Origin of the sequence: Bacillus cereus (assembly GCF_002561295.1) — a bacterium.
GTDB classification, from domain to species: domain Bacteria; phylum Bacillota; class Bacilli; order Bacillales; family Bacillaceae_G; genus Bacillus_A; species Bacillus_A cereus_S.
Genome location: NZ_NTUG01000021.1, coordinates 57672 through 150892 on the forward strand (window position 1 = coordinate 57672; position 93221 = coordinate 150892).

Sequence of the window (93221 nt, forward strand, 5' to 3'; positions counted from 1 at the left end):
CCCTCCTTATCATGAAGGATTCTCATGTTAACATGTTGAAATTTACCCACGACTTGTCATAACTCTATTTTATTTCGAAGTCGTTTTACATAATTTCGGCTAACAGGAATTGGCTGCTCATTATACCTTTCCAAATAAAGATTATAAGTTCCATTATAATAAGGCTTTAGTTCCTGAACATACATAGTATTTATTAAATAACTTTTATGAACGCGCAAAAAATCATATGCCGTTAATTTATTTTCCAATTCTTGGAGTGTATACGTTGAAATATATTGATTATTCGTTGTATATATCGAGACCGTTTTATTCTCTTTATTTTTACTTACATATACAATATCCTCTGGGGAAAGATATGTAATTCCTTCATGACTTTCGATCGAAAGTTTGCGCAAATGATTTTTGATACTCTTTCCTTTTTCTTGCTCTATTCTGTGCAAAAGAAATTGCAAATCTTCAGTACGAAAAGGTCGTAGTAAATAATAAAACGCTTGAAAACGAAAAGCCATTATAGCCTCTTCTATATTGTCACCAATAAAAATAAACTTCGTATCACTACTTAATTGTTGCAATAAACTAGAGAATTCAAATCCTGTTCCATCCTGTAATTGTGTATCTAAAAAAATGAAATCCGGAGTGTATTTTTTTGCCGCTTGTAAAGATTTCATTCCTGTTTCCGCCTCAAAACACTCTACATTTCTTATGTTTTCGGTAAACGTCTCAATTAATTGATGCCTATTTTCTTCCTCTTTCATGATAAGTAAAATTTTCATCTGCCCAACCACCTAGTTCTTTTGTCCATATGTCTTGTTATATACATTCTCTTTGGTAAGAAATAATCCCTTTTTCTACCCATATTTTCTATCTCTTAATAACAAAGGAAGGAAGTCTTTTCGACCCCCTTCCTTTGTTATACCAATTCTCGCTGCTTCGTTTCCTGACCAAGCACAACCACTGCAAGCACCCCTATTAAAATGGAACTGCAAAAGATTGTGAAGATGAAAGAAAGAGAAGCTTGCGAAGCGACAAGGTAACCTACTAACAACGGCCCAAGGATACCTCCAATACGGCCAAATGCTGCAGCCATACCAGCACCAGTACCGCGAATTACTGTCGGATACTGCTCAGGTGTATATGCATATAGCGCCCCCCATGCTCCTAGATTAAAGAAGGACAATAGCATTCCTGCTACTAACAATGTCGTCAGCGATTCAGCTATCCCAAAGACATATGCACTGCATGCTGTACCAATTAAATACGTAACTAACACAAATTTACGGCCGAGGCGTTCAATAAACCATGCCGCAGTAAAATACCCTGGAAGTTGTGCCAATGTCATAATTAATACATACTGGAAACTTTTTATTAAACTAAATCCCTTCAACACCATTACACTTGGTAACCAAAGAAACATGCCATAGTAAGAAAAGACTACACAGAACCATAAAATCCATAGCATAATCGTTGCTTTTTTGTATTCTCCAGACCATACTGCCTTAATATTTGCAATAACTGATGGTCTCTTCTCAACCTTTTCAAATCTTGGTGAATCTGGTAAATTCCATCTTAAATATAGTGCATAAATCGCTGGAATCGCACTTAATACCATCGCTACTTGCCAACCGTAATTCGGAATGACAAAATAAGAAATTAAAGCCGCAATTAACCAACCACCTGCCCAAAAACTTTCTAATAAGACAACAATTTTCCCACGTTCATGCGCCTCAACACTCTCGGATACAAGCGTCGAAGCAACTGGTAATTCCCCACCAAGACCCATGCCGATTAAAAAACGTAATAGGAGGAACATAGTCAATGTTGTTGTTAATGCAGTTAAACCACTACCAATAGAAAATAATAATAACGTTATAATAAAGACTGATTTTCTTCCCATCTTATCTGCTAGTATTCCAAATACAAGCGCCCCAACAGCCATCCCAATAGAATTAACGCTTCCTATCCATCCCATCTCTTGACTACTTAGTCCCCACTCCTTTTGTAGTGCCACGATGACAAATGATAGCATCCCAACATCCATTGCATCAAATAACCAACCTAGCCCAGCTATTCCAAGAAGCTTGCGCTTTGAGATTTCTTTTACCTTCCCCACAAGAAGTCCTCCTTACACAGGTGTCTTTACACATCATTTTACATGTGTGCATTACATAAGTAAAACACTTTTACCTTACTATTTAGGATCATTAAGACCCTCACCTCAATATTCAAAGAGAAACACGAGAGATAAAGCCCTCTATTGATGAAAGTTTCACTTTATTTCTACACCTACTTGTAAGGTTTTATTTTAAATTTCCCATAAGAAGCCTCCCTTATTAACGAGAAATACTTCACAAATTTCCCCGAATATATACATCCAATTTGATTTTCCAACATATAAATCGCGGCTATGAAAACCCAAAAGAAACTTCCACTCATTTTCCCCTTCTGTTTTCACATGGCATGGGGCTAAAAAAGGAACTGACCGCTTCTATCCACCGGTGGATTCTCTCTACCACCTAAAAGGAATGGTTTTACGTTGGTCTTTCCATCCATATTTACATAAAAAAAAGTAGCGATATTTCGCTACTTTTTCGAACGCATTACTTCTTTTAGAAATTCAGCTAATACAAGCTGACGACGCCAACGCGTAGGGTTGCTACATAGACGGTAAAACCATTCTAAATGAATAGCTTGAATCCATTTTGGGGCACGTTTTACTTCTCCTGCCCAAACATCTAAGCTACCACCCACGCCTACAGCTATCTTCGCTTGCAAACGATGCTTATTATTTTGAATAAAGTTCTCCTGTCTTGGGAATCCAAGCGCTACAAGTAATAGATCAGGCTTTGCTTCTTGGATACGAGAAACAATTCCTTCTTCCTCTTCTTGTTTGAAGTAGCCATCTTGTATCCCTACAATAGATACAGCTGAATATGTTTTAGTTAAATGATCAGCAGCAGCCTTCACGACATGTGGTTTTGCTCCTAGTAAAAAAACAGATACAGATTTATTCTCCTCCGACAACGTCCCAAATAAATCACTCATTAAATCAAAACCAGCTACACGCTCTTTTATTGGTGTACCTAACATGCCGCTTGCTTTTACAACGCCGATACCATCTGGTGTAATTAAATCTGTTTTCAAAAGTGTTTGATGAAAACTTGGATCTTTTTTCGCACACATTACAATTTCTGGATTCGCTGTTACGACTTGAAATGTATGAGTCTGTTCTAATTCTAACTGCTTCATGATATATCGAATTGTCTCTTCCATTGTCATTGTAGAGAAAGGAACACCTAAAATATCAACTGTTTGTACTACCATAATTATAAATCCTCTCTATTTCAATAAAAGTTTTTGATATGCTCTATAAGTATCTTCATATAAGTTTCGTAATGAGAAGTGCGAAGAAGCATGCTTATACAAACGTTCACCCATCAATGCCAGTTCACCATCTACCCATTTCTTATAGCCTTCCTCTAACGCACTTGCTAATGCGTCTGCGTCACCTGTTGGCACAATCCATCCATAAGTAGGATCAACGATTAACTGCTCCATATCACCAACATTTGTTGCAATAGACGTTAAACGTTGATTTGCAGCTTCTAACAATACAAGCGGGAAGCTTTCACTATAAGAAGTTAATAAATTAATATGAGCGGATGCATATAATTCTTTTACATCCGAACGGTGCCCTAAAAACAAAACTTTATCTTCTAAACCTTTTTGTTTGGTTGCTCCTTTTAACTCCGCTTCAATCGGTCCATCACCAACTAACAATACTTTTATGTTAGGAATCGTGAGTTTTTGTAAGGCATCAAGTAAAACATTATGCCCTTTTACAGGATGAAGACGAGCTACTTGAATCGCCGTAAATACTCCTTCTTCTATGCCAAATTTATCTTTCATATTATAAGGTCTTGCTGGCATATTGTCATATTCAATCCCATTATAAATGGTACAAATTTTATCTTTTGGTACACCAAGTGCTACCGTATTTTTTTTAAAACGTTCTGTAATTGCAAAAAACAAATCAACCTTCTTATAAGAACGTAAATTTAACTTTGTAAAAATCCAACCTTTTAAACCTCGCTTCATAAAATCAAGAGTTGGATCACTATGAACCGTTGTTACCCATTTTGCACATATCTTTCTTTTTAGAAGAGAAAGATAAAAGTTCGCGCGTGCGCCATGCGTATGTACAATATCAAAGTTTCCTTCATTAATAAACATACGTATTTTGGAAAGAATTGATATGTCATAACGAGATGATTGCGAAAAAACATGCACCTTAATTCCAAGTACCCTTGCTTCCCTAGCCATTGCGCCTTCTTCAAATACAAGTAGTTCAACTTCATCCTTTGGGAATTGCGACAAAAGTGAAATAATGTGCGTTTTTCCGCCACCTTCTTCTGCTCCAACATTCATATGCAACACTTTCATCTCTTTCTTCCTCCATCTTTAAATTCTCTTATCCTTTACTATAACAAAAAATAAAAGCTAACGTGGCGCTAGCTTTTATTTTTCTATCATTCAATTTCTAAATCAACGATTAAATATGCAAAGATTACAGCAAAATAAATACTTACCCCAGGTGCCGTGAATACATGCCCCGCTATAAATGCAATACCTAACGCTAAACCTAGTGCGGTTGCTAACAATCCGTATTTGACTGTAAATACATCCTTAAATCGAGTTACTAATACGAGAAGAATCTTCACACCAAAGTATAGAAATGGGATTAAAAGTAGGCCGAAACCGACAATTCCAAATGCATAGAACCAATCATGAAAGTCTCTTTCAATTAGTTTCGGATTTTCTTTATAATTACCTGAATATCCCATACCAAATAATTTTTGAGATGTTGGGGCTTCTGCATAGTAGTCTTCATACATTTTCTCAAATATCTCACGTCCACTGAAAATAATCGCTTGTGTTTCCTCTTTTTTCTCTATTTCTTTTTCTTTTGCTTTTTCTTTTGCTTTTTCCTCTTCTGTTACAGGAGGTTTATGGTGTGCCTTGTTTTCTTTCTTTTCTTCCGCCTTTTTCATTTCTTGTTTTTGCTCAATAATTTGGAAATGAAATCCCATGTTTTTTAAGAATGGCGAAAACGGTGTATATGCTAATACTCCAGCAAAAACAACAGTCGCAAGGATACCGTTCAGTAAATATGACTTCTTATTTCTATCTTTACGCTGCAGGAATGCCTGAACAAAACACATGAAAACAGCAACAACCATTGTGCCAAAAATGGCTCCAACCCCCACCTTCGTACCAACGGCAAATAATGAGAAGATGATTAAAATAGAAGGAATCCAAAAATAACTTTTCGCTATGCTTGTTGTTTTTTCAATTGAATATAGCACGACAATTGGGCATACAACTGCTAGAATGGACCCTAATTCATTTCCTGCATAGAACCAACCACGTGAACCAAGTTTCATCCACTCGTAGCTATTGTAATCAGTTCCTGTCGCAATCGAAATGACCATGATACTATTTATAATTAATGTTGAATACACAATATAGTTACGCATTTTTGAATATGCATTTGCTTTTTCACGTAATGATTTAAACACAAAAATGTAACAAGTAAGCATAATGAATGGGTATAGCGATTTTGCTATAAATTTAATTTCTTCGCCTAACATCATCGGACTTTTTACAAATTTATTATTTACTAAACCTGCAGCAAGAACAATTCCTACTACTATTAAATATATGATATATTTACGATTTTCTTTTTCCCTCGCCTGAAATAAAATGTAGATTCCACCGAGAACCATTACAAATATACGCGTAATAATTCCAATTGTCGTATCAACCTTTAAAACCATGATGCAAAATGACGTGAGTAAGTCTAAAACCGGCTGTAACATAATGAAAATCAATAAAAAATTTCCAAATTTATTGCCTAAACTATTATTTCCTAACATCTCGAACCTCCATAATTATCATAACCTTATCTCACTTTATATAATTTTTAATACGTATTTAACTCGTCTCAAATATTTATTATAACATAATTTTTTCTGTAACTACTTGATATTTTCACTTCCTATATATACGGATATAAGACCATATCTCTCTTCTTATATGTTACCTATTCCGTATTTTCAAACGCTTTCTTCCCTTATTTTTTCTTTTTTTCTACATGTAGCGAAAAGTAATTGTTATTTCTAAAACTTTAGTGTATATTTTGCTCTGGAACATCTTTAAGAGAAAGGGATTAGAGCTATGTTATTAATCGAAATATTTACGTTTCTCGGCATTGTCGCCGCTGCCATTTCTGGTACATTAGTTGGTTTAAAGAAAGATCTAGATTTATTTGGTGTCCTTTGTTTAGCTGTAGCTACTGCACTCGGTGGCGGAATTATTCGTGATATTATGATTGGTAACCTACCTCCCGTTGCATTTGTACAACCGATTTACTTTTTTGTCAGCGTATTAGCAGCTCTCTTTACTTGCATGTTTTTTGAGCGTATTAATAAACTTCAAGTTGTTATTATGCTTTCAGATGCTGTCGGTTTGGGTGTTTTCACCGCTATCGGTGCAAATGCTGCCATGTCACATCACGTGGATGCTTCTTTCTTAGTTGTTTCGATGGGTGTTATTACAGGTATTGGCGGCGGGATTTTGCGTGATATTTGCGCTCAGGATATTCCCTATGTATTCCGAAAAGAAATCTATGCCATTGCTTCGATTTTAGGAGCAATTAGCTTCCTAATTACGTATGAAATGGGTGCACACGTATTAGCGTTTTATATTTGTTTACTAGTAACGTTTATCATACGTGTAGTCACTGTTATATATAATGTGCATTTTCCGGTCTTCTTTAAAACTCATGCAAAGGCCAATAAAAGTCATTAAGAGAATTCAAAGTCTATTTTCTTAATTTATACCTAAAGAAAACAAACTCACCATTTTTAGTGGTGAGTTTGTTTTCTTTTTACATGCCCAAAAGGATATAGAATAAAAACCCCCCTCTACAAAGGGCTTTCCTTTATTTTTTGAAAAATAACTTTTGACAATAGAATAACAACATATACACACCAAGACTTTGTAAAATGAATAGACTTGGTATAGTTAAACTACTATATACGATATCCTTATTTAAAAGTTTCATGCCGATGTATCCTGTTATAAGTAACAATAAAAACATATAACCTTCGCTCTTTTGTTTCTGAATGAGAAAATGTAACAGTGCAATCGACATAAATAAATATACTGCTATAAAAATAAGTTTTTCGCCTTTTAGCAATAATCCATTCATTCCTTCTGCAGATAGCTGCTCTGCACTCGGTTTAATAGCAGCGAGCCTTTCCGTTTCTAACTCATTTAATTTTTGATTCAGGCGCTCTTTCAAACTTTTTGTTTGAACCGTTTCTTGTTTATTACGCTGCTCTCCAACTAAAACAGATTGCACGTACGTATCGTTAGAAATGGCGTACTGCTTTATTCCCATCGCTTGAATTCCATAATTCATGGCGAAATGCATTACATAAAATACAGCCAAAGCTCCGATCAATTTTAACAATACATTTTGTTTATCTGCACTTTGAAATACTTCCACTAGCACGACATATACCATTATTAAAATAATTATAAATGCACCTACTGGATACATCATATTGCTAAGGGCAAATAATATGGCCGCACATACCCACATATAAGAATGGCTCAATCCTTTATGCAGCAAGACATAGGTTGCAAAATAAAATAGAAATGTCGCCAATAATTCTCCTGTTAATAATGAACAAGAAAGAATGTTAGGCAAATATAGTGCGTAAAACACTGCCGCAATTCGACCGCATTCCTCTTGAAATAAAATTGTCGCGATGCGGTAAATAAAAAACACTGTTCCTGCACAATATAAAACATTACACAATTGCAAAACAAACGTAGCATCGCCAAATACGCGAATTAATACTGATTCATATATAATGAATGGTATTTGACTAATAAGGGTTACATTGCCGTTTCCCAGCGCAACTTGTTTTGCAGTCTCATACGCAGCTCTCATATCACCTATAACTGGGGCATCAAAAAAGAGAATTGCTCCAAGTCTAACAAGAACCGTCATGCTCATCAAAAAAATGAGGAACTGTTTATCTGTAAATCGATATTGCAAAATAGAAGCAAGAAGTAACAGTAGTATGACAAAAATTGAGAGCGCAATCGTTAAACTCGTGACACTTCCACCAAAAAACTGTTTACTTCCCTCGAAAGCATTCCAGCAAGAATACACAAAAAAAGCAAGCATAATTCCAATAATGATTTTACTAAAAAAAGATGAAAATCCTGTTTGTATGTTGTTCATATGTATATTGCACCTCTATTTCCATTTACCCCGCTATTCGCGGGCAGTAATATCCCCATCTCAAAAGTCAGCAAGAGCAAAAAAGTTAGGTGGGGGATAAACTACCCGTAAAAGCCCGATTGGTTCAACTAATAATCAGTGGGGGATGAAGACCCCCCACTGATTAAAGTTTCACTTTATAACACAACGATTCTATCACGAATGGACACATGACAGTTAAAAAATTTTACATAACAAAAATGTAGCAGTCATTTTTCACTTGCAATGTAAGCGAAACCTCTTTTACACTACAATTTATACAAAATAAATTTTCTTTCAGTTATACGAATAGAAATACAATATTATTCTATTTTAAGAAAGTACACTTTTATCGAATCTCAATTGTCTAAATCACAAACTACATTCGACAGAAGATACTAACCTTTTTTATATAGTAAACAGGCCTACCACTCTGATTGAAAACATAAATAGGAGTCGATTATATGGATAAGAAATTTATGAGAGAATCAAAAGCAATTAAAACAACGCGTGTTTTCCCAAATGATTTAAATAACCATCAAACACTATTTGGCGGTAAACTATTAGCGGAGATTGACAGCATTGCATCTATTGCAGCAGCAAGACATAGCCGAAAACATTGTGTAACAGCTTCTATTGATTCTGTTGACTTTTTAACCCCAATTCACCAAACAGATTCTGTTTGCTATGAAGCGTTCGTTTGCTATACAGGAAGATCTTCAATGGAAGTATTTGTGAAAGTTGTTGCAGAAAACTTATTAGAAGGAAAGCGTCGCATTGCTGCAACTTGCTTTATTACATTCGTAGCACTAAAAGATGGGAAGCCGTCTTCTGTCCCACAAGTCCTACCAGAAACAGAAGAAGAACATTGGTTATATACAACGGGCAAAGAACGTGCACAAAGTAGAAAAGATAATCGTTCAAAAAGTAAAGAAATGGCTGACGTATTAACATTAAATAAACCTTGGAATGTATAATTAAAGGCCCCTTAGCGAATGTAGACTCACTATATTCGCTATTTTTTAAATACGTATTTAAACATCCCTTCTTACAAAACCCATCTGATTCACTCTAACCTACTTCATATATCTTCCTCACCAATAGTTGATTTACAAAGTTTATGTGCGGTAAACTTATACCCGTGGTTATTCACTACGTTTAATAATAGATTCATGAAGGAATCCATCCCAATAACTAATATGATTCACATGAAAGGTGCTATATTCACCTTTCATTTGTATGGAAAGGTGAAATTATGCAAAAGTCACTTGTATCAAATATTTTCTATAAAATATTGCTCAATACCTTTAATATCATTCTCCCCATTTTGGTAGGCCCCTACGCTTATCGAACACTTGGGGCAACTTCAATAGGAACAGTTAGTTCCGCTGAAACCATTTTTAATTATTTTTTCATTTTTGCTGTATTTGGTGTATACCAATATGGATTACGTGAAATTAGCTTAGTTAAAAATGATAAGAAAAAAGTTTCACAATTGTTCACAAGCCTATATGTGATTAACTGTACAACAAGCATCCTAGCTCTAGGGGCATTCGTACTCTTTAGTTACCTTGGGTACGGGGACCAAAACTTATTCCCTGTACTACTCATCTTTGGATTTAATTTCATTTCCAATTTGTTTTATGTAGAATGGTTTAACGAGGCACATGAAAATTATGATTTCATTACGAAGAAAACTGTTATCGTTCGACTTATTTACGTGGTACTTCTTTTCGCTTTAATTCACGGAGTAGATGACTATAAAAAGTTCGCTGCTTTATTAGCCTTATCAACATTTTTAAATCACATTATTAGCTTTATATATGTAAAACGTCGAGTTAAGTTTGATTTTTCCAATTTAACAATTGTTCCACACTTAAAACCTTTATTGTTGGTTGTTATCTTTTCAAACGCCAATATGCTATATACACAATTAGACCGCCTCTTCCTATTAGAAGTTAATGGAGAAGCTACGGTTGCTTTCTATGTAATGGCATTTCAAATTATGACCATTATTAATACACTTATGCTAAGCGTTGTACAAGTTACAATTCCAAGGCTTTCTTATTTATCGGGAAATGCAACTGAAGGAGAATACGAATCCTTACTAAATAAAATTTCACAAGTATATTTCATTACTCTTTTCCCAGCTGCTATCGGTTTAATGCTTATTGCGCATGGGGCCGTTATTATTTACGGTGGAGAAGAGTATGCTGCCGCTGGTGATACATTAACGGTTTTTGCATTTTATATGATTTCAGTAGGAATTGAATCTATTTTATCAAACCAAATTATTTACGTGAAAAAGAAAGAAAGTATTTTAGTACGCTTTTTATTCATTTGCGGTTTTATCAACCTTGCATTAAATTTCGTACTCGTATTTTTCCGTATACTTACACCAACAACAGCAATTATTACAACAACGATTGCGAACTGTACATTGATTGTATTGGAGTATATTTATATCAAAAAGAAACTAAAAGTAAATTACACATTATTCGATATGCAAAAGCTAAAATACTTGTTTTATTCACTAACATTTTTACCAATTGCATTCTTAGTGAATACAGTAATTCCAGGACAAATTCTACAAGTTATCGTCACAATGTTAGCATGTGGACTAGCTTATGCACTGATCCTATTCATTGTGAAAGATGAAATTCTCTTTCTACTATTAAACAAAATAAAGACAAGATTTAAACGAGCTTAATATACAATAAACTATTTTTATTCCTATAAATAAATGAACCCTCTTGAAGGAGCTGTTATAATTGAAATTCTCTTTAATCATGGCCACTTGTGGCAGACGTGATGATATTCTGGATTTACTACAATCGCTTGAAAAACAAACCTATCAAAACTTCGAGCTTATTGTAGTGGACCAAAATGATACACCTATTTCTGATCTCTTTGAAGACTACAAAGAGAAATTCGCCATTAACTATATTTATACACCAATTAAAGGATTATCCCGCGCTCGTAATGCAGGATTAAAAGTAGCTGACGGTGATATTATTGCTTTTCCAGATGATGACTGTATTTATGAGACGAACGTGTTAGAAAGCATTCTAGAAACATTTAATAATGATAAAGATATTCATTTTATATCAACAAATACAACAAATGTTGAAGGGACTGGCTCATTAATACTCGCTCCAGAAACAGATATTATTTTAAATAATAAGTACGGATTCCTAGGACCGTCTTTTGCATTATTCTTTACGAAACAGTTCGTACAAGATGTTCGTACATTTGATGAAGACTTAGGTGTTGGATCTGGAACAATTTACGGAGCTGGTGAAGAAACTGATTTCGTACTGCGCGGTATGAAAAACGGATATACAGGATTATTTAAAAAAGACCTATTCGTATATCATCCAGTAAAAGAAGAAGTCATTAATGAACAATCATTAAAAAGGGCTATTTCCTATGCCGGTGGTTTCGGAAGAGTCATTCGTTTACATTATGGCTTCCCTTACTTTTTACGTGCAGTTGCAGCTGCTACATTCCGTATGACGCAAAATATTTCAAACGATAAACGTAAATTTCATGCAAATCGCTTGAAAGGAATCGTTCGAGGGTATTTTAAATAGAAGAAAAAAAGAAGAGCAAACTTTAAAATCGTTTGCTCTTCTTTTTTACTTAGCTTTTCTCTCCAAAAATGAAATAGTCTCCTTTAATCCCTCGCGATAAGATGTCTTTGGTACTTTACCAACATACCTCTCATACTTTTCCCCGCTCAATATGACTGGTTCTTCTGTCAAATACAACATTTCTACAAACTCTTTCATTTGCTTATCAAATAGGCCAAGCATTCCAATCATACGCTTTTTCACGGTCATTATCGGTTTTGTATATCCTGTTAATTCTCTTATGTGCCCAATCATTTCTTCCCCTGTAATTACACCACATCCTGGTATATTCCAGTTTTGTCCGTATGCATCATCACGTAATGCTAGTTCGACAATAGCTTTAGCTCCATCCGGTGTAAAAATATATTCCCTAGCAAGTTTCTTATCCCCGACAAAGCTAGATATTTTATTTGCAAGAACACCTTGCAATGTATGATGAATAAGTGTACTTTCTGCATTTGGTCCATAAAAATCTGGAAAATGAGCGGTAAGTACCGGTACTCCAGCCTGTTTCGCCATCAATTCAAGCTGCAAACGAATTTTCCCTTTCTTTGTGTGCGGATTCTTCACAGCCTCCTCCGTTACCCTTGCTCCCTCTTGTCTTCCATATGCATAAATATTATCTACCATCGCTAATTTAGCACCGTGATATTTCGTCGTTTCTAATATATTTTTTAGTAACTCTGGTTGTTTTAGTTCCCAATCTGTATACGGTATATTTATAGCATGAAATATAACATCTACACCTTTAGCAGCTTCCATTATATTTTCTTGCTTACATACATCTCCTGCTACTATTTGTATCCTTTCTTCCCCATGGAACAAATCTTCTAGCTTTTTTTTATTTCTTGCAAAGGCAATCACATCAATCCCTCGCCCGCATAGCTCCTTTGTAATTGCATATCCCATTGCCCCAGATGCACCCAATACTAACGCCTTTTCCATTATTATACCCCCTTTAATTAACCACTGTTCAATTAATTCTAAAAAGAAAATCACTTATATCAGAAGTGATTTTGCAATAAACTCCACATGTGCTTTAGCTAACCCTTGTACATCTTCAAATGTTTGACCACTTCCACAGTAATGTGCAACAAATCCATGTAATGATAAAAAAACAGACCATACTGTCATTACATTTATATTCCCTTTACATAAAGAGGATATAACAGAAGCAAACTTCTCATAACTAACGTTTGGCCCATCTGCTAAACATTCTTTTAATTCCTCATCTTTAATCAAGAACATAATTTCATAATGACTTTGATTTCGTAAACCGAATTCAATAAATCCAAATAAAACTGCTTTTAATTGCTCTTCTTGTTTTAAATTTAGAGCAGTAATTTCATCTAATTTTTTATTTAACAACTGAAAATCTTGCTCAACCATCGCATAAAAAAGATCTGCTTTATTTTTAAAATGGTAATAAATTGAGCCATGGCTATATCCTAATTCTGCTGCAATTTTACGCATCGAAGTATGCTGATATCCTTGTTTTATAAATAAATCCCTCGCTGCGTTTACAATCATTTCCCTTGTTAATTCTTGTTTAACTGCTCTTCTTGGCGACATTTTTTAGACCTCACAATTTAATTAACCACCGTTCAATTACATTATATTCCTTTTTCAAAAATAAGCAACCTTATTTTTGAAAAAATATACATTTTGAAAGGATAGCATTCTATCTAAGAATTTAGTATCATGATTCAAGATACTATTTTGAAATGGACGGAGGACACTATGAGCTTATTAACAGTTGAAAACTTAGGTCACACATTTGGTGATCGTACACTATTTAAAGACGTATCAATGCGTTTATTAGCAGGAGAGCATGTTGGATTAGTTGGCGCAAATGGCGTTGGCAAATCAACATTTATGAATATTATTACTGGACAACTTATCCATGATGAGGGACGCGTAGAATGGACACCTGGTACACATTATGGATATTTAGACCAACATACGATTTTAACACCTGGTAGAACGATTCGTGAAGTATTGACAGATGCATTCTTACCTTTATTCGAGAAAGAAAAAGATTTAAATATCATTGCAGAAAAGATGGGTACGGCTACACCAGAAAAATTAGAAGAACTTCTTGATCAAATGGCAGAAATACAGGATGCACTTGAAGCAGGTGGTTTCTACTTATTAGATATTAAAATTGAAGAAGCAGCACGCGGTCTTGGAATTGATGCGATTGGATTAGACCGTGATGTTTCTGCATTAAGTGGTGGCCAGCGTACAAAAGTATTACTTGCCAAGCTGTTACTTGAACAACCTGAAGTACTATTACTAGATGAGCCGACCAACTATTTAGATGTTGAACACATTCACTGGTTAACGACTTACCTAAAAGAATATCCACATGCGTTCCTTTTAATTTCACATGATACGGAATTTATGAACAAATGTGTTGATGTTATTTTCCATCTAGAATTCTCAAAAATGACACGTTATACAGCGACATATGAGAAGTTTTTAGAGCTTGCAGAAATCAATAAAAATCAACATTTAAACGCTTATCAAAAGCAACAAGAATTCATTAAAAAACAAGAAGATTTCATTGCGAAAAACAAAGCTCGTTATTCTACGACAGGTCGTGCCAAGAGTCGCCAAAAACAACTTGACCGTATGGAACGTATTGATCGTCCAGAAACAGCAATAAAACCAGAATTCTCTTTCAAAGAATCTCGTGCAAGTAGTCGCTTTGTCTTTGAAGGCGAAGATGTAGCAATTGGATACACGCATGCTTTATTGCCTAAACTAACGATGACAATTGAACGTGGTGAAAAAATTGCAATTGTTGGATGTAATGGTGTTGGTAAGTCAACATTATTAAAAACAATCTTAGGTAAAATTAAACCATTAAGCGGGAAAACAAGCCTTGGTGATTTCTTAGAACCAGCATACTTCGAACAAGAAGTAAAGGCCGATAACATAACACCTATCGACGCTATATGGAACACATTCCCAAATTTAGATCAACATCAAATTCGTGCTATGTTAGCGAAATGTGGTTTGAAAAATGAGCATATCACTCGTCCACTAAACCAATTAAGTGGTGGAGAACAGGCAAAAGTTCGTTTATGTAAATTAATGGGTGAAGAAAGCAACTGGTTACTATTCGATGAGCCAACAAATCACCTTGATGTTACAGCAAAAGAAGAGCTGAAAAAAGCAATGAAAGCATACAAAGGAACGATTCTTCTTGTATGTCACGAACCAGACTTTTACCAAGATTGGGTAACAAAAGTTTGGAATGTAGAAGAATGGGCCGAGCAAAAAATCTAACCATACCTGTTTCTATGTGGCAGTATAGATGTTCTAAACTGCCACATACTGTATATTAATAAGACATCATCATGTTGGAGGCTATAAGTATGCTTTTTAATTCCTATGAATTTATGTTCCTCTTCTTACCTATAGCAGTTATTGGATACTTCTTATTACAAAAAGTAAATCGAAACCTTGCCAAACTTTTCTTAGTAGGTATGTCTCTCTACTTTTATGCATATTTCGAAACAAAGTATCTACTGCTAATAGGTGTTTCATTATTTACCAATGCCCTCATAGGTAACCAAATTATACATAAAACAAATGAAAAAACTAGAAAGATATTATTGATAGTCGGCTTACTCTTTAATATCTCGTTGTTAGGATATTTTAAATATGCAGATTTCTTTCTAGATAATGTGAATCTTTTATTTGGAACTGATTTTCCCTTACTAAAATTATTACTACCTTTGGGGATTAGCTTTATCACTTTCCAAAAAATAGGTTTCTTAGTCGATTGTTATAAAAAAGAATTAACAAAGTTTAATTTTATTGATTTTTGTTTATTCGTAACATTTTTCCCGCAACTTATCGCGGGGCCAATTGTCCACCATAGTAAAGTTCTACCTCAATTCCAAGATGAATCTAAAAGGAAATTAAATATAGAAAATATAACAAAAGGACTCTATATCTTCGGAATTGGTCTTACTAAAAAAGTCGTAATTGCAGATTCATTAGCACAATGGGCTGATTTTGGATTCAGTAACGTTAACCAACTATCTACAACTGACGCTTGGATTTCCTCACTCGCATACACATTACAACTCTATTTTGACTTTAGTGGATATTGTGATATGGCAATAGGTGCAGCGTTATTATTCAATATTACATTACCCGTTAACTTCTTCTCTCCTTATAAATCATTAAATATTCAAGAGTTTTGGAGACGTTGGCATATGACATTAGGACGATTTTTCACTCAATATGTTTATATTCCGCTAGGTGGTAGTCGCAATGGAAAAGTTAGAACTTATATGAATTTATTTTTAATTTTCCTTATTAGCGGCATATGGCATGGAGCTGGATGGACATTTGTAATTTGGGGTGTTTTACATGGTCTAGCTATTGTGTTACATCGTATATTTACAGACTTAGGCTGGAAAATGCCTAAAGTTTTTGCGTGGATTTTAACGATGGGGTTTGTGCATGTTGCATGGGTATTCTTCAGAGCCACTTCAGTAACAGATGCTTTGACGATGTTAAATCGTATGTTCAATATAAATTATCTAGATGTTTCAACAGCACTTATTCAATTCCGCCCCGAGACATTAGCAGGCGTTTCTAAATTAGATAATTTAATATACACAATTACTAATCTTTTCCCTTTCCAAGTAACAGGTAATCAATTCAATTTCCAAACCATCCTGTATTTATTAATAGGGATAGCTATTGTGTTACTTACAAAAAATTCTATAGAAAAGTTAGAATCTTTCCGTCCAAAACCGATTTATGCTTTCGCATTGGCAAGTATGTTCATACTTTCGTTAATGTACTTAACTCGTGTAAGTTCGTTCCTGTATTTTAATTTCTAATAAACGTAGGTGAAAAGTATGTATAAACGTTTTATAGTCTGGTTTATTATATTTCTATTCGTTTTAGGCGGAATAGTCTGTTCTATTGTTTATAAACTAGATCCATTATATATGTATAAATTTAAAAAAGATAACTATTTTTATGCGACTGAACGCTATCAAATGCCTGGACTCATTAAAAATATGGAATATGAAACTTTGTTCGTAGGTACCTCCATGGGGAGAAACTTTCTTGAACCTACAGCTGATCAATTACTTCAGACCAAAAGTTTTAATGCCTCTCTCCCTGCCTCAACAGCAAGAGAGCAAAAAATGGCAGCGCAGCTATCTATTAATTCAACAGATGTTAAAAATATCATTTGGGAACTTAATTTATATTCTTTTTCTGGGAAACCTGACTGGGTATTAGAGGGTAATTCACCCTTTCCTACATATATGTACGATACAAACAAAATAAATAATATAAAATATTTCCTTAGTCCATACTCTCGAAAAATGGCCTTAGAAAACTTTAAGTTACAATTAGATCCAACAAAACTCACACAGGATCCTTATTGGCTTTATAAATTTGGAGATAAGGAAACTCATTTCACTGTAGAAAATGCTAAAAAAACTATCGATGCAACGCCTCCTCAGCCAATAACTGAAGGTTGGTATCATAAACCAATGCTCGAATCGTTCGATGATAATATTGTTTCATTTGTAAAACAGCATCCAGATGTACAGTTTACATTCTTTTATGCACCATATCCAATTACATATCATGTAGTTTCAAATAAAAATGATCCACAGTATACAAAAGAAAATGTATTATTTAAAAAAGAAGTATTTAATAAACTCAAAAATCTTCCTAACGTTAAGCTCTATGATTTCCAAGATCAAAAAGATATTACATACAATCTTTCTAATTATATGTGGGATCAAACACACTACTATAGATATATAAACGATTGGATTATAAAAGAACTATCAGTAAGAGAACCAATTACTAATGAAAAGGATTATGAACAAAGATTATCAAATTTCGCAGATGAAGTAACGCATTTTGATGCTTCTAAATTAACAAATACAGATGTAAAACCTAACTAAAAAAGAGTTGTCCATAAATTGGTTTCACCGACTTATGGACAGCCCTTTTTTTGTATATATAAAGAATTATCTCGTCCTGTATAGCTGTAAGCAACTACAGTACATTTTTCAACTTCTAACTATGATTTGTGTCTTTACTCATTTTATTAATTCATGCCATCAACAGGATTTTTCTTATTATACATATGGTTAATACCAAAAGCAGCTAGAATAACCAGAGGCAGTGTAAATGAATAATGATATCTTGATGCTACTTCTACCAATAGTTGTGCTAGTGTTAATCCTATCGCATAAAGACAAATAATGAAAACTGCAGATTTATTTCTATTTTTAAATGCTGTCGCTATACCTAAAAGCGAAGTTGCAATTAAGAAATAATAAAAAACATTAGATATTACGGCATACCTTACCGTATGATCCAAAACTGATTGTGCATATGTGACAGCCTGGCTATCATCCTCTAAAAGAATGAAGAACTTATCAAAAAATAACTGTAGAAAATCTATGTTACCACTTTGTATTCTCTGCTTCGCTTCTTCTAACATTTGTTTTTGAGCATCATTTGCACTCCAGCCCGGTTTATCACTGTAATGCATAAGTAATTCAGAATCTGCTGCATTCCATGTTCCTGAACTTTCTGTATTAAACCCTACATGAATATTGTACCCAGGTGTTGAGGCTATTTCTTCTCCCAAACGCAATGTTATGTAATGATTTGCGGCCGAAGAAAAAATGACATATCCCGCGATGACAACACCCATATATATCGCCTTATTTAAAAGCATTTTTTTATTGCCAATATGCCTTGTATCTATTATAAAAAACCATATAGCTAAAGCTATAATAGGCACCGCCGCAATTGGACGTACCATATTCATTAACGCAAGCATCATAGCTAATAAAACTGAATGAAAGAGCAATTTTTTCATACTCATATTTGGAAGCTTTTCATAAACAATAATCATAATTGCCCACATTAATAACAGTATTGTACAATACAGCGGTTCGGAAATTACAAACATATTATAAATCGTTTGTGAAGGCAAGAGAATCCATAGGATACTTGCAGTTATTGCCGTTTTAACACCGCCAATTTTTCTACCTATAAAATATATTAACCCCATTGATATCGTCGATAGGACTACATTAATAATAGGAGGAATCATATAACTTGCTCCAAATATTTTGAAGAAAAAGCTTAAAAACCATGCATATCCAAAAATATGAGGAAAGAGTGCTACATATCTCTTACTGATAACAAAACTGTTACTGAGTGATTCTGCAGTATAGTAGAAGGTTGCATAATCAACAAGTGGTTGAATTCTATATATAAGCACCCACGTTAATTTAACTGCTAAACAAACAATTAGTAATACGAAAAAAATTTTTGTTTCATTTAGTTTTTCAAGATATAGTGATCCTTTTCTAAGTATAAAAGTTCCACCTACACACAAGAGTAAAAAACTAACTAACACTAATACATAGTTATATTTTTGCGTATCAGAGAAGTAATGAACTATTAATAATGCAGCAAAAAATCCGTAAATCGTATATACGGCTCGTGTCGAAAAGGTTGATAATCCCTTAAAAAATGTGTTCAACAATTACACTCCTTTAATTAATATTTATCCCGCACTAACGGGCATTAAAACCCTCCACCTCAAGTTTTAAAGAAACTTCGGGAGGATAGGTGGGTGGTGAAGAATCCCCCACTGATTAAAGTTTCACTTTATACAAGAATGTTATAACGATACCCGTATGTTGTTCATAAAAAGGTTCGAAGAATTGTTTTTCACTTAATAAACTAAGCAAAAACCCATATTCTTATTAAAATGTTCTCATATATCCAAGTTATTGAATTCCACTACAAATTAATATACCTTAATAAAGTTGGGATTTCCATATTCGATTTAGGACTACCTCTTATACCCCATATAACAATTAAAACTATATGAAAAAAACTTTTCACTCTCCTATATTCATATTACGCTTTTATAAGAAATAGGAATTATGGGGAATTTAAACATGCACTTCTTCATTTTTCGAACCAACTTATATATATAATAACTATTTTATATATACACATTAATATATAATAGAATAAGGGTGTTAAAAGGGGAAAATTAATCTATCTAAAATGTGCAACATGTTACTAACAACTATGATATAATTATTAATTGTTGTTTATGATATAGAAATCCGCTTCATAATCAACTATCTTATATATTTTATAAAGATGAGGATACTATTATGGAGAAATTCTTAAAGTTTGGCTTAGTAGGGATCTTTAATACACTCATTACAATCATCAGCTATATAATCTTAGTGAAATTTGGAGTAAATTACCTTATCGCAAATATAATTTCTTATTTAATTGGCGTTGCAAATAGCTATTACTGGAATAAGAATTGGGTGTTTCAATCTAATGGTAGAAACCTATCCGTTTTTCTAAAATTTCTGATTGTAAATCTAATCGTATTAGCTTTTAATACACTTAGCCTATTTATATTGGTAGACAAACTTTTATACAATGAATTTATTGCGCAAATTTTTGCGATCGGTATTGGGATGATAATGAACTTTTTCCTTAATAAAGTTTGGACGTTTAATCAAAGTGAAAAATCCCACTAATTAGAGCGTATTAAAATTGATTGAAACTAAGGAGGACAGAACCATGGACAAACTCATTTCGATTGTCGTTCCTATGTATTTCGAAGAAGAAGTAGCACAGGAATGCTATAATCGTTTAAAATCTGTTATGATTCAAAATAATATCAATTATGAATTTGTATTTGTAAATGACGGCAGTACGGATCGAACAATGGAAATTTTAAAAGAAATTGCCGCACACGATTGTCGTGCTAAAGTTGTTAATTTCGCACGTAACTTTGGTCATCAAACTGCTGTTACAGCAGGTATTGATTGCGCAAGCGGAGATGCTATCGTAATCATAGATGCGGACTTGCAAGATCCACCAGAAGTTATTCCTGAGCTTATAGCAAAATGGGAAGAAGGCTACGAAGTTGTTTATGCAAAAAGAAAGCAACGTAAAGGTGAAACTTGGTTTAAACTTTTAACAGCCAAATATTTTTACCGTTTCCTAAACTATATGTCTGACATTGATATTCCGAAAGATACTGGTGATTTTCGAATTATCGATCGTAAAGTTGCAGATGTTTTCAAGCAAATGACAGAGCGCAACCGTTTCATTCGTGGGATGATGTCTTGGGTTGGATTTAACCAAACATATGTTGAATATGAAAGAGATGAACGCTTTGCTGGTGAAACAAAATATCCGCTAAAGAAAATGATTAAATTTGCATCAGATGGTATTATTGCATTCTCTACAAAGCCATTAAGAATTGTCATGACATTAGGCCTAATGTCTGTTTTCATCTCTATTCTTGTTTTACTATACACTGTTATCATAAAAGTAATTGGAGAAGATATTCAAACAGGCTGGGCATCTATTATGGTTGCCATTACATTCTTCAGCGGAATTCAATTACTTGGCCTTGGAATCGTTGGGCAATATATCGCTCGTATTTATGATGAAAGTAAAAACCGTCCAATTTATATTGTGAAAGAAACAATAAATGTCGATCAGAAAGATACTTCTGATTCTAAGAGAGAAAAGGTAAGTTCATTATAAATAGAAACAAAAGGGTATCGTTATATTTTATAACGATACCTTTTTGTTTCTTACTATAGTACTACTTCCACATTCAAAAATGAAACGGCGATAAACTGTCCCTAAAAAGCAATTGGTGAAGTCTAGTACTCAGTAAGAATCACTTCCCGCTGAGTAAAGTTTTACTTAATAAAACAACTGAATTTTTATCATATCAACTCTTTTATATGATAATACCCTTTCAGCCGTAATTTAAAATCTTTCAAATCAGGATATGCATTTAAATTTGATAACATCCCTTGAATAACAGGGATTCTTGGATTGGACAATTTCATTTCAGATTCAAGAACATCTAAAGTAACTAACAACTCATCATTCTCTAACTGATCTGCTAATGTACGTTTAAACGTAATGATTTCCTGTAAAAAATGCTCTTTTGCCTGTTCTTTAATAAGCTCTGAACTACAAAAGAATTGTCCTAGCTTTTCCTCATGTAAAACCGGTTTATCTGAAGAATTCAAAAGTCCCGCTACAAGATCATCTACTCGCTTTAAAACAAATGTAGCAACATGTGATAAATCAATATCTGGTGCATTTAAAATGATCAACTCTAAGTATCCACGGCATATTCCCTCTACTATAATCATAAGGTCTAATAAATATGGTGTAATCTTATCGCCATAAATAGATAGTAAGCTATTTCTATAGAATGCATGTGATTCAAGCTTCATTCTCATCATAAATGCTTCTACCTCTTTATTGAATGGAATCGCATTCTCCCGCGCGTGCATGATGATAAACTCCTTATGCTTTTGCACATCACTAAACTGACAATGTAATTGTTTCTCAAATTTTTCACGTGGAAGTAACGATTCTCTATCAATATCCATCATCTTATTATGAATTTTTTCATAATAATACCGAAGTGTCGCTAATAACAATTCATCTTTCGACTTGAAATATAGATAAAAAGCTCCTTTAGATATCCCACAACCCGTCACAATCTCTTGCACTGATGTTGCATTTACACCTTTCGTTGCAAATAACTTCATTGCCATCTCTATAATTAAGCGTTCTTTTTCTTTCATATTTTCTCTCCTATTTTAATCTCGCATCTTAAATTTTCAACTTACTTTTATTATACCATCCCTTTTCATTGACGACTGACCATTTAGTCAGTTATATTATGTATTAGACTGACCGACTGGTCAATATATGTGAAAAGGGAGCGCAAACATGAACAAAATTATTAACTTTTCGTTAAAAAACAAGTTCGCAGTTTGGCTATTAACCATTCTCGTTACCGTGGCAGGAATTTATTCTGGGCTTAACATGAAGCTAGAAACGATTCCTGACATTACAACTCCTGTTGTAACAGTAACAACGGTTTATCCTGGTGCTACACCAGCTGAAGTAGCCGATAAGGTATCAAAGCCAATGGAGCAGCAACTGCAGAATTTAAATGGAGTCAATGTTGTCAGTTCTTCCTCTTATCAAAATGCTTCCTCTATTCAAGTGGAATATGACTTTGATAAGAACATGGAGAAAGCTGAAACTGAAATTAAAGAAGCACTTGCAAATGTAAAATTACCAGAAGGTGTAAAGGATCCAAAGGTTTCTCGAGTAAACTTTAATGCTTTTCCTGTTATTTCATTAAGTGTAGCGAGTAAAGATGAATCTTTAGCTACTTTAACTGAGAAAGTTGAAAAAAATATCGTCCCAGGATTAAAAGGTCTTGATGGCGTTGCATCTGTGCAAATTTCTGGGCAACAAGTAGATGAAGTACAACTCGTCTTTAAACAAGATAAGATGAAAGAACTAGGTTTAAGCGAAGATACTGTTAAAAATATCATTAAAGGTTCTGATGTATCTTTACCACTTGGGCTCTATACTTTTAAAGATACAGAGAAATCAGTTGTTGTAGATGGAAATATCACAACAATCCAAGCTTTAAAAGAAATGAAAATCCCTGCTATCCCTTCAGCAGCAAGTGATCAAGGTAACCCAGGAGCTGGGACTCAAACACCGCAGATGAATCCAGCCGCAACTAATGGGATCCCAACTGTTACATTAGAAGAAATTGCTGATATTAAAGAAGTTGGAAAGGCAGAATCTATTTCTCGTACAAATGGAAAAGAAGCAATTGGTATTCAAATTGTTAAATCTGCTGATGCAAATACTGTTGATGTCGTAAACGCGGTCAAAGACCAAGTTAAGGAATTTGAGAAGAAATATAAAGATTTAGAAATCATTTCGACGTTTGACCAAGGTGCACCAATTGAGAAATCAGTTGATACTATGCTTAGCAAAGCAATCTTCGGTGCTATCTTTGCTATTGTCATTATTATGTTGTTCTTACGCAACATCCGAACAACATTGATTTCTGTCATTTCTATACCACTCTCCTTATTAATCGCTGTTTTATTGTTAAAACAGATGGATATTACTCTTAATATGATGACACTTGGGGCAATGACCGTTGCAATCGGACGTGTTGTCGACGATTCAATCGTTGTTATTGAAAATATTTATAGACGCATGTCCTTATCAGGTGAAAAATTAAAAGGTATGGACTTAATCCGTGAAGCAACAAAAGAGATGTTTGTTCCAATTATGTCTTCTACAATCGTGACAATTGCCGTCTTCTTACCTCTTGGACTTGTAAAAGGTATGATTGGTGAAATGTTCTTACCATTTGCTTTAACAATTGTATTTGCACTATTAGCTTCACTACTTGTAGCAATTACAATTGTACCAATGTTAGCTCATTCTTTATTTAAAAAAGAAAGTGTGAGAGAAAAACAAGTTCATCATGAAGAAAAACCAAGTAAATTAGCAAATATCTATAAACGTATACTTGGTTGGGCATTAAACCATAAGATCATTACATCTAGCATGGCTGTTCTTCTATTAGTAGGTAGCCTTGCACTTGTACCGATTATCGGTGTTAGCTTCTTACCATCTGAAGAAGAAAAAATGATTATTGCAACGTATAACCCTGAACCAGGACAAACTTTAGAAGAGGTTGAAAAAATAGCAACAAAAGCTGAAAAGCACTTCCAAGATAAGAAGGATGTAAAAACAATTCAGTTCTCATTAGGTGGAGAAAACCCAATGAGCCCGGGCAACACAAATCAAGCTATGTTCTTTGTCCAATATGATAATGACACAAAAAACTTTGAGAAAGAAAAAGAACAAGTTATTAAAGACCTACAAAAGATGACAGGAAAAGGCGAATGGAAAAACCAAGACTTTGGGGCTAGCGGGGGTAGCAATGAAATTAAGCTGTATGTATATGGAGATAGCTCAGAAGATATCAAACCTGTCGTAAAAGATATTCAAAATATCATGAAGAAAGAAAAAGACTTGAAAGATATCGACTCTAGTCTTGCAAAAACATATGTAGAGTACACATTAGTCGCTGATCAAGAAAAACTAAGTAAAATGGGTCTAACTGCTGCTCAAATTGGAATGGGTCTTTCTAATCCACATGATCATCCTGTTCTTACTACAATCAAAAAAGACGGTAAAGATGTTAACGTATATGTAGAAGCTGAAAAGCATGATTATCAAACAGTTGACGATTTAACAAACCGTAAAATTAAAACACCACTTGGAAATGAAGTGGCTGTAAAAGATGTTATGACTGTAAAAGAAGGTGAAACATCTAATACAGTAACTCATCGTGATGGTCGTGTTTATGCAGAAGTAACTGCTAAATTAACATCCGATGATGTTTCAAAAGCATCATCGACGATTCAGAAAGAAGTCGATAAAATGGATCTTCCTTCTGGCGTAGATGTTTCTATGGGCGGTGTGACAAAAGATATACAAGAATCATTCCAGCAACTTGGATTAGCAATGTTAGCTGCGATTGCTATTGTATACTTCGTTCTTGTTGTTACATTTGGCGGTGCCCTTGCACCACTCGCAATTTTATTCTCGCTACCATTTACAATCATCGGTGCCCTTGTTGCCTTGCTGATTTCAGGTGAGACATTAAGTGTATCAGCAATGATTGGGGCTCTTATGTTAATTGGTATCGTTGTAACGAACGCAATCGTTCTTATCGACCGTGTAATTCATAAAGAAAATGAAGGCCTATCGACACGCGAAGCCTTATTAGAAGCTGGCGCAACTCGCTTACGTCCAATTCTAATGACAGCAATTGCTACAATTGGTGCTCTAATCCCGCTTGCACTCGGCTTTGAAGGCAGTGGATTAATTTCTAAAGGACTTGGAGTAACCGTAATTGGCGGCTTAACAAGTTCAACCTTATTAACACTTCTTATCGTTCCAATTGTGTATGAGGTACTCAGCAAGTTTAAAAAGAAAAAAATAGCAAAATAAAGAAATAACCTCGCAATATGCGAGGTTATTTTTAATTTCCAAACAGGATAAGAAAATCTCCATAGCCTTCTTTCTCTAATTCCTCTTTCGGGATAAAGCGAAGTGCTGCTGAATTAATACAATAGCGGAGACCATTTGGCCCTGGTCCATCAGGAAACACATGACCAAGATGAGAATCTCCTTCCTGACTTCTTACTTCCGTACGGGTCATATTGTGACTAACATCTATCTTCTCATTTACACTAGCGGACATGACAGGCTTTGTGAAACTTGGCCATCCACACCCACTATCAAATTTATCTAAAGAAGTAAAGAGTGGTTCACCAGATACAATATCCACATAGATGCCTTCCCCTTTATGATTCCAATATTCATTTTGAAAAGGCGGCTCTGTACCATTTTCTTGTGTTACATAAAATTGCATATCCGTTAATCGCTTTTTTAAATGTGCATTATCTTTTGGCCAATGTTGTTTAATAAAAGCATCTCGACCGGATCCTTTTCGATATAGTTCATAACGAAAGGCATTTTTCTTATGGTATCCTTGATGATACTCTTCGGCAGGAAAGAAAGTAGCAGCCGGAAGAATTTTTGTTGCAATTGGTTTGGAAAAACGTCGGCTCTCAGCAAGCGCTATCTTTGAAGCTTCTGCTTGTTCACGTTGCTCCTCACTATGATAAAAAATTACTGTTTCATAGGACTGTCCACGATCATGAAATTGTCCTCCAACATCTGTTGGATCAATCTGTCTCCAATACATATCTAACAATTTTTCATATGACATTTTATTCGCATCAAATGTAATTTGTACCGCTTCATAATGTCCTGTTGTTTCAGAGCAAACCTCTTTATACGTCGGATTCTCTTTATGCCCACCTGTATAACCTGAAATAACTTTGATTATACCTTCCATCTCTTCAAATGGTGAAACCATGCACCAGAAACATCCCCCTGCAAACGTAGCAAGTTCTATCTTCTCATTTACAGACATTTACTTCACCCCTATTCTTTCATTCTTCTTACAGTATTGCATATATATATGAAAGTTATAAAAGAAAAAGCATCGGCGTTCGATGCTTTTTCTTTCTCTCTATTTTTCAGCCAACTCTTTTTCATCACTCGTCACATCTAACACATCTAAAAGGAACATGAAGACTGGAATACCAATAATCAGTCCCCACACACCTAAAAAGTGTTCAGAGAAAATTAATACCATAAATGTATAGAAAATCGGTAAATTTGTTTTTTGTGACATGAACTTTGGATTTAAAACATAACTTTCAAGTGCGTGAATAACAGCAACAATGATTAAAATATAAACTACATACGTAATGCTACCGATATTATAGGCAATCATACAAAGCGGAACGAGCGAAATGATTACACCAGCTACCGGGATTAAACCAAGTAAGAAAATCATTAACGCTAAACCGAGCAACTGTGGAAATCCTAAAACCCATAGTGCAATTACTGATAAGACACAATTAACAATTGCAATTAAAAACTGCGCTTCAATTACCTTACCAAACGAACGAGCAAACTTCTTGCCGAAATATTCAATTTCAGTATAAAAAATAGCAAGTCTACTCTCTTTAAATTTTGAAGTAAAAGCAACAATACGAGCCTTCTCAAGTAAAAAGAATAAACTTAAGATGAGGGAAAGTAAAAATTGCAAACCAAATTTTCCGACGTTAGCGATAGATTTATAAAGAATGTCTACACCTTGCCCCACATATTTAGAAAGTTCCATATGATTAATGGCGTTAATTGAAGCCTTTATAATTTCATTATCTGGTGGGTTTTTCAGAAACACGTTGAACTGATAAATCAATTGTGAAATTTGCACCGTCAATACTGGTAGATATTTAAATAATGTAATGGAAATTCCACCAACTAACATTACATATAAAAACGCTATAATAATTTTCCGATTAATCGGCATAAAGTGATTAAATTTTCGTGAAATAAACTTCTGGAATCGATCCATTAAATACGTAAGCATAAACGTAATTAAAATTAAATTAAACATACTTTTTAACCCGTATAACATAAGAGCTAATAAAAGCAGTACAAGTAATCTTTGGAATCCTTTACTTTGAAACAGGTTTTTCATTTGCATAATTGACGAGTGATCTCTCCTGTCCTATAAATCATGTTACTTTCTATTTTACAATACAATCATTCTTTTCAGAACGTATTCTATACAGTATTAATGAAGATTTAAGGAAAATCTCTTTTCTCCTTGCATAAAAAAGCGAAACTTTCATCAGTAGAGATTTTCTTCACCCTCCACCTAATTTTTTTACCAAATTTCGAAGTAAAGATTTTACTGTGTGCGAATAGCAGGATAAAATAGGTCCTACCACTACTGTAACACAAAAAGCAAGCTATCAGTAGAAATCTGTTCTACGAATAGCTTGCTTTTACATTTTTACGAAACATATGTTACTAACCGATAAATGGCATGAACATCGGAATAACAACTACTGTTACAACCCCAACTACTGTTACTGCAATACTTGCCATCGCTGCTTCTACTTCTCCCATTTCAATTCCAACCGCAACGCCAAGTGCATGTCCAGCAGTTCCGAGTGCTAAACCTTTTGCAATTGGGTTTTTTACTCTAAATGTTTTTAAGAATAACGCGCCGAGTGCGTATACAATAACTGCATTAAAAATAACTGCAAAAGATGTAATAGCTGGAATACCGCCGATGCTTTCGGATATTGGTAAAGCAATTGCCGTTGTTGCTGCTTGTGGTAACATAGAATTCATTACAGATGTGTCTAACCCAATTGCTTTAGCGACAATGAACACGACAATCACTGAACAAACAGATCCAACAACAATGGCAGATAAAATTTGCCACCAATATTTTTTTAACTTATCAACTTGTTTGTATAATGGAATTGCAAAGGCAATTGTTGCCGGCTCTAAAAAGAAACTAATCATCTTACCGCCAGTATTATATTCTTCAAATGTAAAATTTCCAACCTTTAAAAATACAATCCCAAGTACCATCGCTACAAACAATGGTGTGAATAAGAAGAACCCCTTTGAATGTTTGAATAAGAATGTTCCGATCCCGTATGCGATTAATGAAACGACGATTCCGAAATATGGAGTCATTGTGCTTGCCATGTTCATTACCTCCTAACCACTTATGGTCTAATAGTTATGCTGCTTTTCCATGTTTACGTCCTTTGTTTACAACATCTAGTTGTTTTGTATCTGTTGTTTCTTTTTCATCTTTTCCTAAAATAAATTGTGCAAATAAACCAGTTACTGCTAATAGAATAATTGTTGCAACAACAATTACAGTTATGATTTGTACAAAATATTGTCCCATTACACCAAGAGAATTAATAACGGAAATACCAGATGGTACAAATAAGAATCCAATAATACCTGTTAACGCTGTTCCAAGTGATTCAACCTGCTCCAATTTAATAACCTTTAAGCATAGTAGACTAAACAAAATGACTAATCCAATTACTGATGAAGGCATTGGAATTGGTAAGTGTGTTGCAATAATATGAGAAACCAACATAATAGCTGAAAAAACGAATGCTTGTGATAAAAAACTGTATACTTTTTTTGTACTCATTTTGGCCACCTCTTTCGATTTGGTACCTTTATTGTATATGATGTCAACGATTAAGTAAGCGCTTACAATACAGAATGTCAAATATATGTAATCAGTTACAAAAATGGCTGGATGAAATGCAAAAGCCGCTTCTTAAATACGAAGCAGCTTTTTGAGTTCCTTTGCATATGTGCGACTTACTGGTACTTTCGAATTATCTTTCATAGTTAAGTTATACGTAGAATTAAACCACGGCTGTACTTCTGAAATATGATTGATATTCACAATAAAACCACGATGAACACGCATAAAAGTCATTTGTGGTAACTTCTTTTCTAAAATAACAAGTGTATCATGAGTTACATATGTCTCTTTAATCGTCTTTACAGTTACTCTCCCGTCCACAAGTCCTACATAAACAATGTCTTCAATATTCACAAGTACAATGGACTCTTCTATTGGTAATGCCAGCTTATGCATCTCTGTCGTGACATCTGAAACTTTCATATCTGGCTTTTTCTCTGTTTCACTTTGCTGACGCTTCTTATACTTTTTTAATGTCTGTAAAATCCGCTCTTCATCAAACGGCTTTAAAATATAATCTAGCGCATCCACCTCAAACGCCTGAAGCGCATATTGATCATACGCCGTTGCAAAAACAATGGCCGGTGGATTTTTCATTTTCTTTAATATATTTGCAATTTCAAAGCCACTATCATCTGAAAGCTGAATATCTAAAAAGACAAGGTCTGGCTTGTTCCCCATTAACTTTTCTAATGCATCTTCCACGCAATCAGCTTCATCAATTACGGAAACTTCTTTCGTACGCTGTAATAAATATTTCAATTCATCTCGTGCTAACATTTCATCATCAACTACTAATACCTTTAACACTACCTTCTTCCTCCCCTATATTTTGAATCGGTATTGCAAAGGAAATTTCTGTCCCTATCTCCGCTTCACTCTTAATATGAAGTATTGTATCTTTCCCAAACAATCCTATTAACCGTTGATTAATATTATATAACGCTGTCCCTGTCCCTTTTTTAGATGAGACCACAGACTTCCCTAACTTTTCTAAACGCCCTTGTTCAATTCCTTGTCCATTATCCTTTATCTTAAAGTAAATCATGTCTTCCTTGGCATATACATGAACTTCTACTTGGCAAATTGGTTGTTTCTTTGGAAATGCATGTCTAAGTGCATTTTCCACTAATAATTGTAGTACGAATGGTGGAAGTAAAACCTTATGTAATCCTTCCTCAATGTACGTTTTCACTTCATATTTATTTGGGAACCTCGCTTGTTCTAATGATAGATAGGCATGTACATGATTCAGTTCCTGCTCTAATGGAATCAGTAACTGACGTGCTCCTTGTAAATTACAACGAAAATACACACTAAGTTGTAATAAAAGCTTCCTTGCTTTTTCTACATCTGTTCGGCATAACGCTGATACTGTATTAATCGCATTAAATAGAAAATGAGGATTAATTTGTGCTTGTAACGCTTTGATCTCTGCGTCTTGAAGTAACTTACTTTGCAGTTCAGCCTCTCCTAACTCAAGCTGTGTTGAAAATATTTTTGCTAACCCTTCTGCCAATTCTTCCTCCACACGACTCAATCGATTTGGGTTTTTAAAATAAAGCTTTAATGTCCCGATTGTATTTCCATGTGATGTTAAAGGAATGACTACCGCCGCTTGTAAGGGGCACCCTTCATGTTGACAATTAATAATTTCCCGTGATTTCGCTTTCATTATTTTCCCTGTTTGTAGTACTTGTTTTGATAACCCTGTAATTAAGCTATGTGAAGGGATATGGTGATCTGATGCTAATCCAACATGGGCTAATATTTTTTCTGTATCTGTTAAGGATACCGCATCCGTCCCCGTAAAACGATGGATAATTTGTGCCACATGCTTACAAGATTCCTCTGTTAAGCCTTGACGAAAATAAGGTAATGTCTTATCAGCAATCCGAAGTACTTTGTGGGTTTGTAAAGCCTTCGCATTTTCTTCTTGGCGCAAAATGGCTTGTATCATAGAAAGTAAAATAAAACTACCTAAGCTATTCACAAGAATCATCGGTATTGCAATTGTTTTTACGATGCTAACCCCATCTTCTACAATAAACAGAATCATCACCATTTCTAGAGATACAATAAAAACACTTAAAATAGCAGAAAACTTAGGTGTAATGGTACGATTATACTTTTGAAAAATGTAACCAATATAACCGGTAATAATCCCTGCTAAAATAGACGAAATCGCACAGCTCAGAGCCGTCGTTCCTCCAAGCATATAACGATGAATACCAGCAATTGACCCAACGCCTATCCCAATAATTGGTCCACCTAATAGTCCGCTAATCCCAACCCCCATAATACGCGTATTGGCAATTGTACTCGATGACGAGACACCTTGTAGCCAATTTTCATTCATAATTGTATTCCCGGCAATTTCAATTCCTGTGTAATTGCTTACAATTGTAAATACGGAAAAAATACAAATAAGCATAAACCTATCTTTGTATCCTCCTTGTTTATGAAGGAGACGTCTAAATGTTTTAATATGTGAAAGTAAAAAACCTAATATAACAATTAACCCGACACGTTCAATCATCATAAGCACTAAATCTAGCATTTGTAATTCATCCTTTTTTGTTTAATTAGTTTTATTATCGAAAAATAATGAAGGTATCGTCAAGAAAAATACTATGTATTTCATGTAATTGTATAATATAGAACATTTAAAATAACCCATATTATTCATTTGACAATAACGACTAAGAATGCTAAAACTAAAGTAATATAATTACAGTCCTTTAACACAGCCCCGTGAGGTTGAGAAGGAAGTCGGAATATAGATACGTGTATATCCTTTTACAGGAACACGTATGCTTTTTTGGCCTTCTCACAATACTAGGTGAGAAGGCCTTTTATTATTCTTCCATAGTGACTGTATAACAAATAAGGGGGAGTAATGATGAACATCACAGGTGAAGCACAGCAAGTAATAGAAGAGACAAAAGCAAAACGATATAAGACCTTACTTGGCTCTGCGCTAGGATATGCAGCGGAAGGATTGGATATGCTGCTCCTATCTTTCGTACTTGTATATATTTTAAAGGAATTTAACTTATCACCAGTAGAAGGCGGAAACCTTACACTTGCAACAACAATTGGTATGTTAATTGGTTCATACTTATTTGGATTTATCGCTGATTTATTTGGCCGCATTCGAACAATGGCCTTTACCATTTTATTATTCTCACTAGCAACCGCTCTGATTTATTTCGCAACAGATTATTGGCAATTATTAATTCTTCGCTTTCTAGTAGGTATGGGTGTTGGTGGTGAATTTGGAATTGGAATGGCTATTGTAACTGAAACATGGTCGAAAGAAATGCGTGCCAAAGCAACTTCTGTTGTCGCACTTGGATGGCAGTTTGGCGTATTAGTTGCTTCATTACTTCCAGCCTTTATCGTTCCACACTTTGGTTGGAGAGCTGTTTTCTTATTCGGCCTAATCCCAGCCCTACTAGCCATTTATGTTCGTAAAAGTTTAAGTGAACCAAAGGTATGGCAGCAAAAACAGGAATATAAGAAAGAATTACTACGAAAAGAAGCAGAAGGAACCCTGACAGCTAATGAAGCTGAGCAGCTAAATCATATGAAGAAGTTCCCACTTCGAAAATTATTTTCAAATAAAAAAGTAACAATCACAACAATTGGACTTATTATTATGTCATTCATCCAAAACTTTGGATATTATGGTATTTTTACATGGATGCCAACAATTTTAGCCAACAAATATAACTACACATTAGCGAAAGCAAGCGGTTGGATGTTTATTTCCACAATTGGAATGCTAATTGGGATTGCAACATTTGGAATTTTAGCTGATAAAATTGGACGCCGCAAAACTTTTGCAATTTATTATATCGGTGGTACGATATATTGCTTGATTTACTTCTTCTTATTCACAGATGCAACATTATTATTATGGGGAAGCGCTCTACTCGGTTTCTTCGCAAATGGTATGATGGGCGGATTTGGAGCAATTTTAGCTGAAAACTATCCAGCGGAAGCACGTTCTACAGCTGAAAATTTCATTTTTGGTACCGGACGCGGTTTAGCAGGATTTGGACCAGTAATTATCGGATTGCTTGCTACAGGTGGCAATTTACTTGGAGCTTTATCACTTATCTTTATCATCTATCCAATTGGACTTATTACAATGCTAGTGTGTGTTCCAGAAACAAAAGGGAAAGTACTCGACTAAGCTTAATCAAAGAAAAAGCATTGAAATTTCTTATTTCAATGCTTTTTTATTATCTATGAAAGAAATTTGGAGTTAAAATCGTATTCGGATAAGGCTTGTGATAAATATGAGTTGCAGCCGGTGATAATGGCGGAATGAGCCATACCCAGTTTCCAGTCACAACGCGTCCACAAGCAGCTTCTTGCTTCTCAAACTGTGCAAATTGCTGCGCTGCTGTATGGTGATCAACAATACTTACTCCATTCTTCTTGAAAGAATGTAAAACAGCTATATTTAACTCTACTAATGCTTTATCTTTCCATAGCGTACTATTTCTAGTTGTATCCAAATTCATGATTTCTGCCACAGCTGGAAGTAAATTATAACGATCCTGATCTGCTAAATTACGGGCACCAATTTCTGTTCCCATATACCAGCCGTTAAAGGGAGCAGCTGTATAAGAAATCCCGCCAATTTCCAAACGCATATCTGAAATCATTGGTACGCCATACCATTTCATCTCAAGTGATGAAAATGGATATTCCGGATGCTCAATATTTACTTCCTTTACCTCTTCTTGAGGAATTTCCTTATACACAGGTTCTCGTCCATCCACAGAAAATACAAGTGGCAATACATCAAAGTTTGTACCTTCTCCATTCCACCCAAGTTTCTGGCAAAACGCTGTAAATAGAACTGAATGAGAGTCACCAATCACTCCCATTTCTGTTTCATATCCCGCATAACGAATCAACTGATGATTATAAATTCTGATGCTGTTTTGTTCACCATTATACTGCTTGAAGATTGTGATAGTCGGTTTAATTTTACCGTCGTTCGTTGCATATTGAATATGATGAATCAGTGCGTTATATACGCCTTTCTCATCATTTACTTCCCGGGCATCTAATATGTGCATTTTATTCCAAAACAATCTTCCAATACATCGATTACTATTTCTCCAGGCCATCCGTGCACCATGGACAAGTTCTTCAAAAGTATGTTCATATGTTCCTGTTTCTTCTATTTCCGATGCAATTTGAGCAAGCCGTTCTGCTATTTGCTTCTTTTTACCTAGCTCTTCATAACAAGTCGTAATAAACTTACTTGCTTCATCTATTAATTCTTTCATTTTACTCATAAACAATCTCCTTCTATTTCACCACGACACTACTACTTTACAGTATAACAAAAAGGGGTGTAGTAACAAACCTGAAAAAGAGGGCTTACATAAATCCAAATTTAAAGATCGACATCCCCCCTTCTCCCATGCCGAGTTAAAACAAAGAGAGAGAAAAAGTTCAGGCCCCCTTTTGTTATTCATAGCAAGAATTTATATGGTCCCTTCATTACAACTTATCCTTCCGGAAAATTGACAGAATTATATATTTTATTGTTGACTCACGGAAAAAATAGGTGTAATTTTGAGTTAGGTGAAATATTTTTACTTAGCGCAACTTTTTCAAGAAAAGAAGGTTAACTGGGATCAAGTAAATGAAAAGTATTTACAAGTAATTCAATTACAAAAGCATTAATTATACGAATAAGGTAAATTTGGTAATGTAAAAGTAGTATCGTTGAAATCCTCCAAAATCCCCCAGATTGCCACTGGGGGATTTTATAAATAACCATCAAATTACTTCAATATAATTTTTCAATATATTATGTATATCTAGCTTTAATTCTCTAAACTGAAACCCTAGCTCCCTAGCTCTCGTATTATCTAGCGTACAATTTGTTATTCCATTATACGGGGCTATGTTTTCTCCTTTAGCTTCAATATAAGCTTCCATCCCTGTATTTTCTTCTACAAAATCAATAACTTCTCTCATAGAGATAACCCCACTATTACATGCATTCATTGGGCCACTTACATCTATTGAACTAAGCCAGGCTAAAAACCTTCCTGCCTCCTTTTCATGTATAAAAGACATGTCTCCTTCTATATCTTCTACCTCAAATGGCTTCCTCTTTATAATATTTTCAACATAAAACCACAATCTCTTTGTATAATCATTTTCACCAATGACAACTGGAAAGCGAACTGCAATAACAGGGAATGTTGCATGTTGAAACAACACAGACTCCACTAGTCTTTTCCCTTCACTATAAGAAAAGTCTTTCCTTTCCCCATAAACAATCGGATACTCATATGGATTGAAATCAGATTCTTTTAAAGATAATGATGGCTCATATACAGCCATTGAAGATGTAACAATATATCTCTTCACCTTATTATGAAGTACCTTGCATATAATCTTTGCTGCATTCGGACTGTAGCAAAGATTGTCATACACAACGTCATAGCTTTCTCCCTCTAATATTTTTTGGAGTTGTCCTTCATCTTCCCGGTCTACAACGGCTCTTTTAACAGTACTACCAAACGGATCCACTGTAAGCCCACGTGTTGCAATTGTTACATCATGTCCAGCTTCTAGAAGACTTTCTACTAAGCGTTTTCCAAAAAACCTTGTTCCGCCAAATATCAATATCTTTTTCATATTCATCATTCCCTAATTATTATAGTTTTTCATGATGACTGAACTTATGATTATTTCCCTTATTAATTATATAAAAAAACAGAGAATCTACATACAGATTCTCTGTTCTTCGAATTAAAACAATTATCGTACTCGATACTTAAAAATGCAGTAACAAAAATATAAAATAGAAAGTACTGACATATAAACACATGCCTGATATACCGCCGGTGTTCCCCATATTCCCATAAAATAAAGAAGCGAAGGAATTGTAAGTGTTACCCATGATTGTACAAATGCTATCCTTCCAAGATATTGGTTTATATTCTTTTTTTGTACATTTAATACAAAGAATAAATACCAAAGAAGTGCCCACATAAACCAAGTCAGTGCATTAACGATATCGTTAAATTGAACAAACGATACGACCATATAGAATAATGCAACAATGGCTACCCATAAACAAAACCATCCTAGTCCATTTCCACTTATTCCTGTAATAAATGTGATACCTACATACAAATAAGTTAAGCCAAATAAGAAAGTGGCTGCATATGAATACACAGTCCAATTGCTTTGATCGGAAATCATAATAAGATAAAACGGAATTACAATTTGTAGCACCCCTACAAATAAATTAAAAACACCCGCGCTTTTTTCTTCTGCTTTCCCTAATATAACAAGGCTATTTAAAAATAGCGCTGCACCTGAAAGTAATAATCCAACATAACCCATATATGTTCGTGTGAAAACCATAGTTTTTCACACCCTAACCTCCTCATACCATAAAATCATACTAATAATATCTTTCTTCTTATTTAGAACTGAATACATTACAAATAACAAAACACTACATTCGTAACGTACAACAGTGTTTTCTACAAAATAATACGTCAGACCTCCTACCTCAAAAAATAAAACAGTCCAAAATATGAATTGATTAACACGCACATTAAAGCGTTTTCAATTCATTTTATCCTTGCCAACTGATTATAAACTTACTCTAAAGATGATACAAGTACTGTAATAACGATCAAAAATAAAATTATACCCTATTTTTATCTCGCATTAACGGGCAGTAAGACCCCACTGATTAAAGTTTCACTTTATAAAAAGTAGAATTGCTCATTTGACCTATCTCATTCTACTAACTTCTAGCATACAATACTATAAATCAACATCTAGTTTTCATAAAAGGAGAGATTATATGCCTAAACAGGTAATCCATTCAACGGGTGTATTAACACGTGAATCACAAACAGATTCTATTCAAGTAAATATTGTAAACTTGGATAGAAATTATGCACATTATATTCATGTCGAGATATGGGATTGGTCCAATCATTCTAATCCAGTACAACTACCAATTCTAGTTGGAGAAAAACAAAAAGTAAGCTTTCCCTATCATCTTGATAGTGAAAACTTAGTCGTGCTATCTGCAAATTTAGATGACAGCATTCATTTTTATGAAATTCGCATCACTCACTTAGACCATTCTAATATTATTACAAATTGCTTTGGGCGCAGCCTATCTTCAGCTACAGGTCAAGAAAGTGAGACAGTATATCATAAACAACTCGTTCGAGTTCATCAAGGGTATATCCCTCATCCCATCTTGTAATGAAGCAAAATTAGAATCATCCTCCTTTAGATTGATTCTAATTTTGCCGCCCCCTACTTCCTAATTAAAAAGACTACATAACTCCCCATATGTGGGTGTAACTTTTACATACAATGAAACTTTAATCAGCAAGGGCCAATCTTATTATTCGTGAATATCGCCATAAATAGAATATTGTTTTAACTAAATTACGTAACAATATACACATACAAAGTGAGAAAGACTACCTAATAACACGAAAATATGAAAGATTTCATGATGCCCCATATATTTAAATTCTAACCATTTTGGTTTTGCTCCGTAAATAAATCCACCAATCGTATAAAAAAAACCACCAAGCACTAAGAACACAATACCCTCTATACTTAGATTCTCTAATAGTGATGGGAAGAATAGAACGATTAACCAGCCCATCATCAGATAAATTGCTGTTGATAACCACCTTGGACAATTAAACCAAAACATTTTAAAAACAACACCACACACAGCTATTGCATAAACAAGAACAAATAATAACAAACCATTTGTAGCTTCTAATGTAATTAAACAAAAAGGTGCATATGTGCCTGCAATCAAGATAAAAATCATCGAATGATCCAGTTTTCTAAAGAAATAAATAACACGTTCACTTGCTACAACACTGTGATACACGGCCGAAGCTATATAAAGAATCATCATCCCTAATCCAAATAGAATAACTGCTGAAATTGTAGAAATAGATGGCATTTTTACAGAAACTTTTACAAGCATAGCTAATAAGGCAATAAATGATAAAATGGCACCCCCTAAGTGGGTAAACGCATTAACCGGTTCTCTTACATAAACATTCATTTTAACAACTCCTTATATAATCACATGTAGTTTCTATAACTACATGTAATTATATACACAATCGATATAAAGGTCAACATTTACAATTCATTTAATTCGTAATACCATATTTAAAGAAGCAGTATATATCATTCCTACAAAGGTGAGGGTTTATATGGAAAACATAAAAAACTTACTTGAAACTTTACATTTAGAAAAAAACATTATGCTTGAAGATATTCCTAATGTAGATTTATATGTAGATCAAGTTGTTCAACTATTTGAAAATAATTATGGCGATACAACAAGAACAGAAGATGAAAAAGTACTTACAAAAACGATGATTAATAACTACGCAAAAGGAAAGCTATTCATCCCTATCAAAAACAAAAAATACTCAAAAGAGCATATGATTTTAATTAGTTTAATTTATCAATTAAAAGGGGCTCTCTCTATTAATGATATTAAAAGTTCTTTAGCGAACCTCAATGAGAGACTTATAAACGATGATGCTTTTGAATTGGAAACTTTCTACAAAAATTATCTTGAACTAACAGAAACAAATGTGGAGAATTTTAAGAAGGATGTAGATAATCGGGTGACTGAAGTACAAGCTGCATCTTCATTTAAAGATAAAGAGTTAGGGAAAATTTTATTACTAACCTCATTTGTAACAATGAGCAATATGTATAGACGTTTAGCTGAAAAGTTAGTTGATGATTTGAAAGAATCTTAACCGTAAAGAACTACCCACCTGTTAGGGTGGGTAGTTCTCTTTATTTAATCGCCTCATGAACTTTTAACTGTTTACCTTTTATAGTCGTATTCTTCATTACTTTTAAAACAAGTGGACCTTTACCATTTAATATATCAACATAAGAAACATTATCTTGTATCGTAATAATCCCTATATCATCCGCTGTGACACCTTTGATTTTGGCAATTGTGCCAACGAAATCTACTGCTCGAATTTTCTTTTTCTTTCCACCATTAAAGTACAACTTCATAATACCCTTATTTAATCCTGCACTTTTCTCTTTTTTCATAATCGGTTTACTGTTTATTTTCTCTTCAAATGCTGCTTTTTTCTTTACAACACTCTCTTTTGACGGAGCTTCTATTTTTTGAATTTCAAAACCAATATATTCTTCAATTTCTGCCAAGAATCTCTCTTCATATGGCGTTATAAATGTAATTGCTTTTCCACTATTACCAGCGCGGCCGGTTCTTCCTGTCCGATGTACATAACTTTCTTTTTCTAATGGAATATCATAGTTAATGACATGGGTAATATTCTCAATATCAATTCCTCTTGCTGCCACATCTGTCGCGACTAAATAACGGAATTTCCCTCGTTTGAAATCATTCATTACCGCAAAGCGATCTTCTTGTATCATACCACCATGAAGTTTATCACATGGATAGCTAGAACGTTTCAATTGTCTAAATACATGGTCTACATTTTCTTGTGTACGACAGAAAATAATACAGCTATCTGGACTTTCAACAGTAGTTATATCTTTCAGAAGCGAAAACTTCTCTTCTTCTCTTACCTCTAAAATCCTATGTTCAATTTTATCTGTCGTAATGCCAGATGCTGTTATTTCAATATTGATCGGTGATTCCATATAGGTACGTGATAAATTTTCAACATCCTCTGGTAATGTTGCAGAAAATAGCATTGTCATCCGGTTTGTAGGTAATTCATCAATAATTGCTTCTACTTGATCGATAAATCCCATATTTAACATCTCATCTGCTTCATCGATCACTAAATATTTTAGACGCTCTAAAGAAAAAGTTCCTTTTTCAATATGATCTAACACACGACCAGGGGTTCCAACAACAATATGTGTTTTTTGCTTTAATTCTAATTTTTGGCGTGCAAATGGTGATTTTCCATAGATGGCTGTTGCCTTAATCCGTTTAAATCTCCCTATATTCGTGATATCCTCTTTCACTTGGGCAGCAAGCTCCCTTGTTGGTGTAAGAATTAATGCTTGTGGCTTATTTTCTTCCCACTCAACCATTTCACAGAGCGGGATACCAAAAGAAGCCGTCTTCCCACTTCCGGTTTGTGATTTCACGACAAGGTCTTTCCTTTCTAATGCAATGGGAATGACCTTTCCTTGTACTTCCGTTGGCTGTTCATATTTTAAACTCGTAAGTGCTCTTATAATTTCTCCACTCAATGCATACTCTTTAAAATTTTGTCCGTTCATATACTAACCTCATTTTGTTATATATTTTAATTCATTTATTATTTAACCATAATCTAAATATTATATTGGTCCTTATCTACACCTCATTATACCGAAATTATTCTTCCAATCGAAATCTCTGTTCATTATTAAATAAGAAGTTGCATAAGGGAATATAATTAACCCCCAGCCTCTCAAATCACCCTACAGTTCCAGGTGACGAATAAAGTGAAACTTTAATCAGTGGGGTTTCTCCATCCCCACTGATTATTAGCCCTCACCAATCGGGCTTTTACAGGCAGTTGATCCCCCACCTACCTTCCTTAGGAAAGCCGAAGCGGCTCGCTCAGAATCGCAGGACGCCCACGCCCTCGACAGAGAGGCACTTTTTGCCTCGTCCGAGGGGGCAAAAAGACCGGAGATTCTAGCCACTAGAGCTGGACCGCGTTTCTCTCTGAATCTTGAGGTGGAAGTCTTACTGCCCGTTAATGCGGGATAAATAAAAATCTGTTCCTCAATCTAAATACTACTATTATCTTCACGATTTAAGCCTTGAACATTAGAGAATAAACAAATGCTGAGCGCACCAAAAAAGAGAATCCATTCAGATTCTCCGCTCCTCTTCCGACACCCGTTACCGTACTCGATATTTAAAACACACAGTAGCAAAACTATAAAATTGAAATTACTAAAACATAAATCCATGTCCGGTAAGCTTTTGGTATTCCTCATCCATAAAATAAAGAAGGCAAGGAAGCGTAAGTCTTACCCACGATTATACAAATACTATTATTTTAAGATATTATATTGATTTATATTTTTTATGTACATTTAATATAAAAAATACATACCGAAAAAACGCCCACAAAAAGCTTATTGAACTTCATTAAAGCTATTAATGCTACTAGCAATGAAACAAAAGGCCATTCAACACATAATCATGTTGAACAGCCTCTCTTTCAGCAACCTATTTCCACATTATGAAATAACTTCTATATTTAGGACATACGATTTTACTGTAATATACAACAAAATTATTCTTTATTATATGTGGCCACTAAAGATTCTATTTTATCACTATACTCTTTTAATAACGCTTTACCCATAGAATAAAATACAAAACAGTTTAATGTTGCTATGAACATTGCCATATTATTTTCACGTGAATAAAGAACGTACATTAGATTTAAAGAGATTGCAAAGGTTAATCCAAGGGCTATACCTGTCCATTTCACATCATATAATAATACAAATATCACAAAAACTATCGTTGGGAAACTATATCTCTCATGCATTTGAGTAGGTAACATATAGAATGCAAAACATATAAATGTTGCAGCTTTCAATAACACCGCTGTACTGTTTTTACGGTTAAAGAAAACATACATCCATGCTAAAAGTACTGCTACAGCCAGAATTAATACTCCAACTCTCTTTAAACTTAAATGTGGCAAGATAATAACTGAGTCACTGACATCAGGTGTAGTTCCAATTATATAATACCAAATATTCATTGCATTTAAAGTTACGGTTGGGAAAGTTCCTACTGCACTTAAATATCCGTGTTCTAACATAGCATACAATGTACCATGAACTGCAAAATAAGTCCCAATTATTATGAGCGGTATACAAAATCCAAGTATATATTTAAACAGTTGCTTAAATTCCCATTTTTCCCATATTATTTTTAGAAAATATATAGCAAAAACAGGAGCAATTACAATAGATTGAAATTTTGCTAGTAATGCTATAGCAAAAATACTCCCAGATAATAACGGATTAGACACCAGTAGTAATATTGAACAAACCATTAATATACCATGCAACATGTCTATTTGACCCCAAATAGCCCCATCCAGTAATATCGCAGGATTTAACGCCAAAAATGTTACCAATATCGCTCTTATAAAAGGATTGTTTATTTTTTTAGAAGCTATAGCAAAAATAATTATAGCTACCATATCAAATAAAATAGGTAGTAAGCGGCTTAACACGTCACCAGGTACTACTTGTAAATTTAAAGCAGCTAGCACTTTTCCATATATACCTAAAAGTGCTAAAAAGAATGGTGGATAATTTACGGCATCACCGTGTGCATAAACGTCAGCCAGCCCATATTTCCCAACAGTTTCCATCCAATTAATAAAATAAGCTTGATCACCAAGAAACCCTGGTAGGTTTGAAGCTAAATATATACGTATTAAAAACGAAAATACAATTAATATAAGGAAGTAGAGATTAAGCCAACCTAAATTTTTTAAGCGAAAATGACTTTTTCTACCGCTTATTGCATCCATATTTTCCCTCCTCTTTTATATTTCATCTTAATATTATGAATTAAAATCACAATTTAACATGATATCATACGATGTAAATATCGTCAATTTTTCCAATAAAAAGAAAATATTGATGGTATTTATACATCCTTTTATTTACATTTAATAATACTAATAGAGTAAATTACTAACCAATAAGAGCCCTCATTTCCCGCTAATTATTGATTAAGTCGGTTTAGTCTACTATCCGTTAATATAAAATAAATAAAAAAGGGCTTTTCTCTTCCCCCTAGAGTAGATAGACCCTTTTTCTTTATCGATTCATGTCCCTTTAAATTCCCATACATTATATCCACATAAGAAACTTTATCTTGCACCAGAATAATCCTGATATTTATACAGCTTTCCTTGCCTTTGTCTCTTTTAATACCTTCATATCGGAAACTGCCTCTGCATGCTTCGTTTCATCAAATTCATTTTCACTCTTTGCAACAACGATTGTAGCAATTCCATTTCCAATTAAGTTTACAATTGCTCTTCCCTCACTCATAAAACGATCGACACCAAGAAGTAATGCTAATCCCTCTAAAGGAATAACCTTTAGTGCTGCTAACGTAGAAGCTAACACGATAAATCCACTTCCTGTCACACCAGCAGCTCCTTTAGACGTTAACATAAGTACTAAAATAATAGTAATTTGCTGCCCGATCGTTAAATCGACACCAAATACTTGTGCTAAAAAGACAACTGCCATGGATAAATAAATGGATGTCCCATCAAGGTTAAAGGAATAACCTGTCGGAATAACGAGGCCAACAACAGACTTTGAGCAGCCATATCGCTCCATCTTATTCATCATTCTCGGAAGTACTGATTCTGAAGAACTTGTTCCTAATACAATTAGTATTTCATCTCGAATAAACTTTAGATAATTCCATAAGCTAAACCCATAAATCTTACAAATAATATTTAAGACAACAAATACGAATAGGAACATCGTTATATATACTGACATCATCAATTTTCCAAGTGGTACAAGTGAAGCAAGTCCAAAATGACCGATTGTATATGCCATAGCACCAAATGCCCCAATTGGTGCTGCCTTCATTACATAGCCAATAATATTAAAAAATACATGTGAAAGTTTATCTAAGAAATCAATCACTGTTTTCCCTTTTTCTCCAAGAGCCGCTAGCCCAACTCCAAATAAAATAGAAAAGAATAATACTTGTAAAATATCACCCTTTGCAAACGCATCAACCATATTAGAAGGAACAATATGAGTAACAAAATCAATCCAATTAATACCCTGTCCTCCGCCTTGTGTATATTTAGATACGTCTCCTTTTGCAAGTTCATTAAAGTTAAGACCTGAACCCGGCTTCATCACATTTACAACAATCAATCCAACAATAAGCGCGAATGTTGTCACAACCTCAAAGTAAATAAAGGCTTTCCCACCAACCTTACCAACCTTCTTCATATCCCCCATTTTGGCAATACCAAGTACAATTGTTAAGAAAATAATTGGTGCAATCACCATTTTTACAGCGTTAATAAATGTATCACCTATCGGCTTCATTTCCTTCCCAACACTTGGCCACATAAGCCCAACTAATACACCGAGCACAATAGCTGTTAATACTTGAAAGGTTAAATTTTTAAATAGTCGTTTCACCTTCATTTCTCCTCCCCTTTTTTGAAAACCTTTCCATCCCTATGTTTTTACATAATGATAGCGTTTTCAATGAAAGGTGAGAAGTTTATGGTCATAACGAATATTTTGGTCATTTTGGTCTCACTTTTCTACTTCACGATATACATAACGATTGACCGGTCTTCCAACTCCCCCATATTGTACTGCCAAACGAATGAATCCCTCTTTTTCCAAATAATCTAAGTAGCGCCGAGCTGTAACTCTAGCTATCCCAATCGCACTGGCTACCTCTTCTGCAGAACGAGGTTCATCTTGTTTTTTTACATAAGCCTCAATTTCATTTAATGTAAATTCATTTAATCCCTTTGGTAAATTGCTTACTTTCTTCTTAGAACGCCCAGCATATAATAATACATCAAGTTGTTCTTGTGAAATTGTCCCAGATTCCTTCAAACTCATTCTATATTGTCGATACTTTTCTAAAGCTTGCTGAATTCTGTATAACTTAAACGGCTTAATAATATAATCCATAGCCCCATTTTGAAGCATAAGTTTAATTGTTTCCCTATCTTTTGCAGCTGAAACAACGATTACATCTGTTTCTAACTCTTGCTTTCGAAATTCCTGCAATACCTTTATACCATTCTTTTTCGGCATAAAAATGTCTAAGATAACAAGATCTGGATTCATTTTTTTGGCAAGATGAATCCCCTCCTCGCCATTGTTAGCAACAGCCACTACTTGAAATCCCTTTACACTTCTAATAAATTCTTTATTTACTTCTTGAACCATCGGATCATCTTCCACCAATAGTACTTTGATTTCCCCTTTACATTTCATACAATTCCGCTCCCATCTCCATTGGAAAAGTAATGATAAAAGACGTTCCCTCATCTTGAAAAGATGAAATGCTAATTTCTCCTCTTCCCTTTTCAACGATTTGTTTTACTAGAAAAAGTCCATAACCTGTCCCACTAACTTTATTCACAGTAAACCCTTTCTCATACACCCTTGATAAATGCTCTTCTTTTATGCCACATCCATTATCCTCAATCAATATCGCACATACATCTTCTGATTGTTCAATGCTAATATCAATTCTTTTATTTTCTATATCAGTTTGCTCAAATGATCCAAATGCATTTTCAATTAAGTTACCTAATAGTACAACGAAGTCATGTTGATCTAGTTGATAAGGAAATGCTTCTAAATAACTATTTCGATCAATTACAACTTGTATCCCTAATTCTTTTCCACGGCTTATCTTACTCAAAAGGAGACCTGCAATAGCATCATTTTTAATCGTTTCATTTAAAAAATTGGTTACTCCTTCTTGTTCTTCTGAAGTATGAAAAGCAAGTTGTAAAGCCTTATCAGCTTTACCAAGTTGAATTAAACCTGCTATTGTATGAAGTTTATTCATATGCTCATGGCTTTGTACACGCAGTGCCTCTACAAAAGTTTTCACTCCTGTTAATTCCTCTGCAAGTTTTGTAACTTCAGTACGGTCTTGAAAGATTGCCACAGCTCCTATTAGTTCATTATCCTTCTTGATCGGTATACGATTACTTAAAATTACCTTTCCACTTACTTTGATCTCTTCATTGTATACTGCCCGGTTCCTCTCCACGATTTCTGGGAGCCTCGTATCCTTTAGAACTGCACGAATAGGCTTCCCTACAACATTTCCCTCTACATGAAAAACCTGCTTTGCCTTTTCATTAAAAATAGTAATAATCTCTTGATTATCAATTGCAATCACTCCCTCATTAATCGAGTGAAAGGTTGCTGTTCTTTCTTCTAACATTCGTTTAATTTCATAAGGTTCTAACTGAAACATCTGTTTTTTAATATGATTAGCAAGCATCAATGAACCAATCAATCCAAATATTAAAGTTAGTATGACAATAAAAATAATCTCTTCTGCTAATCCAAGCATAATCTCCCAAAAGTTTGGTATTTTGTTACCAACCACAACAACACCAATTTGATTTAAATTTTGATCTTTAATAGGCATGAAAGCACGAATTACAGTACCTATCTCTCCCTTTGCTTTTGAAAAATAAATATGTTCCGCAAATGCAGGTTCTTCATCCGTCCCTTTTGATGGTTTTCCAATCATTTCTTTTACAGGATGAGAATATCGAATTCGTTCCATATTCATTACTACTATATAATTTGTTTCATTAATTACCCTGATATTTTCAATGGCCGAATTCAATGTGAACCACCCTGTTTTTTCCTGAAGTGATTTCCTTACATCTGATAATTCCGCCACCGTCCGCGCCGTATTCATAGATCTAATTCTTAATTCTTTTTCTTCCTTTTGTTGAATATTTGCGATGATAACAATTCCACCTATAAGTAATGAAAAAATAACTACTGCATAGGATAAAATCGTAATTTTCCAGCGGATAGGCAATTGTTTCACTGTCTGTTCCCCCTTTCCCCTAAAAGCATCTTTACGAATAAAAATCTTCTCGGTATGCTTACAATAACGACCTACGAGGAGGTTTAAGATGAAAAAAATTGCTCTTTTTATACTCCTTTTTATTGTTTTAATTACTAGCGCGCTATTTATAGGGTTTCACAAACCTTTTCCCCAAGGGAAACTTGCTTATGACGATGATCAAGAAGGGCTAAATAAACAAATTGTTTTCAAATTTAGTCATGTTGTAGCTGAAAATACACCTAAAGGACTTGCAGCTAGTAAATTTGCTGAAATTGTTAACGAGAAATCAAATGGCAACATAAAAATAGAAATTTTCCCTAACGGGAGTCTCTATTCTGATATAGAAGAAATCCGTGCTTTAAAAGCTGGACAAGTTCATTTTATTGCCCCTTCTACCTCAAAACTTGGAATGCTATCTCAAGAATGGGGCGTACTAGATCTACCATTTGCTTTTCCCAACTATGAAGCCATTCAAGAAGGCTTAAACGGAAAAATTGGAGAACAATTACTTCAGTCTTTACAAAAAGATAAGATTAAAGGCCTTGCCCATTGGTCGAATGGCTTTAAACAAATCACTTCAAATAAAGGACCTATTTATATACCTAAAGATATACAAGGACAATCTTTTCGCATTATGCAAAGTAATGTAATCCAATCGCAATTTGATTTATTACAAGTTGATGCACACCAGGATTCATTTAACTCTACATACAAATTAATCGAAACGGGTAAAGTTGATGGTGAAGAAAATACAATTTCAAATATATACTCTAAAAAATTTTATAACGTTCAAAACTATTTGACAATTAGTAATCACGGTTATTTAGGTTACGTTGTCATGATGGATCAAAAAACATGGAATCAACAAACAGAAAGAACGAAGCAAATACTGATTGAAGCAATGAAAGAAACAACCGAATGGAACAACCATCAAGCCATCCAAATGAATGAAAAGCAGCTTGAACTTATTAAGCAAAATTCATCCATTCAAATTCATAAACTAACTGATGTAGAAAAAAAAGAATGGGAAAAAGCACTATCTCCTATATATGATGATCTTGCTCCTACGATCGGGGAACAATTGGTAAATGATTTAAAAGAATTGAAAAAGAAATATCAATTTCTTGAAGATCATAAATAACAAAAAAGAAGGGTATTTTTAGCACCCTTCTTTTTTGTTATTCCATTATTATATTCTAAAATATTATTTGACCTTATCAATTAAACGTTAATCATATATCTTTTAAAAACGAACAATATAAAGATAAGTTAATAAATTAATTCGGTATTAATTATGATATTTTGAAATTTCATCCTTATATTTGATAAATAAACACTAAAACCTTTGACTTACTGAAAAAAATGATGTACATTATCTTTTGGGCGAACATTTTTTTTATTAACAAACAAAATATTCGTATTTAGGGGTGTAAAACGTGGAAAACGTATTCGACTATGAAGATATTCAATTAATTCCTGCAAAATGTGTGGTAAATAGCCGTTCTGAATGTGATACAACTGTCACTTTAGGTAAACATAAATTTAAATTACCCGTCGTACCTGCAAATATGCAAACAATCATAGATGAAAAGATTGCAGTTTACTTAGCTGAAAAGGGATATTTCTATATTATGCATCGCTTTGAACCAGAGAAGCGTACATCTTTTATTAAAGATATGCATTCACGTGGATTCATCGCTTCTATTAGTGTCGGGGTGAAAGAAGAAGAGTATGGATTTATAAAGCAATTAGCTGAAGAACAACTTGTACCTGAATACATCACAATAGATATTGCACATGGACATTCTAATGCTGTAATAAAAATGATTCAACATATTAAGGAATACTTACCTGAAAGCTTCGTTATCGCTGGAAATGTTGGAACTCCAGAAGCAGTAAGGGAATTAGAAAATGCTGGTGCTGATGCAACAAAAGTAGGTATTGGACCTGGTAAAGTATGTATTACTAAAATTAAAACTGGATTTGGCACTGGTGGTTGGCAATTAGCAGCTCTTCGTTGGTGTGCAAAGGCTGCAAGCAAACCAATCATTGCAGACGGAGGCATTCGTACACATGGTGATGTAGCAAAATCCATTCGATTTGGCGCAACTATGGTTATGATTGGTTCATTATTTGCTGGTCATGAAGAATCTCCAGGGGAAACAATTGAAAAAGACGGAAAACTTTACAAGGAATACTTTGGCTCAGCTTCAGAATTCCAAAAAGGCGAAAAGAAAAATGTAGAAGGTAAAAAAATGTTTGTCGAGCACAAGGGTGCTTTAAACGATACATTAATTGAAATGGAACAAGATCTTCAATCTTCTATTTCTTACGCTGGCGGAACAAAATTAGAAGCAATTCGCACTGTAGATTATGTTGTCGTGAAAAACTCGATCTTTAATGGTGATAAAGTATATTAAGCTTTATTTATCCTTTACATGTAATAAATATTGATTGGTATATAAAAAATGAGCAAGGTACTTATTTTGTACTTGCTCATTTTTTTCTTATTCGCTCTATTTCCCAAATCTCTTCCGGTATCCGCATTTTCTACATAGCTCTTCTACTGCTACTCTACGTGAAAATCCATCTACAATATTTTTCGCTCTATCTCTTTCAATAATCTCAGAGAATGAGGCCTCATTAATATTCCCGAGGTCAATAATTCCCTCACCATCTAAGCAACAAGGAATAACTGTTCCATTCGCTAAAATGCCAGCCTGATTTCGAAGCCCGTGACAGAAGCCCTTTCCATCGTCTTCCTCTTCATGCAAGGCCGGCCACTGAAATTCGTAATCTTGGTTAATGAAAATGCGATCCGCAATCTTCACACCACTCCCTGGTGTAATTCTCTCTTCAATTTTGTATGGCAAATCAAATTCTTTCTCAATTATTTCTAATAACTTTCTATTGCGCTGTATTTCAATATTCGTCTTATTGTCTTGTGTCAGATTCCATAATCTCAGCGAAACAATTAATTCTGATTGGCTCGTCGCTTCCCTAATAAAGGAAAGTATACTTCTTACATACCCCTCTTTATCTTCAGATCCTGGATGACCATCAAAACTATGAAGTGAAAAATTCATCTGTCTTAGCGCAGGTTTATTTAATAATTTATGCCTCTTTTTATTAATTAACGTCCCATTAGTTGTAATATTAACTTTAAAACCTTTTTCATGACTTAAATCTAATAATTGATCTATTTTAGGATGGAGCAGTGGCTCACCTTTTACATGTAAATAAATGTAATCTGTATGAGGTTTAATTTGATCTAATCTCTTAGAAAATTCCTCCACAGAAAGAAATTGCTTCTGTCGTTCTGTTGGCGGACAAAAGCTACATGCAAGATTACATACACTCGTAATCTCTAAATAAAATTTCTTAAACTTTTTCAACCTCAATTCCCCACTTCTTTACCTACTTAGAACAAAATGAAAAATTGTTCTATCAATATTACAGCACAATTTTTTATAAATAGAAACAAACTTATACAAGGAAACTAATTTTACCATTTCCTCTGTTTAGAAAAACGTAATTGTATTGTACTTATCTCACTAGAACCTAAACAAAGCTTCGTCCAATTATTATGAAGCATTAAAAAGACCATTGGGGATTTTTTTCCAATGGCCTACGTAATAGTCATAATCTAATGGGTAACTATAGTATCGTAAAAACTATAATACAAAACTCTTTTCCATATATCAAGTTACCCTAATCCTTACATCACATCTAATAGGTAGTTCCTTTTATTTATGATACGGTTCACTGTAACAAATTAACCTACAATTTTCTAAACATATAACGATACTCTGTATTATTTCATATATTGCTCAACTAATTCGTAACATCCTTCTTTTATAGTTGTTTCCAAAGATTCAATATATCCTACCCTTCCTAATGTTCATGTTGTTTTTCCTTTAATGTGTTCATTCCGTTATTAAAAACTGGTGTTTTTAGTACACCGTAAATCTCATTTAAGGCATCCTACCACACTTTATTTTTTAATTTCTCCTTTTTCTCTCAATATCACTACCTTTTCTCCATACATCCTCTCCTCGTAAAGAGCTTCGCTTTTTTATCCCGTTTAAACACCTGTTATACAGGAGAGTCCTAACCCACTATTTAAATTCCAATGTAACCTTGGTTTATAAAAAATATGATAAAATCGTATCTATTAAGTTTATGGTCATTATGCTATGAACATTATGCAAAATTAAACAGCCATGGTTATACTAATTAACAAAAGTGCTAGCATCAAGAGTTTTTATAAGGAGAGAGAACATGAAAAACCTTTATAAAAAGAAGGGGATATACCTAGTTCTATGTATTTTTTTTAGTGTGTTTTTTTTCAATGCCTTAAACCATTTACGAACCCCCACTAATTCAAAAACTTTTTATTATACACCTATTACGCCTGAGCAATTTGGAGCAACTGGACTTGGTAAAGAATTCGATACGCAAGCTTTACAAAAAGCCATTAACAGTGGTTCACACCTTATTTTAAAAAGTGGTGCTACTTATCTCATTGATAAACCTCTTATTATCAATCATTCTATTAAAATTGAAACAAGTAAAAAGAATGGAAAACCAGCTATAATTTTACAAAAAAATAAAGATAGTGCACTTATTTTTAAAAATGATCCCGTGAAATCAACTTATGTAAAACAAACAATTAATCCTAATCAATCTTATGTTGTATTAGAAAGTACAGAAGGAATGAAAATCGGTGATCTACTACATTTAAAGTCTGATAAGTTATGGTATTGGGATAATCGACATTATTTGACTAAAGGTGAATTGCATAAAATCACAAAAATTCAGGAGAATAAAGTGTATCTTGAAAGTCCAACAAGTGAATATTATAAAATAAAAGAAGGGGAAAAAGTTACAGCCACCACATATCCTGAACAAAATCTAGAATTGTATAACATTTCATTCAAGCACCCAAAACCTCAAAATACAACAATGCTAAAAATAAATTATACAAGCAACGCTAGAATAGAAGGTATTTCTGTAATAAATTCTAAAGTAACAGGTATTCTCCTAAACAAAACATTTCATACATATATTTCAAATAGCTATGTAGAATTAGGTACAACAAAAGAAATACCCACTGGCTATGGTATACAAGATTACGGGGGAATCGGGAACATCATTACAACTAGCACCTTTAAAAAAGTGAGGCGTGGGGTAGATTTTTCTGGAGATACACCATCTCGTTATGGAACCGTTTCCCATTCAAAATCCTTTGGATATAAAAAAGGTACATTAGCAGCAGGAAACAGTGGATTTGGTACCCACTCAACAGCTGAACATATTGTCTTTGAAAATAATTATATTGAAAATTTCAATCATGCTTTTATTACACGTGGAAATCATATTTTAATCAGAAATAATATATTAAAAGGTTTTAGTCAAAGTTTCGTAACTACTTCATATGGTGACAATGTAAAAATATTGGATAATGTGTATGAAAGTAAAAATGGGAGTAAATTAGATTATTTCGCAATCATTCATAGGCAATATGAGGGAGCATTCACCGCCACCGACAATACTATCAATGGTCTGACTGGCCCATTCATTAAAAAGAGTTCAAAAAATATTCGTTATATACACGTTAACTCTAATCATACTATGCCTTAAAATAAAAAGGAGTTTATCAATTTAAACTCCTTTTTAAAAAATTACTTATGATACGGTTCACTGTAACTAATCTAAATGAGGTTATTGTTCATTATTTTCATAATTAAATTTAACAAAAAAGGTAGTGCCTTCCGATCCTGTTTGAATTTCTATTTTCGCATTATGACGGGCAGCAATGGCATAACATATGCCTAACCCCAATCCAGTTCCATTATCTTTGGTCGTGTAAAATGGAGTACCCAGTTTCTCTAATACTTCAGGCCTGATACCTTTTCCTTGATCCCGCACTGCAAGCACCACACAATTTTGACCTTCCTTGTAGGTGCTAATAGTTAGAACTTTCCCTGTGCTCATCGCTTCTAAGCCATTACGGTATAGGTTTATTAATAATTGCCGTATCTCATTACGATTTAAAAGTAATTCCGAAATATCATTTGTATCGACTTGAATATATTTATTTTGATTATACGTATCAATCTTTATTAAAGGAATAATATCGTGAATAATTGAATTTAAATCTAACATCTGCAAATCCGATTTCCTTGTATTACCCATTGAGAGAAATTCAGTAATAATAGAATTGGAACGGTCAAGTTCTTCAATCATTAAATTAAAGTACTTATTATGTTTCTCATAGGTGTTCTCTTCTTTTAATAACTGCAAAAATCCTCGTACTGTTGTCATTGGATTTCTAATTTCATGGCTAATACCTGCTGCCATTTGCCCTATTAAATCTATGTTGGATAACCTTTTCAATTCCTGCTCATATTGCTTTTTTTCCGTTATGTTTTTAAAAATACAACAAATACCATCATCATACGGGTATGCAATAACTTCGTACCAATATTCATCAGAGGTAGAAAAAAATTCGAAATGAACTGTAGTTCGCTCTGACATTGCACGATGAAATTCCTTATACATAACTATGTCGTCGCTACTCGGGAAAACCTCCCATATATTCTTGCCTAATACATCTTTTGCTGTTTTTCCTTGTGGAAAATATTGATACTTATTTACGTACGTAAATTCCCATTTATTATTCAAAGTAAAGAATCCATCCGTAATACTTTCAATCACACTTGTAACTTTTTCATTAGCAGCAGCTAGTTCTCTCGTTCGTTCTTCCACCATGCTTTCGAGTTGATCCATATATAACAAGTTTGAAAACGTAGGAGCTGTGGCATCAACGATAGATTTTGCCAGTTGAATTTGGGAATTATCGTAATTAGGAGCTTTTCCCTCTTTGCCAACGACGATTACCCCTAATACCCCTCCCATTGAAACCAATGGAATCATCAGTAGACCCTTACTATCTATATTTTTTGTTTGAATAACCTCTTGGATCTTGGCTTCATAGCTTTTCTCCATCCAATCCGCTTCTGTCCAATCACAGTCCTTGCTTAACTTCGTTGTTTTAATCGTTGTTTTGTCTAGCGGGTCTAAAAGGTGGGCAGCCATGTTTTTACTCTCTAAAATCTGTCCTAAGTAAAAAAAACATTTATCAAAACTCTCCTGTATCGAGGAACACATTGATAAATCACGGGTAACATTTAATAACAGCTGCTTCTCGGCAATAAGGTTTTCCTTTTGTGTTAAATTATTTGCGTTTTGAATTGCGACCGCAGCCATATTTACATAAGCTTCAACACTTTGAATTTCTGAATCCGTTAAGTTCATTGGAGTTCCATAATCAAATAAAAAAACCAGCCCAAATAACTCTTGTCCAAATGAGATAGGCAGGGCTAATAAGGACTTAATTTTGAACGCATCAACTGATCTCGGATCCGGCCGATGATCCTTTGAGGTATCGGGGATATAGATGGTTTTTTTTGTTTTAATAACTTCTTTTGCCAATAAGTCTATTTCAGGATCAATTACCTGAGTATCGAGCGTTACGCCATTTATGGTCTCTGGTTTTCCTGCAAACCCTCTAAATGTTCCATCTTCCTGAGGTAAATAAATTCCAACAGCGTTGCATTGAACAATCTCATCTGATATTGCCATTGTTACACGCTGCAATACTTCTCGTAGTTCTAATTTTGTATTTATTATTTTTGTTATATTCGCGAGCCTAGAATATCTCGCCTGATCACTTAACATTCACATAGCCTCCAATTATAGGCATAATAGAATAAACATGATAATATCAGTGAAAATCAAGACCAATCTGCCATTTTCGATTTTCTCCTGTATTCTTTTCTTACCCTTGTTTTACATTGAATACCTCACTTACTTATGGTACGGTTCACCACGATTAATTCGAAATGCCCGATACACTTGTTCTAACAGTACTAATCTCATCAACTGATGAGGTAATGTCATTTTCGAGAACGAAAGTGATTCATTAGAGCGCTTCATCACTTCTGAACTAAGCCCTAAAGATCCTCCAATAACAAATGCTACTTTACTTTTTCCATATGTAGCAAGGCGATCAAGATTCGCTGCAAATTCTTCTGACGACTTTTGTTTCCCTTCAATTGCCAACGCAATGACATGCGTATCATCTGAAATTTTATCTAATATACGTATACCTTCTTTTTCTTTTACAATTAACATTTCTGCTTCACTTAAATTTTCTGGTGCTTTTTCATCCGGTAATTCAATCACTTCTACTTTTGCATACGCAGATAATCGTTTTAAATATTCTGCAATACCTTGTTTCAAATATTTTTCTTTTAATTTCCCAATTGAAATAATCGAGATATTCACATGTATTCCCCACCTTACAAACACGTTATCCACAAAACTTATCCACATATCCACAAACCCTACCCACATATTGTGTGAGAATCTGTGTTCGACACAACATATGTCGCCTCATTTTGACAAAATTCACATGTTTTTTGTTCTTTTTTCGAGTTATCCACACTGTTGATAACTGGCGCCACTTCACATTCATCCACAATGATATCTAACGCTAATTCAACATGCTCTAAACAACAAGGTAACTCCATATTTTTCACCTCACTATTCTACAATAGAAAACAGGAGGACTATCCTCCTGTTTTCTTAATAATTTTGACTACCTAATTTCACTGTTGTTGTTGCTCGTTTTGTACCACGATAAAACGTAAGAGTCATTTTATCATCAATTTTTTTACTATATAATGACGTTCGGAATCCAATAATATCACGTATCGGCTTCCCGTCAACAGCCACAATTACATCATGTTCCCGAAGTCCTGCATTTGCACCAGGCGATGGACTTTTCACATCTAAAATGCAGACACCATCCGTTACACTACTTGGTAAATGTAGCGTTTCAGACCAGTAATAATTCGGAATTTCATTTAAAGACCTAAGTTCAATCCCAACATAAGGTCTTCTTACTTTCCCATGCTTTTCAAGCTCATCCATAACAGGAACTGCCCTTGTAACTGGGATAGCAAGCCCAATCCCTTCTACTTCTTTCGCCGCAATTTTCATTGAGTTGATTCCAATAAGTTGCCCTGCCACATTTACAAGTGCACCACCACTATTACCTGGGTTAATAGCAGCATCCGTTTGCAATACTTCCACTTGCCAGTCATAATGCCCATCCTGATCTAAGTCTACAGGAACAATTCTCTCATTTGCAGAAATAATCCCTTGTGTAACGGTACCTGAGAATTGTAATCCAAGCGGGTTTCCGATTGCAATTACCTCTTCTCCGCGACGAACCGTATTAGAATCCCCTATCTCAATAACTTTCTTTACATGTTTCGCATCTATTTCTAGAACCGCTAAATCTGTAACTATATCACTACCTAGTACTTTACCAGGTACTTTTTTGCCATCACTTAAACTTACCTCAATACGATTCGCTCCTGCGACAACATGATGATTCGTTACGATATAAGCATGACCATTTGTTCTCTTATAAATGACACCTGATCCTGTCCCAGCTTCTGAATCTGCCTCCGAAAAGTTATCGCGTTGAATGTTTATTACACCCACAACCGCCTCCGATGCCCGATCAACAGCATCTACAAACCCAGAATGATTCGCCGTTTGCGATTGCTTTACTACCATATTTTCTTCACTTGCCTCTACTTTTGGCAAAGATCTAGTTTCAGATCCAGAAAATAAAGGGGCTCCAAATGCAAACAATGAAGCCCCAACGATTGTTCCTGCTATACTAGAAATAACAATACCTTTATGCTTCTTTTTACCTGTTCGTTTCATACGAAATTCTTCTTCATCAATAAAGGACATACTTGTTCACCAATCCTCCCGAAAACAACTATATTCACCTTTATTGTTTACTAAAATGAAGAATTATACGTATTGAATTTTTGTTGGAGCCTTGGGATCCGTATCATGTATCTCAAATGCTTCTCCAACTGCAAGGCCTTTCTCTTCTAATACCTGCGCAACAGACATACGAGCTAGTTCCTTCATATTATTATCTAAACTCAAATGCGCTAAATAAATATGCTTTGTTTCATCTGTAATAACGTCAGTCATTGCAAGTGCTGCATCTTCATTAGAAACGTGACCTACATCGCTTAGGATACGTCGTTTGATACTCCATGGATAGCGTCCCATACGAAGCATTTCCACATCATGATTACTTTCAAAAACGAAAGCATTCGCTCCTTTAATGATTCCTTTCATACGATCGCTCACATACCCTGTATCTGTAATAAGAGCTAACTTCCTACCATTATGATGAAATGCATAAAACATCGGTTCTGCCGCATCGTGAGAAACGCCGAATGATTCTACTTCAATATCTCCAAATGTTTTCACATCGCCAATAGAGAAAATAAATTTTTGGTCCGTTGGAATGTTACCAATTAAATGTTCCATAGCATTCCACGTTTTCTCATTCGCATATACAGGTAACTGATATTTACGCGCTAACACGCCCAGACCTTTAATATGATCACTATGCTCATGCGTTACAAGAATACCTGATATATCTTGAATATCTAGTTCAGCTTGTCTAAATAAAGCTTCTGTCGCTTTTCCACTCAAGCCTGCATCAACGAGCAATTTCTGTTTATCAGTCCCTACATATAGCGCATTTCCTGTACTGCCGCTTGCAAGTACACTAAAATGCAAACTCATTTCTGCTCACTCCATTATTTTTTCTTTTTCATTTTCCTTTTCTTTCTCTAACTTAAGAACCTGTCCCTCAATAGCATTTACAAAATAATCTACTTTTCGATCTGTTTTTAAATTCCACGTCGGAGCAAGCACTTGTATATTCGAAGCTGTAGATGTAACAAGAGTTGCATATCCAATCTGCGCTTCTTTAAAATGCGTATTTTGCTTTATTTCATTCTTAAAAAATAAATTTTCTAATGCTGTTTGAGCTGTAATAATCTCTTGTTCTTTTGCTTTCTCACTCTCACCCATTTCTTTTAAATCAGTTAACATTGTTTGGGTATATGAAATAAGTTCACCTTTCTCATTTACATCCACAACAATCATCCCATGATCATTATAAAAAATAGGTTTATCTTTATACTTTTGGAAAAAATAAATTTTCGTTGCTTCTGCTTTACCAAACTCATATTTCTGACCATCTACTACATAGTTCTTCAGAAACTCACTATATTTATCCTTAGACAGTGTCTTCGAAAGTAGCAATGGTTCCTTGAACTTACTTACAATGGTATTAGCATCTTGTAAAATAGCTGTTTGGTTTTTTAAAGATTGAACATCTTCTTCTTTAAATTCTTTATTTTTTGCTGTAATAAAGGAATCTTTCTTTGGTTCTTTTGGTAAATCACCAACAGTAATTTTATCATCTTTCAGCTGTTGATCTACCTTCGTTTCCGCCATTAACTCTAATTGATTGCTATCTTGCTTTTGAATGAACTGAAATACGAGGAAGAGATCTAAAATAAAAAAGGTAATAATAAATATTGTCTTAATCCGATTCCAATCCAATTAGCTCTCCCTCCTTCTCCTCACTCCACTCAAACACTTCATAATCTTCGCCATAAATTACATACCAAATCGGCTTTAAAATTCCATTTACAGCTTGTCCATTTGGCTCGTTCGGTCCATTTTCTGGTACTAATTTATAACCAATTCCTATATCTTGAATTAATTTTTTATCTAGCTTCGATTTATTTTCTAATGATTGTATAACAGTACGTCCAGATGGGAGTACTGTATTATTACCCCCATTTTTATCAATCAAAAAATTAAACAACGGTCGCTTATAGCTAATTAATTCTTCCGCTCCCCATACTTGGGTCAATGTAGTCAGTCCTTCGCCATTAAATACGGGTAAGTCTTCTTCATATAAGCGGAACTTTGTTTTTCCATTGGAATTTAAATAATCAAACCTATATGCATCTTTTAATCCATTATGACTATTAACAAATTCAAAACTTCTTTGCACCAGAACATTTCCAGGCATCTTCGGCCCACCAGCCACGGATGAATTTGTATATTTTAACATTCGGTTCTGCTTATTGACTTGCATAAGACGAATGCCATCTGTATAAGTTTCTTCTAATTCATTAGAAATAGAAGTTGCATAACGTGGATCACTAAATAGCACATTTTTGAATGATTCTACTCCCATTTCCGTTGCGTAGTACATTGAATTTTGCATTTCTGTTGAACCATCTGGTAAGAATATATTTTTCGTATCGGTTATTTCATATGAAAAGTATGGTTTCGCTACCGCTAAAAATTGATTTTGTGCATTTATAATATCTCTTACATTCACGCCTGTTAATGTCATTTTATACACTTTCCGATGACTATAAGAAACAAAATTCACATCAATGTTTTGATCACGACTTCTAGAAGGATCGACAATAATACGATCAAATGTAAACATATCTAACTTCTTATCTTTAATTGTTAATACGCCCCTAATCGCATCAAATGGAATTTCTGTTGGAAAGACAATTTCAATCTTATCATCTCCATGCACATAAGAGAGGAAATCGCCTTTAGAAATAGAACCCGTGATATCCTTAAAATCATGCAATTCCCCTCCCTCGATAATATTGTATAACAAGTCGATATTGTCTTTTTTTTCACTTACAAAGTGTTTCTTGTCCTTGTGAACAATCATAGAGGATGGAATAATAACATTTGAAAGATCTTTTTTTAGTGCTTCTGCATTTCCTTGAACAAACTTCGTACTTTGCATAGAATTAGAATTTGGTACGTACGTCCATAAATTAAAGGTAAGGAACAGACTAATGACCACTAGGTTAATCAGAACGATGGTTTTAAAGTTTTCCATATTCATTCCCAATCGTCCTCGTCTTTCGCCATTGGAAGGGTGAAATAGATAGTTGTCCCTTTTCCTTCTTCACTTTTTGCCCAAATAGACCCACCATGGGCTACAATCATTTCCTTAGCAATTGCTAACCCTAAGCCAGTTCCACCCATTTGCCTTGAGCGAGCCTTATCTACACGATAAAAGCGTTCAAAAATTTTCTCTACATTTTCTTTTGGAATACCCATTCCTTGGTCACTCACACTAATTTCCAACATATCTTCTCGATCACGTAGACGATATGTTACCGTTCCACCTTCAGGAGAATATTTTAAAGCGTTCGAAATAATGTTATATAAAACTTGTGTAATTTTATCCCCATCCATATCAATGAATCGAGATTTCTTAGAGAATGAACGTTTAAAGATTACATTTTGTTCTTTAGACATCTCAAAACGATCAATAACATTATTAAAGAAATCGGTAAAATCTACCCATTCTTTCATTAAACGATGTTCTGTACTATCTAATTTAGATAATTGTAATAATGCATTTACAAGTCGAATCATTCTTTCCGTTTCTTCTTGTGTAACTGTTAAAAATTGCGGCGCAATATTTGGGTCTTGCCATGCGCCATCACTAAGTGCCTCTAAATAGCTACGCATCGTTGTTAATGGTGTCCGCAGCTCATGCGACACATTTGCCACAAACTCACGGCGCTCACGATCAATACGCTCTTGTTCGGTCACATCATATAAAACAGCGATTAAACCATTTGCTTTACCCGTTTCCTTTTGAATAACAGAAAAACTTGCTCGCAAAATATACGGTTCATTTCGTGTACTAAAATCTAATAAAACAGAATCTGGTTCTTCATATAAATGATCAAGTGTAAATTCCTCTTGAATACCTAACACTTCTAAAACAGACTGATCTAATGCCGTTTCACGTGAAACGTTTAACATCTTTTCTGCAGGGTCATTTAATAAAATAATGTCTCCTTTTCGATCAGTCGCAATTACGCCATCTGTCATATGAGATAGAACAGACGAAAGCTTCCGTCTTTCACTTTCGGTAGAAGAACGTGCTTGTTGTAATTTTTTTGATAAATTATTAAATGCTAATGCTAATTGCCCAATTTCATCATGACTATGCACTTTTACTTTACGAGAGTAATTTCCCTTCGCCATTTCAATTGCTTGTCTTCTCATATCTGAAATCGGCCTTGTAATAGTTTGAGCTAATAAAATCCCTAAAACCGCTGTTACTAATAAAGCAATCACTGTACCAGTCGCAAAAATTTGATTGATATCCTTCATCTGCTTATAAACATCTTCCATAGAAGCAGCGATATGAATAACCCCAATTATTTTTCCCTTATCATTTTCAATTGGGGTTGCCATAACTTGAACGCGATGACCGGTCTTTCCATCTTTCTCAATCTTTCCTTCAGCCTTTTTTTGTACAATAACCCTTTGTACTAACATATCTGTTACTGTTTTTCCTACCATACCTTGCTTATCTGGATTAGAAATTGCTAATAGACGTCTATCTGGATCAATAACACGAACTTCTTGAATATCCTTTTTTCGGTCTGAAGCAAAATCCATAATGGATGTTTGAAGCGCTTTTTCCAAAGGATCTGTTTTTTCACGTTCCTTTGCAAACTCCTGCTTCAAATTATATGACAGTAAATTCGTTTGCTGCGTTAAAGATTCGTTAAAACTTCGCACAAGACTCTTCTCAAGCTCGCGAACAAAATATACACCAATAACCTGCATCGCTATCAAAATTAATAGCATATATATGAGCACAAATTTCAAATGAATCGATTGAAAAAAACCAACTTTCTTCATATACTATTCCTGCTCTGGGTCACGCAAGTAATACCCTACTCCACGTCTTGTTACGATTAAAGTAGGATGACTTGGATTATCTTCAATTTTTTCACGTAAACGACGTACTGTTACATCTACTGTACGTACATCTCCAAAATAGTCATAACCCCAAACTGTTTGCAATAAATGTTCGCGTGTCATAACTTGTCCTAAATGTTTCGCCAAATAATGAAGCAATTCAAATTCTCGATGTGTAAGTTCAATGCTTTCTTCTCGTTTGGTTACACTGTATGCATTCGGATTAATTACAATAGGTCCAATAACCATTTCTGTATTTTCTTCTTTTTCAGCTGAGCCACCTTGTTGATGACGACGCAAGTTTGCTTTTACACGCGCCAGTAATTCACGTGTACTAAATGGTTTTGTTACATAATCATCTGCACCAAGCTCTAATCCCAACACTTTATCTATTTCTGAGTCTTTTGCAGTTAACATAATAATTGGCATTTCAGAGCTTTTTCGTATTTCACGGCAAACCTCTAACCCATCTTTCCCTGGTAGCATAATATCCAATAAAACCATATCTGGTTGTTCCTCATTTGCCTTTTCAATGGCTTCGTCACCATCATGCGCCATCACAATTTCAAAACCCTCTTTTTCTAAGTTAAATTTCAAAATATCTGCAATCGGTTTCTCATCATCAACGACTAATATTTTCTTTCCCATCATTGTTTGTTTCCTCCTAATAAAAATATGGTCAATCATCCTCAAACATGTGCAGCTATCTGTATAGCGTATAATCAAACATTTGTAGCCTTTATTTGAGTCTTTTCTCCTCTATTCTCATAGAATCACGTATGATCCACATACAAGTGGAACACTATACAATCTACAGAAAAACCCCTAGCTTCAACTGCTAGAGGCTCCTCATTCTATTGTAAAATAACTACTCTCATTTGTAAAATTGAACAATATAAAAAGGATATTAAGTGGGCCCACTTAATATCCTGAGAGTGGCTCGGGACGGAATCGAACCGCCGACACGAGGATTTTCAGTCCTCTGCTCTACCGACTGAGCTACCGAGCCAAAACATATATATAAAACCACTAATGGTGGTATAAACAAAAGTGGCGGTCCCGACCGGGGTCGAACCGGCGATCTCCTGCGTGACAGGCAGGCATGTTAACCACTACACCACGGGACCACAAACATATATAAAAGAAATGACCCGTACGGGATTCGAACCCGTGTTACCGCCGTGAAAGGGCGGTGTCTTAACCACTTGACCAACGGGCCACGAAAAATAAAATGGTGAGCCATGAAGGACTCGAACCTTCGACCCTCTGATTAAAAGTCAGATGCTCTACCAACTGAGCTAATGGCTCATTCTCACCAACGTCATATTTTCGTGACGACAAGAGTTATCTTACCATAAATACTTTTATTATTGCAATACCTTTTTTATAAAAAAAGAAAAAACTCATTAGAGCATGAGTTTTTTCTAAAAAATCATTTTCTTATATCAATTAAGCTTCGTATACATTACGAACGATATTTGTTTGGTTACGATCTGGTCCAACTGAGAACATAGATAATTGGATTCCTGTTAATTCAGAAACACGCTCTACGTACTTTCTTGCATTTTCAGGAAGTTCATCTAATGATTTCACACCAGTAATATCTTCTGTCCAACCTGGAAGCTCTTCATATACAGGCTCACATTTCGCTAAAATGTTTAAGTTTGCTGGAACTTCATCGATAACTTCGCCATTGTATTTGTAAGCAACACAAATTTTAAGAGTTGGAATACCTGTTAGAACGTCGATAGAATTTAATGATAAATCTGTTAAACCACTAACACGACGTGCATGTCTTACAACAACGCTATCGAACCAACCTACGCGGCGTGGACGACCAGTTGTCGTTCCATACTCACGACCAACTTCACGAATTTGATGACCAATTTCATCATGAAGCTCAGTAGGGAACGGACCATCACCAACGCGGCTTGTATATGCTTTACATACACCCACAACGCGAGTAACTTTCGCAGGGCCAACTCCAGTTCCAACTGTTACACCACCAGCAATCGGGTTAGAAGATGTAACGAATGGGTACGTACCATGGTCAATATCAAGCATAACACCTTGTGCACCTTCAAATAATACACGGTTATTGTTATCTAATGCATCATTTAATACAACAGATGTATCACATACATATTGCGCAATTTGTTGACCGTACTCGAAGTACTCTTCGAAAATCTCTTCTACACTGAAACCTTCTGTATCGTACATCTTTTCAAACAAACGATTTTTTTCTACTAAATTGCGCTCAAGCTTTTCTTTAAATGCTTCACGATCTAATAAATCAGCCATACGGATACCAATACGAGCAGCTTTATCCATATATGCAGGACCGATACCTTTTTTCGTTGTACCGATTTTATTATCACCTTTACTTGCTTCCTCTACCTCATCTTGTTTTAAGTGATAAGGTAAAATAACGTGCGCACGGTTACTTACGCGTAAATTATCCGTACTTATACCACGATCGTGTAAGTATTTTAATTCTTCAAGCAATGCTTTTGGATCTACTACTAAACCATTTCCGATTACACAAATTTTTTCTTTATAGAAAATACCAGATGGAATTAAGTGTAATTTATATTTAACTCCGCCAAAGACAATTGTATGTCCCGCGTTATTTCCACCTTGATATCTTGCAACTACTTCCGCATGCTCAGAAAGAAAGTCAGTAATTTTACCTTTTCCTTCGTCGCCCCATTGTGTTCCTACAACTACTACTGAAGACATTATTCAAGCACCTCCGCAATTTTCAAACGAACTTTTCAAACAATATAATTGTACCAAAATGAAAAGAGAAGTCAATTTAAAAACGAACATTTTTTTATGTTTTATCTATTTCGTTCGTAAGAATTCTTTATTCACACGATGAAAGCCCTATCTTTTATTTATAAAAAAAGAAACACATCTTATTATAAGAAATGTGTTTCTTTTTTATACTTCTACTATGCCGGCGGTGCATGTCCATCCTCAAAACGTCGCTCTAAGTTTACGAATTTGTTAAATTCCTTCACGAATGCGAGCTCTACGGAGCCTACCGGGCCATTACGTTGCTTGGCAATAATAATTTCAATCGTGTTTTTATTTTCCGTTTCACGATCGTAGTAATCTTCACGATACAAGAATGCCACAATATCAGCATCCTGCTCAATACTTCCTGACTCACGAATATCAGACATCATCGGTCGTTTATCTTGACGAGATTCAACACCACGAGAAAGCTGAGATAAGGCAATAACAGGCACCTGTAGCTCACGCGCAATTCCTTTTAATGTACGGGAAATTTCAGATACTTCCTGCTGACGATTTTCGCCAGATTTCCCACTACCTTGAATAAGCTGTAAGTAATCAATTAAAATCATGCCAAGTCCCTGTTCTTGCTTTAATCTACGGCATTTCGCACGAATTTCACTAACTCGAATTCCTGGCGTATCATCAATATATATTCCAGCATTCGAAAGACTTCCCATTGCCATTGTCAATTTTGCCCAATCATCTGAAGTTAACGAGCCAGTACGAAGCCTTTGTGCATCAATATTTCCTTCCGCACAAAGCATACGCATAACAAGCTGATCAGCACCCATCTCTAAACTAAAAATCGCTACATTTTCATCTGTTTTAGTTGCCACATTTTGCGCGATATTTAGTGAAAATGCCGTTTTTCCCACCGAAGGACGGGCTGCCACGATGATTAAATCGTTACGTTGAAATCCTGCTGTCATCTTATCTAATTCAGTAAACCCAGTCGGTATCCCTGTAACTTCACCTTTTTGATTATGCAAAAGTTCAATTTTATCATAAGCATCTACAAGAACATCCTTAATATTTTGGAATGCTTTTGCATTTGTTTGATGTGATACTTCTAATATTTTTTTCTCCGCTTCATTTAGCAAGCCCTCTACATCATCTTCACGTTCATATCCATCTGATACAATATGAGTTGCTGTTCGGATCAAACGGCGCAAAAGTGCTTTTTCTGCAATGATACGCGCATAGTACTCTACGTTAGCAGCTGTCGGAACAGCCTCTGCTAATTCAGCTAAATAGGAAACACCGCCAACCTCTTCTAACAATCCCTGGTTAGCAAGCGCTGCTGTTGCAGTAACTAAATCAATTGGTTCCCCTTTATCAGAGAGTTCCAGCATAACCCCAAAAATCTTTTGGTGTGCTGTCCGATAAAAAGATTCAGGTAGCAGCAGTTCTGAAGCCGAAGTTAACCCATCTTGATCGAGGAAAATCGCCCCTAAAACCGCCTGCTCGGCCTCTATATTATGCGGAGGGGTACGATCAGCAAATGCATCACTCATACGCAATCCTCCTTGCCTAACTTATTTTTATTGTTCACTAACATGAACTTTTACTGTCGCTGTTACTTGCGGATGTAATTTTACAATTACATTTGTATATCCTAATGCACGAATTGCATCTTCCATTTCAAATTTACGTTTATCAAGTTTAATATTATGTGCTTTTTGCATTGCATCTACAATTTGTTTACTTGTAATAGAGCCGAATAGACGACCACCTTCACCGGATTTCGCTTTTAACTCTACAGTTAATTTCTCTAACGTTTCTTTTAATTTTTTAGCATTTTCGAGTTCAGCAGCTGCGTCTTTTTCCTCTTTACGCTTTTGTGCCTCTAATGTCTTCATACTACTGTTATTTGCTTCAGCAGCTAATCCTTGTTTTAATAAGAAGTTATTTGCGTAACCGTCCGGTACGTTTTTTACTTCTCCTTTTTTCCCTTTACCTTTTACGTCTTTTAGAAAAATTACTTTCATGATTGTGTGCCTCCCTGTAAATAGTCATCAATAACAAATTGAAGTTTCTCTTCTGCTTCATCCACCGTTATATTTTTCATCTGCGTAGCGGCATTCGTTAAATGTCCACCGCCACCTAGATTTTCCATAACTAGCTGTACGTTCACTTCTCCTAAAGAACGTCCACTAATTCCGATAAAGTTTTCCCCGCGTTTTGCGATAACAAAAGATGCAGTTACGCCTGTCATCGTCAACAACGTATCAGCCGATTGCGCAATTAACACTTGGTCGTAATACTCATCACCAACTACTTTGGCAATCGCAATTCCATTTTTATAAATGTAAGCATTTTGAATCGTTTTTGCAACTCGTAAGTACTGTTTCATATCTTCTTTCAGTAATTCTTGCACAAGAACCGTATCTGCTCCATGTGAACGTAGGTAAGAAGCTGCATCAAATGTACGAGCACCCGTCCGGAAAGTGAAGCTTTTTGTATCCACAATAATACCAGCTAATAATGCCGTCGCTTCTAACATTGTCATTTTTAAACGTTTCGGCTGATATTCAAGAAGCTCCGTGACAAGTTCGGCCGTTGAGGACGCATACGGCTCCATATATACAAGAAGAGGATCCTCAATAAAGTCTTCGCCACGGCGATGATGATCAATCACAACTACATTTTCAATCTTATGCAAAAGCTTTTCTTCCATCACCATCGAAGGCTTATGAGTATCAACAACAACAAGTAATGAATCATCTGTTGCAAATTCCATAGCCTGCTGTGGTGTAATAAAACGAGACCATAACTCCTCATTTTGTTTCACTTTATCCATTAAACGTTTAATACCTTTATCAGAATCATTCTCATCTAATACAATATACCCTTCACGTTCGTTTAACTGTGCTACTTTTAAAATCCCAATGGCGGCTCCAATTGCATCCATATCAGGGGCTCTATGACCCATTATAATAATATTACTGCTCTCTAGTACTAAATCTTTTAGTGCATGCGAGATAACCCTTGCGCGTACACGTGTACGTTTTTCAACTGGGTTTGTTTTACCACCATAAAATTTCACTTTACCTGTTGCTTGTTTAATTGCAACTTGGTCTCCACCTCGCCCTAAAGCAAGATCTAAACCAGATTGAGCCATTGCCCCAAGCTCTGATAAAGATAAATCCCCAGATCCTACACCAATGCTAAGTGTAAGAGGAATATTTCGTTTAGCTGTTTCTTCACGTACTTGATCTAAAATATCGAACTTCCCTTTCTCCATTTGTGTCAAAATACTTTCATTTAACACAACGAAGAATCGTTCAGAAGAAGCTCGTTTTAAATATGCACCATATTTGAGGGCCCACTCGTTTAAACGCGATGTCACCAAGCTCGTGATGTTCGTACGCAATTGATCATCCAACCCTTGTGTGACTTCATCATAATTATCCAAATAAATGACTGCGAGTACTGTACGCTGATCCTCATACATTTTCTCAATTTCCGTTTGCTCGGTTACATCAAAAAAGTAAATTAACTTTTCCTCTTTCCTTACAAACACACGAAACTTACGGTTATTTAACGATACAATATCATCAGCTGTTTCGCCTTTACTAAAGAGAAGTAAAGTTTCTGAAACATCATATAAATGCCACCCCGCTAAAGAATGCTGCCCCAAACAAGAAGACAAATAAGGATTTGCCCAATCAATTCCATAATCCTTATTGTATAACAAAATACCGATTGGCATTTGATTAAACGCCTCATTGCTAACCTTTTTTACCCTTGTAACCATATCCGTCGTATATTTTTCAAAATTCTTCTGAAAAACTAATTCAAATCGCACTACGAAAAAGAGTACAATACAAAAAACAAAAAAAGCAGCCACTCCCATTATCCAGTGAAAGTAACCAAGAACAACAATAAGTACAAACATAAAACAAGCCAATACATAAACAGGATATAAAAACCGCTGTCTCTTATAAAATTCAGGCATATATCCAACTCCTATAAAGTAAAACTAACACAAATTGAAAGTCATTTCATTCCATCATTAAACGCCCCAAAGTTAAACTCCCATCAAAAACTTACATTACGTAACAAATACAAATGGAAAATTTACATAAAACTTCAATTTTTAGTAGTAAAGAGCGTACAACCTTACCTACAAAATATCGGTGCGAAACAAGTAACAATGGGAATCCTACCAATTTCATGCCTCATTCTCACTTATTTTGGTTGTATTTTAGAACGTAACGAAGAGCCTAAATCAATTATACCTAAGATTGTCACGAGAGGAAATAACATCGGGATTATCATACATACAATGAAACTAAGAATAGGAACCATTTTTGTATGACCTTTTGCATACGCAAAAAAGGTTATAAATGCAAACCCTTGGAACACAAGCAGAAGTGAAAAAATAGCATATAAATTAGAAAATGCGACATGTGCATATGAATCTGATTCGACTTTCATAAATGTTGAAAGCAGAATAAATATAACATAATACCAAACAATACTTTTAGGTAATCGCATATCTTTAAACTTCGGCCATGACGCTATAGTATACTTCAATTTCTTTAAAACATTACCTGCTATCAATACTGTAATCCAAGAAGATATGAACGAAGCCATTACAAGCAAGCTCGGCAGAAGAGTTCGAAGCATATCACTAAATTGTCCTAACAAATCTTTTTGTTCTTGGTTAATCGGCGCACCAGCTGCCTTCATTATTTGTTCACTTTGTTCCATTCCTTGTTTAAACATATCTTGCATTTGCTTAAGAAAATCTATGTTAAAAAATTGTATACTCACAACATAAATCAATACAAAGTTAAGTAAATACGCAAGCGTTCCTACCAACAATATTTCCGTGGGTCCTTTTTTCTTCTTATACATATATCCTAAAGAAATACCTATTATACCTGACATGAACGTATTCACCAGGCTAAGTGGTGAGCTAACAATAATCGTAACCAGGAGTGATGCTCCAAAAAACATACATGTACTAGAAAACGGGTATCTTACCATAAACAATAAAAAGGGCAACGGCAATATAAATATTGCAACTGTACTTATAACAGGTACATATAAGAATGTTAAAAGTAAAACTGCATATACTGCTAACAGAGCTGCTCCTTCAGTAATAAGCCTTGTACGTTTCATAATTTACCTCTCTTTCTGAAAAGAAAAGCATAGCAAAATGCACAGTAGAGTCAGACTCTACTGTGCATTTCATACGCTATTATTCACCAACATATGGTAAAAGTGCCATTTGACGAGCACGTTTAATTGCAACTGTAAGTTTGCGTTGGTATTTTGCGCTTGTTCCTGTTACACGACGAGGTAAAATTTTACCTCGCTCAGAAACGAAACGTTTTAATAAATCAACATCTTTATAGTCGATGCGAGTGATGCCGTTAGAAGTGAAGAAACACACCTTACGACGTTTCGCACGTCCACCTTTGCGTCCTGCCATGTCTATTTCCCTCCATTCTTTGTTAGAAATAACCGATCTATACCATTAGAATGGTAAATCGTCGTCCGAAATATCAATCGGTTGACCTACATTTGAAAACGGGTCGTCATTCTTTGTAAATCCAGAGTTACCTGAGTTACCTGAATTACCAGATTGACCAAATGGGTTAGAGCCTTGGTTACCGTAACCAGCTCCTGATGGTTGCTGATTGAACGAACCGCGTTGCTCCCCACCGCCATTACGCGGCTCTAAAAATTGTACGCTCTCCGCAAGAACTTCTGTTACATATACACGTTTACCGTCTTGTCCATCGTAATTACGAGTTTGAAGACGTCCATCTACGCCTGCTAAGCTACCTTTTTTCAAATAATTTGCCACGTTTTCTGCTTGTTTACGCCATATTACACAATTAATAAAGTCAGCTTCACGCTCACCTTGTTGATTCGCAAATGCGCGATTCACAGCTAACGTAAAAGTAGCTACCGCAACACCATTAGGCGTGTAACGTAAGTCAGGGTCCTTAGTTAAGCGACCAACGAGGATAACACGATTCATCAATCGAACCACTCTCCCTATATATCTTAATTATTTTTCTTCTTCTTTAACAACGATATGACGAAGGATGTCTTCGTTGATCTTAGCTAAACGGTCGAATTCGTTAATCGCTTCTGCGTTAGAATTCACGTTTAAGATCATGTAGAAACCTTCACGTAAGTCGTTGATTTCGTAAGCTAAACGACGCTTACCCCACTCTTTTGTGTTAATGATTTCTGCACCATTGTTTGTTAAAACACCTGCGAAACGTTCAACTAAAGCCTTTTGAGCTTCTTCTTCAACGCCAGGACGAATGATGTACATAATTTCGTATTTTTTCATTACACTTTCACCTCCTTTTGGTCTAAACGGCCCATAATGGGCAAGGAGCAATTAATTATATAGTAATTACTCACGAGTTTAGATTATATCATAGTAAGTTAGATGAATCAACTAACCAATACATAAAAAACTTGGCAAACATATGATAGGTTCACCAAGTTGATATCTCTATTTTTTCCTAGGAAATATTGATTTACACGTTAAAACGGAAGTGCATAACATCTCCATCTTTTACGATGTACTCTTTTCCTTCTAGACGTACTTTTCCTGCTTCTTTAGCAGCTGTCATAGAACCATTTTCCATTAAATCGTTATATGAAACTGTTTCAGCACGAATAAATCCACGTTCAAAGTCCGTATGAATAACACCAGCACATTGAGGTGCCTTCATGCCTTGTTTGAACGTCCATGCACGCACTTCTTGTACACCAGCTGTGAAATAAGTAGCTAGGCCTAATAAGTCGTATGCAGCACGAATTAACTGATCTAAACCAGATTCTTCAATCCCTAACTCTTCAAGGAATACTTTTTTCTCTTCCTCATCTAGCTCAGCAATTTCCGATTCAATTTTTGCACAAACAACAATTACTTGTGAATTTTCATTTGCTGCAAATTCTTTTACCATCTTTACATATTCGTTTTCAGATGGATCCATAATATCATCTTCACTTACGTTAGCTACATAAAGCATTTCTTTTGTTGTCAATAGGTGAAGTCCTTTAACAATCTTCATTTGTTCGTCTGTAAATTCAACAGTACGAGCTGGTTTCCCCTCTTCGAATGCCTCTTTTAAACGAACTAAAATTTCGTGCTCATATACTGCTTCTTTATCTTTTTGTCTCGCTAATTTTGCCACACGTTCAATGCGTTTATCTACAGATTCTAAATCCGCTAAAATCAATTCTAAATTGATCGTTTCAATATCATCAATCGGATCTACTTTTCCTGAAACGTGTGTAATATTTTCATCTTCAAAACAACGAACAACTTGGCAAATCGCATCTACTTGGCGAATATGAGATAAGAATTTGTTTCCTAGTCCTTCACCTTTACTTGCACCCTTTACGATACCTGCAATATCAGTAAACTCGAATACAGTTGGAACAGTTTTTTTCGGTTCAACTAGTTCTGTTAATTTATTTAAGCGTTCATCTGGTACCTCTACAATCCCTACGTTCGGATCAATTGTACAGAATGGATAGTTTGCAGATTCTGCTCCTGCTTGTGTAATTGCATTAAATAATGTTGATTTCCCTACGTTTGGTAAACCAACAATCCCAGCCGTTAATCCCATATTTTTCACTCCTATGTCTCAATCTTCCATCATTATAGATAGTAACGAATAAAATGACAAGTTCCCTAAAAGTCAAAAAAAGTAACAGCCACCTAAGGAGACTGTTACTTTTTCTCTATTCTTCGTGCCTTACAAGAACTTTTTTCACCTTACGATCAAACTCTCTTCGAGGAATCATTACCGAATGGCCACATCCCTCGCACTTAATGCGGATATCCATTCCCATACGAATAATTTTCCAACGATTTGCACCACACGGATGGGCCTTCTTCATCTCCACAACATCGTACAAGTTATATTGCTTTTGTTCCACTCTTCAAACTCCCCCTCATCATTAATTTGCTTTTTGATTCACTAGCTCTTGACGATTATATAAAACCATATGTGGATATGGAATCTCAATGCCGTGTAAATCAAGGCGATTTTTAATTTCCTTACGAAGTGCCCTTGCGGTAGGAGCATGCTGCATTGGTTCTACTTCAGCAATTACTCGGAGGACAACTTCAGATGCGCCAAGTGTTTGAACACCTAATAATTGTGGTGTTTCTACCATTTGCTCGTATTTTGCTGGTAATTCTTCTAATAACTCTTCAATGATTTGCTCTGCACGTGCGATATCACTATCATAGGAAATCGATACATCGACAAATGCAACGCTATTACTAACAGAAAAGTTCGTCACTTGTACAATACTTCCATTAGGTAAAATATGAATTTCTCCTGTCCAACTTTTTATCTTAGTTGTACGCAATCCAATTTCTAAAACTACACCCTCAACTTGACCGATACGAACATAATCACCTACTGAAAACTGATCTTCTAATAAAATAAACAACCCTGTAATAACATCTTTCACTAAACTTTGAGCACCAAAACCGACTGCTAAACCGATAACCCCAGCCCCTGCTAGTAATCCAGCTGCATTTATACCAAATACACCCAAAATTGCAACTAGCATAATGAATATAACAACGTATGCTACAATATTTTCAAGTAATTTTGCTACCGTAACCGTACGACGCTCTGAGATTTGAATTGGTGAACGACTTCCCATATGAAAAGCCTTCCTTACAATCGCCCTTGCGATACGTACTACAATCATACCTGCTACTAAAATAACTAAAATCTTTAACGTTACAATCCCGATATACTCCCAGCGATTTGAGTCCATTAAATATTGCATTAATGTATCAAACCATTTATTTAATACATCCATACCATTCTACCTCTCCAATACAATTTTCTTTTTTATTCACCCTTTATTGTATCAGAAGTTCTCACTATTTCTGAAAAAAATTTATACTCTTATTTACGTTTGTTTTACCTTGATCTAGGTATAAAATGGAACGAATATATATATACTAGTACTATTATTTCTAGCTCCATAAAGTGACGCTTGAATCAAAGCAAAGTACTCCTCGCTCCTATTGATTATAAGCCGCAAAACTTTTTGCCTCTATCAAATTTTAGTAGTATTACTGTTCTCACATAGAGGGATACAAACTTATAATTTTCTATTTGAAATACAAGCTATACTTAAAAACTTTACAGTGAATCATAAAATTTATCAAAAGGATGGATGATTCATGAATATAAGAAATTTCCGCTTGCCTTTTTTCGAAAAAGAATCTCAAAATGTTATGCATCATGATTTAGAAGCTTGTACAACAATTAGTGATTTTCTCCTCTCACACATACCCATCGATGAAATGAGACCTCTCAGTATAATTTGTATCGGAACAGACCGTTCAACTGGCGACGCGCTTGGACCGTTAGTTGGATCTAAATTAGAACAAATGAACATTCAAAATTTCCACGTATTTGGTACACTTGATGAGCCAATTCACGCACTAAATCTCGAAGATAATATTCAGAATATACAAACTTCTATTCCTGATTCTTTTACTATTGCAATTGATGCTTGTCTTGGAAAATCTCAAAGCATTGGTTCCATAACTGTCGGTGAAGGACCTAGTAAACCTGGAGCAGCAATGAATAAAAAGTTACCAGCAGTTGGTGAACTCCACATACATGGTATCGTAAATTTAAATGGTTTTATGGAGTTTTTCGTCCTACAAAATACAAGATTAAGTCTCGTTATGAAAATGGCAGATGTCATTGCTCAAAGTATAAAAGAAACAGACCAAAAATTATCCGCATTAAAAAAAGCAAACCATCTATAAATAAAAAGATGGTTTGCTTTTCAGTTTTCCCCAGATAATAATTCTAAAATACGATTTAAATCTTCTTTATCGAAAAATTCTATTTCAATTTTCCCCTTTTCTTTCTTTGTTCCCTTAATTTTTACGCCTGTTCCAAATTTCTCTCTTAACAATGTTTCACGTTCTTCAAAGAATATATTTCGTTCTCGTTTTACTTTCTTTGTTTCACGTGAAACACGCTGATTCATCTGTTGAACAATTTGTTCTAACTGTCTAACATTTAATCCCTCTTTTTCAATACGCTTCAATAACAACTTTAATTGTTCTTCGTCTTTTATTGTCAGTAATGTCCGTCCATGTGCCATAGATAACTTTCCATCTGCAATCATTTCTTGAACAAAGGAGGGAAGGGTAAGTAAACGAACATAATTAGCAATATATGGCCTACTTTTTCCAAGGCGCTTTGCTAATTGCTCTTGCGTAACATTTAACTCATCCATTAGCATTTGATATGCCAAAGCTTCTTCCATTGGATTTAAATCTTCACGTTGTAGATTTTCTAACAAAGCAAATTCCATCATTTGCTGTTCATTTAAATCCCGAACGACAGCTGGTACTTTTTCAAGACAAGCTTCCTTCGCAGCACGATATCTTCGTTCCCCAGCAACAATTTCGTATCCTTTAATACTTTTTCTTACGATTAAAGGTTGTAAAATGCCATGTTCTTTAATGGATGCTGCCAATTCTTGAATTGCTTCTTTTTGAAAGTTTTTTCGCGGTTGATAGGGGTTTGGTCTTAACTCCGTTAGTACAATTTCTTGAATTTTCTCTTCCTCTTTTACATCTAAATCTGGGAAGAACGCATTAATTCCTCTTCCTAATCCTTTAGCCACCAGCAATCACTTCCTCCGCTAAATCTATATATACTTCTGCACCCCTTGATTTAGCATCATATTGCATAATCGGTTTTCCATGACTTGGCGCCTCACTTAAACGAACATTGCGTGGGATAATAGAACGATACACTTTATCTCTGAAATATTTCTTCACTTCATCTATAACTTGAATCCCTAAATTTGTACGCGCATCTAACATCGTTAATAGTACACCTTGAATTGCTAAATTTTTATTTAAATGCTTTTGTACCAATCGAACTGTATTCAGTAATTGACTCAATCCTTCTAATGCATAATATTCACACTGAACAGGAATAATAACAGAATCCGCTGCCGTTAATGCATTAATTGTTAATAAACCTAAAGATGGGGGACAATCAATAATAATATAATCATATTCATTACGAATTGGTTGCAGGGCTCTCTGTAAACGAACTTCCCGGGAAATGGTTGGTACCAGTTCAATCTCAGCACCTGCCAATTGAATTGTAGCAGGTAGAACATCTAAGTTTTCAGTTGCGGTTTTTTGTATAACTCCTTGGACCTCTGCATCTTCCACAAGAACATTATAAATACATTGATCTAACTCTGATTTTTCAATTCCTACACCCGTTGTTGCATTCCCTTGAGCATCGATATCAATAAGTAATACTTTTTTCCCTACCTGTGCTAATCCAGCTCCTAGATTAACAGACGTTGTTGTTTTCCCTACGCCGCCTTTTTGATTAGCAATAGCAATGATTTTTCCCATGATGTCACCTACTTTCAACCTTTCTATCTTATTCTAAAAATAATTATGTTTATTGTAACATGAAATAAAAACTTTTCTTTTGCATCCCTATTAAACTTCAAAATTTATTCTAAAACTCCTTCTTCATTTTAAAAAGAAAAATATAGGAAAGAGACCTCTCCTTATAGGATAAGATCTCTATTACATAAGACATTATTTTTTTTTAGGAATCTTAATTGTAATCTGATAGTATTCATCAAATTCTTCTTCTTCGGAATTCACATTCAAACCACTATTAGCAACCATTTCTAATGATTGTCTAATTGTATTCATCGCAATTCTCATATCACGACTTACTGCTTTTTGTTTTGCCTTACGCTTTGGTTTTACTTCTTCCAATAGCTTAGCAATACGTTCCTCAGTCTGTTTTACATTTAATTGCTTTTCTGTAACTTCTTGCAAAACCCTCAACTGTAATTCTTCATTTTTTAAGGGAATGAGAGCACGGGCATGACGTTCTGTAATACTCTTTTCTAACAATGCTTGTTTGATTTCCTCAGGCAACTTTAATAATCGCAACTTATTTGCAATTGTCGATTGTCCTTTTCCGAGCCTCTGTGCTAACGCCTCTTGTGTTAAATTATGTAACTCAATTAGCTTTTGATAAGCAACAGCTTCTTCAATTGCTGTTAACTCTTCACGTTGTAAGTTCTCAATTAAAGCGACAGAAGCCGTTTCCGTATCATTTAAGTTTTTAATAATAGCTGGAACCTTTTCCCAACCTAATTTTGTTGCAGCACGAAAACGCCTTTCCCCGGCAATAATTTCATACTTATCTTCTTCATATTGTCTTATAACAATCGGCTGAATAAGTCCATGCGTACGAATCGTTAAAGCAAGTTCATCAATACGTGCATCATCAAAAACTGTACGTGGTTGATAACGGTTTGGGACGATATTTGCTATCGGGATTTCTTGTATTTCCTCATATATTTTTTTATCTATTTCTTCATGGCTTTCGTCTTGTAATCGAAATTCGCTCTCTTTATCTCCAAAGCCAAATAAACGAGAAAACGTACTTTTCATACATATTCCACCACCTTTGGGCCTATTGAATGTCCTACATAAAAATGTTTCCTATGAAACATTTACGTTTTCATTTATATAATTTAATCTTACGTCTAATAAGATTTATTTTTCAATAGGTAATTTATTGGGTGTTCCTGGCTTACGCGGATATTTCTTTGGTGTTTTTCGTTTTTTCGAGATTGATAAAATATTACGTTCACTGTCTTCAAATGGTAATTGGAAAGTAGAAATCTCTTTTAACTCACCGCCAAGCACTTCTAAAGCATACTTACCATTTTCAATTTCTTCATTTGCAGCTGCACCTTTCATTGCAATAAATGTCCCACCTACTTTTACAAGTGGTAAACATAGTTCGCTTAGTACAGAAAGACGTGCTACCGCGCGTGCCATTACGATATCAAACGACTCACGTACACCGTCTTTTTTTCCAAATGTTTCAGCACGATCATGGCAAAATGCAACATCACTTAATTCTAATTTTTGTGCTAAATGATTTAAAAAGTTAATACGTTTTTGCAGTGAATCCACAATTGTTATTTTTAAATGTGGGAAACAAATTTTTAATGGAATGCTTGGAAATCCTGCTCCTGCACCGACATCACAAATAGAAAATGGTTTTGAAAAATCATAATAAAAAGCAGCTGTAATCGAGTCGAAAAAGTGTTTTAAATACACTTCCTCTTTCTCTGTAATAGCTGTTAAATTCATTTTTTCATTCCATTCCACTAATGTTTCAAAATAGATTTCAAATTGCTCTAATTGCCTAGGGGAAAGAGTAATTCCTCTTTCTCCTAGCATAGATTGAAATTGTTCTATGTTCATCTTGCCATATCTCCTTACTTATTTATTGGTTCGATACTCGCGCAATTTTTCCTTGTTCGATATACACAAGTAAAATGGAAATATCAGCTGGATTTACTCCAGAAATACGGGACGCTTGCCCCATAGACAGAGGACGAACATCTTTTAATTTTTGTCTCGCTTCAGAAGCGATTCCAGAAATCGCGTCATAATCAATATCTACAGGAATCTTTTTGTTCTCCATCTTTTTCATTCGATCCACTTGTTGTAAAGACTTTTCAATATATCCTTCATACTTCACTTGGATCTCAACTTGCTCTGCAATTTCATCGTTAATTTCCACTTCACTTGGCACAAGAAGACGAATATGTTCATATGTCACTTCTGTACGACGTAGCAAATCGCTTGCTCGTATACCATCTTTCAACTCACTGCCACCAATACTACGAATCAATTCCTGAACCTCAGGACGCGGTTTAATAATAAGACCTTCTAAACGTGCCTTTTCTTGCTCAACCGTTTCTTTTTTCATTGTAAAACGTTCATAGCGTTCATCAGGGATTAAACCAATTTCATGACCAATCTCTGTTAAACGAAGATCTGCATTATCATGACGCAATAACAGACGATATTCTGCACGAGATGTTAAAAGGCGATATGGTTCATTTGTCCCTTTTGTTACAAGATCATCAATTAAAACACCAATATAAGCATCTGAACGACCTAAGATTACTTCTTTCTTTCCTAATGAACGGCATGCAGCGTTAATTCCAGCCATAATTCCTTGGCCTGCCGCTTCTTCATAACCGGATGTACCGTTAATTTGACCTGCTGTATATAAATTTTTAATTTTTTTCGTCTCAAGTGTCGGCCATAACTGCGTTGGCACAATTGCATCATATTCAATTGCATAACCTGTACGCATCATTTCAACATTCTCTAAACCAGGAATTGTCTTAAGCATTTCACGCTGAACATCTTCCGGTAAACTTGTTGATAAGCCTTGTACATATACTTCCTGTGTATTACGTCCTTCTGGTTCTAAGAAAATTTGATGACGTGGTTTATCATTAAACCTAACCACTTTATCTTCAATCGAAGGACAGTAACGAGGACCTGTTCCTTTAATCATACCAGAATACATAGCAGAACGATGTAAATTTCGATCAATTAAACGGTGTGTTTCTTCACTCGTATATGTTAGCCAGCATGGAATTTGATCCATAATAAATTTTGTTGTTTCAAAAGAGAAAGCACGAGGTTTATCATCACCTGGTTGAATTTCTGTTTTGCTATAATCAATCGTACTACTATTTACTCGGGGTGGTGTACCTGTTTTAAAACGAACAAGTTCCAAGCCAAGTTCTTCTAAATGCTCCGATAATGTGATAGACGGTTGCTGATTATTTGGACCACTTGAGTATTTTAAATCGCCCATGATAATCTCACCACGTAAGAATGTACCAGTTGTAATTACAACTGTTTTCGCTGTATATTCAGCTCCAGATTGTGTAATTACACCTCTACATACATCATCCTCAACAATTAGACGTTCTACCATTCCTTGACATAACGTTAAGTTTGGTGTTTCTTCAATCGTTTTCTTTAATTCATGTTGGTATGAAAATTTATCCGCTTGTGCACGAAGAGCACGTACAGCTGGACCTTTCCCTGTATTCAACATACGCATTTGGATGTGTGTTTTATCAATATTACGTCCCATTTCGCCGCCTAATGCATCTATTTCACGTACAACAATCCCTTTCGCTGGTCCACCAACAGAAGGGTTACATGGCATAAAAGCAACCATATCTAAATTAATTGTCAACATTAATGTTTTGGAGCCCATTCGTGCTGCTGCAAGACCAGCTTCACATCCTGCATGACCTGCACCGATTACTATGACATCGTAAGAACCGGCATTGTATCCCATTATTTATTCCTCCTAAGATCATCTATCCTTCTAAATACCTATTTGTTATTTCCCTAAACAAAATTGAGAAAACAATTGATCAATTAGGCTTTCATGGACAGTATCACCCGTAATTTCACCAAGTATTTCCCACGTTCTTGTTAGATCAATTTGAACCATATCAATTGGAACCCCATTCTCTATTGCCTCAATAGCGTCTCCAATTGTTTTTTCTGCTTGCGTTAATAAACCAATATGTCTTGCGTTAGAAACATACGTCATATCAGCTGATTCAATTGCGCCTTCAAAGAATAAGTCTGCGATCGCCTTCTCTAACTCATCTACACCTTTTTCTTCAATAAGCGATGTTGTAATGATGCGATTGTCACCTGCTAATTTTGTAACGCGCTCCATATCAATTTGCTTTGGTAAATCTGTTTTGTTTACAATGACAATGAAGTCTTTTCCTTGTACCGCACGGAATAACTCTTCATCTTCAATCGTTAACGCTTCACTATAATTTACTACAATTAGAACTAAATCAGCTTGCCCCATCATCTCTTTTGAGCGCTCTACACCAATTCGTTCAACTACATCTTCTGTTTCACGTATTCCAGCAGTATCAATGAGTTTAAGGGGTACACCACGTACATTGACATACTCTTCAATTACATCACGCGTTGTTCCTGCTATATCCGTTACAATAGCCTTTTTCTCTTGAACGAGGCTATTTAATAACGAAGATTTCCCTACGTTAGGTCTTCCGATAATTGCTGTAGCAATTCCTTCTCGCAAAATTTTCCCTTGCTTAGATGTCTCCAATATTTTTTTAATTTCGCCACGAACATATGTCGCTTTTTCAATTAAAATATTGTGCGTCATTTCTTCGACATCATCGTATTCTGGATAATCTATATTTACTTCTACGTGAGCTAATGTTTCTAAAATTTCTTGACGAAGTCGACCAATTAAATTGGATAATCGCCCTTCCATCTGATTAATTGCTACACTCATTGCTCGATCCGTTTTCGCACGAATCAAATCCATTACAGCTTCTGCTTGTGATAAGTCAATACGCCCATTTAAAAATGCACGCTTTGTAAATTCACCAGGCTCTGCCAAACGTACTCCTTGAGCCAAAATAAGTTGTAATACTTTATTTACAGAGACAAGACCACCGTGACAATTGATTTCTACAATATTTTCACGCGTAAATGTCTTTGGCGCTCGCATAATTGACACCATTACCTCTTCAATAACTTGATCTGTATCTAAATCAACAATATGCCCGTAGTGAATCGTATGAGAAGAAACTGTCGTTAAATCTTTCCCTTTAAAAATGCGATTGACCTTTTCAATCGCATCCTCTCCACTTACTCGAACAATGGCAATTGCCCCTTCCCCGAGTGCCGTGGAAATTGCAGCAATTGTATCAAAATCCATGTCCTTTCACCTCACTTGCTTATTTCTATCTATTTCAACATGATTTTTACCTTCACTAAACTATTAGGATACCATAACGAACCTATCTGCAAAAGAATAATAACTCATTTTATTATGTCCTCATGTAAAAAACACTAAACTTATTCACAGTGGATAAGTTTAGTGTTTTCAGTTATCCACAACGTTTTTTCATACACTAGCAAGAAAAAAACCGGCGCTCATACGAGCAACCGGTTATTTGGAAGATATTACAACATGTCTGTGTGGTTCTTTACCTGCAGAAGTTGTAATTACATTTGGATGATTAGATAATGCTTGATGGATAATTTTTCTTTCAAAAGAAGGCATAGGCTCTAATACAACATTTTTTTTCGTTACCGTTACTTGTTTTGCTAATCGATAAGAAAGCGATTCTAACGTATCTTTTCGCTTACTACGATAGTTTTCAGCATCAATTGTGATACCGATATATTGCTTTGTACTACGATTCGCAACAAGTTTTGTTAAATATTGTAAAGAATTTAATGTATGTCCTCTTTTTCCGATCAATATCCCTACATCTTTGCCAGAAAGTATAAATTCGATTTCTCGACCCTTTACTTTTTTCGTAATCATCACATCCACACCCATTTCCTGAACAACACTTTGTAAGTATTGCTCTGCTTCTTGGATAGGATCTTTCTTCACTACAACTTCCACGATAGCTGGACGATTCCCGATAAGACCTAAGAATCCCCTCTTACCCTCATCAATCACATTCACATCTACTTGGTCCCTTGAAACTTTTAATTGGCTTAAAGCATCCTGTACTGCCAGCTCGACTGTTTGTCCTTTAGCAGTAATTATACTCACTTGCCTGATCCTCCTGCCTTACTAGCCTTAATGTCAGGCCCTTTGATCATATACATTTGAGCAATACCAAAGATGTTACCAACTACCCAGTATAGTGATAATGCTGCTGGGAAGTTAATTGCAAAGATTAAAATCATAATTGGCATAAGCCATATCATCATTGCCATTTGTGGATTTTGTCCAGCAGTACCTGCCATAGCAAGCTTTTGTTGAATGAATGTTGTAATTGCAGCAACAATCGGAAGGATATAGTACGGATCTGCCTGTCCTAAATCAAACCATAAGAATGTATGTTTACTAATCTCTTCCGTTCTCATAATCGCATGGTAAAATGCGAATAAAATCGGCATTTGAACGAAGATTGGCAAACAACCTGCTAATGGATTTACACCATTCTTTTGATATAACTGCATCATTTCTTGTTGTAATTTTTGTTGTGTTGCTTGATCTTTAGAGCTATACTTCTCTTTTAATTTCACCATTTCTGGTTGCAACGCTTGCATTGCTTTCGTACTCTTCGTTTGTTTAATCATTAATGGTAATAATGCAAAACGAATAATAAGAGTCGTAACAACAATCGCTAAACCATAATTACTACCAAATAATTTTGCAAAATACGTGATTAACTGAGAAAGCGGGTATACGAAATATTCATTCCAGATCCCTGTGCTTTTCGATGTAATCGGCAGATTCGTTTCACTACAGCCCGCAGTAAATGCCATTACTGCAATAACCATGGCTAGTAAGCCTATCTTCTTTTTCACAGCCTACTCCTCCTTGTTTCGGTATGTATATAGTGTAATTCATTTCCCTTTTCCTACGCTACTTGTTTGTAATTTTTATACCTGAGCGCTTAAAGGCATGAATTAAGCTTTTCTTTAATTGTTCATATGTCATATCTGCACAAGGCTTCCTTGCTATTATAACAAAATCTTTTCCAGAATCTATCTCATCTTTTAATTCTGTAATCGATTGACGAATCATACGCTTAATTCGATTACGCACTACTGCATTCCCTAACTTTTTACTAACAGAAAGACCAATGCGAAAATATGGTTGCTCTGCTTTTTCAAGCTGGTAGACCACAAACTGGCGATTCGCATTTGATTTTCCATTCTGAAAAACAGCTTGAAATTCATCATTCTTCTTTATACGATTCTTTTTCTTCATATCAATTGACACTCCTGTATTTCATCAGCGGAAATTCATTATTACTAGAAAAAAAGACCACTGAACGATCAGTGGTCTACGCAGATAATACTTTTCTTCCTTTACGACGACGAGCTGCTAGCACTTTACGTCCGTTCGCTGTGCTCATACGGCTGCGGAAACCATGTACTTTGCTGCGCTTACGTTTATTTGGTTGGTAAGTTCTTTTCATTATATGACACCTCCCTGAGGAATATCTGTTAAAGACAGTCTTATAAATTATAGTTAATCAACTAGGAAAATGTCAATGGTTCTCCAAATTTTCATCAAATATTCATTTAAAACCTATTCACAATTTTTTTCACAGTTGCTTTATTCCTTTGTGGATAATGTGTTTTTTGTTTTTTTATATCCACAAATTATTTTTTCGCTTTTACACAGTATATCGTATTGTGGACAAGTTTATTCCACAAGGTATTGATTTTGTGGATAACTTTCTAAAATTCATTGCTATCGCTACCTTTTTTTGATATTATAGTTGTGTTTTCACCTTGAACAAGTTTTCCACATTTGTATTTTATCCACAAATTGTGCATAACATGTGGACAGTTTTAATGACATGTGGGTAAATAGTTTTCCACATTTGTATTTTTTGTCGAAAACTCTATCTCTTATACAAACGACGTTTTTAGGTTTTAAAATACGTTTCGTATAAATATACATTCATCATTTTTTAAGGTTGTACAATCGTTGCACAACCTTATTCTTTTACCATCTTTGTAAAGGAGGGACACCCTTGGAAAATATCTCTGATTTATGGAATAGCGCCTTGAAAGAACTAGAAAAAAAGGTGAGTAAGCCCAGTTATGAGACGTGGTTAAAATCAACTAAGGCACATGCCTTAAAAAAAGATATATTAACAATTACAGCTCCAAATGAATTTGCTCGCGACTGGCTAGAATCTCATTATTCAGAGCTCATTTCAGAAACACTTTATGATTTAACAGGAGCAAAATTAGAAATTCGCTTTATTATTCCCCAAAGTCAAACTGAAGAGGAGATTGACTTTCCTCCTGCTAAAAAAAATAAGACAAACGATGAGTCAATTCACTTACCACAGAGCATGTTAAATCCAAAATATACATTTGATACCTTTGTTATTGGCTCTGGGAACCGTTTCGCTCATGCAGCTTCATTAGCTGTTGCTGAAGCACCAGCAAAAGCATATAATCCGCTATTTATTTACGGGGGCGTCGGGCTTGGAAAAACACACTTGATGCATGCAATTGGACATTATGTTATTGAACACAATCCGAATGCCAAAGTGGTTTATTTATCATCGGAAAAATTTACAAATGAATTTATTAACTCAATTCGTGATAACAAAGCTGTTGATTTCCGTAATAAATATCGTAATGTCGATGTTTTACTTATAGATGATATTCAATTCCTTGCTGGAAAAGAACAAACACAAGAAGAGTTCTTCCATACATTTAATGCACTTCATGAAGAAAGCAAGCAAATTGTAATCTCAAGCGATAGACCACCAAAAGAAATTCCGACATTAGAGGATCGACTTCGTTCTCGTTTTGAGTGGGGACTTATTACAGATATTACGCCACCAGACCTAGAAACTAGAATTGCAATTTTACGGAAGAAGGCCAAGGCAGAAGGTCTTGATATCCCAAATGAAGTCATGCTCTATATTGCAAATCAAATTGACTCAAACATTCGTGAACTAGAGGGTGCACTTATTCGAGTTGTTGCTTATTCATCCCTAATAAATAAAGATATCAACGCCGACTTAGCTGCTGAAGCACTAAAAGATATTATTCCAAATTCTAAACCAAAGATTATTTCTATTTATGATATCCAAAAAGCTGTTGGAGATGTCTTTCAAGTTAAATTAGAAGATTTCAAAGCAAAAAAACGCACGAAGTCAGTCGCATTCCCTCGCCAAATTGCAATGTATCTATCTCGTGAGTTAACGGATTCATCTTTACCTAAAATTGGTGAGGAATTTGGCGGACGTGATCACACAACTGTCATTCATGCCCATGAAAAAATTTCAAAGCTATTAAAAACTGATACACAACTTCAAAAACAAGTTGAAGAAATCAATGATATTTTAAAGTAGTAGCTGAATAGTGTGAATAACTTTCCTTATTTTACACACAGTCTATCAACATGTGGATAGACTGTTTTTCCGTCTCTAAACGGGGTTATCCACATATCCACAAGCCCTACTACTATTACTACTATTTTTTATCTTTATTAAATAAATAAAATCTTATACTTGCCGGAGGTTTTCTCTATGCGTTTTACAATTCAAAAAGACTACCTTGTAAGAAGTGTACAAGATGTAATGAAAGCTGTTTCCTCTCGTACAACGATTCCAATTCTTACAGGGATCAAAGTTGTAGCAACTGAAGAAGGTGTTACATTAACAGGAAGTGACGCTGATATTTCAATTGAATCTTTTATCCCAGTTGAAGAAAACGGGAAAGAAATTGTTGAAATAGCACAATCAGGGAGTATTATTTTACAAGCAAAATATTTCAGTGAGATCGTAAAAAAATTACCAAAAGATACAGTGGAAATTTCTGTAGAAAATCATTTTATGACAAAAATAAAATCAGGAAAATCAGAGTTTAATTTAAATGGTTTGGATTCTGCTGAATATCCACTGTTACCACAAATTGAAGAACATCATGTATTTCAGATCCCAACAGATCTACTCAAACATATGATTCGTCAAACAGTATTTGCCGTTTCAACTTCAGAAACTCGTCCGATCTTGACAGGTGTAAACTGGAAAGTATATAACAGCGAATTGACTTGTATTGCAACAGATAGTCACCGATTAGCACTTCGTAAGGCGAAAATTGAAAGTCATACAATTTCTAATGAATTTCAAGCGAATGTTGTTATCCCTGGTAAAAGTTTAAATGAATTAAGCAAAATTCTAGATGAGTCTGAGGAAATGGTAGATATCGTTATTACGGAGTATCAAGTATTATTCCGTACGAAACATTTATTATTCTTCTCAAGATTGTTAGAAGGAAATTATCCAGATACAACACGTTTAATTCCAGCAGAAAGTAAAACTGATATATTTGTAAATACAAAAGAGTTTTTACAAGCGATTGATCGTGCTTCTTTACTAGCGAGAGATGGTCGCAATAATGTCGTGAAGTTATCGACGTTAGAAGAGCAGATGTTAGAGCTTTCTTCGAATTCACCAGAAATCGGGAAAGTAGTAGAGGAAGTTCAATGTGAAAAAATCGAAGGGGAAGAATTAAAAATCTCCTTTAGTGCAAAATATATGATGGATGCATTAAAAGCATTAGATAGTACAGAAATTAAAATTAGCTTTACTGGAGCGATGAGACCATTCTTGATTCGTACAGTAAATGATGATTCTATCATCCAATTAATTTTACCAGTCCGTACTTACTAAGTAAGAGTTGAGGGTTGCTAGTTAAGACATGCTAGTGGCCCTTATTTGATTTTAGAGGATGTTCAAAAAGTCCGGTAAATAGAGCTGCTGCATTTTTTCGCTTTGGTCATCAGTTCGGTACTTATGTAGTTTCACCTACAATCCGTATCCCTTGGCTTTCGCGCCTTGAACTGCTCCGCTCTATTTATCCTCCTTTTGGAGATATACTTTTATGGGTATTACTTTCCTAATGCTAGTTTATTTAGTACAATGAAAGAATGAACACTTTCAGAAAGTGAGCGATTTTATGAAACGTATTAAGATTTCAACTGAGTACATTACACTAGGGCAATTCTTAAAGTTAGCCGATATAATTGATACAGGCGGTGCTGTTAAATGGTTCTTACAAGAATACGAAGTGTATGTTAATCAAGAACTTGAAAACAGAAGAGGCCGAAAGTTATATGCAAATGATATTGTTGAAATTCCGGGGAACGGAACATTTCAAGTTCAAGCATAAAGGGGGAGCCCTTTGTATATTACAGAATTACAATTAAAGAATTATCGCAATTATGAATATCTAGATCTTTCCTTTGAGGATAAAGTGAATGTAATTATTGGTGAAAATGCTCAAGGGAAAACGAATTTGATGGAAGCTATTTATGTATTGGCGATGGCCAAGTCTCATCGAACTTCGAACGATCGTGAGCTCATCCGGTGGGATGAGGATTATGGTAAAATAAAAGGTAGATTACAAAAACGAAATAGTTCCCTGTCTTTAGAATTAAATATTTCTAAAAAAGGGAAGAAGGCGAAATTAAATCAACTAGAACAACAAAAGTTAAGCCAATATATTGGCGAAATGAATGTTGTTATGTTTGCCCCAGAAGATTTAAATCTTGTAAAAGGAAGCCCTCAAGTACGAAGACGCTTTTTAGATATGGAACTTGGACAAATAGCTCCTGTTTATTTGTATGAATTAAGCCAATATCAAAAAGTGCTCACGCAGCGAAATCACTTGCTTAAGAAAATGCAAGGGAATAGTAAAAATGAGGAAGCGATGTTGGATGTATTTACAATCCAACTCATTGAACATGGTGCGAAAATTTTGCGGAAACGTTTTGAGTTTCTGCATTTACTACAAGAATGGGCTGCTCCAATCCATCGTGGCATTAGTAGAGGATTAGAGGAACTAGAAATAGTTTATAAACCGAGCGTAGATGTATCAGAATCAATGGATTTGTCGAAAATAAAAGAAGTATACTATGAAAGTTTTCAATCTGTGAAACAACGTGAAATTTTCCGTGGTACGACTTTAATTGGTCCTCATCGTGACGATTTACAATTCTTCGTTAATGGTAAAAACGTTCAAGTCTTTGGTTCCCAAGGACAACAACGAACAACCGCACTTTCCCTAAAGTTAGCTGAAATTGAATTGATTTATTCAGAGGTTAAGGAATATCCGATCCTCTTATTAGACGATGTATTGTCAGAATTAGATGATTATCGTCAATCACATCTGTTAAATACAATTCAAGGAAAAGTGCAAACATTTGTGACAACGACGAGTGTCGACGGAATTGAACACGAAACATTAAAGCAAGCGAAAACAATTCATGTAAAAAGCGGCACGGTAGATTGTGAAATAGACAGAACGTAGTTTCTGTTCAAAGAAAAGTAGGTGATCTTTGTGTCAATGGAACAAAAACAAATGCAGGAAAATGCATATGATGAAAGTCAGATTCAGGTGCTAGAAGGATTGGAAGCAGTCCGAAAGCGTCCGGGTATGTATATTGGTTCTACAAGTGGAAAAGGTCTTCATCACCTTGTTTGGGAAATTGTAGATAACAGTATTGACGAAGCGTTAGCAGGATACTGTGATGAAATTAATGTTGCTATTGAAGAAGATAACAGCATTCGTGTAACAGATAACGGTCGTGGTATTCCAGTTGGTATACAGGAAAAAATGGGACGTCCTGCTGTAGAGGTTATTATGACTGTACTTCATGCTGGTGGTAAATTTGGCGGTGGCGGTTATAAAGTTTCCGGTGGTTTGCATGGTGTGGGTGCATCGGTTGTAAATGCTCTATCAACAGAGTTAGAAGTATTCGTACATCGTGAAGGCAAAATTCATTATCAAAAGTATGAACGAGGCATCCCGGTTGCGGATTTAAAAGTAATCGGTGATACAGACCACACTGGGACAATAACTCGATTTAAGCCAGATCCAGAAATTTTTAAAGAAACGACAGAATACGATTTTGATACATTAGCAACTCGTATGCGTGAATTGGCATTTTTAAATCGTAATATTAAATTAACAATTGAAGATAAGCGTGAAAATAAACAAAAGAAAGAGTTTCACTATGAAGGTGGAATTAAGTCTTATGTGGAGCATTTAAACCGCTCAAAGCAACCAATTCATGAAGAACCTGTATATGTAGAAGGTTCAAAAGATGGAATTCAAGTTGAAGTTTCTCTGCAATATAACGAAGGTTATACAAATCATATTTATTCGTTTACAAATAACATCCATACGTATGAAGGCGGTACACATGAGGTTGGTTTTAAAACTGCTTTAACACGTGTAATTAATGATTATGGTCGGAAAAATAATATTTTAAAAGACGCTGACAGTAACTTAACTGGTGAGGATGTCCGTGAAGGTTTAACGGCGATTGTTTCAATTAAGCATCCAAATCCACAGTTTGAAGGGCAGACAAAGACTAAGCTTGGAAATAGCGAAGCGAGAACGATTACAGAGTCTGTCTTCTCAGAAGCGTTTGAGAAATTTTTACTTGAGAACCCGAATGTTGCTCGTAAAATTGTAGAAAAAGGAACGATGGCAGCACGCGCGCGTGTAGCAGCGAAAAAGGCTCGTGAATTAACGCGCCGAAAAAGTGCATTAGAAGTATCGAGTTTGCCAGGGAAATTAGCTGATTGTTCTTCTAAGGATCCAGCAATTAGTGAAATTTATATCGTAGAGGGTGACTCTGCGGGAGGTTCTGCGAAACAAGGACGTGATCGCCACTTCCAAGCGATTTTACCGCTTAAGGGTAAAATTATTAACGTTGAAAAGGCACGATTAGATAAGATTTTATCTAATGATGAAGTGCGTACAATTATTACGGCCATTGGTACAAACATTGGCGGAGATTTTGATATTGAAAAAGCACGCTATCATAAGGTTATTATTATGACTGATGCCGACGTTGATGGTGCGCATATTCGTACTCTATTATTAACGTTCTTCTATCGTTATATGCGTCAAATTATTGAGTACGGCTATATCTATATCGCACAACCGCCGTTGTTTAAAGTACAACAGGGTAAAAAAATACAATACGCTTATAATGATAAAGAGCTTGAAAAGATACTATCAGAGTTGCCAGCTCAGCCGAAACCAGGGATTCAGCGCTACAAAGGTCTTGGGGAAATGAATCCAACTCAGTTATGGGAAACAACAATGGATCCAGAGGTACGTTCATTACTTCAAGTCTCTCTGCAAGATGCAATTGAAGCAGATGAAACATTTGAAATTTTAATGGGCGATAAAGTAGAGCCGCGTCGTAATTTTATCCAAGAGAATGCAAAATACGTGAAAAACCTTGATATTTAAGTAAGTAATGACAGGAATCTAAGTATTCCTGTCTTCTACATATAAATCAATGTATGTGTAACGGAAATGTAAGAGGAGGTGCTCGTTGATGTCAGATAATCAACAACAAGCACGAATTCGAGAAATTAATATTAGTCATGAAATGCGTACCTCATTTTTGGATTACGCAATGAGTGTTATCGTATCTCGTGCACTACCAGATGTTCGTGATGGATTAAAGCCTGTGCATCGCAGGGTTTTATATGCAATGAATGATTTAGGGATTACTGCTGATAAAGCGTATAAAAAATCAGCGCGTATTGTGGGTGAAGTAATTGGTAAGTATCACCCACACGGTGACTCAGCTGTTTATGAGACAATGGTACGTATGGCACAAGATTTTAGTCAACGTTATATGCTTGTTGATGGACACGGTAACTTTGGTTCTGTTGATGGGGATTCGGCGGCAGCAATGCGTTATACAGAAGCAAGAATGTCCAAAATCTCCATGGAATTAATACGTGATATTACAAAGAATACAATTGACTATCAGGATAACTATGATGGATCTGAAAGAGAACCAATTGTATTACCAGCGCGTTTCCCTAACTTATTAGTAAATGGGACGACAGGTATCGCAGTTGGTATGGCAACAAATATTCCACCCCATCAACTTGGGGAAGTGATTGATGGGGTATTGGCACTGAGCCATAATCCTGACATTACTATTGCGGAATTAATGGAGTGTATCCCAGGACCTGATTTCCCTACAGCGGGTCTGATCCTAGGGAGAAGTGGAATCAGAAGAGCTTATGAAACTGGTCGCGGTTCTATTATTCTTCGTGCTAAGGTTGAAATTGAAGAAAAGCCGAATGGTAAACAAACTATTATTGTGACTGAATTACCTTATCAAGTTAACAAAGCACGATTAATTGAAAAAATTGCGGAACTAGTTCGCGATAAGAAAATTGAAGGTATTACAGATTTACGTGATGAATCAGATCGGAATGGTATGCGTATTGTTATGGAGGTACGCAGGGATGCGAATGCTAACGTACTATTAAATAACTTATATAAACATACAGCACTGCAAACAAGCTTTGGTATTAATATGCTTTCGCTTGTAAATGGGGAACCACAAGTATTAAACCTGAAACAAAACTTATACCATTACTTAGAACATCAAAAAGTAGTAATTCGTAGACGTACTGCTTATGAATTAGAGAAAGCGGAAGCACGTGCTCATATTTTAGAAGGATTACGAATTGCGTTAGATCATCTTGATGAAGTTATTACTTTAATTCGTAGTTCAAAAACTGCTGATATCGCAAGACAGGGTTTAATGGAACGTTTTGGTTTAAGTGAGAAACAGGCGCAAGCGATTTTAGATATGCGTCTGCAACGTTTAACTGGATTAGAACGTGAAAAGATTGAACAAGAATATCAAGATTTAATGAAGCTAATTGCGGAATTAAAAGCGATTTTAGCAGATGAAGAAAAAGTTCTTGAAATTATTCGTGAAGAATTAACTGAGGTAAAAGAACGCTTTAATGATAAAAGACGAACAGAAATTACAATTGGCGGTATGGAATCTATCGAGGATGAAGATTTAATCCCAGAACAAAATATCGCAATCACACTTACTCATAATGGTTACATTAAAAGGTTACCAGCTTCTACGTACAAAACACAGAACCGTGGAGGACGTGGTGTACAAGGAATGGGTACGAATGATGATGACTTTGTTGAACAATTATTGACAACGTCTACTCATGATCATATTTTATTCTTTACAAACAAGGGTAAAGTATACCGTACGAAAGGATATGAAATTCCAGAGTATAGTCGTACAGCGAAAGGTATACCAATTATTAATTTACTAGGAGTAGACAAAGGCGAGTGGGTCAATGCGATTATTCCAATTCGTGAGTTTGGTGATGATCAATACTTATTCTTTACAACGAAATATGGAATTTCTAAGAGAACACCTCTTTCTTCGTTTGCAAATATACGTACAAATGGTCTAATTGCAATTTCTCTTCGTGAAGAAGATGAAGTAATCTCTGTACGCTTAACATCTGGTGATAAAGATATTATCGTTGGAACAAGTAACGGTATGCTAATCCGTTTCAATGAGCAAGATGTACGTTCTATGGGACGTAATGCAGCGGGTGTAAAAGCTATTACATTAGGTGATGAGGACCAAGTTGTAGGTATGGAGATCGTTGAAGAAGATATGAATGTTTTAATTGTAACAAAGAATGGTTACGGAAAACGTACACCAATTGAGGAATACCGCCTACAAAGTCGCGGTGGTAAAGGTCTAAAAACATGCAACATTACAGATAAGAACGGTAAGTTAGTAGCGGTTAAATCTGTAACGGGTGAAGAAGATATTATGTTAATCACAGCTGCGGGTATTATTATCCGTATGCCAGTTGACCAAATCTCTCAAATGGGGCGCAATACGCAAGGTGTACGCTTGATTCGTTTAGAAAATGAACAAGAAGTAGCAACGGTAGCTAAAGCACAAAAAGATGAAGATGAAGTTGAAAATGAAGAGACTTCGGAAGAATAAAAGAGGGGAATTTCCCCTCTTTTATTTTTTTTAGAATAATACTTGCATAGATATATAAAAGTCTATATAATAGGCAGAGTCAGCAAATGAGAGATACAAGTTATCGAAAAAAACTTGTTGACGAAAATAATATACTGTGTTATATTATAAAAGTCGCTGAAACGCGACG

At 35.0% G+C, this 93221-nt stretch carries 78 protein-coding genes, 4 tRNA genes and 1 pseudogene; 23 read left to right on the forward strand and 60 right to left on the reverse strand.

The features are described from left to right. Window positions 1-56 precede the first annotated feature (56 nt). The 5 genes from CN373_RS14305 to CN373_RS14330 form a co-directional block, all read right to left on the reverse strand. Window positions 57-773 (reverse strand): LytR/AlgR family response regulator transcription factor, encoded by a 717-nt coding sequence (locus tag CN373_RS14305; protein WP_098359570.1) that lies wholly within the window; start codon window positions 771-773, stop codon window positions 57-59. Window positions 774-910: 137 nt separating this feature from the next. Beyond that, window positions 911-2110 (reverse strand): MFS transporter, encoded by a 1200-nt coding sequence (locus CN373_RS14310; RefSeq protein ID WP_098359571.1) that lies wholly within the window; start codon window positions 2108-2110, stop codon window positions 911-913. A gap of 470 nt (window positions 2111-2580) precedes the next feature. Then, a complete protein-coding gene (locus CN373_RS14320; RefSeq protein WP_000261472.1) occupies window positions 2581-3321 on the reverse strand; it encodes a WecB/TagA/CpsF family glycosyltransferase in 741 nt (246 codons plus the stop codon). 15 nt (window positions 3322-3336) lie between these two features. Next, entirely contained in the window at window positions 3337-4440 is a 1104-nt protein-coding gene (locus CN373_RS14325; protein WP_098359572.1) for a glycosyltransferase family 4 protein, read from the reverse strand. A gap of 86 nt (window positions 4441-4526) precedes the next feature. Continuing rightward, complete coding sequence (locus CN373_RS14330) at window positions 4527-5933, reverse strand: O-antigen ligase family protein (RefSeq protein WP_098359573.1); 1407 nt, start codon at window positions 5931-5933, stop codon at window positions 4527-4529. A gap of 301 nt (window positions 5934-6234) precedes the next feature. On the opposite strand from CN373_RS14330, the gene CN373_RS14335 reads away from it, so the two are divergent. Then, the gene (locus CN373_RS14335) at window positions 6235-6867 is read left to right on the forward strand and encodes a trimeric intracellular cation channel family protein (protein ID WP_000924387.1); all 633 of its coding nucleotides are present in this window, start codon (window positions 6235-6237) and stop codon (window positions 6865-6867) included. Window positions 6868-7000: 133 nt separating this feature from the next. Here CN373_RS14335 and CN373_RS14340 read toward each other — a convergent pair whose 3' ends face one another. Next, window positions 7001-8317 (reverse strand): glycosyltransferase family 39 protein, encoded by a 1317-nt coding sequence (locus CN373_RS14340; RefSeq protein ID WP_001059976.1) that lies wholly within the window; start codon window positions 8315-8317, stop codon window positions 7001-7003. A gap of 482 nt (window positions 8318-8799) precedes the next feature. Here CN373_RS14340 and CN373_RS14350 point away from each other — a divergent pair, with 482 nt between their 5' ends. The 3 genes from CN373_RS14350 (at window position 8800) to CN373_RS14360 (ending at window position 11928) form a co-directional block, all read left to right on the forward strand. Beyond that, window positions 8800-9312 (forward strand): acyl-CoA thioesterase, encoded by a 513-nt coding sequence (locus tag CN373_RS14350; protein WP_000358322.1) that lies wholly within the window; start codon window positions 8800-8802, stop codon window positions 9310-9312. Between the two features lie 278 nt (window positions 9313-9590). Continuing rightward, the gene (locus tag CN373_RS14355) at window positions 9591-11045 is read left to right on the forward strand and encodes an oligosaccharide flippase family protein (protein ID WP_001172743.1); all 1455 of its coding nucleotides are present in this window, start codon (window positions 9591-9593) and stop codon (window positions 11043-11045) included. 61 nt (window positions 11046-11106) lie between these two features. Continuing rightward, a complete protein-coding gene (locus CN373_RS14360) occupies window positions 11107-11928 on the forward strand; it encodes a glycosyltransferase family 2 protein (protein WP_000672700.1) in 822 nt (273 codons plus the stop codon). Window positions 11929-11973: 45 nt separating this feature from the next. On the opposite strand, the gene CN373_RS14365 is transcribed toward CN373_RS14360, so the two are convergent. Further along, the gene (locus CN373_RS14365) at window positions 11974-12912 is read right to left on the reverse strand and encodes an SDR family NAD(P)-dependent oxidoreductase (RefSeq protein WP_000409489.1); all 939 of its coding nucleotides are present in this window, start codon (window positions 12910-12912) and stop codon (window positions 11974-11976) included. Between the two features lie 54 nt (window positions 12913-12966). After that, window positions 12967-13539 (reverse strand): TetR/AcrR family transcriptional regulator, encoded by a 573-nt coding sequence (locus CN373_RS14370; protein ID WP_000075003.1) that lies wholly within the window; start codon window positions 13537-13539, stop codon window positions 12967-12969. A gap of 129 nt (window positions 13540-13668) precedes the next feature. Here CN373_RS14370 and CN373_RS14375 point away from each other — a divergent pair, with 129 nt between their 5' ends. The 3 genes from CN373_RS14375 to CN373_RS14385 all read left to right on the forward strand — a co-directional run bounded on the left by CN373_RS14375 (window position 13669) and on the right by CN373_RS14385 (window position 17924). Further along, window positions 13669-15261, forward strand: coding sequence for an ABC-F family ATP-binding cassette domain-containing protein (locus CN373_RS14375; RefSeq protein ID WP_002058642.1), 1593 nt, complete (start codon window positions 13669-13671; stop codon window positions 15259-15261). 89 nt (window positions 15262-15350) lie between these two features. Then, window positions 15351-16835: an MBOAT family O-acyltransferase gene (locus tag CN373_RS14380; protein WP_000898589.1), complete on the forward strand. Its 1485-nt coding sequence runs from the start codon at window positions 15351-15353 to the stop codon at window positions 16833-16835. Window positions 16836-16853: 18 nt separating this feature from the next. After that, window positions 16854-17924: a hypothetical protein gene (locus CN373_RS14385; protein ID WP_098359574.1), complete on the forward strand. Its 1071-nt coding sequence runs from the start codon at window positions 16854-16856 to the stop codon at window positions 17922-17924. A gap of 146 nt (window positions 17925-18070) precedes the next feature. Here the strand turns inward: CN373_RS14385 and CN373_RS14390 are convergent, their stop codons facing one another. After that, complete coding sequence (locus tag CN373_RS14390; RefSeq protein ID WP_098359575.1) at window positions 18071-19525, reverse strand: glycosyltransferase family 39 protein; 1455 nt, start codon at window positions 19523-19525, stop codon at window positions 18071-18073. A 649-nt stretch (window positions 19526-20174) separates the two neighbouring features. On the opposite strand from CN373_RS14390, the gene CN373_RS14395 reads away from it, so the two are divergent. Both CN373_RS14395 and CN373_RS14400 read left to right on the forward strand, forming a co-directional pair. Continuing rightward, complete coding sequence (locus CN373_RS14395; protein WP_000410524.1) at window positions 20175-20555, forward strand: GtrA family protein; 381 nt, start codon at window positions 20175-20177, stop codon at window positions 20553-20555. 43 nt (window positions 20556-20598) lie between these two features. Further along, the gene (locus CN373_RS14400) at window positions 20599-21576 is read left to right on the forward strand and encodes a glycosyltransferase family 2 protein (protein ID WP_000359367.1); all 978 of its coding nucleotides are present in this window, start codon (window positions 20599-20601) and stop codon (window positions 21574-21576) included. 188 nt (window positions 21577-21764) lie between these two features. Here CN373_RS14400 and CN373_RS14405 read toward each other — a convergent pair whose 3' ends face one another. Continuing rightward, window positions 21765-22643: a TetR/AcrR family transcriptional regulator gene (locus CN373_RS14405; protein ID WP_000659628.1), complete on the reverse strand. Its 879-nt coding sequence runs from the start codon at window positions 22641-22643 to the stop codon at window positions 21765-21767. Between the two features lie 148 nt (window positions 22644-22791). Between CN373_RS14405 and CN373_RS14410 the strand changes: the two genes are divergently transcribed. Then, window positions 22792-25905: an efflux RND transporter permease subunit gene (locus CN373_RS14410; protein WP_001033541.1), complete on the forward strand. Its 3114-nt coding sequence runs from the start codon at window positions 22792-22794 to the stop codon at window positions 25903-25905. 31 nt (window positions 25906-25936) lie between these two features. Here the strand turns inward: CN373_RS14410 and msrB are convergent, their stop codons facing one another. The 6 genes from msrB to CN373_RS14440 form a co-directional block, all read right to left on the reverse strand. Continuing rightward, on the reverse strand, window positions 25937-26896 hold the full coding sequence (gene msrB, locus CN373_RS14415; protein ID WP_098359576.1) for a peptide-methionine (R)-S-oxide reductase MsrB: 960 nt from the start codon (window positions 26894-26896) through the stop codon (window positions 25937-25939). A gap of 99 nt (window positions 26897-26995) precedes the next feature. Next, window positions 26996-28024, reverse strand: a complete 1029-nt coding sequence (locus CN373_RS14420; RefSeq protein WP_001178086.1) for an AI-2E family transporter — start codon at window positions 28022-28024, stop codon at window positions 26996-26998. A gap of 329 nt (window positions 28025-28353) precedes the next feature. Next, window positions 28354-29046, reverse strand: a complete 693-nt coding sequence (lrgB, locus tag CN373_RS14425; protein ID WP_000168859.1) for an antiholin-like protein LrgB — start codon at window positions 29044-29046, stop codon at window positions 28354-28356. A gap of 34 nt (window positions 29047-29080) precedes the next feature. Next, the gene (gene lrgA, locus CN373_RS14430; protein ID WP_000104912.1) at window positions 29081-29512 is read right to left on the reverse strand and encodes an antiholin-like murein hydrolase modulator LrgA; all 432 of its coding nucleotides are present in this window, start codon (window positions 29510-29512) and stop codon (window positions 29081-29083) included. Between the two features lie 132 nt (window positions 29513-29644). Continuing rightward, window positions 29645-30385: a LytR/AlgR family response regulator transcription factor gene (locus tag CN373_RS14435; RefSeq protein WP_000921851.1), complete on the reverse strand. Its 741-nt coding sequence runs from the start codon at window positions 30383-30385 to the stop codon at window positions 29645-29647. Next, window positions 30363-32135, reverse strand: a complete 1773-nt coding sequence (locus CN373_RS14440) for a sensor histidine kinase (protein WP_098359577.1) — start codon at window positions 32133-32135, stop codon at window positions 30363-30365. The genes CN373_RS14435 and CN373_RS14440 overlap by 23 nt, the downstream gene beginning before the upstream one ends. A 342-nt stretch (window positions 32136-32477) precedes the next feature. Between CN373_RS14440 and CN373_RS14445 the strand changes: the two genes are divergently transcribed. After that, complete coding sequence (locus CN373_RS14445; protein WP_001027763.1) at window positions 32478-33776, forward strand: MFS transporter; 1299 nt, start codon at window positions 32478-32480, stop codon at window positions 33774-33776. Between the two features lie 49 nt (window positions 33777-33825). Here the strand turns inward: CN373_RS14445 and CN373_RS14450 are convergent, their stop codons facing one another. From CN373_RS14450 to CN373_RS14460, 3 genes are all read right to left on the reverse strand, one after another. Then, entirely contained in the window at window positions 33826-34896 is a 1071-nt protein-coding gene (locus tag CN373_RS14450) for a nitric oxide synthase oxygenase (RefSeq protein WP_000041399.1), read from the reverse strand. Between the two features lie 490 nt (window positions 34897-35386). Then, window positions 35387-36256 (reverse strand): NAD-dependent epimerase/dehydratase family protein, encoded by an 870-nt coding sequence (locus CN373_RS14455; protein WP_098359578.1) that lies wholly within the window; start codon window positions 36254-36256, stop codon window positions 35387-35389. A gap of 123 nt (window positions 36257-36379) precedes the next feature. Then, window positions 36380-36970: an AmiS/UreI family transporter gene (locus tag CN373_RS14460; protein WP_002058627.1), complete on the reverse strand. Its 591-nt coding sequence runs from the start codon at window positions 36968-36970 to the stop codon at window positions 36380-36382. A 472-nt stretch (window positions 36971-37442) separates the two neighbouring features. Between CN373_RS14460 and CN373_RS14465 the strand changes: the two genes are divergently transcribed. Continuing rightward, window positions 37443-37856 carry a hypothetical protein gene (locus CN373_RS14465; RefSeq protein WP_001126051.1) on the forward strand — a complete coding sequence of 138 codons (414 nt, stop codon included), beginning with the start codon at window positions 37443-37445 and terminating at the stop codon, window positions 37854-37856. A gap of 183 nt (window positions 37857-38039) precedes the next feature. Here CN373_RS14465 and trhA read toward each other — a convergent pair whose 3' ends face one another. Next, complete coding sequence (gene trhA / locus CN373_RS14470) at window positions 38040-38687, reverse strand: PAQR family membrane homeostasis protein TrhA (protein ID WP_001103893.1); 648 nt, start codon at window positions 38685-38687, stop codon at window positions 38040-38042. A gap of 154 nt (window positions 38688-38841) precedes the next feature. On the opposite strand from trhA, the gene CN373_RS14475 reads away from it, so the two are divergent. Then, on the forward strand, window positions 38842-39402 hold the full coding sequence (locus CN373_RS14475) for a DUF1836 domain-containing protein (protein ID WP_098359579.1): 561 nt from the start codon (window positions 38842-38844) through the stop codon (window positions 39400-39402). A gap of 40 nt (window positions 39403-39442) precedes the next feature. Here the strand turns inward: CN373_RS14475 and CN373_RS14480 are convergent, their stop codons facing one another. From CN373_RS14480 to CN373_RS14505, 5 genes are all read right to left on the reverse strand, one after another. Beyond that, entirely contained in the window at window positions 39443-40888 is a 1446-nt protein-coding gene (locus CN373_RS14480) for a DEAD/DEAH box helicase (protein ID WP_098359580.1), read from the reverse strand. Window positions 40889-41901: 1013 nt separating this feature from the next. After that, window positions 41902-43164, reverse strand: a complete 1263-nt coding sequence (locus CN373_RS14490) for a hypothetical protein (RefSeq protein ID WP_098359581.1) — start codon at window positions 43162-43164, stop codon at window positions 41902-41904. Between the two features lie 373 nt (window positions 43165-43537). Continuing rightward, the gene (dctP, locus tag CN373_RS14495; RefSeq protein ID WP_000865437.1) at window positions 43538-44827 is read right to left on the reverse strand and encodes a C4-dicarboxylate transporter DctP; all 1290 of its coding nucleotides are present in this window, start codon (window positions 44825-44827) and stop codon (window positions 43538-43540) included. A gap of 114 nt (window positions 44828-44941) precedes the next feature. After that, entirely contained in the window at window positions 44942-45640 is a 699-nt protein-coding gene (locus tag CN373_RS14500; RefSeq protein WP_098359582.1) for a response regulator, read from the reverse strand. Then, on the reverse strand, window positions 45630-47231 hold the full coding sequence (locus CN373_RS14505) for an ATP-binding protein (RefSeq protein WP_098359583.1): 1602 nt from the start codon (window positions 47229-47231) through the stop codon (window positions 45630-45632). The genes CN373_RS14500 and CN373_RS14505 overlap by 11 nt, the downstream gene beginning before the upstream one ends. 88 nt (window positions 47232-47319) lie before the next feature. On the opposite strand from CN373_RS14505, the gene CN373_RS14510 reads away from it, so the two are divergent. Together CN373_RS14510 and guaC are read left to right on the forward strand one after the other, a co-directional pair. Further along, window positions 47320-48393 (forward strand): DctP family TRAP transporter solute-binding subunit, encoded by a 1074-nt coding sequence (locus tag CN373_RS14510; RefSeq protein ID WP_098359584.1) that lies wholly within the window; start codon window positions 47320-47322, stop codon window positions 48391-48393. 295 nt (window positions 48394-48688) lie between these two features. Then, entirely contained in the window at window positions 48689-49672 is a 984-nt protein-coding gene (guaC, locus tag CN373_RS14515) for a GMP reductase (protein ID WP_098359585.1), read from the forward strand. A gap of 96 nt (window positions 49673-49768) precedes the next feature. Here guaC and CN373_RS14520 read toward each other — a convergent pair whose 3' ends face one another. Then, window positions 49769-50647: a radical SAM/SPASM domain-containing protein gene (locus CN373_RS14520; protein ID WP_000713641.1), complete on the reverse strand. Its 879-nt coding sequence runs from the start codon at window positions 50645-50647 to the stop codon at window positions 49769-49771. An 886-nt stretch (window positions 50648-51533) separates the two neighbouring features. On the opposite strand from CN373_RS14520, the gene CN373_RS14525 reads away from it, so the two are divergent. Beyond that, entirely contained in the window at window positions 51534-52895 is a 1362-nt protein-coding gene (locus CN373_RS14525; RefSeq protein ID WP_098359586.1) for a hypothetical protein, read from the forward strand. 81 nt (window positions 52896-52976) lie between these two features. On the opposite strand, the gene CN373_RS14530 is transcribed toward CN373_RS14525, so the two are convergent. The 24 genes and pseudogenes from CN373_RS14530 to CN373_RS14645 all read right to left on the reverse strand — a co-directional run bounded on the left by CN373_RS14530 (window position 52977) and on the right by CN373_RS14645 (window position 73619). Further along, complete coding sequence (locus CN373_RS14530) at window positions 52977-54995, reverse strand: GAF domain-containing sensor histidine kinase (protein WP_098359587.1); 2019 nt, start codon at window positions 54993-54995, stop codon at window positions 52977-52979. A gap of 129 nt (window positions 54996-55124) precedes the next feature. Then, the gene (gene rlmH / locus CN373_RS14535; RefSeq protein WP_001026999.1) at window positions 55125-55604 is read right to left on the reverse strand and encodes a 23S rRNA (pseudouridine(1915)-N(3))-methyltransferase RlmH; all 480 of its coding nucleotides are present in this window, start codon (window positions 55602-55604) and stop codon (window positions 55125-55127) included. 59 nt (window positions 55605-55663) lie between these two features. Further along, window positions 55664-55849 carry a CxxH/CxxC protein gene (locus CN373_RS14540; RefSeq protein ID WP_000422622.1) on the reverse strand — a complete coding sequence of 62 codons (186 nt, stop codon included), beginning with the start codon at window positions 55847-55849 and terminating at the stop codon, window positions 55664-55666. Window positions 55850-55904: 55 nt separating this feature from the next. After that, the gene (locus tag CN373_RS14545; protein ID WP_098359588.1) at window positions 55905-57089 is read right to left on the reverse strand and encodes a S1C family serine protease; all 1185 of its coding nucleotides are present in this window, start codon (window positions 57087-57089) and stop codon (window positions 55905-55907) included. 63 nt (window positions 57090-57152) lie between these two features. Further along, the gene (locus CN373_RS14550) at window positions 57153-57947 is read right to left on the reverse strand and encodes an MBL fold metallo-hydrolase (protein ID WP_000052092.1); all 795 of its coding nucleotides are present in this window, start codon (window positions 57945-57947) and stop codon (window positions 57153-57155) included. Further along, window positions 57931-58775 (reverse strand): annotated as a pseudogene (locus CN373_RS14555) (two-component system regulatory protein YycI). Before CN373_RS14555 ends, CN373_RS14550 begins: the two are co-directional and overlap by 17 nt. Further along, window positions 58756-60102 (reverse strand): YycH family regulatory protein, encoded by a 1347-nt coding sequence (locus CN373_RS14560; RefSeq protein WP_001055724.1) that lies wholly within the window; start codon window positions 60100-60102, stop codon window positions 58756-58758. The pseudogene CN373_RS14555 and the gene CN373_RS14560 overlap by 20 nt, the downstream one beginning before the upstream one ends. Continuing rightward, window positions 60099-61928 carry a cell wall metabolism sensor histidine kinase WalK gene (gene walK / locus CN373_RS14565; RefSeq protein ID WP_000755381.1) on the reverse strand — a complete coding sequence of 610 codons (1830 nt, stop codon included), beginning with the start codon at window positions 61926-61928 and terminating at the stop codon, window positions 60099-60101. Before walK ends, CN373_RS14560 begins: the two co-directional genes overlap by 4 nt. Before the next feature lie 3 nt (window positions 61929-61931). Continuing rightward, window positions 61932-62639 carry a cell wall metabolism DNA-binding response regulator WalR gene (walR, locus tag CN373_RS14570; protein WP_000971870.1) on the reverse strand — a complete coding sequence of 236 codons (708 nt, stop codon included), beginning with the start codon at window positions 62637-62639 and terminating at the stop codon, window positions 61932-61934. 285 nt (window positions 62640-62924) lie between these two features. Beyond that, a tRNA-Phe gene (locus CN373_RS14575) sits at window positions 62925-62997 on the reverse strand. Between the two features lie 42 nt (window positions 62998-63039). After that, window positions 63040-63115, reverse strand: a tRNA-Asp gene (locus CN373_RS14580). A 20-nt stretch (window positions 63116-63135) separates the two neighbouring features. After that, a tRNA-Glu gene (locus tag CN373_RS14585) sits at window positions 63136-63207 on the reverse strand. Window positions 63208-63220: 13 nt separating this feature from the next. Continuing rightward, a tRNA-Lys gene (locus CN373_RS14590) sits at window positions 63221-63296 on the reverse strand. A 141-nt stretch (window positions 63297-63437) separates the two neighbouring features. Next, window positions 63438-64727 carry an adenylosuccinate synthase gene (locus CN373_RS14595; RefSeq protein WP_000100219.1) on the reverse strand — a complete coding sequence of 430 codons (1290 nt, stop codon included), beginning with the start codon at window positions 64725-64727 and terminating at the stop codon, window positions 63438-63440. Window positions 64728-64942: 215 nt separating this feature from the next. Beyond that, window positions 64943-66304 carry a replicative DNA helicase gene (gene dnaB, locus CN373_RS14600; RefSeq protein WP_001278149.1) on the reverse strand — a complete coding sequence of 454 codons (1362 nt, stop codon included), beginning with the start codon at window positions 66302-66304 and terminating at the stop codon, window positions 64943-64945. Between the two features lie 27 nt (window positions 66305-66331). Further along, on the reverse strand, window positions 66332-66778 hold the full coding sequence (rplI, locus tag CN373_RS14605) for a 50S ribosomal protein L9 (RefSeq protein WP_098359590.1): 447 nt from the start codon (window positions 66776-66778) through the stop codon (window positions 66332-66334). Beyond that, window positions 66775-68748, reverse strand: a complete 1974-nt coding sequence (locus CN373_RS14610; RefSeq protein ID WP_098359591.1) for a DHH family phosphoesterase — start codon at window positions 68746-68748, stop codon at window positions 66775-66777. Before CN373_RS14610 ends, rplI begins: the two co-directional genes overlap by 4 nt. A 233-nt stretch (window positions 68749-68981) precedes the next feature. Further along, window positions 68982-69920: a YybS family protein gene (locus CN373_RS14615; protein WP_098359592.1), complete on the reverse strand. Its 939-nt coding sequence runs from the start codon at window positions 69918-69920 to the stop codon at window positions 68982-68984. 79 nt (window positions 69921-69999) lie between these two features. Then, entirely contained in the window at window positions 70000-70233 is a 234-nt protein-coding gene (gene rpsR, locus CN373_RS14620) for a 30S ribosomal protein S18 (RefSeq protein ID WP_000918874.1), read from the reverse strand. A 45-nt stretch (window positions 70234-70278) separates the two neighbouring features. Then, on the reverse strand, window positions 70279-70791 hold the full coding sequence (ssb, locus tag CN373_RS14625) for a single-stranded DNA-binding protein (protein ID WP_098359593.1): 513 nt from the start codon (window positions 70789-70791) through the stop codon (window positions 70279-70281). A gap of 27 nt (window positions 70792-70818) precedes the next feature. Next, window positions 70819-71109: a 30S ribosomal protein S6 gene (gene rpsF, locus CN373_RS14630; protein WP_000759745.1), complete on the reverse strand. Its 291-nt coding sequence runs from the start codon at window positions 71107-71109 to the stop codon at window positions 70819-70821. A 193-nt stretch (window positions 71110-71302) separates the two neighbouring features. Continuing rightward, complete coding sequence (gene ychF, locus CN373_RS14635) at window positions 71303-72403, reverse strand: redox-regulated ATPase YchF (protein WP_000524655.1); 1101 nt, start codon at window positions 72401-72403, stop codon at window positions 71303-71305. 115 nt (window positions 72404-72518) lie between these two features. Then, on the reverse strand, window positions 72519-72716 hold the full coding sequence (locus CN373_RS14640) for a DUF951 domain-containing protein (protein ID WP_000436049.1): 198 nt from the start codon (window positions 72714-72716) through the stop codon (window positions 72519-72521). A gap of 21 nt (window positions 72717-72737) precedes the next feature. Beyond that, window positions 72738-73619, reverse strand: coding sequence for a mechanosensitive ion channel family protein (locus tag CN373_RS14645; RefSeq protein WP_000382823.1), 882 nt, complete (start codon window positions 73617-73619; stop codon window positions 72738-72740). Between the two features lie 370 nt (window positions 73620-73989). Here CN373_RS14645 and yyaC point away from each other — a divergent pair, with 370 nt between their 5' ends. Beyond that, window positions 73990-74586, forward strand: coding sequence for a spore protease YyaC (gene yyaC / locus CN373_RS14650; RefSeq protein ID WP_001026251.1), 597 nt, complete (start codon window positions 73990-73992; stop codon window positions 74584-74586). 20 nt (window positions 74587-74606) lie between these two features. On the opposite strand, the gene CN373_RS14655 is transcribed toward yyaC, so the two are convergent. From CN373_RS14655 to rpmH, 10 genes are all read right to left on the reverse strand, one after another. Further along, window positions 74607-75458, reverse strand: a complete 852-nt coding sequence (locus CN373_RS14655) for a ParB/RepB/Spo0J family partition protein (protein WP_001051811.1) — start codon at window positions 75456-75458, stop codon at window positions 74607-74609. Beyond that, window positions 75451-76212 carry a sporulation initiation inhibitor protein Soj gene (soj, locus tag CN373_RS14660; RefSeq protein WP_000516112.1) on the reverse strand — a complete coding sequence of 254 codons (762 nt, stop codon included), beginning with the start codon at window positions 76210-76212 and terminating at the stop codon, window positions 75451-75453. The genes CN373_RS14655 and soj overlap by 8 nt, the downstream gene beginning before the upstream one ends. Window positions 76213-76404: 192 nt before the next feature. Next, window positions 76405-77277, reverse strand: coding sequence for a nucleoid occlusion protein (noc, locus tag CN373_RS14665; RefSeq protein ID WP_098359594.1), 873 nt, complete (start codon window positions 77275-77277; stop codon window positions 76405-76407). A gap of 105 nt (window positions 77278-77382) precedes the next feature. After that, window positions 77383-78102 (reverse strand): 16S rRNA (guanine(527)-N(7))-methyltransferase RsmG, encoded by a 720-nt coding sequence (rsmG, locus tag CN373_RS14670; protein ID WP_001019634.1) that lies wholly within the window; start codon window positions 78100-78102, stop codon window positions 77383-77385. 22 nt (window positions 78103-78124) lie between these two features. Beyond that, window positions 78125-80014, reverse strand: a complete 1890-nt coding sequence (gene mnmG, locus CN373_RS14675; protein WP_098359595.1) for a tRNA uridine-5-carboxymethylaminomethyl(34) synthesis enzyme MnmG — start codon at window positions 80012-80014, stop codon at window positions 78125-78127. A gap of 45 nt (window positions 80015-80059) precedes the next feature. Next, a complete protein-coding gene (gene mnmE / locus CN373_RS14680) occupies window positions 80060-81436 on the reverse strand; it encodes a tRNA uridine-5-carboxymethylaminomethyl(34) synthesis GTPase MnmE (RefSeq protein ID WP_098359596.1) in 1377 nt (458 codons plus the stop codon). Between the two features lie 234 nt (window positions 81437-81670). Then, window positions 81671-82288 (reverse strand): RNA-binding cell elongation regulator Jag/EloR, encoded by a 618-nt coding sequence (gene jag, locus CN373_RS14685; RefSeq protein WP_000022811.1) that lies wholly within the window; start codon window positions 82286-82288, stop codon window positions 81671-81673. Next, a complete protein-coding gene (gene spoIIIJ, locus CN373_RS14690) occupies window positions 82285-83052 on the reverse strand; it encodes a YidC family membrane integrase SpoIIIJ (RefSeq protein ID WP_000726763.1) in 768 nt (255 codons plus the stop codon). Before spoIIIJ ends, jag begins: the two co-directional genes overlap by 4 nt. A gap of 58 nt (window positions 83053-83110) precedes the next feature. Next, a complete protein-coding gene (rnpA, locus tag CN373_RS14695) occupies window positions 83111-83458 on the reverse strand; it encodes a ribonuclease P protein component (protein WP_000728889.1) in 348 nt (115 codons plus the stop codon). Window positions 83459-83534: 76 nt separating this feature from the next. Beyond that, window positions 83535-83669, reverse strand: a complete 135-nt coding sequence (gene rpmH, locus CN373_RS14700) for a 50S ribosomal protein L34 (RefSeq protein ID WP_000831901.1) — start codon at window positions 83667-83669, stop codon at window positions 83535-83537. 564 nt (window positions 83670-84233) lie between these two features. On the opposite strand from rpmH, the gene dnaA reads away from it, so the two are divergent. The 6 genes from dnaA (at window position 84234) to gyrA (ending at window position 93052) form a co-directional block, all read left to right on the forward strand. Then, on the forward strand, window positions 84234-85574 hold the full coding sequence (gene dnaA / locus CN373_RS14705; protein ID WP_098359597.1) for a chromosomal replication initiator protein DnaA: 1341 nt from the start codon (window positions 84234-84236) through the stop codon (window positions 85572-85574). A 177-nt stretch (window positions 85575-85751) separates the two neighbouring features. Continuing rightward, on the forward strand, window positions 85752-86897 hold the full coding sequence (gene dnaN / locus CN373_RS14710; protein WP_001212893.1) for a DNA polymerase III subunit beta: 1146 nt from the start codon (window positions 85752-85754) through the stop codon (window positions 86895-86897). Between the two features lie 286 nt (window positions 86898-87183). After that, entirely contained in the window at window positions 87184-87396 is a 213-nt protein-coding gene (yaaA, locus tag CN373_RS14715) for a S4 domain-containing protein YaaA (RefSeq protein WP_000821363.1), read from the forward strand. Window positions 87397-87408: 12 nt separating this feature from the next. Further along, complete coding sequence (gene recF / locus CN373_RS14720; protein ID WP_098359598.1) at window positions 87409-88536, forward strand: DNA replication/repair protein RecF; 1128 nt, start codon at window positions 87409-87411, stop codon at window positions 88534-88536. Between the two features lie 36 nt (window positions 88537-88572). Continuing rightward, window positions 88573-90495: a DNA topoisomerase (ATP-hydrolyzing) subunit B gene (gyrB, locus tag CN373_RS14725; RefSeq protein WP_000435977.1), complete on the forward strand. Its 1923-nt coding sequence runs from the start codon at window positions 88573-88575 to the stop codon at window positions 90493-90495. Window positions 90496-90583: 88 nt separating this feature from the next. Continuing rightward, entirely contained in the window at window positions 90584-93052 is a 2469-nt protein-coding gene (gyrA, locus tag CN373_RS14730) for a DNA gyrase subunit A (protein ID WP_098359599.1), read from the forward strand. Window positions 93053-93221: the final 169 nt, after the last annotated feature.

Excerpts from the sequence above, each read along its gene's own strand:
- CN373_RS14305 (WP_098359570.1), bottom strand. The coding sequence starts at position 773 with ATGAAAATTTTACTTATCATGAAAGAGGAAGAAAATAGGCATCAATTA.
- CN373_RS14320 (WP_000261472.1), bottom strand. The coding sequence starts at position 3,321 with ATGGTAGTACAAACAGTTGATATTTTAGGTGTTCCTTTCTCTACAATG.
- CN373_RS14325 (WP_098359572.1), bottom strand. The coding sequence starts at position 4,440 with ATGAAAGTGTTGCATATGAATGTTGGAGCAGAAGAAGGTGGCGGAAAA.
- CN373_RS14330 (WP_098359573.1), bottom strand. The coding sequence starts at position 5,933 with ATGTTAGGAAATAATAGTTTAGGCAATAAATTTGGAAATTTTTTATTG.
- CN373_RS14335 (WP_000924387.1), top strand. The coding sequence starts at position 6,235 with ATGTTATTAATCGAAATATTTACGTTTCTCGGCATTGTCGCCGCTGCC.
- CN373_RS14340 (WP_001059976.1), bottom strand. The coding sequence starts at position 8,317 with ATGAACAACATACAAACAGGATTTTCATCTTTTTTTAGTAAAATCATT.
- CN373_RS14350 (WP_000358322.1), top strand. The coding sequence starts at position 8,800 with ATGGATAAGAAATTTATGAGAGAATCAAAAGCAATTAAAACAACGCGT.
- CN373_RS14355 (WP_001172743.1), top strand. The coding sequence starts at position 9,591 with ATGCAAAAGTCACTTGTATCAAATATTTTCTATAAAATATTGCTCAAT.
- CN373_RS14365 (WP_000409489.1), bottom strand. The coding sequence starts at position 12,912 with ATGGAAAAGGCGTTAGTATTGGGTGCATCTGGGGCAATGGGATATGCA.
- CN373_RS14370 (WP_000075003.1), bottom strand. The coding sequence starts at position 13,539 with ATGTCGCCAAGAAGAGCAGTTAAACAAGAATTAACAAGGGAAATGATT.
- CN373_RS14375 (WP_002058642.1), top strand. The coding sequence starts at position 13,669 with ATGATTCAAGATACTATTTTGAAATGGACGGAGGACACTATGAGCTTA.
- CN373_RS14380 (WP_000898589.1), top strand. The coding sequence starts at position 15,351 with ATGCTTTTTAATTCCTATGAATTTATGTTCCTCTTCTTACCTATAGCA.
- CN373_RS14385 (WP_098359574.1), top strand. The coding sequence starts at position 16,854 with ATGTATAAACGTTTTATAGTCTGGTTTATTATATTTCTATTCGTTTTA.
- CN373_RS14395 (WP_000410524.1), top strand. The coding sequence starts at position 20,175 with ATGGAGAAATTCTTAAAGTTTGGCTTAGTAGGGATCTTTAATACACTC.
- CN373_RS14400 (WP_000359367.1), top strand. The coding sequence starts at position 20,599 with ATGGACAAACTCATTTCGATTGTCGTTCCTATGTATTTCGAAGAAGAA.
- CN373_RS14405 (WP_000659628.1), bottom strand. The coding sequence starts at position 22,643 with ATGAAAGAAAAAGAACGCTTAATTATAGAGATGGCAATGAAGTTATTT.
- CN373_RS14410 (WP_001033541.1), top strand. The coding sequence starts at position 22,792 with ATGAACAAAATTATTAACTTTTCGTTAAAAAACAAGTTCGCAGTTTGG.
- msrB (WP_098359576.1), bottom strand. The coding sequence starts at position 26,896 with ATGTCTGTAAATGAGAAGATAGAACTTGCTACGTTTGCAGGGGGATGT.
- CN373_RS14420 (WP_001178086.1), bottom strand. The coding sequence starts at position 28,024 with ATGCAAATGAAAAACCTGTTTCAAAGTAAAGGATTCCAAAGATTACTT.
- lrgB (WP_000168859.1), bottom strand. The coding sequence starts at position 29,046 with ATGGCAAGCACAATGACTCCATATTTCGGAATCGTCGTTTCATTAATC.
- lrgA (WP_000104912.1), bottom strand. The coding sequence starts at position 29,512 with ATGAGTACAAAAAAAGTATACAGTTTTTTATCACAAGCATTCGTTTTT.
- CN373_RS14440 (WP_098359577.1), bottom strand. The coding sequence starts at position 32,135 with ATGCTAGATTTAGTGCTTATGATGATTGAACGTGTCGGGTTAATTGTT.
- CN373_RS14445 (WP_001027763.1), top strand. The coding sequence starts at position 32,478 with ATGAACATCACAGGTGAAGCACAGCAAGTAATAGAAGAGACAAAAGCA.
- CN373_RS14450 (WP_000041399.1), bottom strand. The coding sequence starts at position 34,896 with ATGAGTAAAATGAAAGAATTAATAGATGAAGCAAGTAAGTTTATTACG.
- CN373_RS14455 (WP_098359578.1), bottom strand. The coding sequence starts at position 36,256 with ATGAAAAAGATATTGATATTTGGCGGAACAAGGTTTTTTGGAAAACGC.
- CN373_RS14460 (WP_002058627.1), bottom strand. The coding sequence starts at position 36,970 with ATGGGTTATGTTGGATTATTACTTTCAGGTGCAGCGCTATTTTTAAAT.
- CN373_RS14465 (WP_001126051.1), top strand. The coding sequence starts at position 37,443 with ATGCCTAAACAGGTAATCCATTCAACGGGTGTATTAACACGTGAATCA.
- trhA (WP_001103893.1), bottom strand. The coding sequence starts at position 38,687 with ATGAATGTTTATGTAAGAGAACCGGTTAATGCGTTTACCCACTTAGGG.
- CN373_RS14475 (WP_098359579.1), top strand. The coding sequence starts at position 38,842 with ATGGAAAACATAAAAAACTTACTTGAAACTTTACATTTAGAAAAAAAC.
- CN373_RS14480 (WP_098359580.1), bottom strand. The coding sequence starts at position 40,888 with ATGAACGGACAAAATTTTAAAGAGTATGCATTGAGTGGAGAAATTATA.
- CN373_RS14490 (WP_098359581.1), bottom strand. The coding sequence starts at position 43,164 with ATGGATGCAATAAGCGGTAGAAAAAGTCATTTTCGCTTAAAAAATTTA.
- dctP (WP_000865437.1), bottom strand. The coding sequence starts at position 44,827 with ATGAAGGTGAAACGACTATTTAAAAATTTAACCTTTCAAGTATTAACA.
- CN373_RS14500 (WP_098359582.1), bottom strand. The coding sequence starts at position 45,640 with ATGAAATGTAAAGGGGAAATCAAAGTACTATTGGTGGAAGATGATCCG.
- CN373_RS14510 (WP_098359584.1), top strand. The coding sequence starts at position 47,320 with ATGAAAAAAATTGCTCTTTTTATACTCCTTTTTATTGTTTTAATTACT.
- CN373_RS14525 (WP_098359586.1), top strand. The coding sequence starts at position 51,534 with ATGAAAAACCTTTATAAAAAGAAGGGGATATACCTAGTTCTATGTATT.
- CN373_RS14530 (WP_098359587.1), bottom strand. The coding sequence starts at position 54,995 with ATGTTAAGTGATCAGGCGAGATATTCTAGGCTCGCGAATATAACAAAA.
- CN373_RS14540 (WP_000422622.1), bottom strand. The coding sequence starts at position 55,849 with ATGGAGTTACCTTGTTGTTTAGAGCATGTTGAATTAGCGTTAGATATC.
- CN373_RS14545 (WP_098359588.1), bottom strand. The coding sequence starts at position 57,089 with ATGTCCTTTATTGATGAAGAAGAATTTCGTATGAAACGAACAGGTAAA.
- CN373_RS14550 (WP_000052092.1), bottom strand. The coding sequence starts at position 57,947 with ATGAGTTTGCATTTTAGTGTACTTGCAAGCGGCAGTACAGGAAATGCG.
- CN373_RS14560 (WP_001055724.1), bottom strand. The coding sequence starts at position 60,102 with ATGAATATGGAAAACTTTAAAACCATCGTTCTGATTAACCTAGTGGTC.
- walK (WP_000755381.1), bottom strand. The coding sequence starts at position 61,928 with ATGAAGAAAGTTGGTTTTTTTCAATCGATTCATTTGAAATTTGTGCTC.
- walR (WP_000971870.1), bottom strand. The coding sequence starts at position 62,639 with ATGATGGGAAAGAAAATATTAGTCGTTGATGATGAGAAACCGATTGCA.
- CN373_RS14595 (WP_000100219.1), bottom strand. The coding sequence starts at position 64,727 with ATGTCTTCAGTAGTAGTTGTAGGAACACAATGGGGCGACGAAGGAAAA.
- dnaB (WP_001278149.1), bottom strand. The coding sequence starts at position 66,304 with ATGAGTGATGCATTTGCTGATCGTACCCCTCCGCATAATATAGAGGCC.
- rplI (WP_098359590.1), bottom strand. The coding sequence starts at position 66,778 with ATGAAAGTAATTTTTCTAAAAGACGTAAAAGGTAAAGGGAAAAAAGGA.
- CN373_RS14610 (WP_098359591.1), bottom strand. The coding sequence starts at position 68,748 with ATGCCTGAATTTTATAAGAGACAGCGGTTTTTATATCCTGTTTATGTA.
- CN373_RS14615 (WP_098359592.1), bottom strand. The coding sequence starts at position 69,920 with ATGAAACGTACAAGGCTTATTACTGAAGGAGCAGCTCTGTTAGCAGTA.
- rpsR (WP_000918874.1), bottom strand. The coding sequence starts at position 70,233 with ATGGCAGGACGCAAAGGTGGACGTGCGAAACGTCGTAAGGTGTGTTTC.
- rpsF (WP_000759745.1), bottom strand. The coding sequence starts at position 71,109 with ATGAAAAAATACGAAATTATGTACATCATTCGTCCTGGCGTTGAAGAA.
- ychF (WP_000524655.1), bottom strand. The coding sequence starts at position 72,403 with ATGGGATTAACGGCTGGGATTGTTGGTTTACCAAACGTAGGGAAATCA.
- CN373_RS14645 (WP_000382823.1), bottom strand. The coding sequence starts at position 73,619 with ATGGATGTATTAAATAAATGGTTTGATACATTAATGCAATATTTAATG.
- yyaC (WP_001026251.1), top strand. The coding sequence starts at position 73,990 with ATGAATATAAGAAATTTCCGCTTGCCTTTTTTCGAAAAAGAATCTCAA.
- soj (WP_000516112.1), bottom strand. The coding sequence starts at position 76,212 with ATGGGAAAAATCATTGCTATTGCTAATCAAAAAGGCGGCGTAGGGAAA.
- noc (WP_098359594.1), bottom strand. The coding sequence starts at position 77,277 with ATGAAAAGTACGTTTTCTCGTTTATTTGGCTTTGGAGATAAAGAGAGC.
- rsmG (WP_001019634.1), bottom strand. The coding sequence starts at position 78,102 with ATGAACATAGAACAATTTCAATCTATGCTAGGAGAAAGAGGAATTACT.
- mnmG (WP_098359595.1), bottom strand. The coding sequence starts at position 80,014 with ATGGGATACAATGCCGGTTCTTACGATGTCATAGTAATCGGTGCAGGT.
- mnmE (WP_098359596.1), bottom strand. The coding sequence starts at position 81,436 with ATGGATTTTGATACAATTGCTGCAATTTCCACGGCACTCGGGGAAGGG.
- rnpA (WP_000728889.1), bottom strand. The coding sequence starts at position 83,458 with ATGAAGAAAAAGAATCGTATAAAGAAGAATGATGAATTTCAAGCTGTT.
- rpmH (WP_000831901.1), bottom strand. The coding sequence starts at position 83,669 with ATGAAAAGAACTTACCAACCAAATAAACGTAAGCGCAGCAAAGTACAT.
- dnaN (WP_001212893.1), top strand. The coding sequence starts at position 85,752 with ATGCGTTTTACAATTCAAAAAGACTACCTTGTAAGAAGTGTACAAGAT.
- yaaA (WP_000821363.1), top strand. The coding sequence starts at position 87,184 with ATGAAACGTATTAAGATTTCAACTGAGTACATTACACTAGGGCAATTC.
- gyrB (WP_000435977.1), top strand. The coding sequence starts at position 88,573 with ATGGAACAAAAACAAATGCAGGAAAATGCATATGATGAAAGTCAGATT.
- gyrA (WP_098359599.1), top strand. The coding sequence starts at position 90,584 with ATGTCAGATAATCAACAACAAGCACGAATTCGAGAAATTAATATTAGT.